We start from the raw sequence: 115343 nt of genomic DNA, 5'->3' as shown, positions 1-115343 counted from the left end.
AGCAGCCAGTTTTCCTGCGTGTTCAGTAGGGCAAACGGTTCCACGACCCGGACGGTATGGTCGTTGTCGAGGGAGTGGTAGGTTAGGTGAACCGGGTTATGATTCGTCAGAGCCTTCTGTACTATCGATACGTAATCGCTCGTTTGTTCACGTTGCGGATTCTGGTAAAATTTAATGCGTTCGGCCAGCAGGTTGGCTTTGTCCCGCGTGTTGTAGCGCAGGACTGCTTTTATTTTGTTCACCGCTTCCGCATAGGCCCCGGCAAAGGAAGCATCTTTGTTGAGCGCGATAAGCTGTCCGGCCGTTACGATGGCATTGGCCTCCTCTTCTGTAAACATGACCGGGGGCAGTCGGTAGCCATCGAGTAAGGTATAACCTTTGCCTTCTTCGGTCACGATGGGCACACCGGCCTGTTCCAGCGCCTTCATGTCGCGGTAGATTGTCCGGACGCTGACGGAAAAACGGTTGGCCAGCTCAGGAGCCGTCAGCCGGTGTTTGGTTTGCAACTGCGTCAGGATGGCAATGAGTCGTGAGAGTCGCTTCGTTTCGGTATCGTTCATGAACGTATCAAGGGTCAGCTAAAGAACGTAGCCGGGCTCTCGAAATACGCAAAATCTGTGTGTTTATAGTTTCCGTTCTGTCAGATTCTCCAATTCGACAGAACCTCAGGGAAGTCTGGAACTCATCAGCCCGGCGGTAATCAATACTTCGGTCAGGATGGCTGCCAGAGTACGTATGCTGTTTAACCGGTTCCAGGGCTGCTCGAATCGTGCGCGCATGGCCGTGATGTCCTCTTGCGTGGCCGAATCGATATTGAATGCATCCAGCGCATCGTTCAAGGGAACATTGCCTGCCACCGTTACGCCGAATACCCCGATGGTATAGGTCAACGTAGCCCCTAGCAAGAACCAGAAACGGACCGGGGGCGGTTGGCTGTACTGAAGCCACGTACTCAACGGTAATAAAAATAGCGTACCCATGAACCCCACAAAAAACACTGGGTTGAGGATAGCGCGGTTGATGGACTGCATCGTGGATAGATAGGATGTATCAGAGACGCGGGCCAGCCCCGGACTGACGGAGCACGAGTAAGCATAAAACAAGCCCGCCATAAGTGCCGTAGTGATGGCCGCACTCATCAGGACTACGTTTGGCAGGACTGGGTTGAACAGGCTTTCTGATTCGCGGAGAGGGATCATGAATGTCAAGGTTGAGATTGGTTCGCCCCCTTCAGGGGCGGTCCGGCGTACCGGTTGGGGGTATAACGCTAAGCCACTACCTGATGCCAGACGCCCGCAGCGGCTGTTTTTTTGACGTAGTCTGAGAAATCGGTTGGGTTGCGGCCCAGCGCTTTTTCGATACCATCGGCTACACTGGCGTTTCGACCGTCCAGCACTACGGTAAACAAGTAAGTCAGCAAATCAACGTACGCCTGCGGAACCCCGTGCTCAATCAGAGCCAATTTGTAAGCGTCAATCGACACTGGTGCGTATTGAATTGTCCGGCCGGTTGCCTGACTAATTTCATTGACGACTTCGGCAAACGTAAGCAGCCGTGGCCCCGTTAGTTCGTACACCTGGCCGTTGTGTCCGTGTTCCGTCAGCGAGGCCACGGCTACGTCTGCAATGTCGTCGGCATCGACAAACGGCTCCGGGATGTTGCCGGCCGGCAGGGCGACGAAACCTTCCAGAATCGGTTCAATCAGATAGCCCTCGCTGAAATTCTGATTGAACCAGCTCGCCCGCAGAATCGTCCAGTCAATGCCGGATTCCATAATGAGCTGCTCACTTTCCTGAGCTTCGGGTTCACCCCGGCCCGATAGCAAGACCAGTTGGGTGACGCCGGCGCCGACCGCCGTTTGGGTGAAGGCTCGGATCGCATCAACGGCGCCGGGAACGGCGAGGTCCGGCTGAAACGTAACGTACACTGCCTTGATACCGTCGAGAGCGGGCTGCCATGTGGTCTGGTCGAGCCAGTCGAACCTGGGCGTGCTGGTGCGGGAGCCAATCCGAATAGGCCATCCTTTTTCCTGAAGGCGTTGCGCCACGCGTTGTCCTGTTTTTCCCGTGCCGCCCAGCACCAATACCGGCTGTTTGTCCTTCGGTTGTCTGTTGTTCATGAGTTCTGTGCCTGACTGGTACGACCAGTCGTTTTTTGGTTGTCTGTGAATTCCCAGACAAACCTACGGTGGTCGCAACGGGCGCAATAGAACAAAACCGACAGCGTCTTAGTCGGGGGTCAGGGTAGGGAAATTTCGGGTCAACGGATTTTGGTGCTGTTGATACTGTTCCGGCCGGATTCCCGTAAACTCTTTGAACGTTCGGGTGAAGTGCGACTGGTCGGCGTATCCGGCGTCGAAGGCAACGTCGGACAGTCTATCGTAGCTCCGGTTCTTCAATTGATGCAGCGACGCCTGAAACCGGCAGATGCGGGCAAACAACTTGGGTGAAATACCCACGCTTTGCTTGAACCGACGTTCCAGACTCCGCTCCGAAAGCCGCAGGTTGTGCTGCAACTGCTTCACGGTTACGTTGCCGCCCGCTCGAACAATATGATCCAGCGCCTGGGCAACCACCGGGTCAGTTGCCGGGTCGTTACGTTGCAGATGGGCCGACAGGTACGTAAACAGGCGGTCGAACGGGTCGGCGGAGGAAGTTTGCCAGACCTGTTCGAGCCGGTGCATATCGCGAGTCTGGGGCAGTTCATCCATATCCATACACCCGTCGGTGAGTTCAAACGCGTTAAGCCCAAACAGGGTGTTCAGGGCGTCGGGGTAGAAGCAGACCCCCACCATCATGAATTGCTCCGACAAGTCAAGCTGCGTTGGTTCGGTCGATTGACCATACAGAAGAACCCTGGGCAGCTTCCTGCCGTATTGATGCACCTCCCCGATTTGGGCGAAAAGGATACCAGGGCAGCCATCGGCTACGATGTGGAGGGTATTCAGCTGCGCAGCGTCCGTTTCGTTCGCCAGCCGCCAGGCGTATCGAACAAAACGGGCGAGCGGCCGGGGTGGTGAAATCAGTTCGTACGGCATACAGTCAAATTTTCTGGCAGTCCAACGATGATGACAAGTGAGCCATTAACCTTGTGCGGGCTGGTAATGCTGCACAACAATGCCGCAGGCGAAGGAATTGGCTTCGACCAGGTTGAGACTCGTTCGGTCAGCGAAAATGGCCAGGCCTTTTCCCAGAGCCACCGGGCTGACGAATAGATACAAGTCGTCGATCAGGTTGTTCTGGATTAACGAGGAGACAAACTGGGCTCCTCCGTACACGATAATGTCCTGACCCGCCTGCTTCTTCAACGTAGTGATCTCATCAACCAGGTCACCTTTGGCCAGCACCGTGTTGGGCCAGGCTGACTCGCCGAGGGTTTTGGTAAACACAACCTTGTGGGTGTCGGTAAACTTTCGGCCGGCTTCATACTCAGGATTGGTCCGATCGGCCGCTACGGAAGCCCAATAAGGTATGAACCCTTCGGCCAGGTTTCGGCCAAGAACGATACAGTCAACCGGTTCGGTCAGGGCGGAAACGAAGCGCTTTAGTTCATCATCCCACTCGAACGCCATCCAATCCATTTCATTAGTTGGCCCGGCGATGAATCCGTCGATGGAAATCTGCACCTGCAATTTGAGCTTTCTCATGGTTCTGTATTCGTTGTTTGCTTGTACCTGATTTGTTCGTGACAAAGGTACTACCCGGCTTCTTGGCTCATGGGTGGTTAATCCGACAAAACGCAGGGGCAACTCCGACAAGGGCATTCAGGCATTCAGGTAAGCCCAAAACTACCGAACGGCAGGGACGCCTGATAGGACAAAACCGACACAAAGGCGAAGGTACGCTACAACTGCAATGAGGGGCTCAACGACTAACAACTGTCCTTGTCTTCGACGTTGCGAAGACAAGGACAATGAACGTAATGACAACCGTTTCTGCTCTACTACCCGCGCTGAGGCCGTCCGGCACTAGGCAATCAACGGCGTATCCAGCTCCGCCAGGGAGGCCAGAATTTCCGCCTGCGTAACTTCGTGTTCGACCAACTGGCCGGATAGATACTGCTCGTAAGCCGCCATGTCGAAGTGCCCGTGGCCGCAGAGGTTGAACAAGATTGTTTTGGCTTTACCTTCCTCTTTCGCCTGCCGGGCTTCACGGATAACGGCCGCGATGGCGTGGTTTGCTTCCGGAGCCGGAATAATGCCCTCCGTCCGGGCGAACTGTACGCCGGCGTCAAAGCACTGAAGCTGATTGTAAGCCTGCGCTTCGATGAGACCGTCGCGCAGCAGCTGGCTCACAATGGCTCCGGCACCGTGGTAGCGCAGCCCACCGGCGTGGATGGGAGCCGGAATGAAGTTATGTCCCAGCGTGTACATTGGCAGCAGGGGCGTCATGCCAACGGTATCGCCCAGGTCGTAGCGAAATACGCCCCGCGTCAGTTTAGGGCAGGATGCTGGTTCGGCCGCGATGCAGCGAATCTGCCGGCCTTCTTCCAGGTTATAGCGCAGAAACGGAAAACCAATACCGGCGAAGTTTGAGCCGCCACCAAACGGGGCTACAACAATGTCGGGGAAGTCGCCCGCCTGTTCCAGTTGCTTCACGCATTCCAGTCCGATGACGGTCTGGTGCATGAGTACGTGATTCAATACGCTGCCCAGGGCATATTTGGTCTGTTCATCGTGCAGGGCCATTTCAACGGCTTCCGAAATGGCAATACCCAGGCTGCCCGGCGAATCCGGGTGATCGGCCAGGATGCTTTTTCCGGCAGCCGTTCGGGTGGAAGGCGACGGATAAACGGACGCTCCCCAGGTGTTCATCATCATTTTGCGGTACGGCTTACCGTCGTAACTGGCCCGCACCATGTACACCTCGCAGTCGATGCCAAAAAGCTGGCAGGCAAAGCTTAACGCACTGCCCCACTGCCCCGCGCCGGTTTCGGTCGTAATTTTGGTAACGCCTTCCTGTTTATTGTAGAACACCTGGGGCACGGCCGTATTCGGTTTGTGCGATCCGGCCGGACTAACGCCTTCGTATTTGTAATAAATACGGGCCGGTGTGTCCAGCCACTTCTCCAGGCCTGTCGCGCGGAACAGGGGAGTAGGCCGCCAGATTTTGTAAATCTCACGGACTTCGTCGGGAATCGGCACCCATTTCTCGGTGGTGACTTCCTGCTTAATCAGTTCGAGGGGGAACAGGGGGGCCAGCATCTCCGGACCGATGGGCTCTCTGGTGGCCGGATGGAGCGGAGGCAGCGGCTTGTTCGGCATATCCGCTACAATGTTGTACCACTGTTCCGGTACGTCGGTTTCGGCAAGGAGGTATTTTTTCTGGGTCATGATGGGTATAAGAATTGATTGTATGCTGACCAAAAGGTATTGAAAAGCGGCCTGTCATCAAAAGAATGGACAGCCTTTCTGAAAAACGCAGATTTGATTGAGCCTCAGAACGGAAGCTTCCCTAAATCGACATTCCCGCCGGTCAGAATAATACCAAGCTTTTGCCCCGCAAACCGTTCGCTGTTCGTCAGGACCACGGCCAATGGCACGGCACAGGAGGGTTCAATGATGATTTTCATGCGTTCCCAGACCAGGCGCATGGCAGCGATAATTTCCTCATCCGAAACGGTCAGAATCTCCGATACGTGTTCGCGGATAATGGCCAGGGTACGGTCGCTGAGGGTCGTCAGCAGGCCATCGGCGATGGTGTTGATGTAGGGCGCTTTTTCGACCTGTCCACTCTGAAACGAACGAATGGCGTCGGCCGCGCCGTCCGGTTCTCCGGCAACAACGGTGGTGCCGGGGGAGAGGTAGTGCGTAGTCAGCGCCGTACCACTCAGCAATCCACCGCCCCCAACCGGAGCCAGGATGACATCGAACGGACGATCCTGCCCGAAATCTTCGATCAGTTCCTTAGCCGCTGTGGCCTGGCCCGCAATAACCCGGTCGTCGTCGAACGGATGGACCATGGCCGCACCGGTGCGGGCCATTACGTCCCGAACGCCTTCCTCGCGGGCGTCGAGTGTGGGTTCGCACTCGATCACTTCGGCACCATACCCCCGAACGGCGTCTTTCTTAACCTGCGGAGCCGTACGCGGCATAACGATGTAAGCCGGGATACTGATTTGCCGGGCTGCATAGGCAATGGCCTGGGCATGGTTGCCCGACGAATGCGTCGTTACGCCAAAGCGACGTTCGTCCGGCGTTAGCTGGAGCACGGCGTTCAGACCACCCCGGGCTTTGAACGCGCCGATTTTCTGGAAGTTTTCGCACTTAAAGAAAAGCTCAGCCCCGGCGCGCTCGTTGATCGTCTGATTCGTCAGTACGGCCGTGCGGTGAACATGCGGACGAATGCGATCGTGGGCGTCGCGGATGGTATCGAGGGTGATGGCCGTAGGAACAGACTGGACGTTGGACATTGGATGTTGGCTGATGATGCAGGACGTGGCCCTGAGCGACCACGACGTAAACGACTGCAAAGAAACAAAAAAGCCGCCAGGTTCGTCACCCTGCGGCTTTATGTCCGGCGTGCAATCGCCAGTATCCGGAAACTAGTTCCGCTTACTCATTTCGTCACGTATTTTGGCTGCCCGCTCGTATTCCTCATTGCCGAGGGCTTCGTCGAGCATGCGTTGCAGTTCTTCGGCCGACGCATTTTTCAGCTGATCGCCAAACGAGCGGTTCGACGACCGGCTCGACGAACGCACCAGTTCTTCCTGTTCTTCCTCTTCGTCGTTGACGCTGGCCGTAATGCCCGCTTCCGAAAGGATGGACTCGTTCGTGTAAATCGGTACGTTGAACCGGATACCGATGGCGATGGCGTCGGAGGGGCGCGCATCGATCACAGTTTCCCGAACGCCGTCCGAGCAAACGATTTTGGCAAAGAAGATGCCTTCCCGCAATTCGGAAATAACAATCTCCCGGACCGTAAACTTGAACTTTTCGGCAAACTGTTTGAAGAGGTCATGCGTCATCGGCCGGTTCGGCACAATCTTTTCGATTTCGATGGCAATAGCCTGCGCTTCAAACATGCCAATGATTATGGGTAACCGACGGTTACCGTATTCCTCTCCCAGCACCAGCGCAAACGAACCTGACTGCGACTGGCTGGGCGAAAGTCCTAATATCTCCAGTTTAATCTTATCCACGGCGCGAATTTAGCAATTTAAGTGATGAGTTATGAGCGATAAAGCATGAGGAATGTGTAAGCTGTCTGTTTTTTCTACGCAACGCTCATAACTCACCTGGTATCGCTTACAACGCCTGAACCGCCTTCGTCAGTCGTGGCAATACGTCAAATACGTCGCCGACGATGCCGTAATCAGCCGACTTGAAGAAAGGGGCTTCAGGGTCTTTGTTGATAACAACAATTACCTTCGAGGAGTTTACGCCGGCCAGATGTTGTATGGCACCGGAGATGCCGCAGGCAATGTACAGGTTCGGGCTGATCTTCAGGCCGGTCTGCCCAACGTGCTCTGAGTGAGGCCGCCAGTCGAGGTCGGATACGGGTTTAGAACAGGCGGTGGCCGCGTGCAGGGCCTTGGCCAGGCCTTCTACAATGCCCCAGTTTTCCGGTCCTTTCAGGCCGCGTCCGGCCGACACTACAAAGTCCGCTTCGGGCAGCAGTACGTCGCCGGTGGCTTTATCCGTGCTTTTTACGGCAATGCCGAAGTCGCTGTCGTTCAGCGCGGGCGAGAACGTGTCGACCGACGCCGTGGCGTCTGACTCCTCAACGGTAATCGTATTTTTCTTAATGGCCAGAATTTTTACGTCGGCCGTCAGGTCGGTAAAGGCAAACGCTTTGCCCGTGTAAATGCTCCGCTTCACCCGGAAACCGTTTGATAAATCGGGCAGTTCAACGACGTTGGCGGCCAGACCTGCCCGCAGTTTGCCGACGAGCCGGGCGGCCATGGCATCAGCCAGCGACGACTTGGCCAGCACAATCACCTTGGTGCCTTCCTGCTGGGCCGCGGCCGCTACGACCGTTGCGTAGGCCATGCCGTTGGGTTCATTCAGTTTGGCATCGGAGGCATGCAGTACGTTAGTGGCACCGAAACGCCCGGCCGTAGCCAGTTCGCTTTCGTCGGCCTGGCCAATCACGATGGCTGTTGCGGACGTACCCAACTGTTCGGCAACTTTAGCGCCGTAGAATATGGCTTCCTGAGATGATTTTCTCAGCTTTCCTTCGTCTAATTCTGCAAAAATGAGGACTGACATGGTTAATTGTAGTTAGTGGTTTGTGGTTTGTGGTTTGTTGTTCGTGGTTTGTCGTTGCTCCGCCTGGTCCAACAACAAACCACGAACAACAAACCACAAACTGATTAAATAACTTTCGCTTCGGTACGGAGCAGTTGGATGAGCGTTTCCACCTGGTCGGCCGGAATCATTTTTACGTTGCCCCGGGGCGCCGGCAGTTCGTAGCCGGATACGTTCGTGAGCGTGTCTTTGCTGGTTGGCTCAACAACTTTGAGGGGCTTGGTCCGGGCGGTCATGATACCACGCATGTTAGGAATCTTCCACTCGGCGATCGGCTCCTGGCAACCCAGCACCAGCGGCAGTTTGGCTTCCAGCGACTCCTTGCCGCCTTCGATTTCGCGGACGATGCGTGCCGTATCGCCGTCAATGTCGAGCTGCATGACGGGAGAGATGGACGGCATGCCCAGCAGTTCACCAACGATGCCGTGTACCTGACCCCCGTTATAGTCGATGGATTCGCGCCCCATCAGAATCAGGTCATACTTATTCTCCTTCGCGATGGCCGCAATCTGCTCCGCTACGAAAAACGCATCGGTAGGATCGGCGTTGACCCGGATCGCATCGTCGGCCCCAATGGCCAGACATTTGCGAATGACCGGCTCCGTATCGGCTTCGCCGACGTTCAGCACCGTTACGGTTCCGCCCAGTTTTTCTTTTAACTCGACGGCCCGCGCCAGGGCGTAGTCATCGTAAGGACCGGTGATAAACTGCACACCGGCTTTATTAAATTTGGTGTTGTTATCGGTGAAGGTAATTTTGGTGGTGGTGTCGGGGACACTCGTTACACACACTAAAATTTTCATGGTATTGACGATTTGTGGTTGTTGTAGTGTTGGCCGTGCGTGGCTGGTGGGAATCGGGCGCTGTGAACCGGGTCAGACGTTCTGTACAGACCCGGTTCACAGCGCCCAATTCCCACCAGCCGTAACATGGCGCGGCTAAATTACAAACAGTCCTAAAAAAAGTATGCACGCATACTAATTTTCTGCTTGAATGAATAACGATCGTATCCAACAATTAATTCGATTCGTACAGGAAGAACCGGGAGAGCCCTTCAATGTTTACGCTCTGGCGATGGAATATGTGAACGGGGACTCCGAACAGGCCCGCGCGTATTTTGATCAGCTCCTCGACCAGCACCCGGATTATCTGCCGACGTACTACCACGCTGCGGCTCTGTATGCCGAGCGGGGAGAGCGCGACAAAGCGGCCCGTTTGTACGAACGGGGACTGGCCCTCGCCCGTTCACAGGGTAATGACAAAACCTACCGTGAGTTGCAGCGGGCCAGGCAGGCGTTCGACGACGATGTGGAGGACTGGTAACTACCGGCGCTTTTTACGCTGCCGCTCCTCCACGGTCTGTTGTTTGAAAAGCAGCGGTACGTCGACGGTTTCCGGAATGGAGTACGTAATGGCCAGGTAGCGGGCATCTTTCTGCTTGGGCAGGTACACAAACCCCCGCACCGATTCGCCCGGCTTCAGGGTGTTGGCCCGCAGGGCCAGTTCGCGCCACCGGTATTCCTCATAATCGTAACGCTGCATCCGGTTGGCAAAGGTGCCGTGGTCGATGGCGCGTTTGGCGGCAATGGCCTGATACGCTACGTCGTGACTGACGCGTTTGCTGATCCACTCGCTCCGGGTGCGGCTCCGGCTGGTTGAGGAGACGTCGCTGGCAATGGCCGCTACGAGCAGGATGGTATTAATGACTTTAGCCTGCTTCAGGCGTTTTTCTTCCTGTTTGCGTTTCAACCCCATGCGGCTGGCTTCGTACGAAGGATCGGCCGCTCCCCGGAACAGCGGCTGGTCGGGCGCTACGGGATCGGCCAGAGTATCCTGCTGCGCACCGAGGGCGTAAAAATGAAAGTCGGCCGGATTGACCTCGATGGGTTGATCCGTGTTGTTTTTGATTTCTACGTCGAGCGCTACGTAATCCAGTTCTTCCCGCTCGAACGACGCCACGACCGTAACGCCGTTGCGGTCGGCCTTCGTCACCGGTCGGCCGTCGAGTTGGACGATATCGCCGGAAGCAGGCTCCAGCTTGTACGTGGTCAGGGTCGTCGGCGCGCAGCCGCTGAACAGGGCGCTCAGCAGCGCCATCGGCAGGAACGGTTTCAGAAAGTAAAGAGGCCGCATACTAGTCAGGAATCAGGTGAATACACGTTGGGTTTTCGCATCAGGGCTGACCACCAGATGGTAAGCAGTACGTTTCAGAGGCTGCTACTGTTTATGCTCCGGATTAACGTCCAACACTGAGAGATTCTGTATACTTGTAAAGATAAACAGGAAGTTTCAGATTCTGTTTGAATCCTACATCGACGTTCGTTCATAAGGATGAATGGCAACCACGTCCTACCCAACTCCTTGCTATGCTGGAACTTATACCCATTGCGCCGACGGCTGCCGAAAACCGCCAGTTTGCCTCGCATCCCGATTGCGAACCCAGCCTGTCTATGACGATTGAGTTTTTCGAGCGGGTAGGGTATGTGCTGCCCTGGATCGGTTATTTTGCCCGGCTGGGCGACGAGCTGGTGGGCAGCGCAGCGTTCAAGGGCAAGCCGAATGAAGGAAGGGTCGAGATTGCCTACGGGGTGTTTCCGCACTTTCAGAACAGGGGCATCGGTGGGGAAATTTGCCGGGCGCTGGTCCGGCTGGCCCAGCATACCGATCCGACGATCATCGTGATGGCCCGCACCCTGCCGGACATGAATTATTCGGCTCGTTTGCTGCAGCGAAACGGCTTTATCTGCCTCGGAACGGTCTGGGACGAAGACGACGGTGGAGTGTGGGAGTGGCAGTACGAAGGCGCCGGAAAATAAGGTCTGCGGTATCAACATAGCCACAACTGAGTTTACAGACTAGTATTAACCGTTTCTCCGATGACCATTGAACTGTATAAAACCGCTGCTCAGGAGGGTGCCGACACCGTCGACTCGCCCGTTTCGAACCTGCCGGGCAAACTGCCCGACGAGGAACCAGCGCTCGATCCGGACGATCTGCTCGGTACGTTCGACTCGCGCGAGGAAGCACTGGTATTTTTAAAAAACCTGCTGGCGGCTGAGCAGCAGGTGATTCTCGACAGTCGGATTGTGCCGTTCAGCCAGTACACGCACATCGAATCGCTGACCGTTACGGTTCGGGATGATGACGCTGCGCCCCAGCGCCGGCAATATTACCTGGTTACCGACGAAGGGTACTAAGCCGATGCTTCATCGCTGAGCTACCTGCGCCCGGATGCGGCTCAGCGACGGCCCTTTGATACCCAGGTAGGACGCAATGTGGCCCAGCGAAACCCGATTCAGCAAATCCGGCTGGCTGGTCAGCAGATCAACGTAGCGTTCCTCCGCCGACTGCATCAGTAAGCTCTCCGAACGAGTCTGGTTGGCCAGAAAATACTGCTCGGCCAGGAGTCGGCCAAAACGCTCCCAGCCGTGCGACTGCGGGTAAAGCTGGCGCAGTACGTCATGATCAATAACCAGCAGTTCAGCATCCTCCAGAGCCTCGATCAGGTACGGGCAGGTGGTTTGGGTCAGCAGACTTTTCAGCGACGTCAGGAACGTATGTTCGGCGATGAAGTACAGGTTGTGTTCCTGCTCGGTGGCCGGATGGACGTAATAAACGCGAAAAATTCCGCTCAGGACAAAACCTACCTGACGACAAACCGAGTTACTAAAGGTAAACAGTTCGTGCCGGGCCATGCGTCTGACCTGCCAGTGATCGCGGGTCAGTTGACAATCGGCCTCCGTAAGTTGGGCAAACTGCTGTAGATGGTGCTGAAGAACAGCGTATTGAGCTGAAGTCATGAAAACAAACGAATCCGGTTTAGAGTACTCATTTCGGTGGGATTGATTCATGAGCAGCACGTACGTTCGATTTTAACATACGTGAAAAATTAAAATCAACCGCCTGGCTACCTTTGTTCGGTCAAAAGTAAATCGCAAACAAATCCCAAGTAAACCTCATGAAAATTACACGTAATGCAACGGCCCACTGGACGGGAACTGGTAAAGAGGGTAAAGGCACCCTGACATCGGCGAGCACCGTACTGAATGAAACGCAGTACTCGTTCAACACACGTTTTGCGGATGGCGTTGGTACGAACCCCGAAGAACTGGTAGCGGCTGCGCATGCCGGTTGTTTTGCCATGAAGCTGGCGTTCAACATCCAGGGAGCTGGTTTCGCGGCCGATTCACTGGACGTTCGTTGCGATATTACCCTGGAAGACAGCGGTATTACCAGTTCAAAACTGACTCTTAAGGCCAGCGTACCGGGCCTGGACCAGGCAAAATTCGACGAGCTGGTGGAGGATGCCGAGAAAAACTGCCCTATTTCCAAACTGCTGAACACCAGCATCAGCGTTGACGCCACACTGGCCTAAAAACTACATGATCTGCGATGCGGACGGATGCCAATCATCCGTCCGCTTTTTGTTTGGGCGGAACCTGACACTACGTTCACCCGCCGATCGCCTGTTACACCGCTTTTTAGGCACCGGTTTGGCTGCCGGCTTACCTGCCCTTACTTTTGTCCGATTCATGTGTAGAGCGTTTGCGGGGTACGTTGCGTTCGGCACGTGGTGAGTTACTCGCCAGTTCACCCCGCCCACTAACGAAGCCAGTGTATTGCTACGACTTTTAGTTTTACTCCTTCTGTTTCCATTTTTCCGAAGCCCGCGACCGGACTTCGGCGACCGTCGGTACGAACCTCTGTTGGGTTCCTGGAAACGAACCGCTTTGCCGGGTTCGATAGCCGACCAACCGAATAAGCGCCAGGTACGCAAACAGCCAAAGCCAAAAAAACGGTCGGGAGTTGCTACGCGCCAGAAAGCAACGGCAAAAAAGACAACGAAAGCTGGTCGCCGACCCCTCAGTGGGGCTGTGTTCTACCTGGCATCGGGCCACGGCGGACCGGATCCCGGGGCGATTGGTCGCTTTGGTCGGTTTCTGCTGCCCGAAGATGAATACGCCTATGACGTCACGATCCGACTGTCTGAGTTGCTGAAACAGCAGGGCGCTACGGTTTACATGATGGTGAAAGACCCCAACGACGGCATCCGGAACGATGCGGTGCTCAAGCTGGACCGCGACGAGCGGGCCTATCCAAATCAGCCGATTCCGCTCAACCAGACGGCCCGGCTCCGGCAGACCACAACGGCCGTGAACCGGTTATACGCCCGGCACAAGGGCGCCTACCAGCGCCTGATCACCATCCACGTCGACAGCCGGAGCAAGGGGCAGAACATCGACGTATTCTTTTACCACCACAGCGGCAGTGCCGTCGGCCGGCGGCTGGCCACGCATATTCACCGACGGTTTCAGACCAACTACCGGCGGTATCAGCCCGGTCGACCGTATTCGGGCACCGTATCGACCCGAAATACGCTCTACGTGGTCAAAAACAGTCACCCGCCCACCGTATTCATTGAATTGGGCAATATTCAGAACCGGCAGGATCAACGGCGCTTCGTCATCGCCAGTAACCGACAGGCGCTCGCTAACTGGATGGCGCAGGGAATCCTGGACGATTACCGGTCACGCTGACAAGGCCAGCCAAACGTTTCGAAGGCCCAGAAATGCCGTAACGCCGACAACCAGCAGCATGGCCACGTTCTGCCAGCGGGAATTACGGTAGCGTTCGTCCAGCAACTGTTTGTTGTTGACGGCCTGGAACAGAAATACCGTTACGATCGGCAGCAGAAGACCGTTGGCCGCCTGAGCCGCAATGATTACCGGAACCGGTCGGACACCCAGCAGCCCGAACGTGAGTCCGAGGCCCATGACCACCAGCCAGACCAGCCGGTATGGGGTCGACGTAGGTGACCAGCCCAGCAGGCTCTGGGCCGTAACGGCAGCCGCCAGCGGAGCCGTAAGCGCCGAAGTGAAACCAGCCGCAAACAAACCAAAGGCAAACAAGGCCCCGGCCCAGGTACCCAGCCGGGCCGAGAGCGTCTGGGCCACCGTCTGGAACGAAAAGTCGCCGGTAATGAGCGTGCCCGCTACGAGGATGGTCATGGAAATCAGCCCGCCGATCAGCACGGCCAGGCCGATACCCCACCGCATTTCGCCCAGCGACTGATCGCGACCGATGCCGGAGCCGAGAAAAAGATTATAGGGAACGATGGTGGTGCCGATCAGCCCGATAACCAGCACCATCGAGTTGGGGGGCAGCGAGGGGGTGATCAGAGCCGCCCCAAAAGCGCCCGCCGATTGTCCGCTGTTGAGGGCTACGTAGGCAAACGCTACCCCCATCACAAACACGACCAGACCGAGAAAATTGGCAATGAGTCGGGTGGAGCCCTGCCACAACAACAGGATGCAAACTGCGCCAACGGCTACAGTCAGGATCGACCCGGGCGCGCCGGTCAGCAGGGTTAACCCCGACACCGCCCCCAGAATATTGCCGGCCTGATAGGCCGCACAACCCAGCGCCACTGCCCCGAACAGCAACCCCGAAATCCAGCGGGCTTTTTCGCCGTACGACCGGGCAATCACTTCGCCCAGACTAAGGCCCGATGCCAGCGTAAGGCGGGCAGCTGCTTCCTGCAACAGGATGGTGCCGAAGGTTGAGAACGTCAGGGCCCAGAGTAACTGGAGATCGAAGGTAGAACCGGCCATGGCGCAGGTCGTAACCGTACCCGGACCGATGAAAGCCGCCGAAATGACGGACCAGAATAAAACGCTGCCGATACCGGAGCGGAGCGAAAGGGTTTTGGGCATAGATGCAGGACGATGGGTAATTCAGCATCGCAAGCTACAGAAAGGGCCGCTATGTTGAAACGGGCATACCAAAGACCGTTGCCCAATTGATTGCGGGCTCTCGGAAAAACGCGTGCTGCCATTTCATCCATCCGATCTGAATTGCCCAGCAACCGTCCGGGTAGTGGCTAATAATCAATCAGCCGAATGACCCGCCGATGACGTATCACCTGGAGTAGCCTGCCCCCGCTGGGCGGGCATTCGTTCCGGGCATCGGTCACGCGGAAAACCTGCTGGAGTTCGATCCACTCACGCGCCAGATTTGCTTCGGCATCTCGGTCGTGCCGCCGAAGCGGATTTCAAGACGTAATGCTTCGTTTATCCGGTTCCGCTGAACTCACTGGCTTCCACTAGTCTGCATCAGCCTTCAGATAGTGCTGCTTCACCCGATCTATGGCCTGGTTCTGCTCCCCCCAGTTGAGCAGTTGCTCCAGGATAGGTATCAGCGATTGAGCCAGCGGAGTTAGCGAATACTCTACCCGGGGTGGTACTTCGGGGTAAACGACCCGCTCTACAAAGCCGTCGCGTTCCAATTCCCGAAGTTGATCAGTCAGCATTTTCTCGGTGATCAGGGGAATGGCCCGGCGTAGTTCACCAAAGCGAATAATCCCACCGTTGATTTGCCAGAGGATAATCATCTTCCAGCGCCCATTGATCAGAATCAGGCTGCTGGTCAGAGGGCAGTTTGTAATCATTTGCAGTTGGTTCTGCGAATTCGACGAATTCAACTTTCTCATAGTCAGCACACTATTATTTTCGTAAGTGGCACACAATTTCGTAACTACTTGATTGACAACAGGTAATGAAGCCAACTTTGTATCGTTGAACGGAACGAAAAAGCAAAACCGGTCAGCGTTACAAAGATGAATCCGGTACAGATTGATATAGTCTCCGATCTGGTTTGCCCCTGGTGCTACATCGGACGAAGACGGCTGGAGGAAGCAATGCGTCAGATTCCCGAGGTCGAAACACAGATTCGCTGGCAACCGTTCGAGTTGTTCCCGCAGATTCCCGTAAGCGGTGTGGAACGCCACGCTCACATGACCCAGGTGTTCGGTTCCGTTCGACGGCGCGATTCGATATTCGCCGAAGTAGCCCGCACCGGCCAGGCCGAAGGAATGGACCTGCGTTTCAATACCATTCGGCACTCACCCAATACGTTCCTCCTGCACCGTTTGCTATGGAAAGCTGGTCAGCAAGGGTACCAGGATACACTCGCGCTGGCTCTGTTCAAGGCGTTTTTCACCGACAACCGGGATTTAACTCAGCTTACTCAACTGGCCACCGTCCTGGCTCCTTTTGGGTGGTCGCCCTCGCAACTTGATCAGTTCCTGACCAGTGATGAAGGAACCGCGACGGTTCGACACCAACAACGGCTCTACCAGTTTATGAACATTACCAGCGTGCCCACCTACATTCTCAACAACCAGATCATGCTGGTTGGCGCCCAGCCACCCGAGCGATTTGTAAAAGCTATCACCCAGGCGGCCCGCATTGCTCCGCTACCAACGGCGGTCTAAGTCAAACGTCATTACACATCCAGTCAAACTACTAAATTTTTATGAATCAGCAACTTCTGTTTGAGCCGTATCGGCTCGGTGACCTGTTATTGCCTAACCGAATGGTGATGGCCCCTTTGACTCGCAACCGCGCTAATGCGCCCGGCGACGTACCGACCGACCTGATGGCTACTTACTACGCCCAGCGGGCCAGTGCCGGTCTGATTATCTCCGAAGCCACGCACGTTTCACCCCAGGCCGTCGGCTACATTCACGCACCGGGCTTGTTTACTCTGCCCCAGGTAGTGGGCTGGAAGCGCGTGAACGAGGCCGTACACCAGGCAGGAGGGCGCATCTTCGCTCAGTTGTTCCACACGGGCCGTATGTCGCTGTCGTATTTTCAACCGAACGGTCAGCCTCACGTAGCGCCATCGGCCATACCGGCTCAGGGGTACAAAGCGACAATCTACGCCTACGATGGCAGCTTGACGCAGGTGCCGTATGGCGAGCCACGCGCGCTGGCTCCGGAAGAAGTGCCCGGTATCATCACAGACTTCGCACAGGCTGCTCGTCACGCCAGGGCCGCCGAATTCGATGGGATTGAAGTCCACAGCGCCAACGGCTATCTTTTAGAACAGTTCCTGAATCCACTGACGAATCAGCGCACCGACCAGTGGGGCGGCTCGATCGAAAACCGCAGCCGATTAACCCTGGAAGTGACTAAAGCAACCGTTGAGGTCTGGGGGGCGGGGCGCGTCGGGGTGCGGTTCTCGCCCTTTGGCAATCTGCACGATCAGCCTTCGTATGCCGAAACCGAAGCCACATACCTCTACCTGGCGGCTGAACTACGTAAGCTGGGCGTGGCCTACATCCATCTGTTCAATCAGGCTACGTTCGGTACGGGTGGTTTCACCGCTGACTTTCTGGCCCGGATGAACGAAACGTTCGGAGGAACGATCATCCTCAACGGCGGACTCACGTTCGAAACTGGTACCGAAGCCATCGCTGCCGGGCAGGCTGATCTGGTCGCCTACGGCCGGGCGTTTCTGGCCAATCCGGATTTAGTCGAGCGGTTCAGGCAGGGGGCTCCCCTCAACGAGGTCAACGGGGCGCGACTCTACGGCGGTGGCGCTGATGGCTACACCGATTACCCTACGCTGGCCACTCAGACGCTGGCATTCACGTACTAAGCAATCAAATTTTCTTCAATACAACCAATCGTTTAAACAAACTAAAATCATGGAAACGCAAACCAGTAAAGGGCTCTACGTAGCCGAAGTAACTACCAATGGCGGCCGCAACGGTCACGCCCAGTCATCCGATAACCTGTTGAGTGTCAATCTGGCCTTTCCCAAAGAGATTGGGGGCAACGGCGGAGCCACCAATCCTGAGCAGTTGTTCGCGGCTGGGTTTTCGGCCTGCTTTGGTCAGAGCCTGTCCTTTGTAGCCTCCCAACGCAAATTGCCCGTAGACGTTAAGAACGTCAGCGTAACGGCCAAGGTACATCTGCTACAGCAGGAAGGTGGTTTTGGCCTGTCGGCCGATCTGTTTATCCAGGTACCCGGTGTGAGCCGGGAAGTAGCCGAAGAACTGGTCGAAGCGACCAGGACGGTATGCGCATACAGCAACGCCACGCGGGGTAACGTTCAGACGACGTACCAAATTATCGAAGGCTAAGTCAATCAGCGCAGCGTGTCCGACGCGCTGCAGCATTTTATCAACAAGCTCATAATCAACACAATCATGCCATCTTTCTCATTCCTGCTACGGACAGCCGTTCTGTCTATTTCCCTACTGGTAGGGGCTACAGCCTGCAACGACGATACGGAAAACGTTAAGCCTAAAGCCGCAGATACTATAGCTGCCAACGCTGCTTTAGGACGCGCTTTTTTTGAAGAAGGCCTCAACGCCGATACGCCGGCGGCACGGGCGGCTGGCTTTACCCGGGCTGTCTCGCCGGATTATCAGCAATACAACGCCATCGCTCCTCCGGGCCGTGATGGGCTGATCGGCTTTGTAGAGGAGTTTTACAAAGCGATCCCCAACCTGAATGCAGTCATCCGCGATGTGTTTGCCACCGAAGACCGGGTTGTGGTGCGCTGGACCATCACAGGTAACGTAACGGGAGCCCCTTTTCTGGGGGTAGCCCCGTCAGGCCAGCGGTTAGAATTTGATGTGATCGACATCTGGACGATTCGGAACGGTCAACTTTATGAACACTGGGATCAGTTCGACTGGCCGCGGTGCCTGATCCAACTCGGTATTCAGGGCTTACCGGCTCCCTTTATCGAAGCAGCCGCCCGCCCGGTAAGACGCTAATCCAGCGACAGGCAGGTCAGCAACCCGGCCTGCCTGTTTACCTCCTTCATCAACAAACACCAACTTATCATGAAAAATCCAGCCGTATTGATTACGGGCGGTGCTACGGGCATTGGACTGGCAACCGCCGAATTGTTTCTTCAACGGGGAGGTCGCGTGGTTATCGCGGGTCGGCGGGTCGAGGTTGGTCAGCAGGCTGTCGATCACCTTAAAGCGTTCGGGGAGGAAATCTTCTTTGTGCAGGCCGACGTAGCCCGGCGGGAACAGGTGCAACGACTCGTACAAACTGCGGTCGAACGGCTCGGACGGCTGGATGTAGTCGTCAATAATGCTGGTCAGGAAGGTACCTTTCAGCCCCTGGTCGACGCGCCCGAAGACGAGCTGGATGCCCTCATTGATACCAACCTGAAGAGCGTATGGCTGACCAGCAAGTATGCCGTACAGCAGATGCTTCGGCAAGGCGACGGTGGCTCGATTATCAACATGTCCTCGTGGCTGGCAGTCGGTGCCTTGGCTGGGTCGAGTATCTATTCGGCTACCAAGGCCGCCCTGGATGGGATGATTCGCCCCATGGCCATCGAAGTGGGTGGACAGCGCATCCGGATCAACAACGTCAACCCCGGTTATATCGTTACGCCCATGTTTCGGCGCAATTTTGACCCCGCCAGCGAGGCCGCCCAATCCCTCATCAACCAAACGCCTGTGGGTCGGTTTGCGGACCCGCACGAAGTAGCCGAACTGGTGTATTGGCTCAGCAGTGACGCAGCCTCGTTCGTAACGGGACAAAGTATTCTGGTGGATGGTGGCCTGACCATTGGCGGGCAGCGCTAAGTCCTTCTGCAGATTGGTCCAATCTGATTACCTATTTAATTGGCTGAGTCGCCTAAACCATTTGTCATTCGCTGGTTGAGGCTCCGATCAGTTGAGGGGCTTTTTAAGGTGGCGCTAACACAACGCCAAACGCTTAAGCAGCACGTTCAAATTACTTTTTGTGCCTGTCAAGAAAAAGTAATGGGTTCAAAAGTATAGTTACCGGAATCTTTACAACCTAACTGGAAAAGCATTTACATGCTTCCGGTTAGGTTGTTTTCCGGCCATATCGGTCAGTCATGCGTTCGGCCCATTGCCGTACGTCCAGATCGCGCAGTAACTGGTGATCGGCCGGGGAGCCGCTGAACGCGTCCAGCCGGGCGAGTACCGCAGCCGACAGCTTTCCGGTCAACCAGTGCCGGAGCAGGGTTAAAACAAGCTGTTCGCCACCCGATACGTTACCGGTGGCATTTAGCTTCCGCTCGACCGAGCGCAGGGCGTAGGTCAGGTAATCTGCGTTGCCGAGCCGGGCGTGGAGCAGGAGGTTCATCAGCCGACTTTGCGCGTACAACGGGCGGGGCAGCGACCGGGCGGGGCGGACCAATACGCGGTTCAGCCGGTGCAATCCCGCCGACAACTGCCCCTGACCAACGTTGAGCCGAACCAGTAGCAACTCAAATTCCGTACGCGCGGGCAGGGCCAGTTGAGCCAGGCCACGCTCAAAGGCCGGGGCATCGGTCAGGAACGTATTGAGTAAGGCGGCCGCATCGGCATAGCAACGCTGGTCGACCAGCGACAGCAGCGAATGGTACAGAACAACGTACGGAATGGTCTGCTTCAGTCCCTGCAGGGGCGTGTCAATGAGCCGCAGTCGGTCGATAAAAAACGGCATCTCCGCGTATTGTTCCAGCAGCCGCAGATCGGTCAGAATACCTTCCAGCAGTTGAACATAATAGAGCGGCTGCTCGGCCCACAGGGTTGGGTTCTGCTGAAATAGAGCGTCTAATTCGCGGTACACCCGCAGGCTGCCCGCCCCATCGCCAATCATGCGAAAGTAGGCCGATTGAAAGTGCAGATGCTGTTGCTGCATGGCGAACGACCGCCCGTGCGGACCCACTCGGCTATGGCGATTTAGCAGTTGATACTCTTCCAGGAGCAGATCGTTGAGCCGGAGTTTGTCGGCGGCACTCGTCATCATACCCTGGGTTCGGTAGCGGAGCAGCAGCGTTTCGTAGAGGGCTGCGTGGTGCAGAGCCGTCTGTGTCCGTTCGAGCTGGGTCCGGATCAACGCGTGCTGACTGGCCAGCGTTGGTTCATCAACCCCGTCGAACTGCCACCGCACCCACTGCTCTACCTGCTGCCGGGCGGCTACGACGACGTACAGCCCTCGTTCGTGTTGTTCGGCCAGCGTGCGGGCTTTTTCCAGCTGGTCCTGGCTGAACTGCACCAGGCCCCGTTCGTAAAGAATCTGACTGTCGTGCAGTAACTGACCGATCCGCACCTCAACGCGTTTGTCCCCTTCAAACTGCCGCAGGCTTTGCATCAGCACCCGGTAGAGGTGTTTGCGGGCAGGTTCGAGTGTAGCGCCGGGAAACGCCCGGTCCAGGTCAGTGGTCAGGGCGTCGCCGGGCGTTTCGTGACGGAGCAGGCAGTCGAACAACCGCAGAAAGCCACGGGTCGCGTCTGGCCGGGCCACGTCTGGCCGGGCTGCGTTCAGCTTATCGCCTGTTTGCCGTCCCGCTACCAGTCGGAAATACCGCTTTTCAGACTTGGTAAGGGAATGGACCATGGGATGTAACACCTCGATAGTCATGTAGAAATAGCTATTTGTGACTAAAGAAAGCCTAATTTTATGAATAATTGCTCAATTTTGTAAAACGAAGCTTAATTTAGGAATAGCTGGTAGCTTAAAAATTGGGCTTATCAGGGTACAATTATTCCCTAGGTTTGTTCAACAACCGCCTACTCCTATGCCTTTTGTTTGTGTCATCGGCAGTTCCAACACCGATATGGTCATTAAGGCCGATAAATTACCTGCCCCCGGCGAGACCGTCATTGGCGGCTCGTTTCTGATGAATCCCGGCGGAAAGGGTGCCAATCAGGCCGTAGCGGCTGCCCGTCTGGGTTTGCCTGGGCCTGGTGCCGACCCGCTGGTCGCCCCAACGTCGGTCCTGTTCGTAGCCAATGTGGGCAACGACGTATTCGGACGGCAGGCGCTCCAGCAGTTTGAGCGCGAAGGCATTCAGGGAGATTTCATTACTACCGATGCCGACGAACCCTCGGGCGTAGCGCTGATTGGCGTGGATAGCCGGGGAGAAAACTGCATCATGGTAGCCTCAGGGGCCAACGCCCGGCTGGGCGAGCAACAGGTTGCCGTGGCGCTGGCATCCCTCACAAATCCAGAGGAAATTGTGGTGCTGCTGCAACTGGAAACGCCCATTCCTACCGTTGCCTACGCCATTCGGCAGAGCCACCAGCGCGGGATGCGCGTGGTCCTCAACCCGGCCCCGGCTCAGCCGCTTGACCCGGCGGTGCTGGCCTGCCTGTATGCCATCACCCCCAACGAAACGGAGGCCGAACTGCTGACAGGCATACGGGTCGTGGATGAGGAATCGGCTCGTCAGGCGGCCCAAACGCTGCATCAGGCGGGTGTGCCCAACGTCGTCATTACGCTGGGGGCGCGGGGAGCCTTTGTGTCCAACGCGTCGGAAGCTGGTACGCTGGTAGCCGCTCCACCCGTCACTGCGGTGGACACAACGGCAGCCGGCGACTGCTTCAACGGGGCCCTGGCGGTCGCGCTGGCCGAGGGGTGCAGCCTGACCGACGCGGTGGCGTTTGCCTGCAAAGCCGCGTCCATCTCCGTCACCCGCATGGGCGCCCAGGCCTCGCTTCCGTACCGCCACGAAGTGGATTCGTTGCCATTGCTGACTGTCTGATTTACGTCTAAACTCGTTCGCTCTACCATGTTACTACGTTCTTTTCTCGTTATTTCTCTCCTGAGCCTGCTGGCGTTAGGTCCTAAGCCCAAACCAAAGGCGCCAGCCACTGGCGCTCCGGCCGCCGGAGTGCCGGCCACCGTCACGATGACCAAAGCAGTGCTGCAGGACAAAATCAAAGGGGGCTGGGCCGGCCAGGTCATTGGCTGTACCTTCGGCGGGCCAACCGAATTCAAATTCAACGGTACCATGATGAACGACTACCAGCCCATTCCCTGGTACGACGGCTACATCAAAAAAACAATGATTGAAAACGTAGGCCTGTACGACGATCTGTACATGGACCTGACGTTTGTGGATGTGTTCGAGAAGAAAGGCATCGATGCGCCCGTCAGCGAACACGCGAACGCTTTTGCCAAAGCGGGGTATATGCTCTGGCACGCGAATCAGGTAGGGCGCAACAATATTCTCAATGGCATGAAAGCCCCCGAATCGGGCCACTGGCTGAATAACCCCCACGCCGACGATATCGACTTCCAGATTGAAGCGGACTTCTCCGGCCTGATGGCGCCCGGTATGCCCAACACGGCCGTGCAGCTTGGTGACTCGATCGGCCACATTATGAACTCCGGTGATGGCTGGTACGGGGGGGTGTATGTAGGAGCTATGTATGCGCTGGCGTTTGTGAGCAACGATGTCAACTACGTGGTGCGCGAGGGGTTAAAAACGATTCCGGCCCAAAGCACCTTCCACCAATGCATTGCCGACGTAATCAAGTGGCACGGGCAGTACCCCAACGACTGGAAACGGACCTGGCTTGAAATCCAGCGTAAGTGGGCCGACGACGTGGGCTGTTCTGACGGTGTATTTGCTCCCTACAACATCGACGCCAAAATTAACTCGGCTTACATCGTGCTGGGGTTGCTCTACGGGCAGGGCGACTACACCAAAACCATGCAGATCAGCACCCGGGCCGGTCAGGATTCGGATTGTAATCCCTCCTCGGCAGGCGGTATCCTGGGCGTGATGCTCGGCTACGACAAAATTCCCGCCGACTGGAAGCTGGGCCTGAAAGAAGCTGAAGACATTGACTTTAAGTACACCACTATGTCGCTCAATGACGTGTACGGCATCGGAATGAAACACGCGCTTCAGGTCATCGGGCGGAATGGCGGGCAGGTGACCGGCGACAAGGTGACGATTGCCGTGCAGACACCTAAACCTGTCCGGCTGGAGCAGAATTTCACCGGCCATTATCCTACCGAAAAGAGCGGTATCAATAAAGACCTGACCGACGAGTACACTACCCGTTTCGACGGCATTGGCTTCGTTCTCAGTGGCGATGCCAAGCCAAACAAACAGACGGGCCAGTACGAATACGAAAGCGATTACACGGCTCAGGTGGAGGTGTATGTCGACGATACCAAACTGGAGACCGCCCGCTTGCCGGCCAGTTTCACCCGCCGTCGCTACGACCTGACGTGGAAGTACCAGCTTGCGCCGGGCCCGCATACGCTGCGGTTGAAGCTGCTCAATCCGAACAAGAACGCGACGGTACGCCTGCGAAACCTGATCGTTTTCGGCAATAAACCCATTCTGGCCCGCTACTAACCCAAACCGAACCATGTTCATCATCGAGTCATACGGCACCGCCGTACTGTTTTGCGTAGTTACTATGCTTTGCTGGGGGTCGTGGGCCAATACCCAGAAACTCTCGGCGGGTAACTGGCGTTTCGAGCTGTTTTATTGGGACTACGTCCTCGGTATCGTCGGCCTGGCCCTGCTACTGGCTCTTACGCTAGGTAGCATCGGCGACAGTGGCCGGTCGTTTTGGGTCGACGTGCAACAGGCCGATACGGCTAACATAGGTTCGGCGATCTGGGGCGGAGTGCTGTTCAACGCGGCCAATATCCTGCTGGTGGCGGCCATTGCCATTGCGGGTATGTCGGTGGCGTTTCCGGTAGGGATTGGGCTCGCACTAGTTATCGGCGTGGTGGTCAACTACCTCAACGCGCCCGTCGGCAGCGCCGGACTACTCTTCGGCGGGATGGCCCTGATTGTAGTAGCTATTTTGCTTAATGCGGTTGCTTACCGGCGCACAGCCACGGCTGACCGCGAAACGACTGGTGCCGGGGTATCAACTAAAGGGCTCCTGTTGTCGGTGGTAGCGGGCTGTTTGATGGGCTTGTTCTACGGCTACGTGGCCCAGGCGATGTTCCCAAACTTCGACCAGCCCGAACCCGGTAAGCTCAGCCCCTACACGGCGGTTGTGTTCTTCGCGCTGGGTATTCTGGCCAGTAATTTTCTGTTCAATACGCTGCTCATGTACCGACCTTTTGTGGGTACGCCGGTAAGCTACGCCGATTACTTCCGGGGCAGCGGGCGCAACCACCTGACGGGCGTGCTCGGGGGAATGATCTGGTGTCTGGGCATGTCATTCAGCATTCTGGCATCCGATAAAGCCGGCCCTGCCATCAGCTACGGACTCGGACAAGGCGCTACGGTGGTGGCGGCTTTATGGGGTATCTACGTCTGGCGCGAGTTTCGCACGGCACCCAAAGGCGTCAATGGGTTGTTGAATGGAATGCTGCTGTGCTACATAGTTGGGTTAGGACTGCTGATTGTGGCACGTTGATGCGGATCCCTGTTGTCCGTAGTACCGCCAGGGGTGAAGAGTGATCGCCTTTAAAAAACTGAACCATCAGTGAAAGGAGGTGCCAGCAGTCCGGCACCTCCTTTCACTGAATGACTCGTACGTTCTTAGCCCCAGTGGTTGGTTTTTTGAGCTCTTGCTGTCAATCAGAATAGCCCGGTGCATATCATGTGCACCGGGCTCTGCTTCGCAACCTGTCAGCCAGGCTTCTACGTAGATTAGTGCGGAGTATGGGATGGTAAGTGCTCAGGCCGTTGCGTAGCGTCAAGCATCGCACCTGACAGCAGCGTGTAACAGGCCTGCCAGGCCGCCTGTACCTCCGGTGTCCAGGCTTTGCCCAGGCCCTGTTCCAATGTCCAGAGCAGGGCTTGTCCGACCGCATCGTAGTGGTGCTCCTGAACGCCGTAACGTACGTGTCGGCGGGCAAGGGCCTCTACGTCGGCCACTACACTATCAAGCTGATCGAGCCGCGTGATAACGTAGGTCAGCGTAGCCAGCAGTTTCCTCGACTGCTCGGGTACTGACGTACGGCTGAACAGGGGACGAACCTCCGGCGCAGTGGTAAATAACCGGTCGTAGAAGAGTTGTCCTACGGCCTCAGCGGGCAGGGCCGCTACCAGCTGGTAGGAGCCTTTGATGAGTTGAATCTGATGAAACGTCATGGTTGCAGATGTTTAGAGTGCTGCTGCCGCAAGCGTATCGGCCAGCTTCAACGTAATCGGAAGCAGTACTTTCGCCTTCATTTCCGCATCACCACCGCTGTACATGACAGCGGTGGTCTGGTGCGATAGTTCGTCGGCGTGTCTGACCTTTCCGGTAGCCACCTCAACGAGCCGGATTTTGAGCGTTGCCGAGCCTTTCGAGTCATATTCGTCAACCGTTCCCGTCAGCACGTAACTGACCCGGAGTTGCTTACCGACCCGCACCGCAGCGGCCGTCGAAGCACCATTCACCGCCGTCAGGTCGGCTTGCGACGCTTCCCGTGTATGCCGGACGTCCACAACGTGAATCCGGTTGGTTTTCATCAGTCTGAACGCAATGCTGGCCTGAAGCTGCCGCCTGGCTTCCGGCGATATCACCGCTACGTTTGGGCTGGGCGAAAATTCGACTACGGCCATCTGCGCCTTACCGGTTCGTTTCGCCAGCTCTTCCGGTGGAGTCTGTGCGAGTGCCCCACCCGACAGGGTAACTCCCAACATAATAACTGCCAATACAGTTTTCATTCGTGTTCTGGTTTATAAATAGTTCGTGTTTACTGTTTCAGTACTTTGGTCGTGAACGTCTGACGCCCGTCGTTTACCCGGATGAGGTATAGTCCGGTAGGAACTGGTTGGCCGTTTTGGTCAGTGCCGTTCCACTGTACGCCGTTCTGGTCTGTAGTGCCATTGTTCGAGTTGAATGTGGCAATGAGCACTCCCGCCGTATTGAAAATGCTCACCGATGCGGGGCCTCCCTCCGTAAACGGATGTCTTATCTCCGTCTGCCCCCGGAAAGGGTTGGGATACGCCCGTACCTTCTCTGTCGTCTCCGGGTTTTCCAGCCGGGAGTGCGTGCTCAGAACTTCGGCCAGCGCCATCTCCTGAGCAATGGTCGGCATGGCCGCTTGTCGTGCGCCCACCGGGCTGGCTCCGATCCTGACGGTGCCAACGGGTGCCCGCAGGGTCAGAGGCCGGTTGAAAGTAACGGCCCCCGAATACGTACCCTTAGCGATGTACAGTGTATAATCATTGGGCGCGTGCTGAGCCGCCTGCTGCACGGTGAGGTAGGGCTTATGAACCTGACCGTTGGGCTGGTCACTTGCTCCGTCCAGGTCAAGGTAAGCCGATCTTTCGGTGTAGAATCGACCTACTTCCTCCCGAAACCCATTGTCTCGGAAGCCCAGGCCGTAGCCTGGCATGTCGACTCCCTCAAGAATGAAACGTTCTTGATGGTGAACACCGATGGCCACGTTCGACCCTCTGAAGGTAATAGGTGCACCCTTGGCGCTGTGCAGAGAAAGTGGGGTACCGTAGAGCACAAATCGGTCACGGTCAGGGGTAACAACGGAAATGAACTCATTCTGTCGCAGCAGCGACGTTTCCATTAACTGTAAGGTCCGGGTGGTGAGATCGTCAGCGCCTTCCAAGCCACCAGAATAAGCACCGTAGTGAAAAATATCTACCGGAATGCCCCCATCCCCTTTTGAGTCGATAGTAAAATTACCGGGGTTGAGAGCAACGCGAAAGTACTCCTGCTGACGTTCGCCGGGCCGCAGGCCGGTGATGCTGTTGGGCAGCGGCTCAATCACCCACCAGCCGTAATCGCCTATATAATAACCATGTGGCCCTTTGGGCTCTTCTTTAAATGTAAATAAACCATCCCGATTCGGCTTCGATATATTTAAGGGGTACTGATCCTGGGGCGATGAATGCACGGGTGTACCGCCAACTGAGGGGGGCACGTTAAACTCGATGATTTTATCCTCATTTGGGTCACTATTAGTGAACACGTTACTTGACGTTACGATTACCCCGTTGGGTGCAATCCAGCCCGCACCGTACCACGTACTGCCGTTGGTAAACCGGCCTACGGCCTTCGCGTGGGGGTGCGTTTCAGTGAGGTTGGCCGAGGTTGAAGCCACCGCGCGAGTTGTGGTGCCGAAATTCCCTGTCGCTTGCCGGGCGTTTCGCGCCTGAACGGCCTGCGGGTTGGTCACTTTGACTCCAGAAACGCACACTGTGTTGCGCTCACCGGCAGCGGCAAACAGCGAGACGTTGACCGACTGGCCGTTGAAATACGCCGAACTGTAGTGCCAGTTGTCGAGGTCCGGCTTCCGGAGTTCCTGCCGGGCACCGTCGGTGCCTTCCAGCACCAGATAGCTGCCGTCGCCCAGTTGCGTACCCGTAAAATACAGCCGAAGGAAGGTCGTGTTCGGCTGCGTCACCTGCGTCAGAAACCGGAGTTGACCGTGGCCCGACGTATCGCCCTGATACCGAAACGAATGTGTTACCATTTTCTGGGCCATCGCTGACCTGCCGAACAGGCAGATTAGCACAACAAGCAAAGGATTGATTGCTTTCATAGTTGTTGATTCAGCGTATCTTATTGAAGACTAACCAGTACCAGCACGAGGCCCGTACCTGTTTCCAGCGTGGTCATGGCTTTGCCAAGGATGGCCCCCTGCGCCTTTTCGGAGTCGGTAGCTTTCATGGCGTGGCCGGTCGTAGGCGAGGTGGTGAGCAGATCGCCCGGCCGGATGGCCCCGTACTGCGCATCGACCCGGCAATACACCCGCCCCGTCAGGGCCACCGGATGCTGGCCGCTGGCGAGCGTTCCGACCTGGCCCATCAGCATCCCCGGCTGCACGTCGCCCGCTCCGCTCACGATACCGGCCACCGTTTTGTCGTAGGCCTGCCGGGCCACCCGAAGCTGTCCGGGTTTGGTGGGGTCGATGCTGACCACCGTTCCCGGCAACAACGTTTCGTTTGTTTCAACGTTGAAGTGTTCAGCCAGGTCGGCCCCTCCGGTGATTTCGAGTACTTTGGTCGAGGTGGTACCGTTCACCTGCAGGGTTTTTGAGGGCGTTGTGAGGCCAATGCCGACGTTCCCGGCGGGGGTTATCACCATGGTCGCATCGTCGGAACTAGCCGTTCTGGAGAATACCAACTTGCCGGCCCCGGCACTCCAGGTGCTGTTGGCCACCCCAATCCGCCAGGCCGCTCCGCCACTGCCCGGATTGATGAGTTTGAGCTGCATATCGCTCTCCGACGCCACGCTGAACCGCGCTTCGTTGTCGGTAGTACCGACTTTTACCTTACCCCCGCCGTTGGCAAGGTGGACATTCTGTTCCAAATCGTTATTGATGTACAGCGGGTCACTGCTTTCAATTTGATTGCCGTCGAGAGCCAGCATGTGGATGTTGTCGCCCACCCTTGAGTGCAAACGCAGGGCCCCGTCTGCCACATAATTACCCGACTTGGTCACGTTCTTGCCGTAGATGGTGAACACAACCGGGTTTTCAGTGTTGATGCCCAGCCGGGCCATGTCGGGAGTCATGGCAAACATAAGGTCGCTGTTGTGCCGGATGCGGAACGTTCCTTCGTTGACGATGGACCAGGTTGCCGCAGACGAACCGTTCGCGACCGTGCGCCGAAGTTCGATACCGGCCGTCAGGCTCGATAGTGAGGCTCCACCCAGTGAGCTAACCCGTAGGTACGTGTCTGATGTACTATGAATATCCAGGTTCCGATTCGGATTGGACAGGCCAATGCCAACTTTGGTCGGCGGGTTGAGGTACACGTTGCCGTTTTGCGTCGACCACTGGGCCAGAACCTGATTAGGAATGAACAGAAAGCCTGCTAGGCAGACCGCTAGCAATAGGTGTGTGAAATACTTAGTCATGATGTTGAACAATTAGTAGTGAAGATCAATCAATAGAAGGTATTGCTTCCCCCACCCGGAGCAGATACCTGCTCCGGCGAAAAAGCACATTACGTTGCGGGGAAAGCGGCTAAGCCGAGTTATTTGTTGGGTACGGCCAGATACACCTCAATGATACGGGGCGTCATGGAGACAATGCGGATAGCGCCGTAGCGGTGCTGGTTCCACAGCTTAAAGAAGAAAAGATCACCTTGCTGGTAGACAGGAAGCTCATCGCTGTCAGACTCCCAGTAACTTTCGAACAAGATGGGTCGCTCGGTGGCTGCCTCCATGAGGAGATTGACTGGATTTTTAAGCTGAACCTGATTGAACCAGACCGCTTCCATCTGATCACCAGATCCAACCGTGTGCGTCAGTTCGGTCCACAGCGTTTTGGACATCTCTATTTTAGCATTGTGATACAGGTTGAAGTTGGTCTTGTAGGTAGTGGAAGCTGGTCGACTATTCAGGAAGTCAAAGCTGGTGAGCGCTCCGTTGGACAGCGTATACACCGTTGGAATCTTGTTCGGGTCGGTGCTAGCCGGGTAAATCGGCCACTCAATCCGCCAGGTGAGCGTTTTGAGAAAGGCATGCTTACTATCTTCAGGAATGAACGTCTGTTTGGTTATCGTCGGGTAGGGTTGCCCACCCGGACCGTTCGTAAGGTCCTTCTCGTCATCCAGCGCGAGGGGCGTGGCTTCTCGAGCGCCTTTGGCCTTTGGCTCCTGGATGGAGATCGGCTGTTCTTCACAGGCGCAAAGGGCAATGAGAAGCAGGGCGAAGACGGGTACTATTTTTACGAGTTGCATGGTAGTATTTGTAAAAAAGAATAAAGAAAATGGCCGACTGCTTACAGGTGATTCGGCAGATACCTTAGATACAGGACGTAGCTTCCCCACCCGGAGCAGACATCTGCTCCGGTATAGATCATCGTGTGTTGCGGGGAAGGCGACTACGCCGAGTTAGTTGTTCGGTACGGCTAAGTAGACCTCGATGATACGGGGCGACATTGAGACGATGCGAATGCCGCCGTAGCGGTTCGGGATTGTCGGGTCGGTCAGATTCATCACCTTAAACAGAAATACATCGCCCTGCTGGTACACCGGAGGCTCCTGGTTGTTATCTACCCAGTTGGTCTCGAATAGACCAGGTCGATTCTTAACCATATTTTCGAGGCCCTTGACCGAAATATTGACCTTGTTAAACCAGGTCGTTTCCATTTGACTGCCAGACTCGAAGGTGTGGATGAGTTCGTCCCACAGCGTACTAGACATTTCTAATTTGTCATTGTGATACAGATTGAAATGGGTTTTGTACGTAGTGGAGGCTGGTTGGCCGTTCAGAAAATCGAAACTGTTGAGCGCTCCGTTGGACAGCGTAAACACCGTTGGAATCTTGTTAGGATCGGTACTGGCCGGGTAGATCGGCCACTCAATCCGCCAGGTGTGGCATTTGGTGTGGGCATACAGACTGTATTCGGGAATGAACGTCTGCCTAGTGATCGTCGGGTAGGGCAGGGGTTGCCCACCGGGGTTAGTAGTAACGCCCCCAGGCCCTTCCGAGGGGCCGTTCGGCATAAACCCATCGGCCTGTGTCGGCGGCTTCTGGCGCTCAACAACGTTGTCCTGGCATCCGCAAAGCGCCAGCAGGAGCAGTGCGAAGACGGGTACTGGTTTTACGTAGTGCATACTTGTGCGTGTTAGAAAAAGAGGAAAAGTTGCCGACTGCTTACAGGTGACTCGGCGATTACCTTATGGCAACAAAGGTATTGTCGGCACGCAGGCGGGGGCTAACACGCATTTCCCAATTAATAGCACGGATGTAACATAGCCTTATATCAGATAATAATTTACTGATTATCAATAGTTTATTGTTTGATATTCTAAGATTTTACGCCTTGTCGTTTCTGAAAATCGGACGGTAGTTCACCAAATTGGTCTTTGAAACACTTCGAGAAGTAAGAGAGGTGCGTAAAGCCCGATCCATAAGCGGCCTCCGCAATCTGAATACCGGGTTGCTGCAGCAGATCGGCGGCCCGCTGCAACCGAATGTAGCGGATAAAGTCGGCGGCTGATTGCTCGGTGAGTGCTTTCAATTTCCGGTGTAGCTGCATTCGGCTCATGCCCATCTCCTGCTGAAGAACCTCCACGCTGAACCGCTCGTCGGCTATGTGTTCGTCAATGATGCGAATGGCTTTCTCCAGAAACTCAGCTTCCCGGTCGCGGATGGGCGCTCCGGTCGGTTGCAGCAGTACTTCCCGACTGTACTTTTTGCGCAGCAGATCGCGTTGGGTCAGCAGGCTGTTGATGCGGGCCACCAGTTCGTCCAGGGCGAACGGCTTGGCTAAATACTGCTCAGCCCCGCCCTCAAACCCTTCTTTCCGGGACTCAACGTCATCTTTGGACGTTAGCAGTATAACGGGAATGTGGCTGGTCAATTCGTTTTCTTTCAGGTGGCGGGTCATCGAAAAGCCATCCATCACCGGCATCATCACATCGGAAATAATCAGGTCAGGGACCACCCGGCGGGCCACTTGTAACCCTTCATCGCCCTGCATGGTCTGCACGACCCGGAAACGGTTTGAAAGTTGCTGGCCGAGGTAATTGTTTAGCTCGGAATGGTCTTCCACCAGCAGGATCGTCGGCTTATCTTCCCCGTCGGCTCCCGCCGGTTCCTCGTTTGCCAGGAGGGCGGATGCAGGCATGACCACGTTGGAGGCCTGGCCAATACCCGTAGCCGATACGACCCCGGCTAAGCCGTGAGTGGCCAGCGATGCATCGGCTTCCAGCGGTAGCCAGACCACAAAGGTGCTCCCGGCTCCGGGCCGACTCTCCACATGGATCGAGCCTTTGTACAGGTCTACCAGCTCTCTGGTCAGGGCCAGTCCCAGACCGCTCCCCTCGAAGGCCCGCGTTTGTGAGGGATCAATCTGATAGAAACGGTCGAATATGCGGTCTTGCAGCGCTTCAGGAATACCAATACCCGTATCGCTGACTACTAGCCGGAGTCCCGTTTCGGGTTTCACCTCAGCCTGTAGCCTAACCTGACCGCCCGCCCGAGTGAACTTGATGGCGTTGGACAAGAGATTGTAAACAATCTTTTCGAGTTTATCGCGGTCGTAGGCCACCAACAATTCGGTCGCTGGCAGGTCAATCTGATACCGGAGTTTCCTAGCCTCGGCCATCGGCTCGAAATGCTGAGCGGTCTGACGAAGGAAGCTAATCAGATTGCCCCATTGGTAGTTTATTGTGAGCATACCCATTTCGGCCTTTGCCAAATCGAGCAGTTGATTGACCAACCTAAGCAGCCGATTAGCGTTCCGTTCCATCATCTTTGTCTCCTCCGGACTAATAACCTCCCGTTTTTGCAGTGGGGCCAGAATGAGCTGAAGCGGAGCGCGGAACTCGTGCGAGATATTAGCAAAAAGCTGTGACTTGACCCGGTCCATTTCCCGGATATAGTCCGCTTCAATTTGCAAAAGCCTGGCTTTTTTAGCCTCTTCTTCGGCCAGCGTTTGAGCAATTTTATTGCTACAGATAGCTGCAATGGTTTGCAGGGCTTCCTGGTGATGCTCTTTGAAGAAGCCTTTTTCGGGGTGCTCGGAGTCAATAACGCCGATCACCTGGTTTTGGAGCAGCAGCGGTACGGCCAGTTCGGCGTACCGTACTTCATCGTCCGTGATGTAACGAGGGTCCTTTGTCGTGTCGGCTATACGTTCTGGCTTACCCGATCGGGCCACGTTTCCGACAATACCTTCGCCAAGCGGAATCTCAATTGGGTTCAGGATGGCGTAGGCCTCTGGATTTTTGTTGCCGTAAGCCGCTTTCTGGATAAGAGCCGTTTGTTCGTCGTTGAACAGGTAAATCACGCAATCAACAAAGCCCAGCCGCGCGATACAGTTTTTTGCTACATCCCACAAAATTTCATCTACCGTGTTTTTGCCGTAAAGCGAGGTGGCAAAGTAGTTGATCGTTTCGTCGATATCCTGCCGGAGTTGCAGGCTTTGCGAAAGCTGGTACTGTTCATTTTCCAGCGACAGCTTCAGGTTGCGCTGCCGGAGGTTGTAGCGGTTAAAAAGCAGATAGCCAATCAGTCCGCTCAGCAGCACAAAGCCGATAAGGGCTGCGATTAACGTACGCTGCTGGCCGAGTGATGCCTGCTGGGCTTCCAGACGGAGCCGCTGTACACTCAACTCACGGTCTTTCTGTTCGCCCTGATAACGGGCTTGCATCTCCGCAATCTGCTTCGACAACTGCGCTGATTGCAGACTGTCGGTGAGGTGTTGATACTGCTTCTGGGCCATCACGGCTTCCGCAGGTTTTCCTAATACGCCGTAAATCAAGGGCAAGTTAGCCAGAACCTGCTGTTGGATACTTTTGGAGCCTATTTTTCGGGCGATGGCCAACGCCCGCTGCGAATAGAGCAACGCCTGCTGAAAATCGCCCCTGTCCCTGAAAAGGATCGCTAAATCCAGGTAGGAGCCGCCAATGTTTAGTTGGTTGTTGTTTTTCAGATCAATAGTCAGCGATTTGTTGTAGAATTCCAGCGCTTTATCAAACTCCCTGCGCATGCGATAAAGCCTGGCCAGGTTATGAAACGTATTGCCCATTCCCTGTTCGTTTCCCAAAGCCCGGTGAATGGGGAGTGATTTCAGGTGGTACTGTAGGGACCGGTCATAGTCGAGTTTGTCGAAATAAACGTTCCCCAGGTTGCCGTATATGGATCCGAGCAGCATCGTGTCCTGCCGGGCTTCCGCGATTTTTTGGGCTTGCCGGTTCGCTTCAATGCTCGCGTCGTACTGTTTCATGTAGCGGTTGATGATGCCCACGCCGATGTACATGCGACAAACATCCCGCTGCTCGCCCAGCTTATAAAAAATCGAAAGTCCGGCTTTGGCCGCATTGAGGGCACTAACGAAATCGTCCCGTTCGGCGTAGATACGAGCCAGTCGCTGATACGCTTTTCCCTCGGATAAAGTCAGCTGATTTTTCCGTGCCAGTAGCAGGGCGGCCTGAGCAGCCGCCAACGCTTGCTGAGGCTGGGAGGAGGTGAGTTGTTCGGCCCGTTCAAGTTGCTGGTCTACCGTTTGCTGGGCACCATTAGCCTGAGCCAGCAACCAGGTAGCTTCCTTACCCGGATACAGCAGAAGGCAAAGGAGTAGCCAGAAGCGTAATTCCATAATTACCAGCGTAGAACAGGATGTTCACCGTCCTCATCGATTAAAAGTACCACAGAGTTTTGCCTTTGTGCGCGATCAATTTAGCGAGAGGAGGGCGGTAGTCCTGTTTATACAGGCAGGAGTCATGTTACGGCTCAACATGACTCCTGTTTTATGAGATAGCACACCCACCATCCGGTAAGTCAGCCTGGCCGATGCGATTCGTCTTACAAGATTCAATGGCTACCTGCACCGGTGCTCTGGTAAGCAGGCTAACCAGAGGTCAGAAAACTTGCCGTTGGTACACTAGCCGGATTTGACAAGTTGCATGAATCAAACCGTATGACAGTACCAGGCTGCTTGATGCTGGGAGCTATTTCTTACGGTTTTCATAAAACCGTGGTTAGCAGGACGCCTGGCTCCAGGGGCCCTGCTAACCACGGTAATCAAGCGCCTAACTGCTTGCAGAAACTGGCGTGGTCCCAGTCGATAGCCAGGTGCGTAATGCGGTCATTGGGGTCGAAGCGGAACACAAAAATGTGGTCGCTGTTGAAGCGCAGGCCTTTGTTGGCAATGCCCATAAAATCCTGCGCCTGTGTACCGTAGATGGCAACCGATGCCGTGATGGTGTCTCCATCCGTAGTCAGACTATCGACGGTATTGTCTACGTCTGGAAAGCAGTCCATAATCAGCTGCCAGACGCCCTTGCCAAATTCCCAGAACGAACCCTTACCATCTTCGCCCATCGGCACAAAATGAACGGTAGCGTCGGGCGTGGCCAATTGAATCATACGGGCCGTATCCATGTCCTGGTAGGCCGAAAAAAAGGCCAGGCAAGCGCCTTTGCGGGTTTGCTCAGCGAGGGAGATTTTGCTTGTAGTTTCCATGGGTTTAAGGGAAGATTATTTTTTTAATGCGGTTTCTTTAGGGTAATTAGGGTGCTGCTTGATCTTGCGAATCTGTCGTAGGTGCCGGTCCACGTGCCCCCACTGGTAAATGTACACCTGATGCATATTGCGGGGCGAGGGGGTAGCCGTTAGCTCAAACTGCGCCCGCATGTCGGCCTGTGTCGTATCCGCAAACGTAATGGCCTGATCCCGTAGCCGCTGGAAAAACGTCAGGTTGTTTTTACCCTGAATAAAGCCGGTTGGTCGCGACAGGTCCGATGATTTGTGCGCCTTATTTTCCATGATAAAATCATGGTAATAACTGTCGGGCCTGCTGGTAGCAATGAGGTCAGGGCGGGCGGTGTTGCGGATACCCATCCCGATTTCGCGGGCCCAGATAATTTCCCACAAAGCCAGATGTTCTACGACCTCGGCGATGCTCCAGCGGTCGGGCGATTCGTGGAAGTGCCACTGCGCGTCGGTCAGGTGTTCGGTTTCCCGCGTCAGCTCGTCGCGGGTACGTTTGAGGTTATCGACCGTATAGCGCCGGTCGGTCTCGGTCCAGAAGTTCTTCTGGGCGTAGCTGGTTGTGATGACCAGCATCAGCAGGCTCAACAGAATTAATCGTTGCTTCATCGTTTTTGATAAAAAAGAGGTGATTCTCGACGACAAAGCTACCGGACCACCGGAGCGTACCATTGTACAAATGCGACATTCGCTCAGGACAGGTACTGAGCCAGTTCACGGTTATCTTTAATATAGAGCGTTGGGCGTTTTCCTAAAAACTGCGTGAATTCACGGATAAAATGCGACTGGTCGTAATAACCACACTGATAAATCAGTTCGTGCCAGTCGGCCACTTGCCAGCGTTGATTGGCCAGTTGCGCGCAGAAATGGCCGACCCGTCGAATGCGCGCAAAATACTTGGGACTTACGCCTACTTTCTGCAAAAACTGCCGTTCAAATTGCCGCCGGCAAACGTACAGTTCGTCCATTAGTTCGCTGATGTTGATAATGCCTTTGCGCTCGATGATTAGGTTGGCTACGTAATCCGTCCGGTCGAACGCGTTCCCCTTCTTCATCAGTTGCTGGTGCAGGAACTGGTCGAGTAGTTGAATCCGCGAAGTAAGGTGCCCCGCCTGTATGATCTGCTCGTGCAAGGATCGTAATCTGTTACCCAACACGTCGATTAAATCCACTCGCTCGTCCGTAAACTCGTACATGGGTAAGCCAAACAGCGAAGCCAGACCCGACGGCTTGAACACGATACCAACCATGCCAATCTTCCCACTTAACTCCAGTGCGTAGCTTTGTGTGGCCTGCCCCGCCAGAAACGCGGGTGGAACCAGTAGCCCGTTATGCTTGCCATTGTTAACGCGGTACGGATCACCGTAGTTGAACACCATCGAGGCATAGCCGCTCGGGGGCGACTCAACGCACAAGGGCTCTGCCAGCACGTCGCTTCTTTCCCATACGAAATAGCATTCCACGTAGGGGGACAGGGAAACAGATGGAGCAATTTTTCGGTAAAACATGAGAAGGGTAAGCCGTTTCGCTACTGATTCGCTCAATGTTAATCAGTTAGTCCATTACCGATCATTTATTTTTTATTCACCGGTTGCTGGTGGAAGAGAAATTGAGCCTGGCACCTTCTAGCTTCTGCTCAATCTTCGTCAAGCCATTCACTGGCCCACTGACTCGAAAAGTTTTGAAGGTATTGCTGAGAACGCCCCGCCTGTTGCCTGATGTCGTCAGTATCCGTTTTTATTGTAAACTGCTTATCAGATTACCACCGCTTCGTGACGCTTTGTTTGAACGTAATGCGAAGCCGTTTACATTGAGGTCAGAAAGCTGCTTTTTTGTGCATAACTTCCAAAAAAGCGATAATAGCCTTTTGGTCTAAAGAGCGGCTGCTGGAAATGTCTGGATCACTCGCCAGGGACCGTAGCAAAGGTAGTCTGTAAACGTTGGAGCGTAAAGCGTACCACTTATAACGGCTTACCCGTCGCTGCGCTTCAATTGGTTTCAATACTGGTGGTACTCGACCCGCTGGTCGGACTACTTGTCAGTCGCTTTTTTTTACGCTTTAACCTGATTAGTCCACCCCTGTTTCGTTGAGTAAGTTTCTATACATTACGCATGAATTGAAAACAATACCCATTCCTAAAGGAACCAGCGATGAGCAGAAAATATAAAGACGTGTGGCCAGTTGCTTCGTTTGTAATTTTATCAGCTTTACTTTCAGGTGGCCTTACCGCTTTTGCCCAGGGCCCGGGGCAAAGAATACCGCTTCCCCCCATACCTATTAAAGGCGATACGACCCATACCCTGTCCAGACACTTCACGATGGCCACGGCCGCTAAAAAAGCACCGGATGCCAAGGGGTTTATTCAACGTTGGCTTGTGCTGGAGCCGGTCAAGAAAGATATTGTTCGCAACAATATATTCACGGACAACTACCTCAAAACAACGTTTTCAACCGATAATTTTTCCCCTGATTACACCACCGTTCCCAAAAATGGCGAAACGGTAAACGTAGGCAATCAGCAACTGAAGTGGTATGCGCTGGACAGCAAGGCATTCAACGTTAATCTGTATCATTTTACCTACGCCATCAACAAACCAAAATACGGCATACTGGTCTGGCTGGTCACGGTCATCGATTCCCCGGAAGAAATCAAAAACGTCAGGCTGGCCGCCGGTTGCAATTCCGGCAGCATGTGGTGGTTGAATGGGCAGGAAGCCTTGCTGCTGTCCGGTGACCGGGATATGATTGCCGATAATGGCACCTCGGCCCGTTTGACGCTTAAGAAGGGGCGAAACATCATCCGGGGGGCCGTCATCAACGGACCGGGTATGGCTAATTTCTGCGTTCGGTTTTTAGATGAAAAAGGAGCGCCCGTAAAAAATCTCAGTATTAGCACTGAATAAAAGAAGGGTAGTCTGGTTAAACTTTCCGTAATCCAGCAATACTAAGTACGTTTTGTCATCCCGAGGAACGACAAAAAAGCCAATGAGATATAGTTTAAACAGGTTCCTGGCCTGTTTAGGTTAGTTAAAACGCCATACTACATGAAACGAATGAAAGTAACTGGCCTGATAACAGTATTCGCTTTACTGATAACACAGACCGTACTAGCCCAGGTCGGCAGACCATTCATCCATGATCCCTCAACCGTCGCTGAGTGCGACGGCAAATACTACACATTCGGCACCGGCGGTGGCGGGTTAATCTCCAACGACGGCTGGACGTGGCATGGGGGCGGGGTAAGACCGGGTGGTGGCGCGGCTCCGGATGTCCTTAAGATTGGGGATCGGTACCTGGTCGTCTATGGCGCAACCGGTGGTTCACCCAACCATAAGGGAGCCATTCTTACCATGTGGAACAAGACCCTGGACCCAAAGTCCCCGGATTTTAAATATTCTGAGCCGATTGTGGTGGCAACGTCAGACGGTTATGAAGAGAACGACGCCATCGATCCCGGTCTTATGTTGGATCCCACTACCGGTCGCCTTTGGTTAACCTACGGCACCTATTTTGGCTACACTCGCCTGATTGAATTAGACCCTAAAACCGGAAAACTCAAGGCCGGCAATAAACCCGTGGATGTGGCTATCGTTTGCGAGGCCAGCACGCTAGTCTATCGCGACGGATGGTATTACCTGCTGGCCACGCATGGTAGTTGTTGCGATGGTGCTAATTCTACCTACAATGTGGTGGTGGGTCGATCCAGAAAAATAACCGGCCCGTACCTCGATAACGTAGGCAGAAGCATGCTGGAAGGGGGCGGTAAACTGGTGGTGGCTACCCGTGGAGGGTTGATAGGCCCCGGGCATTTTGGGCACATCATTCTGGAGAAGGGCGTTGAAAAAATGTCTCTCCATTACGAAGCCGATTTAGAGCAGGGTGGCCGTAGCGTACTGGGCATCCTGCCGGTGGTCTGGAAAGATGGCTGGCCCGTGGCCGGAGAAAAGTTTAAAGAAGGCACCTACGAAATTGAATCCGTCAGAAGAGGATATGGCTTAGAGCTGGCCGTTGATTTTACCAGAATGGCCGTTGCACCACGGCGATTTAACCAGCCCGACAATGAACCCATAAAACCCGTTCCGGCTCAACAACTGGCTGATGTCATAAAAAACTGGCCAACCGGGCCTATTAATGTGAGAATAGGCGACTACATGTCCCGTCCTCATCAGCAATGGACCATTACCGATGCGCCGGATACCACCGGGTATTTAGGTGGTCCCTATTATAAAATTGTCCTGGCCGGAACCGAGCGGGCCTTAGCAGCAACGGCCGATGCCGAAGTCATAACCGTACCGGCATTTACCGGCGCACCCGAACAGCTATGGCGCATCGATCAACTGACGGATGGCACCTACCGGATAATGCCCAGAATCATACCGCGCTCCGGAAAGAAATTAGTCCTGGTATCGTCCGGTGACAGCACACCAACCCTGGCAGAGTTTGATTTTGACAGCGATAATTCCAAGTGGAATTTTAAAACGCACTAAGGCAACATTGAGATTCATTTCAACCCGGACACACGGTGTTCTCGATTGCCTGAGCGGGCTGCTGATTCTTGGTTCGCCCTGGATCTTTGATTTTGACGAGCAGGTCTACCCGCCCCACGTAATTTTCGGTATGCTCGAAATCGGGGCCGGCTTGTTCACTGAACGGGTGCCGTATCGCCATGGTGAACACCACCGGGGCGACATACGCGGTGCTCACTAACTAATCGCTGAAGGGTAATTGTGGCGGGAACGAGAACCTGCGTCGTCGTTCCGGCTTTTTCATGCCACAAACGACCGTAACGTAAGCGCGTTCCGAACGGCATTCCCGCCACCGTCGTTGTTGAAATAAACGTACACTTCTTTGCCAATGGCCTGCCACTCCCGAATGCGGTCGGCCCACCAACGCAGGTCGTTGTCGGAATAGGAGCCGCCGTAGAGATACTGCGTGTCGGGGCCGTGCATCCGGACGTACACAAAGGGAGCCGTAGCCCGCAGCACACAGGGCAGATTGGCTCCGCTCATGACGCAGTAGGCTGCCTGGTGCTGTTCGAGCAGGGAAAAAATGGCGTCGTCGTGCCAGCTTGGATGCCGGAATTCGACCGACGTCCGTATCCAGGGCGGCATCTGTTGCAGAAAATACGCCAGCCGGTCGTAATTGATCGTAAAGCGGGGCGACAACTGCACCAGTAGAATGGCCCGCTTGTCGCTCAGCGCGTGCCAGCCATCCTTGATTCGTTCGATCCACCGCTCCGGCTTGCTCAGATTACCGTAGTGGGTCAGCCACCGGGGTGCTTTGGCGCACATCAGAAAGCCTTCGGGCAAGCGGGCCTGCCAACCGGCAAAGACCGCTGAGTTAGGCCAGCGGTAGTAACTGTAGTTGAGTTCGACCGTCTGGAATTGATGCAGATAATAATCCAGTCGCTTCGAAACGGGCGTTGGCGCGGGGTACAGAACGCTCTGCCAGTGGTCGTAGCTCCAGCCGGAAGTGCCGATATGAACGCTCATCAGAATACGTCGTTAGCTTCGATGAGGGTAACTACAATGGCCTACTTTCGGTTGTAACGGCTTCCGAATGGTTATCCTGCCGCCTGCTGAAGCACGGACGCCAACGTAGCGACCGACGTTTCGAGCTGTTCCTGTGTGAAGGCTGAGTAGCCGAGCAATAGTGCGGGCGGCTGCCGGTGAACAAGCGTATAGGTTGATAGCGGTGGTGCTGTTACGCCCCGGGCTGCCAGCTCGGTGGATACCGTACGGTCGTCGAGGTGGTCGGGAAGCCAGGCAATCAGGTGCATGCCCGCATCGGGTGCCGACGTGTGGCATAAACCCGGTACGGTCCGTAACGCTTCCAGCAGCCAGGTTTGCCGGGTTTTGTACAGTTGCCGCATGCGTCGGATGTGGCGAAGAAAATGGCCTTCCTGAATGAACTTCGCCAGAATCATCTGTTCGACCGCTGGACTCTGCCGATCCAGCAGGGCTTTGGCGCGGGTAAACAGCCGGGCGGTCGACGCATCGGGCAGAATGACGTAGCCAATCCGCAGGGCCGGGAACAGCGTTTTGCTGAACGTACCGACGTATATCACCCGCCCGGCCTGGTCCAGTCCCTGCAACGACGGCAACGGCCGGCCCGAATACCGAAGTTCACTGTCGTAGTCATCCTCGATAATCCACCCCTCGTGCTGGGCCGCCCAGTCGAGCAGCCGTTTGCGGATAGGGTAGGGCATCGTTCCGCCTAGTGGGTACTGATGCGAGGGCGTCAGGTAAACGACCCGGGCATGGGGGTGGTGCTCCCGGGCGTAGTCGAGATCAAAGCCGCCCGGACCCGATGGTACCGGGCAGGGTATGCCACCCACCGCCCGCAGACAGGCCACCGCGCCCTGGTAGCCCGGGTCTTCCATCCAGAACGCATCACCTGGTTGCAGCAGCAGCGATCCGGCCAGGTACAGCGCCTGCTGGGTGCCCTGTACGATTACCACCTGATCTGCCGTACACCGCACTGCCCGGTTAATCTGTACGTGTTCGGCGATGGCTTCGCGCAGGGGACGGTAGCCGGCAGCATCGTCGTAACCCAGATGCTGAATGTGCAGACCCCGGTATACCTGCGTAGCAAGATTGCTCCAGATCGAAAACGGAAAATCCCGGAACGAAGGAACCGATAGCTGAAACGGCCGGATGATCTCCCGGTCTACGCTGCACCCCGAGATGAGGTTGTCCGCGGCTTGCCGGAGCAGGCTATGAGTCGTCAGGGTGGCCTGTTTGGGTTGCGGCCGGCTGGGCTTCGTAGTTGGGCGGACGGGTAACTCGTCGGAACGGCAGGCCGCTACGTGGGTGCCGGCGCCGGTTTTTGAGCAGAGGTAACCCTCCAGGATCAATTGCTCAAACGCCAGCAGGACTACGTTCCGCGAGATGCCCCAGTCGACGGCCAGCACCCGTGTAGCCGGCAGCCGATAGTTGGCTTTAAGCCGTCCGTCGCTGATGGCTTCGCGGATGAACAAATACACCTGCTGGTGCAGAGGGGTAGGGCTGTTGCGGTTCAGCTGCGGGCCGGGAAGGTCAATCTGCGGGGTACTTTTGCTCATTGGTAGCGAGGACTGCTTCGGGTTGTAAGGTAATCAATTTACCGCAGAATGGCCCTGTTAATTTGTCAGATAATGGCTCTTTTGAGGTGGCCAATACAGGGCTACTTTTGTGTGGTGATCGGGAGGGAGCTTGCCCGGTCATAGTGGGTGAAATCCGCAAAAACCGGGTCGGAAACCCAGTTCAGCTCCGTTACTATTGCCTTGATTTTCAACTTCAGTCCAACCAATCAATCTTAACTAACAACACTACGTATGAACCAACTACCTACACGTTTTACCACGAGTCTGCATTATCTGTCGCTTATGCTGGGATGGCTGCTGCTGGCTAAACCGATGGCACCCTTGTATGCCCAGACGGTGGATGCTGAGGGGCTCATGGCGGTGAACGCTGAACTGCCCGCCCGCACCAACCCGGACTACGCGCCCACGGCCGCCATGCCGCTCGTGCTGCTCGACGAAGCTAACCTGCACATCAGCCTGTATCCGGATAAAAATCCGATGCGGTTAAAGCTGCTGATCGGCAACCGGACCGGCCACAAACTGCTGATTAAGCTGGAAACGCACGAACACGAATCGCTTTACCACGAAAAGCTGGGGGCAGACTGGGCCTGGCGACTGTTCAATATGGAAGATATGCCCGAAGGGCGCTATACCCTTAGACTACAGGCCGGGCCGCACCGGCTCGTTCGGGAGTTTGTAATCGGAACACCCCGACCGGTGGGGCCACCGCTGGGACCGAAGATTGTGTTCTAACCGAGGGAAGTCGGCAGGTAAAAGCAAGCGTCCGGTTTATGGAATGACACCATAACCGGACGCTTGCTTTTACCCGGTCACTCAGTAGGTAGGTCAATGCCTGATGCAATCAACTGGGTGATTGGAATTGGGGGGACGGGGGATGATGAATACGGTTGCAGCACTAACTGGAGCCAGGCAACACTGTGCCATTCGCCAAACTTGTAGCCCGTGTTGGCGTACGTACCAATACGCTGAAAGCCCATCGTCTGGTGAAAGGACTCGCTCTTGAGGTTAGGCAAGGTGATGCCGGCAAAGGCAGTGTAGTACCCCTGGCGACGGAGGTACGCAAACAGGGTCGTATAGAGCCTCCGGGCGATACCCTGGCGTTGCCCATCCGGATGCACGTACACCGACGTATTGACCGACCATTGATACGCAATCCGTTCGGCATGCCGCGACCCGTAGGCATAGCCGAGCAGGCGGCCGTCGTGCTCGGCGACCAGAAACGGAAACTGTTGTTGAATAAGCCGTATGCGCTCGGCGAACTCAGCTACGGATGGTACGTCATACTCAAACGAAATGGCGGACTGCGTGATATACGGCGCATAGATGTCCAGAACAGCGGCCGTGTCGGCGGGGGTTGCAAAACGAATCGTCATAACCAGGATGAATTACCGGGGCAGTTGGCTTCTGGCAGAAACTCCGCCCAAAAATACGGTAATATCACACATAGCCGGACCGAATCAGGGCGACTTCCCCCGGCTACGGTTAATATCCCCGTAAAATCCGCGCCGTTACCAGCAGTTGACCGACGTGCCGCTGCGTATGCTCGGCGGCATGGAACAGCAGCCCCAGCACGGTCGAAGGCAACTGCGCCCGGCCGACACCCCGCGGTTCGGTCAGGGTCGATTCGCTGGTGGTGCGTAACTGGTTCAGCGCCGTATCGACCTGCCGGTTAAATCGATTGAGGAGTATGTCAACGGTCAGGGTATCGCCAGTGGGGTGACCTTCTTCCGATAGCCGGGCCAGCTGATCGGTGGTCAGGGACTTGCCACGGGCGTAGGTAAAGAGTCGGTCGAGCACACCCGTAAGGTGCTGGAGGTGAAACCCCACCGAGGCCACACCAGACGGGCGGTTCCAGATCAGTACGTCGGGGAAGTCGTTCATGAGGGCGTTCACTTCCTCGCGGGCCTGTAGCAGGGCATGAGCTACCGGCTGTAACAACGGCGGAATATCGGGAAGCGCACCGCGCAGCCAGACTTCCGGTAAAGTGGTCTGTTCCATACGTATTCAACAACAGCGTCGGGAGTCGAATCGGTTTTGTGAGCCGCTGCCGACAAAGCGTGTTCTCACAAGCGTAACACGTTCGGGGCGGGAATAGTGAAGCCGATGCGGGGATTGGCAAAAATTTAATGGGCGGAGTACCGTAAGCTCATGCTGACTATACGCCCTAAAACACGAATGGCGCCGGCCGGAGGAAACCCCAGACCAACGCCATTCGGATGCGGACGTGAAGGCTACAATTCCTTCAGCATCAGTTTCCGCCAGCGGACCTTGATGCCGCCCCCGTCGTGTATCTGCAGGGCAACCGACCCGTTCGCCTGGCCGATCTTTTCGTCGCGCATATCCACCATCTGCTGCCCGTTCAGGTACGTCTGCACGTGGTCGCCTTCCACCCGGATGCGCAGGGTGTTCCACTCGCTGGGCTTCAGAATGGTTTCTTTTTCATCGGGAATCTGAATAAGCCAGCCGCGGCCGTACGATTCGTAGATGCCCCCGGTGTCGTGGTTAGGCGGGGCTACCTCCACCTGCCAGCCGCTGATTTTAGTCCCTTCGATGCTCGACCGGAAAAACACCCCGCTGTTGCCGTTGGCTTCCTGCTTGAACTGCAGCGACAGGTCGAAGTTTTTGTACGGCTTTTCGGTAGCCAGATAGCCATAGCCCTTGTCGGGGCCGCTTTCGCAGATAAGTTCGCCGTTGTCGACGTACCATTTTTCGGTGCCGTAGATCTTCCAGCCGGTCAGGTCTTTGCCATTGAAGAGTTTGACCGTTTTAGTGGGAGCGGTAAAGGCCAGGGCCGCGACCAGGGAAGCAAGGGCAATAAAGCGTTTCATAAGGTTAGGAAATTAATCAGGAATGAGGGGGCTAAATTGGGGGGAGATTGGCAAAAATCCTAAACCTGGGCAGGCCACAGACTATGTAATTGCCTGATTGGCCAACAAAAAAGCGGCAAATGTGCTTAAACACAGGGGAGAAGCGAAGAAACGCAGAGAACGCACTGACGAAAATGAAGTAGTTCAGCAGTGACTACGTCCTTTCTGCGATCTCTGCGCATCCTCTGTCACCTCCGCGTTTAAAAAACACAACATTCACTCGACAATGGCACAAGAATTAGCCGGCAAAGTAGCGCTGATTACCGGCGCAGGATCAGGTATTGGCCGGGCAACAGCCTTACTATTTGCCCGGGAAGGCGCAAAAATTGCAGCCCTGGGTCGTACCAAAGAAGAACTCGATGAGGTTGTCGCCAAAATTCAGCGATCGGGCGGAGAAGCGATGGTGATGGTTAGCGATATTGCTAAAGTCGATGACATGCAGCAGGCGATGCAGCAGATCGAACAGCAATGGGGGCGCCTGGACATTGTTTTCGCTAATGCTGGTATCAATGGTGTGTGGGCACCTATCGAGGATCTGGAACCCGACGAGTGGGACAGAACCATGAACGTCAACCTGCGCGGAACGTTCCTGACCGTTAAATACGCTATTCCATTGTTAAAAAGACAGGGCGGGTCGGTGATCGTCACGTCGTCGGTAAATGGAACCCGTATCTTCAGCAACACCGGCGCTACAGCCTATTCCTGTACCAAAGCGGCTCAGGTAGCCTTTACTCAGATGGCGGCTCTGGAACTGGCCAGAGACCGTATACGCGTGAACGTAATTTGCCCTGGTGCAATTGATACATCCATCGAGGAAAGTACCGAGAAGCGAGGCATTGAGGAAGCGAAGGTGCCCGTTGAGTTTCCGGAGGGTAAGGTTCCGCTAACAGACGGAAAGCCCGGTAAAAGCGAACAGGTGGCCGATCTGGCCCTGTTCCTGGCATCGGACCGGTCGAGTCACATTACCGGTACGCCCGTCTGGATCGATGGAGCCGAGTCGCTGATTATGGGGTAGGCTATCGCTTCTGAAGTTTAATGACAAACCCGCCACCCGGCGCCAGATGTACCGGCAGCGAATCCGCCCGGGTAACGGGCCGGGTGGTGAACTGATAATCGACCGGATTGCGGTCGGCGTTGGGGCCGTCGGTGCAGAGCGTGGCTTCGTAGGTGCCGTCGCCGAGGAAATCCAGCGCAACCGTCAGGTCGCGGGCCGTCCAGTCGCCCAGACCGCCGATGTGCCACGTATCGCCCGAGCGCCGGGCCGTCACGACGTAATCGCCGAGTTTTGCATCGAGGATGCGGGTGTCGTCGTGCGTACTGGGCAGGCTCCCCAGAAACTCCATGAACCGTGGCTCCAGCAGGGCCGACGACGGATTGCCCGAAAAAATAGGCAGCGGACTGTCGTAGACCAGAAACATGGCCAACTGGTGGCAGCGCGTCCCCTGCGACATCACCTTGCCGGCAATGGGTCGAAACTGTTCGTTGGTCGCGTTGTCGAGCAGGCCGGGTTCGTAGTCCAGCGTACCGCCAACCATCCGGATAAACGGCAGGAGGACGTCGTGTTCGGGTGTTGCTTTGGCACTCCAGATGTTGTATTCCGACCCCAGAACCCCTTCGCGGGTGATGGCGTGCGGGTACGTCCGCTCGAAACCGGCGGGTTTGTAGGCGCCGTGAAACATGATCATGATGCGGGCTTTGGCGCAGGCTTCGGCAATGCGGGTGTAAAAATTGACCATCTTCTGGTCGTCGCGATCCATAAAATCGGTCATGATGAAATCGACGCCCCAGTCGTTGAACTGCTTCAGGGCCGGTTCCAACTGCCGGTCGAGCGTATGCGCCAGCGTCCACATGCTCAGGCGGACGCCCTTCGACTTGGCATACGCCACGAGCTCCGGTATGTTGAGGTCGGGATTGATCTTGAACAGGTCTTTGTAGTCCGACCAGCCTGCATCGAGCAGGATCCGGTCGAAGCCGAACCGCCGGGCAAAATCGACGTAGAACTTATACGTAGCGGTGTTGATACCCGCCCGGAATGGGACATTGAACAGGTTGATGTTGGTGATCCATTCGTCGGTGCATTTGCCGGGCCTGATCCACGATACGTCGCTCAGGCGGTTGGGCGCTCCCAGTCGGTACACCAGATCAGTACTGGGTAAATCACGGTCGGTACCGATGACCAGCACCCGCCACGGAAACGAACGCCGGCCGCGGGTGTGGGCGATGAAGTCGGCCCGCCGGGTAACCATCATCTGCGGAAACTCACCTTCCTGCAAGGTTTCCTGCACGGGATACGGCGCAAATACGCCCGTCAGCGCCGATCCCGCCCTAGCCAGAAACATGCCGGGGTAGTCTTCCAGATCTGATTCCGTAATGACCAGGCGCACTGGCGTGGCATTGGCTATGAGTACAGGTGAGAAGGCCAGTGCCGTGTCGGGCATCTGACTCAGCGGACTTACCTGATACGGCTCCTCGAACGACGTATGGAACCGATCAACATTCGGCCGGGGCTGAACGGCCGGGTAATACACCGTCGGGTCGGCGGGAAACCGGTATTGGGCCGTTTCGTTCCGGATGGTTATCGAATCGGGAAAGGCCGTGCGGAAGCGGTAGGCAACCCCGTCGTCGTACACCCGGAACACGATGGCGTAATTGTTCCGGCACTCAACGGTTAGTTCGTTGTAGTGGTCGCGCACCACCCGGCGCTTGATGGCGACCGGCGCGATGATCGAGTCGCGAACGGTACGCACAGCACTACGCCGTACATCAGGTCTGATGCCCAGCGCCCGCCCATCCGCGAGGGTCATCGCAATGGTTGAAGGGAGCACCAGCGTCTGACCAGCGTGGGTCACCGAAAACCGGACACTATCCGAAGCCGTCACGGTCAGGACGATCTGGCCGTTGGGCGAGTTGATACGACTCTGAAACGGCCTGGGGGCCGCCACCGCAGCAAATGAAAGCAGCAGGAACACGAAAAGGTAAGGCATAGCGATAGGGTTTCCTGAGCAATATCGCCAAAAATCCAGACAGCTTCTAAACTACGGCATGGCCAGGCTTACAACGCAAACAGGCGAGGGAACCTGAATTTCGTACCCCGTTGCCCGAAGATCGCCGGTCTCATCCACGCGCCTGAACACGGTGATGTTGTCGGTTTCCTGATGGGCTACCAGTACGTATTCGCCGTTGGGGTCGACCCAGAAGTTGCGGGGCTGATCGCCACCGGTGTAATGCAGGCCAACCGGCAACAGGCTGCCGTCGTCGATCCGGAAGATGGCCAGGGTGTTGTTGCCCCGGTTGGTCGTGTACAGATAGCGGCCTGTGGCGTCGACGTGGATGTCGCCCCCCGAACGATCGCCCGCGTAGTGCTCCGGTAAGAACGGTACGTCGTCCTGAAGCAGCGAAAACGCGTCGGTGTGCTGGCTGAAAACGGCGACGGTCGAACTCATTTCTTTGATGCCAAAAACATACCGGCCATCCGGATGAACGGCCGTGATGCGGGGCCCCGAGCCGGGTGATACCGCTGCAAACGGCGTTTCGTGGGGCACGAGGATTTGCTGGTCGGTATCAATCCGGTACGTGTGAACCTTGTCCGTGCCGAGGTCCGATGCGTACAGCCACCGGCCGTCGGGCGACAGAACGGCCGAATGCACATGGGGAGCGTCCTGCCGGTCTTCATCTACTCCCCGGCCCGTGTGTTTCAGAAGCTGGGTAGCCTCTCCCAGCGAACCGTCGTCCCGGATGGGCAGGACCGCCAGGCTGCCACCGCCGTAGTTCGACACGAACGCCAGTTTGCCGTTTGGATGAATGCTGATATGGCAGGGCGCCGGGCCCTCCGATACCTGCTGGTTAATGAACGTCAGCCGACCGGTTTGCGGGTCGATTGCGTAAGCGTAGACCGTGCCGACATGCTCCTCGCCCTGGTCGTCACGCTCATTGACGGCGTAGAGGTAGCGGCCGCTGGGATGCAGCGCCAGAAACGACGGACTGTTCGGATTGTCGACGGCCTCCACGAGCTCGGCGGATCCAGCAGACCGGTCGAAGGCATAGACGTAAATACCCCGGCTGCCCCGGACGGTATACGTACCGACGTATAAAAATTCTCTGGAAGCAGTACTCTGATTCATTGAAAGGAGTAAGCTGATGACGTATTTCAATGCCAACTGGTTTTTGGGTCGCGCGGTTTGAGATATGACTAAACAAAGAAGAATTGTAAGCAGGCGGGCCACAGACTAAGATCAGGCCACCTGCAAAAACTTAACGTGGCATTCACCCTTTATCTAAATCGAGAAGTAATGTATCAAATAGATAAATTAAGTATAGTAAAAAGACCAGCAGCCTGTGCCGGTTCGCCTTCACCACCTCGCTGGTAAGCGTACTGATTTGCTCAACAACTATGGAAAAGGAACATATTCATCTGGTCGACTGGCAGCGGATCCTGTTTGGGGAAGCGCCCCCGGCATTTATGATTGAAGTGCTTATCCGGTCAATTGTCATCTATCTGGCGTTCCTGGTGACGGCCCGTTACCTGGGCAAACGGATGAACGGACAGCTAACCATCACGGAACTGGCCGTGATGCTGACACTCGGGGCCATTATTTCGCCGGCCATGCAGATGCCGGAGCGGGGTATTCTGCAAAGTATTCTTGCCTTGTTCTGTACCCTGCTGTTTCAGCGGGGGCTGGGCCTCTGGGGTTTCAAAAACCGGAAGGTAGAGCAGGCAAGCTTTGGCAGCGAATCGGTGCTGGTGAAAGACGGTGTGCTGCAACTGGATCGGATGGCAGCCGCCCGGATCTCGCGCCAGCAGGTCTACGCCGTCTTGCGCAGCAATGGGGTGTATAACATTGGCGAGGTCAAGCGACTGTATCTGGAGGCTTACGGGCTGTTCAGTATTTACCGGAACGAACACGATGAGCCGGGGCTGTCTACGCTGCCTGCCGGTGATCAGGCGGCTTTTGCCATCCTGGACGAAGTAGACGACGAGGTGGTGTGCAGCAACTGCGGCCATACGGTTCCGGTGGAGAAACAGGCTGACGCCTGTGAAGTATGTGAAGAGAAGGTATGGGGAAAGGCAGTCGTTAACCGAAATAGCAGCATACAGGCATGAAATCAGAAGAAATCCATTTGAGCGAATGGCAACGCATCGTGTTCGGGCAGGTAACGGCCGAGTTCTACGTCGAAATCATCATCCGGGTTGCCGTTATTTACCTGATCCTGATGCTGTCCATGCGGCTGATGGGCAAGCGCATGTCGTCGCAGCTCAGCCGAACCGAGATGGTATCGATGGTATCGCTGGCGGCTGCCATCGGTATTCCTATCATCGCACCGGACCGGGGGATTTTACCGGTTATCATTACGGCCGTGGTTATTGTGCTGGGTCAGTGGACGATATCCCGGCTCGCTGCGCGAAACGGTCAGGTCGAAACGTCGATAAATGATGACTTTACTATTTTGATAGAAGACTCGGTGATGCGGATTGACGATATGCAGCAGACGCGGGTTACGTCGGATCGTCTGTTTGCACAGCTCCGGGCGCTGGGGCAATACCATCTCGGTACGGTCAAGCGGCTGTATCTGGAAGCAAACGGAGCATTTACGCTGATTCCGCAGCCGGAGCCGCAGCCGGGCTTATCCGTGCTACCCCCCTGGGATACGGCGTTCTGCAATGAGCAGAAGCGGTCGCCCGATATGTGTGTCTGTACGCGGTGCGGCAACCGGAAAATAAACCCGCCGAACGTAGAGGAGGAATGTCCGAACTGCCTCAACCGGAAATGGACGCACGCAGTCGAATAGCCAAACGAGTTTCAGAATACTATACGCAACAACGATATGAAAATAGGCGAGAAATTATTGAAGCAGCTGAACAGAAAGTATGAGCCCTCAACGATGGTGAACGCTACGTTCGGGCGCTACGATGTGGCTTTCAAAACCGATGGGGAAGGCAACCCGATCCTGCTGTTCATCGGGCAGGCCGGCGACGATGGGCTGATCCGGGGCGATCACTTTTCCCGTCGGCTGGTCAAAGATGCCAACGGAGCGGTCATTAAAGACCACTGGGATTATAAAGGAAAAGTATAAGGCATCCGGTGGGGAGATGGAGTGTCAGGTGCGGCACCTTACGCCCCGTCTCCCCACCGGATGCCCGCTTATCTACGCACGAGCCACGGCCGTTGAATCCAGCACTTTACGCACCTCCTGGGTGGATACTTTAGTACCGGTTTTGGCCGCCCGTTCAATGGCTTCGATAAGCTGCACATCCCGCAGCCCCATTTCGCCCGGCACGCTGGTAGGCTTGTTGTTGAGAATGCAGTCAGCGAAGGCATCCATCTGCCGGGCCTGCTGGTTCACGTTTTCGATATCCATGTCCCCCTGGCTGGTTTTTCCCTTCAGGCCATCGTAGGCATAGGCGGGCTGCAGCTCAAACCAGCCGTTGGCCGCTTCGGCCCGGAGTATGTTGTATTTTTCGTTGAAGCTGGTTCGGCAGTTGGCCACCGAGCCATCGGCAAACTGCATCTGAAAGTCGACGCCCTGCTCCACTTCCGAGAATTTCTCTTTATCCGTTATCGGGTGGTATTTGGCCGTAACCGAAACAGGAACTTCGCCTTTCGTATAAATAGCCCCCTGAATTGCGTACACACCAACGTCGTGCAGCGGTCCGCCCCCGGGCATCGGTTTGCCGTTCAGGGTGCCTTTGCCCAGCCGCCAGGGTGATTCGTTTTCGCTCTGATCCTGGCCGTTCTCGGCGATAATCTGATTCACCCGGCCAAAGACGGTACGTTGCCCGAGCCGCATCATTTCCAGGTTATGGGGTTCAAAATGCAGCCGGTAGCCAATGGATAGTTTCTTGCCCGCCTTGTTGCAGGCATCGATCATCCGCTGGCAGTCGGCAGAATTGAGGGCCATCGGTTTCTCGCAGATAACATGCTTGCCTGCCTGAGCCGCCCGGATCGTATAGTCGGCATGCATCGCATCCGGTAATACAATGTATACGATATCGATGTCGGGGTTGTCGGCCATCTGATCGAACGTCTCGTAGTTGTATACGTTTTTGTCCGGGATATCGTACTCGCGTTTCCATTTGTCAACCTTATCGGGCGTACCCGTCACAATCCCCGCCAGCCGACAGTTCTTCGTTTCTTTCAGAGCCGGCCCAAGCTGCCCTTCGCTGTACTTGCCCAGGCCAACCAGTGCGACGCCCAGTTTTCGGCCGGATTCGGTGCGGCCCGAGCCGGCGGCATCGGTTCCGGCCGTTTCGCCGGTTGACTCAGTTTTACTGCCACAAGCCTGCAGGCTCATCAGGGAGGTCAGGCCCGGAACGGCAATGGCTGCGGCACCCAGGTGACGGATAAAGTCACGACGGATGAGCGGGTGATTGGGTGTCCATAACGAAGGTCGATTCATAACAATACGCCGGTTAGTAGCAGTTTTTTTTGAATAACTATTATGCCAATCAACTTAGTGGGAATTGAATTGTTTGATCGATAGGGGCGTCACAGAGTAATATAGGCTAACCTTATCGAGTAAGATGGGTTTACTGAGGAAAAGCCCCTCCAGACACGGATGAACAGAAACATTATCCTGGTTGGCCTGCTCGCTTTACTTCTGGGCTCAGCCGCTACGTATGTCATCACGAAACCCGCTACGTCGGAAAATAAAATGTCCAGACCGGTTCCAGCCCCAACGGATTTTATTCAGGAACTTTGGTACAAGAACCGCATCATCTACAACCTGGACGTTGAGGTGTTCAAGGATTCCGACGGCGATGGGGTCGGCGATTTCAAAGGGTTAACCCAGCAACTGGATTACCTTAAAAACCTGGGTGTCGACGCCATCTGGCTGGCCCCGTTTCAGCCAACACCCAACCAGGATGATGGATACGATGTGGCCGATTTCTACAGCATCGACAAGCGGTTAGGCACCGAGCAGGACTTTACCCAGTTTATGCAGGAGGCCGGTCGGCGCGATATCCGGATCATCATGGATCTGGTCATTAACCACACCTCCGACCAGCACCCGTGGTTCCGGCAGGCGCGGCAGGATAAAAACTCACCGTATCGGTCGTGGTACGTCTGGTCGCAGGAGCGGCCGAAAGATTGGGATAAAGGCATGGTGTTTCCGGGGGTACAAAAAGAAACCTGGAGCTTTGATTCCGTAGCGGGGGCCTACTTCCACCATCGTTTTTACCGCTTTCAACCCGACCTGAATGCGCAGAATCCGGCGGTGCAGTCCGAGATACGCAACGTATTCCGCTACTGGCTCGACCGGGGCATTTCTGGCTTCCGGCTCGACGCGGTGCCGTTCTATATCGAACTGCCCGAAACGGGCATGACCAGCCCGGAACATCAGTACGAGATGATTCCGCAGCTGCGTCAGTTTACGCAGTGGCACAAGCGGGATGTAGCGCTCCTGGGTGAAATCAACGTTGAACCGGCCGAGAACAAGCGGTATTTTGGCGATCAGGGCGGGGGGCTTCACATGATGTTTAACTTCTTTGCAAATCAGCATCTGTTCTACGCGCTGGCCAGTGGCGAAGTGAAGCCGCTGAAACAAGCGCTGACCGACACCAAAGACATTCCCGCTACCGCGCAGTGGGCGCACTTCCTGCGCAACCACGACGAAATTGACCTGGGCCGGCTCAGCGACAAAGACCGGTCGTTGGTGTACGATAAATTCGGGCCGCAGAAAACCATGCAATTGTACGACCGGGGTATTCGTCGGCGGCTGGCCCCCATGCTCAACAACCCCGCCATGCTGTCGATGGCCTACAGTCTGCTGTACTCACTGCCGGGAGCGCCGGTCATCCGTTACGGAGAAGAAATCGGTATGGGCGACGACCTGCGGCTTAAGGAACGTATGGCGATCCGGACACCCATGCAGTGGACATCCGGGCGAAACGCCGGTTTTTCTACCGCCGACAAGCCGGTGCGGCCGGTAATTGACAACGGCCCCTACGCCTATTCGCGGGTGAATGTGGCCGACCAGCAGCGGGATTCGACCTCCCTGCTCAATCAGATTGCCCGGTTCATCCGCGTTCGAAGAGCGCATCCGGAAATCGGGTGGGGCAACTGGTCGCTGATTGAAACCGACTCTCCGCACATCCTGGCGATCCGCTACGACTGGAAGGGGCGTTCGCTGATGATGGTCCACAATTTCAGCAACGAAGCGCAGGCGATGAAACTCCCGGCTGACCTGGCCCGGAAGCCGGTGGTTAATCTGCTGGAAACGACCGAAAGACCATCGGTCGGTCAAGGGGAAATCCAGCTCGGCGGCTATGGCTACGCCTGGTACGGTCTGGCCGACACGCCCTCTGCCGCAGCCAGGTAAACCCAGTATCACAAGTAAACCTCAACCGCTATGAAAACACTGCATTTTAAAACCAACCTGACCGACAGCGAGGCCATTGCGGCCGTAACGGAAAACCTGAACGCCATCGAGCCCATCGACGGCTGGGTTATTGATACCGAAAGCCCCGATAACCTGCTGTCGGTGCAGACCATCGACAACCGGATCGCCGATCAGGTCAGTCAGGCCGTAGCGCGGGCGGGGTACCGGGCCGAATTCGTTTTCGAGGGGTCGGAGGACTGACTGCTACTTCGTCCGGACGACCGTCAGCCGTTTCATCAACTCTTTGCGGCTCGTGGCCGGAATCGGGATGGGGGTCTTGTGGCCGATGATGTACAGGTAGTTGCGTTCCAGCCGCTCCAGGTAGTTGAGGTTAATGAGCAACGACCGGGACAACCGAAAGAAATTGGCGGGCGGGAAATACTGCGCCAGATGACGCAGGTTCATGCTGATGTGATACGGCTGTTCACGGCTGACCAGGAAAATCTTGACGTAGGCGCCGTCGGCTTTGAGGTATAGTACGTCTTTCAGTGCAATCTTCTCGTAACCTTTATCAATCGGCAAAAACAGATGATCGGCCGAGGGATTATCGGCCGACTGGTTCACTTGAAAAAAATGGTACGCAAGTTCGATCTGGAGCTTCAGTTCGTCGGCCCGGAACGGTTTCAGCAGGTACGCAGCCGGCATGGTTTCCTTGGCGGCCTGAAACGTATCGTGGTCTGAATCGGCAGTCAGGTAAATGATCGGCATTCGGTGCATCAGCAGCATTTCGCGCGCTGTTTCGATGCCGTTCTCCGCTGAGTCTTCCAGCGTTATGTCGACCAGTGCCAGGTCCGGGGGCTGCGTCTTAACGGCTTTCAGGGCTTCGTTGAACGTCCGGGCCACGGCCGTTACCGTATGACCGGCTTCTTCGAGCATTTCCTGCAGATCGAGGGCCGTGATCGTGTTATCCTCAACGACTAAAATTTTCAACCGGTCCATAAGGCCTTTTTAACTTTTGAACTCCATCGTAAATACCGTACCCGTTGGCTGATTCGTGTCGAATCGGTACGTACCACGCAGTTGATTAACCTGGGCTTTGATCAGCGTCATTCCGAACGATTCTCTTTTCAGCACCGTCGGTTCGCTGGTTCGGGCGACCGGTACAGAGGACTGGTCCAGGCCCGGACCGTTGTCGGTCACCCGTATATGTAGTCTATTGGCGCGGAGGTAACAGTCGATCTGAAAAAGGGGGTGTTCGTTTCCGGGAAATGCGTATTTGCAGGCATTGGTTGTCAGCTCGTTCAGAATCAGTCCAACCGGAACGGCCTGATCGGCCGACAAATAGACCGGGTCGATGTTGTAGCTGAGCTGCACGGGCGGATTGCCGTAGGTCCGCAGCACTCCCTCGACCAGTTCGCGGATGAACTCGTCCAGATTCGCTTCGGCCAGCCGTTCACCATCATAGAGCCTTTGGTGCAGAATCGCCATCGACTGTACTCGCAGCTGGCTTTCACCCACCGCTGTCCGGGCGGCCTCGTCAGACAACCGCTTGGCCTGCAGGTTGAGCAGGCTGGAAATAACCTGCAGATTGTTTTTAACGCGGTGGTTCTGTTCTCGCACCAGCTGCTCATTGCGCCGGCTGATGCGCTGGTTCCGGCGGTACAGCCGAAAAAATGTGACACTGGCCCCGGCCGCCAGCACGAGCAGGACCGCGATGACGATGGTCAGCCAGCGCTGGGTTTCGAGGGTTTTGGTACGCAGCGCCAATTCCCGTTTCTGCGCTTCGAGCAGGGTTTCTTTCTTCTGCGTTTCGTACTGTACGTTGAGCTGAGCGATGGTGCCGTTGCGGTCCGAGAGGAGTTGATTCACCGCCAGGGCATTGGCTTTTTGCTGGTGTGCAAAGGCTTCTTTCCACTGGCCGGTCGCCTGATAATATCGAACGAAGGTCTGCTCCAGCCCCATTAAAATGTCGTAGTCGTCCATTTTATTGGCTACGTAGCGTCGCTCGGCTTCGAGTAAGGCCTGATGGGCGAGCTGGAGTCGGCCGAACACCAGGTAGGCCTCCGCCAGGCGCAGCATCACATTGGCCAGCAACCGATCCCGGTGTATGAGGAGCATCAGGTCATAGGCTTCGCGGATGCGTGGAATGGCGCGATCGTCTTTGACCTTCGTATAGAGGGTGCCGAGTTCGAGACTGCATTCGGCAATGCCCAGGGTGTCGTTGAGCGACCGGTAAATGGCCCCTTTTTTTTGTTGATAGTACATAATGCTGTCGTACGCAGCGCGGTTACCGTGCATCCAGCTATCCGACTTATGTTGATGGAGGATGGCCAGTAACCCGTAGCCAAGGCCCAATCCACGCAGCGAACGGGCCCGGTGCGCTACAGAAACGGCCAGGTTGGCATACCGAAAGGCATCAGCCGGTCGACCCGACCGGCTTTCGTTTTCGCCAAGCCGAACGTAGATGCGGCTGAGTTCAAAGGTGTCGCCCCGGGGATCGAGCAACCGCAGCGATTTCAGGAAGTAGCCCTGCGAGGCCAGGTAGTCCCCCACAAATACGTATGTGCGGCCGTATTGGTAATACGCTTCAGCCAGTTGGTTGGTATCTTTCCTGGCCAGGGCCTGCTGCTCCAGCTCCCGGGCTTTCTGCAGGCGTTCGGGCTGCACGTTCAGCGGGGTACGGCCCTGAGCCAGACCCAGGGGTATCGGGCCTAACCAAAAGGTTAGTAACGTGCTAATAATCAGCTTGAAACAAAAGCTAAGCGGTGTTCTCAACGCGCAGGAAAGAAGGTCCTGATCAAATGTAAGGAAAGCAACGCATGTTTACCTGAATTGTTCATATTTCGCAAGTAAAAAATAAGGTTCCGGAAGAAAAACCAGCCGATTGGTAAAGCTATTGTTTGTAGATACAATAGAAATAAGCAGGTTTGAGGAAGGTTTGAACAAAAGCGACTTATGTTAATGTAAGTTATTGTTCAGCTCAGGCGTTTCCGCTTCTATCCACATCATTTTAACGTTTAATCCTGCCTATATGTACGTCCCTTATCGCGCGTATCCCAATATCCCGATCAAATTAATCAGCTTGTTAAAAATCGTAGGTAAATTGTTACCTTATTGCTCTATGCGGCATTAATTGATTGAGATTACCAATCCGAATTTCCGAAAAGACAGTCTTTATGTTTATAAACGATTCTATTCGGGTAAATACATTTATACGCATTGATCTGATTTTTAAAGCTTACCTATATTCCTTGTGCAATATCGCTATGAAGAATAAGAGTTATCTGCTTCTTCATTTTACAAGTAGTCTTTTAATGATGCTTGATTTATAACTCCGCAAACTTTATTACTATCCGTATGAAATACATTTCTATCTACATCAGAAGATTTAATCAATTGACAGGGACCATTATCCATAGCCATGGCAATCTGTTATTATGGATGATTGCATTGGGGAGCTTAGCTATCAGTTGTCAACCAGATAAAACTGAGCCTAAGCAGCCACCGGTTATCAAAGTGGTCAATATTAGTCCAAACAGCAGCGCTGGTAAAATTATTGTCCTCGATGCAACCGGCACCAGCGATCCGCAACAACAGAGTTTGAAGTACAAATGGACAATCAAAACCAAACCTGCCGAAAGCAAAGCAGAAATTAAAAATTCTGATAACATGGTAGCGGAGTTTACACCTGATAAACCCGGGACCTATGTGCTTGTGTTAACAGTAACCAACAGCGATGGACTTAGCGCAACTACGGAAGTGACTATTGCGGTAGCACTTCCTGGAAGTCCGCCAATTGCCAACGCAGGCGTGTCAACCACTGTGTCAACCGGCCGTAAGGTGACACTTGACGGGTCGAAATCAAGTGATCCTGATGGCGACCGACTCACTTACCGTTGGGGTATCAAGACTAAGCCTACTGGCAGTAATCCAGCCTTAGCCAATGCCGACAAAGCTATAGCTGAGCTAACGCCTGATGGTGTCGGTACCTACGTGATGTCCTTAACGGTGTCGGATGGCGTCTGGCAAGATGTGACAGCCGATGTTACCGTAACAGTCACTGTACCAGTAATTCGCGAAATAGCTGGAAGTTGGACAGCTACTGATGGAACGGGTGGAGGTAACGACTACACACCCCGTAATCACTTTTACACGTTCGAAGTGGCTGCCAATAATCAGCCAGTTTCATTGACCCTGACTTCGCCTGATATTAATGTTGGATTCTACGTCTACAATCCAAACGGTGAGGAGATTGGGCGGTCAGGCTTCGGGCGTAATCAGACAGATGATGTGATTGTAAATGCCGGGAAATATAGTGTAATGGTTTGTTCTGGCAGGCGTTACGATATCGGCGCATATAGCTTAAAAGGACGTGGGTTTAGTGTCGATTTTGTGCGTACAGGAGCCTTGCGTACAAAATCGGCAGATGTAACGTTTGGACCAGAAGGTGGGGGTGGAATCGATTATACTCCACGTAATCATTATTATACGTTCGAGGTTGTGTCGGATAACTCTTATACAGATTTGGATATACAGTCAGCTGAAACAACTCTCTGGATGACTTTGTTTGGGCCTTCAGGAACTGAAATACGGTACTCAGGTGTGGGGACACCTAATCATTTGAACGAGAAGCTCAATAAAGGTACGTATGGTTTATGGCTTGGATCTGGCAGACGGGATGCTATCAGCAAGTACACCCTCGACATATTCGGCCAGGTAAAGAACCTAAAACAATATGCATTCGAGTCATCTATCTTGAATGATGAATATAGAGGCAAAAACGCTACCACAACGTACACACTAAATGTGACGGAAAACAATACACTTATTGACGTTTCACTTCGATCGCCGGACGGCAGAGGTTATTTCCACCTGTATGATCCCAACGGAGAAGAGATCGCTTACTCTGGCACTGGAAACTATGTGTCCCGGATCAGGCCTACTACTAAAGGGCAGTATAAAATTGTAGTAACTCCCTTTGACAGTGGCATCGGTAAATATACCTTGTCAGTTTATGGCAAATTCTCTGATTTGAAAAAGCAGTGAGAACAAGCAATTCGAGCGGGTTATGCTGACCAATCCGTTCGAATAATGGTTCCGATCATCATAGCTAACTAGGTTAACTTCCTTTTTTCTTGTCTATCATTTTGAATGGCTTACCATGTAAAGTAATACGATGAAGAAGGCTTCCTTTTCAGTCGTTTTTGCTTCACCTAAGTCTCAGGTTCTCTTTATCAATTCACGCGCATACCCGGCCAACTTGGCCGGGTATGCGTGTTGACAATCCGTTCACTTTCGGCGGTAGTTGAGCTGAGCCATGCCTTTATCCAGCGCCCGGCAGTCGGTCAGGAGCCAATCCTGACGGGTGCTGGATGGTTGGAAGAGGGAAATGCCCCGGCCGATGGTTACCGGAATCAGGAAGAGGAGGATTTCGTCGATCAGGCCCGCTTCCAGCAAGGTGGCGTTGAGGTGGCCACCCCCAACCAGCCAGATGTCAAGGCCATCCTGCTGTTTCAGGCGGCCGACAAATTCCACTGCGGTGTCCGACACGAACTGGACGTAAGGCGCATCGGGGGTGCTGAGCTGCCGGGTGAAGACGTAGTTGGTTCTGTCCTTGTACGGAAAATCGCCCAACGTCAGTACGTGTTGGTACGTCGTATTCCCCATCAGGGTGGTGTCGATGGTAGCGATGAAATCAGCGTAGCCGTAATCAACCCCTTCGAACGGAGTCAGCCAGCTAAGGTCGCCGTCGGGACCGGCAATGTAGCCGTCGAGGCTGGTGGCAATGAGCAGTTTAACGGTTTTCATGTCGCAATAATCAGGAAAAGCCGTCCTGAAAAATTGTACGGATGTTACCCGGTGTGGTGAATGAAGGAGGGCGAGCTGGTCTCCGGCAGGCCGACCGACGCCTGCTGGTGCGCACGGATGAAGGATCGGTAGGCACCCGGCGTCATGCCGGCAAACGCTCTGAACAGATGAATGAAATGCGCCTGATCGAAAAACCCCTGCTGGTAGGTCAGGTCGGTGAGGCTCAGATCGGGCCGGGCTGCCATGGCATCCGTAGCGGCCCGAAAACGCAGGAGCCGTACGTACTGTCCCGGCGACAGGCCAAGGTATTTCCGGAACGCCCCGGTCAGCGATTTGCGGCTGATGCGCAGATGACGGCAAAGCTCGGTAACGATACCGTTGCGGAACGGGTGCCGATGCAGGAAGCTGTGGGCGTAATGCACATACGCGGGAATGTCGGAGTCAACGTAGCGGTCGCTCAGGAACCGTTCCAGGATATCCAGCTTCCCGGTTGCAGACCGGGCCTGCTGCAGGGCATCGGTCAGTGGGGCAATGACGGGACCAAGCACAGCCTCTCCGGAAACGAATAACTGGCCGAACGCGTGAGCCGGTACGTTGGTCAGCGGAAAGAGGCCCCAGGGCTTGAGCAGAACGCCCAGGGTTTCGTGACGGCCCGCCGTCTGTGACTGGCTCGGAGCCGTTTGTAGTCCGCTGAACCAACTGCCGTGACCGGTGTTGGCCGGTTGAGCACCCAGGGGCTGAATTGAGAAAAACTCGGAAAAATTAAACATCAGCTCGCCGTGCAGCATCGGCAGGTTCGTGCCCCGGAGCGACAACCGGTCGGACTGAACAAACCAGAGGGTGTCGACAAACAGGGACAGCGCTCCCGTCGGTCGGCGAATCACCGTCTGGACCGGCTCCTGGGGGTGCGGTGTCATTTTAAGTGAATTCTAAACGGTTTCTAAGGTTTTTCTAAGCAACCAACTGGTTTTAAGGTAATAAAGGCAGCCGATGGTGCGGGTAACTGCTCAGACCGTTCGGGTGCTTTTTGAAAACAAACCAGTTTAAATTAAAACCAACTAACGTTATGAAAAAGTTAATGTGGATTCTGGCTTTGCTGCCGTTGCAGTTTGCGCAGGCACAAAACATCACTGTCAACGCAGATAAAAAGCTGAACACCGACTTTACTAAGTACAAAACGTACGCCTATGCGTCGCAGGTAGACAGTAAACTGGATGAAGGCTTTTATTTTCTGAATGACCTGGTTCTGAAGAAAAAAGTTCGTGACGCCGTTACGTTCGCGTTGGACGGCCGGGGCTATAAATATACCCGAACCAACCCTGACCTGCTGGTTAATTTCCGCGTGTTTGATAAACCAGCAACGATCAAAGGTTTCACGGGATACGGACAGCGGTACTGGTCAAACGAGGAATACCGCGATCCGGAAAGTGCTACTACGTTCGACGTAAAAGCGGGTACGCTGCTGGTTAGCCTGCTGGATATGAAAACCGGTCAGGTTGTTTGGCAGGGTTTTGCATCCGGTCTGATGGACGGGAATGTGTTCAACCGCAAGGACGATAAGATTCGGGAGGCAGTTTCGCTGATTTTCGACAAGTACAACACCCGCGCTGATGGACTCAGCCAGCGGTAACGAACGTAAACCGAGTGAGTGAAACAGGCAGCCGGAGTCCGCTACGTAGCGGCTCCGGTTTTTTTGTTGGCAGGCGCAGCCTGGTATCAAACCACTGCGGCTTTTATACCATTGGCAATTTATTACCGATCCCGAAAGCCATTGTCCGGTTTTATTGGTTACTAGGTGAACTATAATCAGGTTGACCAGGAGAACTTATGAAGAAAAGAGTACGTAACGATGCCGTCAACGATCGGCTACAACGCATACGCCACCGGATCCGGCAGGAGGTACAGGATGAACAGGGGGGAGCCAGCCGGCAGACGAACCGCCTGCAAACGGGCTGGATTACAGTAAAAAGCAAACTGATTGCAGAAATAAGGTACCGGGGGCTGTTTCTCCTGGGAGCCGCAGCCAGGTAAGGTATAGCCTGTACACTCGTGAAAACGGAATTGATTATTACCAACCTGAGCTGGAACAAAGAGGACCTGGATTTTTTCGAAATGTCGCTGACGGACGGCATCCACGAAGTCATGGTCCCGCTGTTTGCCATCGACAGCCTGAAGACATTCGGGCAGCGGCTGATTGACTTCCCCCGGACCTTCAAAGACGTAGTTGTTTTCGAGGAAGGGCAGGACAAAGGCGATTGGGCGAGTTACCTGCATGTCCAGGTGTTCTGCTACGATACGAGCGGGCAGGCAGCCATCCACGTTGCAGCCAGGGTCAGGGACGACGACAGCAGAAGTTATCGCACGACCTTTACCCTGGTATGCGAAGCAGCCGCCGTGAGCCGTCTGGGCGTCAAACTGACCAACTGGCGACCTGAAGTTGACCGGAAATTCGTCTGGCGATCAACTGAGTGAAGTTTAATGATTGTTTTATCAATCAAACGCCCTAGCGCCTGGTCTGCCCGAACCAGACGAAAGCGTCGGCTATTCGTCATTTTCGACTAGCAACTTTAGAAAGTCTTCGGCTTTGATGACAGTTACTTTAGGGAAATCAACATTGTTCAGTATGTTGTAATGGCGGTCGTTTGTTACCAGATAGTCAGCACTGCCTGCAATAGCACAATCAACAAACTTATTGTCATCCTTGTCCGCTTCAATCAGCTGCCAGTTGTAATACACGTCAATCAATAATACGTTTGGAAGATTCAGTATTTCACGCAGTTGAACTTCTGATCGGTGGATGCCTAAGCGGGTACTGATCTGTTCTTCGTACTCGGTCAGGGTTTCGTTCGTTACACAAATGGTAAGGCGCCCATCAACGATGGCCCGGTAAATTGCATGGAAAGGCGAGCGGCTGGGTAATGAGACCAGCAATACGTTGGTGTCCAGTACTACGGTCATGCCAGTCACTGATCTTCTTCATTCAGCCAGTCCTGCATAGTTTGGGCAGACCAACCGTTCTCGTCCCAGGCTTTATCCGCTATTGTTGAAAGCCGATTGGCGAAATACTGGCCAATCAGGATGCGAATATTTTCGAGGTCAGTATCGCTCACTTCCTGAGCATACAATTTAAGTAGCTCCTGTTGCAAATTGGTCAATTTCCCTGTTGCTGTCATAAGGCTATACGGTTTGCTCAAATGTAGCGCTGTTTTATCAATCAAACGCACTAGCGCCTGGTCTGCCCGAACCAGACGGCCATTTCGTTGGGCCCGCGGTGCGCCCAGGCGTAGTAGGGAATGAGCGTCAGGTTGCCGGATTTCAGGGCCGTGATGCCCCCCAGTTTGTCTTTCTCCACAACGGGCGTGAACGTCTGCTCGGCTGCTACGGTCAGGTCGAGGGCTTTACCACCGTTGTCGGCGGCTTCGGCGCAGTACACAATAGGACCGCGCTCAATGGCTACCCGCCCGGCATCGTCTTTTACCTGCTGATTCGCCATAACCTCACGCACCGGCATTTCCATCCGCAGGGCAACGCGGTCGCCGGGTTTCCAGGTGCGGCTGATGCGGGCGTAGCCGTTGTCTATTTTGACCGGAACCGCCTTGCCATTGACCGTCAGCGTGGGCGTAGCACCTATGTTTCGGACGTAGCTGTACAGACTGCCGGGCATGGGTTTGCCGAGGGTCCAGCCCGGAATTCGGACCAGCAGGTCAAACGCCTGGGCGTTGCGGGGCGAAACCGTCATCGTTACGGCACCGTCCCAGGGGTAGTTAGTTTGCTGCTGAATCTGCACGGGCGTTTTACCCACGGTCAGGTTCGACGTATTGCTGAGGAACAGGTTGACGAATACATCGTTGTTTTTAACCGCGTAGACGTAGCCCGGCAGCGACGGCAGGAACCGGACAACGTTGGTCGGGCAGCAGGACGTACCGAACCAGGGTGCCCGCTCAGCCGCGACGCCCACGTTGAACTTGCGCTTGCCGTCTGATGCCAGCGGGTTGACGTAGAAGAACTTGTCGCCTTCCAGTGATACGCCCGCCAGAAAGCCGTTGTAGAGCACCCGTTCAAATACGTCCATGTACTTCGACTGGCCCGTGAGCAGAAACATCCGGTGGTTCCAGAGCAGGTTCGCAACGGCCGCGCAGGTTTCGGCGTAGGCTACGTCGTTGGGCAGTTCGTAGGCATTCCCGAAGGCTTCGCCGTGTTCGCGGGCGCCGAGTCCGCCGGTCAGGTATTGTTTGCGCTCCACGACGTCGTTCCAGATGGCCGTCAGGGCGTCGAGATACGCTTTGTCCTGCTGCATGGCGGCAATGTCGGTCATGGCTGCGTACATATAGCCCGCCCGCACAGCATGGCCCACGGCTTCGCGCTGCTGGGTAACGGGCTGGTGATCCTGTAAATACTGCGAGCCGTTGCCCGTCCGCGAAGGATCGGGAAAGAGTGCCCGTTTGTCGGACCGGCCGCGCATGTCGAGCAGGAAGCGGGCGAAATCCAGGTAGCGTTTGTCGTTCGTGACGCGGTACAGCTTCACCAGACCGATCTCAATTTCCTGGTGGCCCGGCACTACGATAAGCTTATCGGGGCCGATGGTCCGCATAAGGTAGTCCGCGTTTTTCAGCGCTACGTTGAGGAAGGTCCGTTTGCCGGTAGCCTGAAAATGGGCGACGGCCGCTTCGTACATGTGGCCCACGTTGTAGAGCTCGTGGCTGCCGGCCATGAACGAGAAGCGCGTAGCACCGGCGTCGCGGTCTTTTTTGGCCGTGCTGTCCTTCAGAATGGTCCGGATGGTGTACAGATACCCGTCGGCTTCCTGCGCAGCCGCGAAATACGAAATCAGCGTATCCAGGTAGTTGTCGAGCGTAGGGTCGTAGTGCGTCTGCAGGGAATAAGCCGCTCCTTCCACCACTTTGAATACGTCGGAATCATCGTAGCGAATGCCGCGGAAGGTTCCTTTTTTCAACCCACCCGCTACGGCAAAGTTGTCGATCCGGCCGGTTTCCTCGCACTTTTTGAAATCGAACGGAATCGTAACGGTCCGGTTTGTTTCCAGGCGCGGCTGCCAGAAACCACCGTTGATCTTCACGTTGGTAAACGCGACCGGAACAATCGGGTAGTCCTGGGCGGTAACGGGTAAAGCAACCGACAGGCAACTTAGGCTGAAAAGCAGGGTACGTAGCGTCATCGTGAGTTTTCGTCAAGGCGTCGTTGGGCCGCCAGCGGGGGGCTAACCAGTATAAAGCTACGCATCCGGCTTTATACCAGCAACGACCTGTTCCCGTATGAAACGACTTTTTCCGCTTTTTTTACTTGTACACACCCTGTCCGTTTTTGCCCAAACCAAGCCCCTTCCGCAGCTGAAAAACCAGAACGGGCACTTTACCTTCCTCGTGGATGGAAAGCCGTTTCTGATGCTCGGCGGGCAGGTGCATAACTCCAGCGCCTGGCCCGCTGCGATGCCGTCGGTCTGGGCGCAGGCCGAACAACTGGGCGTCAATACGCTCGAAGTGCCCATCTACTGGGAAGCCGTTGAACCCCAGCCCGGCACGTATGACTTCAGCACCGTCAATTACCTCCTGACCGAAGCCCGGAAGCGGAGCCTGCGGCTGGTATTGCTGTGGTTTGCCAGCTGGAAAAACGGCGAAATGAGCTACACGCCGGAATGGGTCAAAACGGCCCCGCAGACGTACCCGCGGGTGATCAACGCCCACGGCGAACGGATGTTCCACCTATCGCCGGTGGCCGCAGCCAACTGGCAGGCCGACGCCCGGGCGTTTGCGGCCCTGATGCGGCACCTGAAGCAGGTCGACGAACGCGACCGGACCGTGATTATGGTGCAGGTCGAGAACGAAGCCGGGCTGCACTCCGCCGACCGCGACTACTCGCCGGAGGCCAACAGGATGTTCAACAGCCCCGTGCCCGATGCGTTGCTGAAACGGCTCAGCAAGCCGGCTGGTACGTGGGTACAGGTGTTTGGGCCGGATGCGCCGGAACTGTTTTCGGCCTGGACCGTAGCGAGTTACCTCAATCGGGTGGCCGAAGCGGGCCGCCGGGAATATGCCCTGCCGCTGACGGCCAACGCCTGGCTGCGGGAGTACGGTTTCCGGCAGCCGGGGAGTTACCCAACGGGTGGACCAACCTCCAACGTACTGGATGTTTGGAAAGTGGCCGCGCCTGTTCTCGATATACTGGCCCCAGACATCTACCAGAGCAGCTACCCCGAAACGCACGAGATCATGCGGGCGTACACCCGGCCCGACAATCCGCTGCTGATTCCGGAGTCGGGGGGCGCGGCCATGCCCCGGACGTTGTTTTACGCTCTGGCCGACTACGGCGCGATTGGTTTCGCTCCCTTCGGCTTCGATAACGCGACCGGTACGCTGGCCAAAGAGTACGCTGCCGTTACGCCGAACTATAAACTGCTCCGGCCGGCCATTCCGGTGCTGACGCAGATGCAGCAGAGCGGTAAACTACAGGCCGCGGTGCAGGAACACGGCATGACCGAGAAACTAATCCGGTTCGACGGCTACGATTTTCTGGCGCAGTTCACGTCACCCCCCGGTGCCGAAGGACCGCAGGGGCGGGTGCTGCTGGGCGAGGTAAACCCCGACGAATTTTACCTGATCGGCTTCAACGCCCGCTTTCAGGTACGTCCGCGATCGTTGCCGCCGTCGGCCCGCCTGAGTAAGTACGAATTTATCCTGACGGTAGAAGAAGGGACGTTCGACGACGCGGGTGCGTTTCGCCGGACGCGGCTCTACAACGGCGACGAAATCTACTTCTTCGAACTTCCTGCCACCGGCTCCGTCCTTCGCGTCCGGTTGCAGCGGAAGTAGCGTCTGGGAATAGGGCGGGCGTTAGAAAAGAGAATTCGGCGACTTTTAGGGAATAGCTATTGCGTCTCCACCCCGACCGCCACAAACCCTGCCTAAACCGCCCTGCTCATGAAACCTATTCTGTTTGTTCTGTCCGTGGTGATTGTCAGCCTCGGCTGGATTTCTCAACGAACCACAGCGCCCAGGCCCGGTCCGAAGCCCGCCCTGCGGCTGGTTCAGGACGAAAAAGCGGGCACCATTTCGGTCTTCCGCACGGGCGGAAAGGAACCGATCGTCACCCAGAACGCCAAAGCTGATTTCCGGCCGTATCTGCACCCCATCGTAGCCCCCGACGGCAAAGGGCTGCTGACCGAATACAGCCCCGGTCACCACAAGCACCAGACCGGTCTGTACTGGGGCTTCACCCGCGTGAACGGCCGTGATTATTTCCACCATCCGCAGGGCGACTACTGGCGACGGGTATCGGCGAAGATCATCAAAGCGAGCGGACCGGAGGTAAAATGGCAGACCGTTTACGACCTGCTCGATTCGACGGGTAAGGCGGTGCTGACCGAAACCCAGACCTGGTCGATGCGTGAGCAGCAGGGAAAATACCTCCTCGATCTGGAATGGAACGGCGAAGCAAAAACCGACGTAACCATCGGCAAGTACGACTACGGCGGCCTGTTTCTGCGGATGCCCTGGCGCGAGGGGATCAAGGGGGAGGTGATCAATGCCGCCCGCCAACGCAATGAACGAGCCGAAGGGCAACGCGCCATGTGGGTTGATGTGGGTATGCAGGTCGAGGGACGTAACGACCTGGCCCATATTGCCATTTTTGACCATCCCCAAAACAAAGGGTACCCCAACTACTGGCGGGTAGACAGCCAGCTTGGTATTGGACCCGCCCGTGCCCGTAAGGAGAACTGGACCATCAAGGCCGGTGATACGGAAGTGATTCGTCACCAGATTGTGGTCTATACGGGCACCCTCAACGACGTAGAGCTGAACAAAACCTGGGGCGAGTTCACCGGCGACAATTCGACGTATTCAACCGCGGCCCTGTGGGGAATCGCGCAGCAGGAAGCATTGCAGGCCAAATTCCTCACGCCCGAAGACGCCGTGGCCAGCATGACCCTGCCGAGTGGCTTCAAGGCGAACGTCTGGGCGTCGGAGCCGATGATGACGCAGCCGATGGCCTTCTGCTGGGACGATCGTGGGCGGCTCTGGGTAGCCGAAAACCGCGACTACGAATCGCGCGGGCATGGGTTCTCCAACGCCGGGAACAGCCGCATCCTCATTCTGGAAGATACGAACCACGATGGCGTGGCCGACAGTAAAAAGGTCTTTCTGGACAGCATTCCGTTTCCGGCGGCTCTGGCCGTGGGCTTCGATGGTCTGTTCCTGGGGGCACCACCCAACCTGCTTTTCGTGCCTGACCGGAACGGCGACGACGTAGCGGATAAAAATGACATAGAGGTGCGGCTAACCGGCTGGGGTATCCGCGACCGCCACGAAACCCTGAACAGCTTCCATTGGGGACCCGACGGCTGGCTCTACGGTCTCCAGGGCTTTGCCACACCGTCGAAAGTCCGGAAGCCCAAGGGCAAGGGCAAGCTCTACAAACACAAGGACCCGTTTCCGGAGGATATTCTGCAGGGCGAAGGCGTCGACATTAACGGGGGCGTCTGGCGGTACCACCCCATCAAGGACCGGTTCGAGGTGGTGGCGCACGGCTTCAGCAATCCCTGGGGCATCGACTATAACGCCAAGGGTCAGCTCGTGATCAGCGCCTGCGTGATTCCGCACCTCTGGCACGTTATTCCGGGCGGCATTTATCACCGGCAGGGCGGTCAGCATTTCAACCCCTACGTCTACAGCGACATCAGGACTATTGCCGACCATAGCCACCGGTCGGCTCACGGGGGGGCACGGGTGTATCAGTCCGACGCGTTTCCGGCCGAACACCAGGGCCGCGTGTTTATGGCCAATATCCACGAACACGCCGTGCTGTCGGACATTCTGGAACCTAAGGGCTCGGGCTACGTCGGGCACCACGGCGACGATTTTCTGCAGGCCAACAATGCGCAGTGGGTCGGTTTCAGCATGGAAGTCGGGCCGGACGGCGGGTTGTACGTACTCGACTGGCACGACGCTGATATTTGCGGCAAGGAGGTGCTGAACGGCGAAACCGGCCGTATTTTCCGGATCATGCCGACGCAGTCGCTGGCGCAGAACTGGGAAGGCCGGTACGCCGATCTGACCAAAATGGCTGACCGCCAACTGGTCGATCTGCAGACGAGCAAAAGTGACTGGCACGCCCGACGCGCCCGCGTGATTCTGCAAGCCCGGGCGGCCAACGGTAAACTGGACAAACAGACGCATGAGCAGCTCCGGACGCTGTTCCAGACGGCCACCAACCCCGACTGGCGGCTCCGGGCGATGTGGGCGCTGCACGTAACGAACGGCTTTACTCCCGCATCGCTGCAGCAGGCACTGACCGACGCCGATCCGTACGTGCGGGCGTGGGCCATTCAGTGCCTGTGCGAAGACCGATCGCCCTCAGCCGAAGCCCTGGCGGCCTTTGGCCGGATGGCCCGGGAGGATACTTCGCCGGTCGTGCGGTTGTACCTGGCGTCGACCCTGCAGCGCATTCAGGGCGAATCGCGGTGGAAAATTGCCGAGGGGCTGCTAACCCACGGTGAAGACACGAACGACCATAACCTGCCTAAAATGATCTGGTTCGGTGTGGAGCCGATGGTTAAGGAGAATCCGGATCGGGCGCTGGCGCTGGCCATGAACAGCAAACTTCCGCTGGTGGCAACATTCATCGCCCGTCGGACGGTGGATGCCGATCAGGTGAAGCTGCTGGTAACGGCCATCGGCAAAGCTGCCAAACCCTCGGTCGCCGTGCTCGAAGGCCTCCGCGACGGACTCGAAGGCCGGTATGACCTGACCGCCCCGGCAAACTGGCCGGCCGTTTACGCGAGACTCAGGCAGAGCGGTCCAAACGTAGCAAAAATCAGCACCGACATTGCGCAGCAGTTCGGCGACACGGAAGTGAGCCAGAAGCTGCTTGCTACGCTGAAAAACCGAAACGCGCCGATTGAGCAGCGCCGTCAGGCCCTCCTGACGATTGCCAACCGGAAGCGGCCCGAGCTGGCCACGGAACTGCCCAATCTGCTCAACGAATCTGCGCTACGTAGCGACGCCATTCGGGCCATTGCGGGCTACGACAGCGACGCGCTGGGAAAGCTGCTCATTACGCGATACCCAACCTTTACCTCCGCGGAAAAGCTACTGGCGGTACAGACGATGGCCTCCCGCCCGAAATACGGCTGGCTGCTGACCCAGGCGCTGAAGGACAGCCGCATTCCGAAGCGGGACGTACCGACCTACGCGGCCCGGCAACTGCTGCGCGTGGTGGGCAGCGGCTTCGTGGAGGTGTGGGGACCCATTGAGCAAAGCGGGATGGACGAGAAGGCGTACAGGAAATACCAGCGCCTGCTGACCGACAAAGCCGTGGCCGAAGCCAGCCCTGGCAAAGGACGTATTGTTTTCCAGCGTACCTGCGGTCCCTGCCACAAGATGTTCGGCGAGGGCGGCATCATCGGCCCGGACCTCACCGGCTCCAACCGCGCGAACCTCGACTACCTCCTGTTCAACGTCCTGAACCCGAGTGGCGAAATCCAGGATGATTACAAGATGGTGGTCGTGACGACCCGCGACGGCCGAACGTACTCCGGCAACGTAACGGGCGAAAACGAGCGGCAGTTGACCCTCCGTGTCGTGGGGCAGGACGCAGTGATGATCAACAAATCGAACATCCAGTCGCGGGAAGTGACGCCGGTATCGATGATGCCGTCCGGCCTGTTCGACGCCCTGACCGACAGCGAAATCACCGACCTGGTGGCGTATCTACGTATCGCCGAGCCGGAGAAGCAGGCAAGGAAAGGGAAGTGAGTTTGGGGGTTTGGCAGGTTGTGGGTTGTCAGTTTGCGAATCCGCCGTTTTTAATAAACGGCGGATTCGTGTTGTTTAGTTGGGGTTATGAATAACTGCTTGTTAGACAAGTACTTGTCGGGGAAGGTGTCAAGCTATTGAGCAAATTTGGTTTGTTAAAAGCGAGAGGCAAAACTTGCGTATATTTGGGAGTTGGCTAAGCTAGTCAAAACGAACTACCTAACTGAAACAAGACTATGCGAACCGTTCAGATAAAAGTAAGCGAAACCGATTTCCAAAAGTATAATTTGGGAAGTGGTGAAATCAAATTCACTGATCTGGTAGAAACAATAAGTCGTGAATATGCACGAAAGGCACTTTTAGAATGCAATGAAATAGCCGAACAAGTCGGTCTATCTAAAATGACCATGGACGAAATAAATGCTGAAATTAAAGCCGTAAGGGATGCAAAAAGTCATTCTTGATACGAACGTTATTGTTTCGGCACTGATTTCAAATTCTATTCCGACCAGGATCTTGTACGAATTAGTCTTAACCAAAAAAGTTGAAACTTGTCTTTCAGACGAAGTTTTTGCCGAGTATATCGAAGTATTGAATAGGGAAAAATTTGCCCGCTTTGCCAACTTCAAAGCGAAAGCAGAAGTGGTACTGAACAAAATGCGCGAAATCTCAACTTTTTACAAAACAGACAGGAAAGTAGACGTTTTGACGGATACAAGTGATAATAAATTTTTAGAGCTGGCAGCGGTAAGTGCAGCAGACTTCTTGACGACAGGGAACATGCTTGACTTCGCGATGACCGAGTTTGAATACACACGTATATTGACCCCGAGAGACTATTGGGATAATTATGCTCCTAAAGAATAATTATTTCGGTTTACATTGTATTTGAAGTAAAATCACCGACCTGGTCGAGTACTTACGTACCGCTGAGCCGGAGAGGCAGGCCCGGAAAGGGAAGTGGGTTTGGTGCCAGGTAGGTTGTGGCGGTGGCTTGACGTAATAGCCAAAAAGTTGAACGACAGTCAACCAGACGAACTGGTTTATACAATTTCGGATTTCGCAAACTGGCTTACTGCTGGAATTTAGAAGCGGTAGCATGCCGGAAATGATGTACAGCACACAACCGCGTTATGCGGCAACGGTGGCAAGCGAACAAGTTTTGAACATCAGCAGGCAATTCTACATTACATTAGTGCAAGCGTGAAGCCGTAGTGCGATGAATGCCACCACCGACAGCGACACGTTCGACCTTAGCGGTAAGTTATTCCCGCACACAGTACGGTTGATGATACGATATGAGTATAAGTTGCACACCTGCGCCAGAGAACAAAAAGGAGTATATAACCGACATTGGAAGGATACTCGTCAAGGAGTATGGTAAGAAGCAGTATTACCAACCTGAAGAAGTAAAGACCGCCCACAATAAAAGTAAGTGGTATGATGGAATGGATTTTTCCTGTTGGGGCATGAGTACCTTTTCCTCACATGCAGATTTTGACCAGTATCATCAACGCACAAGTGAGCTGTGTGATTATGTTGAAATGAAAGCCGAAATGTTGCACGGACTTTCATTATCGACAGGTTCCGACATATTTGATTCCGCCGACTTTGATATTGATGCTTCCTGGTTAGACTTCGGTGATATATTTGAAGGGATAGGCGGATTTATTGGTGGCATATGTGATGTGGATTAATGGACGAAGAATTAAAAAACCATGATTCGAATTACCGCTAACACTGGTTTGCCAAAATAATGGCCAGGTGCTAACTTCAACCACAAACTAGTTAACGACGGAAGGCGTGCCAACCAGCAGGAGCATGGACTTTCGTTACTTCGGCAAGTGCCAAACCATTGTGCGTTACGAAAGCCCTTCCCCCAAACCCCAATGCCAGACTACACCCTTGCCATCAGGATCATTCTCGAAAAGCCAGCCGTTGGTATGCTGTATGGTGTGCAGAAAGGAAGTGGCAACAGCTACGAAACCCTGCATAAACAACTGGCTGATTCGGGTGATCTTGTATTCAACCTGTCGCTTCCGGTAAAAGAGAACAAAGACGGCCGACTGGTGTTGCATGGGCCACTCATTCAGGGACCGTCAACAGAACGGTTTCTTTATCTGGATATGGGCAGCTATGCCGGACAGACCAACGCACCGGCCAGCGGTCGGCTGAAAGTCCCGCTTCCAGAAATTACAGACCAAATCGAGCAGGCCGTTCGCGACGGACGTGTGATGGTGACTACGATCGCCGTTACGAAAGACAAGGATGGAAGTCCCACTACGGGAACCGTAAAACCATTTGGCGGATGGGCACTAATGAAGGCGTAAACGTACCGGCCAGCGCCTGAGATGGATTTTGTATCATGCAGATTAGCGTGCAATCTTCGGCTAGCTGCATCGATTATAGGACATTCTTCAAAACCCCGACTTTGCAAAGTTGATGAACGGCAACGGTCGCAGAAAACAGATGCCCTATATAAATGACAGCCCAATGAAACATGAAATTTTTAAACCAGATAGTGACTTGGCAACTTTCGTCAAATGCTATTGGACATTGGAAAGCCCGAAGGGAAAAACACCCGTGAGGAACACCATTGTGCCAGACGGCTGTATGAAATTGATTTTTCACTATGGCGATCCCTATAACCATCATCCCGAAAATGGAAGTTGTATAACCTTACCAAGGTGTTTTTTAATCGGACAATTGACCCGGCCTTATGAAGTAGAACCGACCGGTGAAACAGGAACATTTTTTGTTTGCTTTCACCCAAACGGGTTTTTGCCTTTTACAACCATTCCCATAAAAGAGATGGAAAATGAAGCCGTTGCATTAGAAAAATTATTCGGGAAAGACGGACTGGAAATTGAACAGAAGATTTTAAACGCCAGCTCTACTTCAGAAAGAATAAATTATATCGAAACCTTTTTAGTTAACCGATTAACTAATGCAGAAGTCGTTGACCGTATTGTTATATCTACCGTTGAAACTATCTTAACCGCTAACGGCCAACTTTCTGTTAATGAGCTTTCCAGACAAACTAATATTAACCGCCGACAATTGGTTCGTAAATTCTCATCAGCCATTGGTTTAAGCCCGAAACAGCTTTCTAAAACTATAAGACTACAAGCCGCACTCAAAAGTTTATTAACTAAAAAAGTTACGAGCCTTACTGATCTGGCTTACGAAAACGATTATTTCGACCAAGCCCATTTTATTAAAGATTTTAAAGAATTAACGGGATTGACGCCTAAAGAATTTTACGGCGACCACTTAAAAATGTCGTTGATTTTTGAGGCCAAGGAGTAGCCGTGTCCCATTTTTACAATTTTAGGCGTATAACCTGTTGCACCTTTGCATTGCGATGTTGCAACAGGTCTCAACATAAGTTACAAATGAAAATTGTAAATCCAGTTAGTTGGTTTGACATCTACGTATCTAACTTAGATCGAGCAAAAAAATTTTATGAAACGGTGTTCAACACACAGCTTGTTGACTTACCAATTGAATGGGGGAAACAAGCACTTTTTCCATTTAACCATGAAAGCGTGAACATTTCAGGTGCATTGGTTGAAAAAGAAGATAGGCTTGAAAATGGCAACAATACAATAGTTTATTTTGCTTCCGATGATTGTATTACCGAAGAAGCCAGAGTTGAAAAAGCAGGTGGAAAAATTATTAAGTCTAAAATGTCAATCGGAGCGTTTGGATTTATTTCAATACTTATTGATACGGAAGGGAATACGATTGGACTTCATTCGCAAAAGTAATTTTACGTATGTCTTACGATAGCAATCTGGCAGACAAAGTTAGAGAGTATCTTGCTGAAATACCTGAGATAGAAATTGAGGAAAAAGAAATGTTTGCCGTGCTGAATTTTATGGTAAACGGTAAAACTTGCATTTGTATACGTGGTGAAAATCTAATGCTACGGTTCGATTCAAAATTGCAGGAAGAACTTGCGGAAAAAGAAGGTTACGAAACAATGCTGATGAAAGGCAAGGAGTATAAAGGATACTGCTACATAAAACCAGAAGGGTTTAGAAAACGAACTGAATTTGAGTACTTTATGGATGTATGTCTTGCCTATAACAAAATATCTAAAGCATCAGCTAAATCGAAAAAGAAAGCAACGAACCGTTGATAGGAGCGTTCTCATCAATGGGACGGCAGGGCTTAATTGAACATTTATGTTTGATTAAGCTTTTTTGTTTAGTTGTTCCGCCATCACAACGCGCACAACCGGTAGCTCCTCAAAAAAAACCATGATTTTACCCAAGGAAAGAGATCCGCGATTCATAACCATACGGCGTGGGGGTACGTTAACCGATGCCCATCATCAGTTGCTGGCTTTGTGGGCGGCTACATGCGCCGAACATGTACTGTACTTGTTTGAACAAGCCAATGCCGACGATAAGCGCCCCCGGAAGGCCATCGAACTGACACGCGCGTGGGTAAACGGCGAGATACCCATGAAACAGGCGCACCAGGCGGCTTTTGCGGCCAATGCTGCGGCCAAAGGAATGCCCGACGCGGCTAAGTTTGCTGCCCTGGCTGCCGGCCAGGCCGTGGCGGTGGCTCACGTAGCGGCCCATGAACTCGGGGCGGCTGCCTACGCCATCCGAGCGGTAATGGCATCGGTGGCCGCCGATGAGACGGAAACCGCGGGGCTAACGGAGTGCCAATGGCAGCGGGACCAGCTTCCGGATGCCATTCGTGACCTGGTTCTGGATGACCAGCGGTTGAGAAATTACCTCTGCTGGTTTGTATTCGACTGCTGACCAAGCACGATTCTTTTCAGTAAATTAACGTAAATTACAGATAAGCATTTGAGTCATAAGAACCCGTCTTTGTCATCCAGATCCTATGGTCAGGATGACAAAAATGTCTGATGGACAAGCGTTGTTAAGCTTCGTTGTATTGAGCAGTTGTAGTAAAATTGGATCGATTGGTAATGCCGCTACTGTACAAAGCCCGCCATAGTCTCCTGTATGGCTTACTCATGGCAATTTTGGTGTTTGCGTTGAAATGGCTGCAATGGAAGTTCTTAATCGTCGATCATTCGCTGGACATTTACGTTGGGCTTATCGCCGTTTTCTTTACCATACTGGGCGTGTGGGTGGCTACGCAACTGGGCAGGCCTGCGATCCGGACGGTGATAGTCGAAAAGGCGGTGTACGTTCAGCCGGTAGAGGAGTTCAGCGTAAACGAGACAGAGCTGAAAAAGCTGAACCTGAGCAACCGCGAATATGAAGTGTTGCAGCTATTGACGAAGGGGCTCAGCAATGCCGAAATAGCCGACAACCTGTGTCTGTCGATAAGCACGGTGAAGACGCACGTTTCCAGTCTTTTCGTGAAAATGGACGTAAAAAGCAGAACGCAGGCCATTGAAAAAGCCAAGCGGTTGAAGCTCACCGCCTAGAAGCGCTCATACTTTAGTATCGGAGTCGGTCCGGCGGACGGATTTCATACTAAAGTATGAGCGCTTCGGCCTTGGTGGATGGTAGGTTTGTCGCAAACAAAACCAGGTACAGATATGAAGCGAACCGTATTGATTTTTGGGTTGGTGCTGGGCACAATCCTGTGCGTAAACATGGTCTACATGGTTAACCTATGTTACACCAACCCCGATTTTCAAAGCAACGATCTGGTCGGCTATGCCGCTATGGTCGTAATTTTTTCGATTATCTTCTTCGGTGTCAGAGACTACCGGAACAAGCAGCTTAATGGAGTCATCACGTTTGGCAAAGCCTTCAGAACGGGGGCCCTGATTGCGCTGATCGGGTCGACGATGTACGTAGTGGTGTGGCTGTTTTACTACTATCTGTTTGTGCCCGACTATCTGGACAAATACATACCGCACGTACTGAGCGAAACGGCCCGGAACGATGCCGCTGAACTGGCGGCCAAAACCCAGGAAATGCAAAATTTTAAAGAAATGTACAGGAGTCCGCTCTTTGTCGTTCTGATCACTTATTCCGAAGTCCTACCCATTGGCCTTGTCGTCGCCCTGGTCAGTGCGCTTATACTGAAAAAGAAAAATCAGCTGGAAATCAGCGCCTGACAATCGCACGCTGGTAGCCTGCGAGGGGAAACTCTGAATGCCGGTTAGTTGAGCTACAATACCAGCTTCGTTTTGGCCTTTGCTGTACTAATAAAACGCGGCCCCGGTGAAACGTACCGGCTGCGTGTTCCAACGGTTGGGCTGCTATCGGGGTCATAGCAGTATCCCGTATGTAGCTGTAACCATGAAACCCATTGTTCTGTTCTTGCTTGCTTGTTGCACGTTTGCTGTCGGCTGTTCGTCACAGACTGAGGTGTTGCCGACGGATACGTGGTCGGATGGTTGCGTTGAGTTGGCGCCCTACCAAAATGGGTACCGGCTGAATGGCATATGCTGTTCGTATATCCTGATGCCTTCCCTGCGCATTGATCGAAACCAGACCTTCGCCGTCAAAGCGAGCTACTATACCTTCAACGGCGCGGGATTTATTGACATGCCCGCGGACGTCCGCGGGGAGTTGTCTCCGGACGGGCGTACCCTGACTCTGCGCTACACGGTAAACGGGTCTACAACAACGCATACGCTCGAACCCGGTTCTGCCCGGATGGCCTGTCTATGCGGATGTGATTGAGGGCAGGTCATTTTGAACCGTCGCAAACTAGCCTGTACTGATTTGAGAATGATTAAAAAGGCGATAGCGTGCCTTTCGCGGACACTACCCCAAACCGGCACGCCGGATCGCCCTGAAGGGTTTAGCGCTGCTGATTTCACGTATTCTGGCCGAGCAGCGCTAAGCCCTTCAGGGCGATCCGGCGTACCGGTTTGGGGTAAAACTGCTATAACAAGGTTATATGATCGAATTTATAGAGAAATCCGGGTAACTATGGCGTGTATTTTGTTACTTCGGAATCATCACTGACTCAACGGTATGTTCAGGCTTCAGCATCAGCCGGGTTTCTTCGGCGTCTTTTTGATCTGTACGGGTCTCGCAGGCTGTACGCTTAATGATGAACTACCCACGTGTACGCCGGTCGAACGGGTTTCGGCGCAGAACAGTTGTTATGACCCCAGTCGCGGGCTGACGCTGATTGCATCCGGCGAAACCGCCCAGCCGGACCCCAGTCAGTTTACCTGGTCGGTGTTTACCCAGCCCGATACGTCGATGAACAGCAACCTGGCGGCTCTCCCGGAGAAAATCCTGGTCGGGACGGAGACTGTTGTTGTACCGGATTCCATTCTGAAGGATTCGCCAAAAATCATCGTCAAAGTCGAGACCAACTGCGGAGGTCGGGCGCTGTCTTCGATGTTCTTTAGCTTTGTTCAACGACAGGGCGCGGACCCGGCCTGTTTTGTCTGGCAGCGGCAAAATGGCGAAAGCCGGTAGCAACTGTTCAGGGCGGGTTACTGTCTTACCAGAGTAACCGGGCTTTCTGTCCTGAACGCTTCATCACAACCCACCGATCAATCATCCCTACCTGTCGAATTGAAACGGATACCGATCTTCCCGCATCGGGCAGTAAACGACGTGATAAACTGGGTCGGCGTGAAACACCTTTGGTATCCAGACGTTATATTTGTAATAGTGTAAGAACAAATAGTCTGTTTCAAAGAAAGCCATGGAGCGTTTGGTTAATTACTTTGAGCACATTCCATCATCGCACCGAAGCCTGATTCTGGTGGGGGGCATCACGCTCTTCTGGCTGGTCGAAAGTGCCGTGCCGCTGTTTCGCTTCAGTTACCAGAAATGGCACCATGCGGGCATCAACCTATTCTTTACGCTGACGACCATCGTAATCAACTTTGTGCTGGCGTTTATGCTGCTCCAGACCAGCGACTGGGCCGTACGGAACGGCGTCGGTCTGCTGCCATGGGCGCAGTTGCCGTTGTGGGCCGAAGCGATTGTGGGGCTGTTGGTGCTGGACCTGATCGGGGCCTGGCTGCCCCACTGGACCGAGCATAGCGTCAAATTTCTGTGGCGCTTTCACCTGATTCACCATACTGATACGTACGTCGACACGACCACCGCCAACCGCCACCATCCCGGCGAGAGCGTGATCCGGTTCGTGTTCACGGTCCTGGCCGTGCTGGTAACGGGTGCGCCGATGTGGCTGGTGTTTCTGTACCAGTCGCTGTCGGTAATTCTGTCGCAGTTTAACCACGCCAATATTGAACTGCCCCGCTGGCTCGACAGGGTGCTGGGGCTGGTGATCGTTACGCCGAACATGCACCATGTGCACCACCACTACGTTCTGCCGGTGACGAACACCAACTACGGCAATATTTTCCCATATTGGGACCGGCTGTTCGGGACGTATCACGAGATGCCCAGCAACGCCATACAATACGGTATTGATACGCACCCCGAGCCGCATGAGCATTCGCACATCGGTGGGTTGCTGAAGATGCCATTCCAGCCATACCGGCCGCCGGTAGGGGAGGTGCCGTTTAAAGAGAACGCTAACGTACCGGCAAACTGAGTTGCCGGGATTAAAACCGGTCGGCTGTTCGGCTGGAAAGGTGTTTGTCGTGAAGCCATACGTCTATCTGCTTTTATGCCTGCTGGCCAGTAACCAACTGGCGGCTCAATTCCTGAAAGGGTATAATCCGAATCGAAAGCTTTCGGTGAAGGACTTGCGGGCCGATTTCAGGCTCATGCGGGCCGCTCTCGAAGAGCTGCACCCGAGTCTGTACTGGTATACACCCCGGGACTCTATGAACGCGGCTTTCAACCAGACCCTGGCGTCGCTCAATCAGCCGCTGACTGAGCAGGAGTTCATCAACCGGCTGTACCCGCTGATCTGCCGCATCCGCTGTGGTCACACCCAACTGGAACACAGCGAGGACTATAAATCGGCCGGCAACCGCCCCCGGCTGGTTCATCTGCCGTTTGATGTGTTCGTTCGCAAAGGCCGGGCCTGGGTCGTGGCCAATACGTCGACCGATTCAACGCTGGCCATCGGCTCCGAACTGCTGTCGATCAATGGCGTTCCCATCGCCGAGATCATCAGAACCGGGCTGAATACGTGGAACGGCGACGGCTATAATCAGACCTGGAAAGAGTTCTTTCTGAACGAATACGACGTTTTTGAGGATGTTTGCTGGTGGGTGTACCGCTGGCCGGGACCGTACACCCTGAGCGTGCTGACTCCCAACGGTACGCGTCGGACCCTGACCGTTGCGGCAAAGCCCAAACCCGAAGAGCCCAAAAAAACCGATGAGCCGGCGCGTAAACTCACCGATGAGGAAGAAAAAGCCCTGGCCCGCGAAAAAGAGGAAGCGCACAAACGGAGTTACCTGAACCTGCGCCTGCTGAACGATTCCCTGACGGCCGTACTGACGGTGAACGCGCTGGAATACAACGACGAAGAATATTACCGCGAAGCGTTCCGGACCCTGACCCGCAAAGGCGTCCGCCACCTGATTCTCGACATCCGGCGGAACCACGGCGGGGATGTGCGCATCATCAACAACCTGCTGTCGTACCTCGCCGATACGTCGTATGTGTTTCTCCAGCGTGTCATCGCGAAAGTACCTAATCCCGGAAAAAACCGCTTTAAAGACCAGTTTGATTCTGACCTGACCCGCAGCTACTTCGCTACGTTCGGTCCCAGTCGCCGGATCGGGCAATGGTATTACTTCGATTTTCGGAAAGAAGTCGGCCGCATCACGGGTTACCAGCGTGTTGCCCGCCACGACCGGTTTCGGGGGAATCTGTACGTCCTGATCGACGGCGGTACGTTCTCGAACGGTGCCAACTTCGCGGCTGCGCTGCGGGTGGCTCGTCCGCGAACGGTGTTCATCGGTCGCGAAACGGGCGGTACCGAACTAGGCTGCGGAGGGGGCACGAATCAGAAACTTACCCTGCCCAACTCCAACATCGTGCTGCAGTTTCCGTGGATGCGGCTGGTCACGCCCTCGCGTAACCCCGTCGACGGCCACGGCGTTATGCCTGATTTTCCCGTTGAATACACCCCGGACGCCATCGCCCACCGGGAGGACCTCGACCTGGAAAAAGCCCTGTCGCTGATCAAACGAGAAACCAGCCTGCGGTGATCTGGCCCCCACGCCGTACTGGGTGGTGGAGCGGTCAGGTTCAGAATCTGATCGCAGGTGTTTGCACAAAAGTCACAAAGTCCCAACCTGAACAATCGCGCGGGTGGGCCGGCTCATCGACACATTCGGGGATTTGGTCGCACTTTTGCTGTGTTAACGGCAGGATTCTGTCCTGGAATCGTTAGGTAAACGTATGACTGTTCTGCACTCATTCCGGTTGCCCCGAACGGGCCGACGTCTGCTGCTCCTGCTGTTCTGGGCGGCCTTCGTGGTGCTGCCTGTTTTCGTGAGCATCCGCCCCCCTGATCCTCCCGCAGACCTGTCGCTCTACTCACCGGCTTATCCCGTTCTGTTTAATCTGCTGACGGTCGGGCTGTTTTACCTCAACGTGTACGTGTTCATTCCGCGCATTCTCGACAAGCGGGGTATGCGGAATTACCTGTTCGTTGTAGTTGGTTGTCTGGTGTTGATAGTCGGCCTTTCGTTCGGGTTTCAGCTGCTCCGGAATGGACTCATGCAGATTCATTACCGGATGATGCTGGCGTCGATCATTCCGGCCGTTTTTGTGCTGTCGATCAGTACTACCTACAAAGTGCTGAACGACTATCACCAACGGCAGCAGGATCAGAAAGAGCAGGAAAACGAGCGGCTGAAATCCGAACTGGCGTTTCTGCGGTCGCAGATCAGCCCGCACTTTTTGTTCAACATCCTGAACAGCATCGTATCGCTGGCGCGGTTGCGGCCCGAATCGGTCGAGCCCGTTACGATCCAACTGGCGGGGCTGATGCGCTACATGCTCTACGACTCCGACGGGGAACGGGTGCCCATCGAGCGCGAAGTCAGCTACCTCGAAGATTTTATCAACCTCGAAAAGCTCCGGCTGGGGCATAAAGTGCAGGTGCAGTACCAGGTCGAAGGCCTGAATCCGGCCATGGGTATCGAGCCGATGCTGCTGATTCCGTTTGTCGAAAACGCGTTTAAACACGGGACGGGGCGGCACATCCACATGGCCGGGTCGCCCGCCGTGGTCGAAATCCGGCTGCGGATGATGGGCGCGATGCTGTGGTTCAACGTCCGGAATAAGGTCGCCGATTCGCCGGTACCCGATACCACCGAACCCGTTTCGGCCGGCAACGCGCGGCAAAGCCCATCGGGCCGGTTGTCGGCGGTGGCTGAAGCGCCCTCGGGTGGAACGCTGGTCGGGTCGGGCATCGGCCTGAAAAACGTGCAGCGACGGCTGAAACTGCTGTATCCTGACCATTACCTCGAAACCAGCCGGGCGGGGGGCTGGTATGAAGTATCCCTGCTGCTCAAACTTCGCTGACTCCTCATGAAATCCATTCGCTGCATTGCCGTTGACGATGAACCCCTGGCCCTGGCCTTGCTGGCCGACAACATCCGGAAAGTGCCCGGGCTGGAACTGGTCCGTACGTGCGACGATGCCTTCGATGCGCTCGAAACGCTCCAGCAGGAAGCCGACAACGGAACGCCGATCGAGCTGATGTTCCTCGACGTACAGATGCCCGGCCTGACGGGCACTCAACTGCTGGAGGGACTAACGCACCGGCCGCTGGTTATTCTGGTCACGGCCTATGAACAGTACGCCCTGGCCGGCTACGACCTCAACGTACTGGATTACCTGCTTAAACCCGTCGCGTTTACCCGGTTCATACAGGCCGTTCAGAAAGCCCGGCAGGCCCTGAATCAGCCCGAAGCCCCGCCCGCGGTCAGTACGTCGGCCGCTTCAGCCGTCGACGATTTTTTCGTGAACGCGGATTATTCGCTGGTGCGCGTACAGGTCGATACGGTTCGCTACGTTGAAGGGCTGAAAGACTACGTCAAGATTTTCACCACCAGCCAGGTCCGCCCGATCCTGACCCGCATGACGCTCAAAGCGATGGAGGAGCGGCTGCCGCCCCCGCGCTTCATGCGCATCCATCGTTCGTTCATTGTCGACTGCAACCGGATTGAGGTCATTCGCAGGCAGCAGATCGTCCTGAGTGGAACGGCCATTCCGGTCAGTGAGCAGTACGCTCCGCAATTGTTCGACGCGCTCCGGCTGTCGGGAAGGCCGCTGTGAAGAAAGGGAGATCCTATCATCACCCCAAACCCCTGAAGGAGCTTGGAGTAGTCTTAACGAATCCTTAACGACCGTCCATTAGGGTATTTTCCGAGTTGTCCGTCAGGCTATATGAAGGCTGGCAGGAGGGGCCTGCCTGACCCGATTCCCAGATGGACAAGGAAACGTTACTGGCGCTGCTGACCAACTACCAGAATGGTCAGGCCACCGACGAAGAACGGGCGCTGGTTGAGGCCTGGTACAACGCCCTCGACCCCCCGGTTGAGCCTACGCACCCGGAGGCCGAGAAGCGGGCGCTGCTGATTAAGAACTGGCACCGGCTGGAACCCCAGACGACGCTCGAAACGACGATTCGGCGCTTACCCATGCGGTTTTACCGGGGATTGGCCACCGTGGCCCTACTGGCCTATGCCATCTGGCTTGGCTGGAACCTGGTCAGCCACGAACTCGAAAAAGCAGATCGACGGGCTACGCATCCTGAAAGGGCTAAGATCCTGGAACGAATGAATCGATCAGGGCAAAAGTTGCGGTTAAGGTCAAGTAAAAAGAGTTTAATCGTTTATTTAAACGCAGAGGTGCAGAGGATACGCTGAGAGCGCAAAGTAAATATACGCTGCGTCCTCTGCGCTTCCTCAGTATCTCTGCGTTTAAACTCTTTACATAATGATTCGACTGATTGCTTTCGTATTGAGTATGTCGGTGAGCGCCTGGGCGCAGCCGATCCGATTTGCGTTCGTGACGGATACGCACGTGGGCGCGCCCGAAACAGCCGCCGAAGACCTCCAACGAACGGTCAACGACATCAACGCCCAATCCGACATTGACTTCGTCGTGTTCACCGGCGACGTTACCGATTTCGGCACGGAACAGGAGTTCGTAACGGCCAGACGCATCATCGACGGGCTGACCAAAAAATGGTACATCTTTCCCGGTAACCACGATACAAAATGGTCGGAGAATGGCTGCAACAGTTTTCGCAAGGTGTTTGGGGCTGAGCGATTTGCGTTCGATTTCGGGAAGTATCGCTTCATCGGCTGCGGCAGCGGGCCGAATATGCGGATGTCGCCGGGACTGGTGGCCCGGGAGGACGTTCTATGGCTGCGGGCAGAAGTCGAAAAGCTGAAAGGCTCCGACCGGCCGGTGATCTTCATGAATCACTACCCCCTCGATCCGGCCCTGGCGAACTGGTACCTGCTGATCGATGAACTGAAAAAGACGAACGTTCAGGCAGCCCTGTGCGGCCACGGGCATGCAAATAAAAAGCTGGATTTTGAAGGGATTCCCGGGACGATGGGCCGCTCCAACCTGCGGGCCAAGGATGCGGTCGGTGCCTACAACATCGTCACTATGCGGAACGACAGCATGTATTTTGCCGTGAGAAGCCCGGCGGTAGGGGAAACCCCCGGCCAGACGGCCGCGCCCTGGCGAACGATCGTGCTGGAAAATCACTCGTTTGGCAAAGACACAAAAACGTATGAGCGACCATCGTACGCGGTAAACCGGCAGTACGCCCAGGTGAGCGCCGTTTGGGAAAAACAGGACAGCAGCGACATCGGGGCGGGTATTGTCGCCGATAAGAACCTGGCCATTTACCCGAATACAAACGGGCAGATCGTGGCCCTGTCGCTGGCCGATGGCAGCGTCCGGTGGCGGTTTGCCACGAACGGAAAGGTATACTCAACCCCTGCCATGCAGACGAATCGCGTCGTGGTGGGGTCAACGGACGGTACCATCTACTGCCTCGATAAACGAAACGGCAACCTGCTCTGGCAAGTCGAAACGGGTAAACCCATCGTGGCCTGGCCGCTCATTGACGGCCAGGTGGTGTACATTGGCAGTTCCGAAGGGAAATTTCGGGCGTTGTCGCTCAGGACCGGGGCCGAACAGTGGTCGTTCAACGACATCAACGGCTTCGTGGAGTCGGTGCCCGTAGCCGATAAGGAGCGGGTGTACGTTGGCTCGTGGGGCTCGTCCCTCTATGCGCTCAACAAGAAAAACGGGCAGCCGGTCTGGACATGGACCAACGGCAAGAGCCGCAACTACTCGCCGGCCGCTACGGTGCCGGTGCTGACCAACGGACGAATTTTCATCCAGACGCCCGACCGGACCGTAACGGCCATCGACGCCCGAACCGGTACGGAAATCTGGAAATCGAACCAGCATAAAGGGTTTGAAGCCAGCGGGGTCTCGGCCGACGAGTCGCTGGTCTACGTCAAGTGCATGAACGATACGCTCTGGGCGTTGTCGACGCGCTCCGATACGGCACAACCGGCATGGTACGTGAACTGCAGCTACGGCTACGAGATCAGCCCGTCGCCCATTACCGAGCGGGACGGCATCATCTACGTACCCACCGACGACGGTATTCTCTACGCCGTGGACCGGCAGAGCAAACAGGTAGCCTGGGCACACAAACTGTCCAACGCCATGCTGAACCGGGTCTGGCCGCTGGGCCGGAACGAGGTGCTGGTCACGACCATGGATGGAAAACTGGCCCGGCTGCGGTATCAGCCAAAGCCGTGAGTTTCTGAAATACCCCAACCCCTGAAGGCGGTCGCCGGTGTCGGCTTAGGTCGGCTAAAGTTAATGTGAATCAGAGATAGGCAGTTGATCCATGTAAGCCGGTTATTTTGCCATCCCGACCAAAGGGATCGGTCCGCCGAAGCGGGGATCTTCGGTAAGCGGAAGGAAACAGAGCCCCACCTAAAGACCGAAGCGGCCGCCTGAAGGCGGAGTTATTAGAAGAGAGGGTGTTTTTGAGCGTAGATGATGCACGAACCGAACTCTTCGACTAGATTGAGACCTACTATGACAGAGTAAGAAAGCATTCGTCGCTGGGCTACAAAAGCCCTGAACAGTTTGAAAACGAGGATCACACAAATCAGACAAAACTTGTACAGTAGTTAATTCAAATTCCTCGCTGAAGTAAAGCAATCAGTCCTAAACTGGCCTAAGGTCTGCTTTACCAAAAGGTACATGCTGATAATAAGTAAGCGTTTCTGTGGACGAAATTAAAGATACACTCCTTTATACTATTAATGGTTTAAGTTAATATCATTTTCAAGAACAACTGGTCTTGAGAAATTGTACATTTCCTCTACTATCAAAAACTACTTCATTGGTATTACTGTCCTGGATAACAGGATGAATAATCATTGAATTGCCCATTTGTTAGCCACATGTGTCCTTCAGCTCGCAACTGGTAGTCGGTCGTCATGGTGTCGCGGTATGGAATTCATTGTCTCACCATCGTCAAAACCTGCCGATGAATGGTTTACCGTTTTTAGTCGGCTTTTAAAACCTTTACCGGTTCTATTTGCCCCGCTCGAATGGTTTGGGATAGGACAGTCAGAAGCCCGACTATAGCAACCAAAGCAAACGCTATGCTTATATTTATAAGACCCAAATCAAGATAACTGCCCATTTCTTTTCTTAGTAAATCACCACAAAACAAGCCAGCTGGAACACCAATAAGTCCGGCAATTAGCATGAGAATGCCAAAATTCTTGGTAATTATCCACACCAATTTTACGTTGCTTGCTCCCATTACTTTTCTTATACCCAGTTCTTTAGTGCGCGTTTCTACGGAGTAACTGGCTATGCCTAAAATGCCCAAGGCAGCGATGATCATGATAATCAGGGCAGAGCCTCCAAAAATTTCCATTTCTCCACTGATTTCTCCTGAATAACGATACTCTTTTAAGTTATAAAGATTTGCTGTTTTCTCAGGAAAATGGTCTTTCCATACCGATTGAATGGCCTTGGTCGCTTCCATTTCTGTATGTGGCTTTATTTTTATGGTCAAGGTGGTTATTTCATTTGGCAAATACCGATAAATTAAAGGGAGTTGTTGGCCAATAATCTCATTGGGTAGGATGCCAATGACTTGTACAGAGGCAGAGTCCAGCAAGAGATTTTGCCCCACTAGGGTCTCCGATTTAGATGCCAATACTTTTGCGGCTGCTTCATTCACCAACACATATTGCTCCGTACTTAAGGGCATAGTTGAAGGAAAATTTTGCCCGGCTAGTAAGCGGATACCCTCCGTTTCAATGGCTCGTGGGTCAATACTTACATAATTTACTTCCAGCGTTTTATCGTTTAGCGTTACAGAATCTTTACCCAGTTTAATGGGTTCATAGTACCAGTTCGTGGCCAACGTCGTTTCTACCTGACTTAACCCACTTATTTCGTTTTGCAGGTTTTGATAGTTTTCACCTTTTAGATCCAGTGTCAGAACATTGGATGGCACGGTTGAGCTGATGATCGCATTGTTTTTCCGATCATAATCGGCTACTATGACAACCAATATCATAAATAGGATGGTCACAGAAAATTGAACGACAATCAACGCTTTGTAAACAGCAACACCCCGGAACAGCTTTATAGTCTTCATTTTACGCAAAACCTGTATCGGCTGAAACGCTGACAATAGCCAGGCCGGAAATGCCCCTGCGACTAAGCCTGTGATAAGGGCGTAGGTTATTAAACCTACTACGAAGGCTATATCCCAGGTGAATGTCACATCATCCATATCGGGTATATAGTGGGCTAAAATAGTAACACATGGCACTGTAAAAAACAAAGCACACAGGGCAACAAGGGTCGATTCCATTAAAAATTGACCGATAACCTGTCCTCTTGTTGCGCCTATGATTTTACGAACACCTACTTCCTGCGCCCGGGAGAAAGCACGCGCCAATGCCAAACTGATATAATTGAAAGCCGCTAAAAGGGTTAACGATAGAATGATGAATAGCTGCGTTTTTACGTCTTCCCAACTAGCGCCCGCATGGGGGTTACTTTTAAGATCGATTTTTCCAGGGGTAATATCTTCGATGGGTTGGGCCAAAAATTGAAGATGGCTCTTATCTAATTTCCGAGTATAGTTCTGGAGCGTCGCATTAAGTTGCTCTAAATTACCGTCTGATTTTAAACGGGCATAAATTGCTGAACTCTTGAAGCCTCCCCAATCCTGTGAAATACTACTGATTGCTCCTTTTTTTTCAAGCAGTTCAGCCGAACGAATTGATAACATTGCCTCAATGGGCAGATGTGTTTCTAAAGGCGGGTCCTGGATTATTCCCCCAACGGTATAATAGCCTAAATTTTCAAATTGAACCGTATGTCCTAAGACATTGGTGCTGCCAAATATTTTCTCGGCTGTTTTTTGGGTTAGCAAAAGGGAAGTGGGATTATTGGCAAGGCTTTGTGCACTACCTGACAACAGGTTAAAGCCAAACACATCAAAAAAAGAAGGCTCTGAAAATTTTATGTCAATCGGTACATCACCCTTATCGGTTTGCAAGTTGTGTTTTCCGGCCAGACGTACCTTAACCGTTTTCTCAACAAAGGAGACGCTGTTTAGTTGAGTCGCCAAGGGCAATGGAGCGGATGCCCATTTGGTTTGTACCCCCTCATTGGTTTCCTGGGTGAGTATGCGTACGAGTTGATTTAATTTTGGATGAAAATGGTCGGTATCAAAAGTGGCTTTCAGGCCGGTAAACAGAATAACCCCAACGGCCATACTGAGTGACAAGCTCAGTATATTGACCACTGAAAACAGTTTATTTTTCCACAGGTTGCGCCAGGCGATTTTGAAATAGTTGCGAATCATAGCCGGATTATGTAGAGAGGGTGAAAGGTGTTCAGGGGTAAAGTAAGGACGGGTGGTAGCAAGTCGCTTTGGAAGGTACTCCTTTTGCCAATTGGCCAGGCTGGCCACACGACGCCGTAGGTAATAGGGCCGAATGACCTTCAGCGCTTCCAGACCATACCACCAACGAGCCCGCCAGGGACCGACCTGGTCAACCTGCTGGGCAAATTGCTCGTGCAGATCACCCTGCAACTCTTCCAGCAGATCAGTGGGTGTCAACCAACAAAGCAGGCGGTCAGCCCAGCGGGGCGGGTGCCGTGGTTGAGGGGTTGGGTCGGAGAAAGACTTGTTCATGGGTTAGGAAAAGAAAGGAGTGGGTAAGGCCTCCCAAAACCCCAGCCGTAGTTGACGCATCTCCCGCAGTACCTGCTGACCAGCCGCCGTCAGGGTGAACAGCCGTTTGCGCCGTCCGCCCCGGGCTAATGTAGCTCCGCCTAATTCCGAGCCAACGAGGCCTTTCTCCTCCAGGCGATATAAGACCACGTGCACGCCCGTCACGGAGGTGCTACGTTGGGTGCGTTGCTTAAGTTCGTCGGCGATGGTGACGCCATAAGCCCCAGTGGGTTGGTCTTGCAGGAGAGCTACGGCGAGTAAGACCAACTCTTCAAACTCCCCGAGGTAGGTTCGACTCATACCAAATAGGCTCAAAAAGGTATATTACTTTAATAGTTGTTGAACAAATAGAATGCCAATTATATAACTGGCTAATTTTCAGACTATACTTCTGAATATTAGTTTAGGTATGTCCGAAACCGTACAAAAGCTGTCCGATAATAGGTGTGCGTGGACGGTTATATGACCTCCGATTGGCGCATGGGAACATCCTCCTAAATGGCTCCCCCTTGAAACGAAGTTCCTTTCTTAGGCGAACACTTAGGGTTTATTATAATGGGCTAACGCTTCGGCTTCCACCTGCTTGATCCACTCACTTTTGCACTGGCTGTAGGCCTGCGAGTCCTGGCTATGAAGCCCCTGCTGGTAGTGTGCGTGGGTGAACTGCAGGACTACTACCACCGAAAAGTATAGGAGGGAAAGAACAAAATGCTGCCGGGACGCCGGACGATGCTCAATAACGTCCGCAGCAAAATTGTCCTGCGCATTTACGCTTGCCTCCGAGAAGATCGAAATTATAACGAAAACGTTTCTTTTCCCTTTGTTTAGATCATAGAGATTGGTCCGATCCTGGCGTTGGGATGACCAAATAATCAGCTTACATCGATCAAAGCCTGACCGTAATTCACGATAACGTTAGCCGCGCAAAGCGCGGTAGGGGTTGGGGGCATGATGGTTTACTTCATCTCCGTCACCTCCAGGACCACGCTCGTCCGGCGGGCGTCTACGTTGGGGTTAAAGCCAATCGTCATCAGGTAGTTGCCGGAGTAGGTGGCTGAGTTGTCGTTGATGCCCGATTTCGTGCCGGGATACAGATTCAGCTCGCGGATGGTGTAGTTCTTAGCCGGATCGAGACCCTTCAGGTGGATCGGGGCCTGGCTGCCCGCCCGGTAGCGGCTGCTCGTCAGGTAGGTGAACCAAACCGCCCGGTCCCGTGCGTCGCTCACGTACATCAGCGACGCTGCATCCCCGGTGTAGGGCGAGGCCAGCCGGTAGAGGTCGCCCTGCCAGATCACCTCTTTAACGCGTTCATACGTCTTGAGGGCCTCCTGACTAAACTGAAGTTCTTTCTCGTCCAGCTTGCTGACCACGATGTCGTACCCGAGTTTACCCATCATCGCTACGTCGGTGCGGAACTTGATAGGCTGCTTACCCCAGTCCGTTACGTGGTTGCAGGTAGCAATGGCGGGGAAGAAATTCGAGTAGTTCCACTGGATGAAGATGCGCTCCAGCCCGTCGGTGTTGTCGCTGGGCCAGAACTCGGTGAAGTACCGCAACGCCCCGTAGTCGACGCGCCCACCCCCCCCGGAACACAGCATCATGGGCAGCGTCGGGTACTTAACCCGCAGCCGATCCAGCACCTTGTACAGCCCCTGCACGTAGTCGACGTAGACGTGGGTTGGGTTGGGATTGGTAGCCGAAAAGGCGTTATAGATGACGGCGTTGCAGTCCCATTTGATGTAGCCCAACGTTGGGTTCTTCGTCATCAGATCGTCCACGATGCCGTATACAAAATCCTGCACCTTCGGATTGCTGAGGTCCAGCACCAGCTGGTTCCGGAAGTAATATTCCTGCCGGTTAGGGAGTTTGAGTACCCAGTCCGGATGCTTTTCGTACAGCTCACTTTTCGGGCTGACCATCTCCGGTTCGAGCCAGATCCCGAATTTGATCCCGGTGCTTTCGGCTTCTTTGACCAGGTAACCAAGGCCGTGCGGCAATTTTTTGACGTTCTCCTGCCAGTCGCCCAGTCCGGCGCGGTCGTCGTTGCGCGGGTACTTGTTACCGAACCAGCCGTCGTCGAGCAGAAACAGATCAACCCCCAGCTTCTTGCCGTCTTTGAACAGTGCCGTCAGTTTTTCCTCGTTGAAGTCGAAATACGTAGCTTCCCAGTTGTTCAGGAGCGTCAGGCGGTTGCCCTGCCCCTGCGGAATCCGAAATTTGCGGGCCCAGCGGTGCAGGCTGCGGCTGGCCGTGCCTTTGCCGGTAGCGGAGTACGTAAACAGGAACGCGGGCGTCGTAAACTCTTTGCCGGGGGCCAGGGTGTAGGCCGACGCGTATGGGTTGATGCCCGCCATCAGGCGGAGGTTGTGCAGCGGGTCGACTTCAAACGCGATCTGGTAATTTCCCGACCAGGCCAGCGTACCGGCCAGCACTTCGCCCTGATCTTCCTGGGCGGGCTGGTTCAGGGCCACCAGAAACGAGGGTGGCTGGAACAGGTCGGCCCGGGTCCCCAGTTTGGTGTCCAGCACCTTGATGCCTTCGGTCAGGGGGATTTCCGATGGGTTCATCTCCCGCGCCCAGTCACCGTGGAAGTGCGTCAGGTAATAGTGCTGAGCGGGAATATACAGGTTGGCCGACGCGTATTTGTGCAGAGTGACGTTCTTTTTCTCCGTATGCCGGATCGTGCTCCACTGTTCAATCACATCGTCGTCCTGGTACGCTTTGTAATACAGGGTCACGTCGAACGGGTACTGCGGGTCCTTCAGATACACCGTCGTCAGCACGATGCCCTGGCCGGCCGGCTTGCTCTCGTGCCGGACGTAGCGGAGGTCCAGCGACGGGTTGCCGTCGGCGTGGGTAACCTGGATGGCAGGCTCCAGCAGGTTGCGGCTGCCGGCCGGCGTATAGACCGAGTTATAAATGCCGGTGTAGTCCTCCCCGCGTTTGCCGGTACCCGGAATGCGGGCGTATTCATCCGGCCGGGCGAGCCGCTGGCCCAGATGAACAATGGTAGCATTCTGGTCTTTGTCGACTCGGATGACCAGCGCGGTTCGGCGGGTTTCGATGGCGATGTGCTGATCGCCGGGGGCGCTCATAGCGGTCAGAACGGAAACGAAGGAAAGGGTCAGAAACAGCGAAAAAAACCGGATCATAAGCTGGTTACGTTACAGGAAAACAGCAGCCGGCGCCGGCTGCTGTTGAATCCATTCGCTCGAATGGCCTGCGAAAATAGTGAATCGACGCATGTTTACCCGCACGACCCGCCTTCTTACCAGACATAGGTTCCCACCGAACCCGCCGGTAACGACGTACTAACTACGTTTCCTTCATATCGGATGTTGAACGGCTGGACCGACTGACTGTTGTTGAATACAATCAGCGCGGTACCTCCATCGGGTGTTTTAAAGGCAACGTTAGGCAGCGTTTCGGACGTATTGGAGGCAATCCGAACGGAACCGGGCCGCACGAACTTGGACGCCACGGCTACGTTGTAATACGCCGGATTGCGGGTTACCTGATTGCCGTCGATGGTTAGGGCTCCCAGGCATTTCGTACAGCCGCCTTCCGTATGCGGGTCCTGGTTGGGATCGGCGGCCAGGTTCCATTCCAGCACGGTACGTGCCCAGTTGCGGGTAGCCCCGATGATCAGCGTTTTCACGTGCCAGGCCAGATCGCCTTTCAGGTTGCCGGGTGCGCCGATCCACTGCTCGGTAAAGTACAGATGCTTATCCGGGTGCGCATCATGAACCTTACTGAGGGCTTCGATGGGCCCCGCGTAGAGGTGAAAAGCCGACCCGTCGACGTATTTCTTTGCCTCAGGATCGTTCAGAATCGTGATGGGGTAGTCGGGGCGGTCGGCGTTGTGGTCGTACAGGATAATCTTCGTGTCTATATTCGCCTGTTGGAACGCCGGTCCCAGGCTCTTTTTGATGAATGTGGCCTGGTCTTCCGGGAGCATGAGCAGGCTGGGATTGTTGCCCGGATGGAGCGGCTCATTCTGGATGGTGATGGCATCGATCGGGATGCCCTCGGCTTTCATGCTTTGGATGTACTTTACAAAGTACTGCGCGTACGTATCGTAATACGCTGGTTTCAGACTGCCGCCCTTCGAGTTGTTATTCGTTTTCATCCAGGTTGGGGGCGACCAGGGTGATCCCAGAATTTTGATGGCTGGATTAATCGCCAGAATCTGCTTCAGAACCGGAATCAGGTACTTACGGTCCGGATCGAGCGAAAACTTCGCCAGCTTCACATCTGTCTCTCCTTCCGGTAGGTCATTGTATGAAAACACCCGGTCGTCGAGGTCCGATGCGCCGATACTGACGCGCAGGTAACTAACCCCAATGCCCGTGCCCTCGGTCGAAAACAGTTCCTTCAGTAACGCAGCTTTGGCCTTCGGTTCCATCTGATCGATGAGCATGGCGCTGCCGCCCGTCAGGGTGTAGCCGAAACCATCGATGGTCTGGTACGTTGTCGACGGGTCGATGTCGATGGTCGGATGCTGGTTCGTCGCCTTGCCGAAGGTGAGCGTACCGGGCTGTTTCTCAAACAACGCTGAGCCGCCGGGGTTTGTCAGCCAGAACTCGACGCCTTTCGTAGATGGGCGCTGGCTGACGGTAGAGCGCTGGCAGCCTGCACCAAAGCCCAATAGGGCAGCCAGTCCCAGCGTAACGGTATGTTTAGTGAAGGAAGTGAGCATAGTTGAAAGAGGGTTGTTCAAAGGGTTCGGGGTTTGTAATTTGTGGTTAGTGGTTTGTAGTGTGTGGTTTGTAGTTAGCCAGTTTCTGCCCTGTCAGCGGCTAACCACAAACCCCGAACTACTAACCACAAACTACAAACCACACACTACAAACGAATCAATACCCCGGATTTTGCTGGATCAGTGGGTTGTTGTTGATCTCACTTTGCGGAATTGGGAACAGCAGATAGTTTACATCCCGCGAACCCCGCACCTGCTGAATAATATCCAGCGCCGTCACCCGGTGGGTGGCGCCCGCATCGGCCTGCGTTTGCCGGGCGTAGCGCAGCAAATCAAACCAGCGTTCGCCTTCAAAGGCCAGTTCCAGCCGCCGTTGGCGATCGACTTCATCGCGGAAAGCCTGCTTCGTGGCCAGGTTGGCCAGGGTCAGGGCCGGTAAGCCCGCCCGGGTCCGTACCGCGTTGAGTCGGGTCAGCGCTTCCTGGTTCGGGCCGTTCTGCTCGTTCGACGCTTCGGCAAACATCAGCAGGACGTCGGCCAGCCGCAGGACGTAGTAGTTGTCGGGGCTGTTGAAGGCGTTCGGATTGCTCCGCCATTTGTACACGAACGGGCCGTTGTCGTTGGCGTTGCCCGACCGGGCCATCACAAAGCTGGCGTGGTTGCGACCGGCCTGCGTGACCTCGCCCGTGAACTTCCAGCGGAGGTCGTTCAGCGTATCGGCATACTGGATCAGTTCCGTCGTGGGGATGTTAAACTTCGGAAACGAATACGTAGCCGGGGGCGAAGGCAGCAACAGATCGGGCAGAATGAACCCGCCATCGGCGTTCCCGGCAAACTGCACTTCAACAATCGACTCGGGGTTATTGTCCGCCGGGAACAGCGCGCTGAAGCTCGGCGACAACTGGTACAGGCCACTAGCGATCACCTTGCCGGCGGCCGTAGCGGCATCGGCCCACTGGCGCTGCGTTAGCAGTACGCGGGCCTGCAGGGCGTTCACGGCGGTTTTGATGATGCGCGTCCGGTTGGCGGTAATGCTGCCAAACGTAGCCGCCGTCAGCTGTTCGGCCTGCTGCAAGTCCGTATTGATCTGTGCATACACCTGCTCGGCAGTCGAGCGGGCCAGCGCCACCGCACCCGGATCGCCCGATTCGGTCGGTTCCAGGCGCAGGGGAACTCCGCCGTACATCCGGACCAGGTTGAAGTAATGCAGTGCCCGCAGGAACCGCGCTTCACCCAGGATCTGGTTCCGGCGGGTTTCGTTCATCGAAATGCCGGGTACGTATTTCAGAACGGCGTTTGCCCGGTTGATGCCGATGTACGACTGCTGGAACGTATTGTTCATCTGGTTGGTCTGGGGTGTCCAGATCAGCCGTTCGAGGGCGTTTACGTCGCCGTTCGTGCTCGTTACGTTATCCGACGGCATTTCGCCCACTACGTTCAGATCCTGGCCGTACAACCCCGTTTGTTGCAGGGCATCGTAAGCCGCCGTCAAACCGGCTTCGGCGTCGTCGGCGTTGGCAAAGAAGTTCTCCGGCGTAATGCTGGGCAAGGGTTGTTTGTCCAAGACTTCACAGCCCGCCAGCAGCAATAGGGATGAGAAAAATATGATAAGACGTTTCATGAAGCTTCAGTTAAAAAGTGACGTTTAGACCAGCCGTGTACGTACGAGCCTGCGGGTAAACCCCGTAGTCCCGACCAAAGCCAACCGATGAGAACGGGTCGGCGCTCACCTCCGGATCGTAGCCGCTGTAGTTGGTAAACGTGAGCAGATTCTGACCGGTCAGGTACACCCGAACGCCACTGATTTTGGCCCGCTGCAGGAACGAGTTGGGCAGGTTGTAGGCGATGGTCAGGTTTTTCAGGCGGGTATACGTACCGTCTTCCACGAACCGGGTCGAGAACCGGTTGTTCTGGTTGGGATCGTAGCGTACCGCCCGCGGCACCGTCGTGTTCGTGTTGGTAGGCGTCCAGCGATTCAGCACGGTCGTGGTCTGGTTGAGCGGGTCCGACATGCCTTCGATTGTTTGCCGGTTCTGGTTGTAGATGTCGTTGCCGTAGCTGCCCTGGAAGAAGATGCTCAGCTCGAACCCTTTGTACGACAGGTTGTTGGTGAAACCCGCGATGAACTTGGGGTTCGGATTGCCGATGATCGTCCGGTCGTTGGCGTCAATCCGGCCGTCGTTGTTCAGGTCGACGAAGCGGATATCACCCGGTTTGGGCTGGCCCGGCTGGGTTGCCGCCTGCGCAATCTCGTCCGTCGACTGGAAGATGCCCTGCACTACGTAGCCGTAGAACGCACCCAGCGGAGCGCCTTTCTGCGTCACGGTATAGCTGCCGATGATGACCCGGTCTACTTCCTGCCCCTGCTCGTTGCGAAGCGTGCCGATGTCGACTACGTTGTTGCGGTTCAGCGTAAAGTTAAAATTGCTCGACCACGTAAACCCACTGTTCTCGTTCTGAATGTTCGTGCTGTTCAGGCCGATCTCAATCCCTTTGTTCTGCACCGTACCGATGTTCTGTACCGTCTGCGGATTCTGCGCTCCGGCGTTGTACGGCAACGGTACGCTGGTCAGCAGGTTTCGGGTCTGCTTGAGGTACGCATCCAAAGTCAGCGTCAGCCGATCTTTGAAGAATCCGGCGTCTACCCCGGCGTTGTACTGGTACGTTGTTTCCCAGCTCAGGTTCGTGTTGCCAATCCGGTCGGGCGCAATCCCGCCCGCAATACCGCTGGTGCCGGCGTAGTTGAAGCCCGAGCCGTAGGTGCTGAACCGGTCGTACGCGCCGATTTCCTGGTTACCGTTCGCTCCAAAGCTGGCCCGGATTTTCAGGTCGTTCAGCGCGATGTCTTTCGGGAAGAAGGCTTCGCGGGAAGCACGCCAGCCCAGCGAGATGGCCGGGAAGTAGCCAAAGCGGTTGCCCGGCGCAAACCGGCTCGATCCGTCGGCCCGTAAGCTCAGGGTCGCCAGGTACCGCTCGTCGTAGTTGTAAATGGCCCGCGCAAACAAACTGAACAGCCCCCACTGATCCTGGTAGCTCGACGGCCGGGTAAACTGCGTCCCCGCCGACAGATACGGTACGGCGTTCGACGGGAAGCCCGTGACCGACGCGCCCGACGTAAACCGATCCGACGACTGCACCGACTGGCCGGCCAGCAGGGTCAGGTTGTGGCGGTCGCCGAGGTTGGCATCGTAGGTCAGCGTGTTTTCCCACAGCCAGATAATCTGCTGGTTAGTACCTGTACGGGCGCTGCCCCGGGTGGCCGGGCTGGCGTTCTGCGTACCGGGGTAGTTGCGGGTAATGAACTCATTCTCAATCTGCGAGCGGAAGTCCAGACCCAGCGAGCTTTTGAACGTCAGGTTTTTCAGGATGTCGAACTCACCGTAGGCATTACCGATCACCTGGTAGATGACGGCGTTGTTGCGGGTTTCGAGCAGGTTACCCACTGGGTTGTCGAACTGCTGAAACGGGTTGATGCTGTAGTTTCCGTCGGCGTTCCGGATCGGGATGGTCGGAATCTGCGCCAGGGCACCCAATACCGTACCGGAGTTACCGGCACCGAGTTCGCTTCGCACGCTGCCGTTCGTATTGGTGCGGCTCAGGTTCAGGCTGGTTCCCATCCGGAAGCGGGTGCTCATCTGCTGATCGAGGTTCAGCTTGAAGCTGTACCGGTCGAATCCCGAGTTGAGGGCGATCCCGTCCTGTTTGAAGTAGCCGCCCGATACGTAGTACTTCGTCTTGTCGGTGCCACCACTCAGGCTGATCTGGTAGTTCCGGATGGCCGCCTGGCGATACACCGCATCCTGCCAGTCGGTGTTGTACGGCAGCGAATCCAGATTGGTAAAGGCCGGTGGGTTGCCGGCGGCTGCCTGGGCGTCGTTGAAATACTCGGCAAACTGGCGTGAGTTCAGCAGCGGAATTTTCCGGCGTAATTGCTGAATGCCGTAGTACGCATTGAAGTTAACCTGGGCTTTGCCGGTTTTGCCGCGTTTGGTCGTAATGACGACTACCCCGTTGGAGGCCCGCAGACCGTAGATGGCGGCTGCGGCCCCATCTTTCAATACGTCGATGGATTCGATGTCGTTGGGATTCAGCGTATTGAGTGGGTTCGGGCGCTGGTTACCCACTCCCAGTTCGCGGTCGTAGGTCGGCAGTACCGGTACCCCGTCGATCACGTACAGGGGCGAGTTGGTCAGGCTAACCGAGTTGTTGCCCCGAATCCGGACGTTGATACCGGCACCCGGCGCGCCGGTGGGTGAGGTGACCTGAATACCGGGGGCCTGGCCCTGCAAGGCCTGGTCGAAACCCGAAACCGGCTGGCGTTCGATGGACTTGCTGTTCACCGACGTAACGGCCGTGGTCAGCTCCTGCCGGCGCTGCGTACCGTAACCAACCACAACTACTTCTGACAGGGCCCGTACGTCGGTGGCCAGCGTTACGTTGAGTGTGGTCTGGTTGTTCACCGGCACTTCCTTACTCTGAAAACCCACGAAGCTGAAAACCAGCACCGCGTTGTTGTCGGGTACGTTCAGCGTGAAGTTCCCGCTGGCGTCGGTCACCGTTCCGGTGGAGGTGCCTTTAATGACCACGCTTACGCCGGGCAGCTCTTCGCCTGCATCACTGGTGACTTTTCCGGTGATGGGAAGAACGGCCCGTTCGGCGTTTGGGCCTACGGCTCCCGAACGGGCTGGCGCTGTGCTCACGGCCCGTTTCAGGATGATCTGCTCGCTCGATACTTCGTAGTTGATCTGGAGCGGTTTCAGCAGGTTGTCGAGTACTGCAGCCAGCGGCTGGTTCTGTAGGGACAGACTGACGCGCCGGTCGGCCCGGATCAGCTCCGAGCTGTAGAGGAAGCGAACCTGCGCCGTTTTCTCGATTTGTTCCAGCACGCTTTCGACGCTCTGGTTCGTGCACGTGAGGTTGATTCGCCGGTTGAGTAATTCCTGTCCTCGTCCGTCGTGGGCCAGCGTAATGCCCGCAAAGGCAACCGCCAGCACGACCTGAATGAGACTAATTTGCATGATTCTGATGATTTGCTCACGCAACTGTCGTGGGTTTTTCATATTTTTTGACGCTAGTTGTTAGTTCTGGAGAATTGGCAAAAAGCTCCGTGTGCCTTTTTTGAGGCCGATGTTTGGCGACATCGTACGGAACGTATGAGGTCGTCGGTGTTGGCGCACCGGCGACTTCTTTGTGTGTGCGAAAGCGGTTTATGTCATAGGCAATGTTGGGTTTTAGGGTTCTGGGTGTGATCTACAGTATTGAGCATCAGGGCTTAGCTGATTCCTGTAGACCGAAAGCTGGTCACGGTGAACCGCACCCCCGGCTCGTGATGATGATCTGCCCATCTACCACCTCGTAGCTGGATTCCGTACCGGCGCAGATCCATTCCAGTTTCTTGTACAGGGATTCGTTGTCGAACCGGGCAGTCAGCGTGCAATGAGCCATCAGGGTCTCGTCGAACACAATATCCACCCCGTAGGCCCGCTCCAAAGCGGCAAAGACCTCGGCAATGGGCGTTTGGCGGAACACGAACGACGTTTTCCGGTCCGATGGAGCATCTACGCGCTGGGGTTCGGCCACCAGCGAACGAACCAGGCGCTGCTCCGACCGCATGAGGGTAGCCTGTTGATTGGGCGTCAGGATGATACCGCCCAGTTCCCGCGTGTTTTTTCGGGCCGTTGCCTGCCTGTTGGCCCGCGCAAAAACAGACACCTTACCCGTCCGGACGGATACCTGAACGTGCTGATCCTGCTCGTAGGCCCTGACGAAAAAGCTGGTGCCCAGTACTTTGGTCACCAGTTCGTTGGCGTATACCAGAAACGGTTGGGCGGGGTTCTTCCTGACCTGAAAAAAAGCCTGACCCGTCAGGTACACTTCGCGGGTCGAATCGGAAAACTGCTTCGGAAAGCTCAGGCGGCTATTGGCATACAGGACCGCAACACTGCCGTCGGCGAGCGTTACTTTTCGGGGAGAGCGGCCGTCGTTAGTCACCTCGACCAGTGGCTCGGAAGCCTCTTCGACCAGATGGGCATACGTAGTGGGCGTGGTGGCCGACGGCTGCGTCTGATGCCGGTACACCCAGAACAGACCCAGGAGCAGCGCTACGGATGCGGCCAGGTAATACCAGGTCGGGGCAAGGGGCCGAACAATCGGACGAGGGTGTTCGGCGGCCGTTTGCGCAACCTGAACCTGCCGGACAAGCTGGGCTACTTTCTGGTCAATGTGTTCGTCAGACAGCTGGGGGAGGTTGCCCTGGATGGCCAGGAGTTGCTGCCGCGCCTGGTTCACAATGGCCGCCCGGTCGGGGTGATCGGCCAGCCACTGCTGCCAGAAGCCGTCGTCCTGCGGCAACGGATGAAACACCCACCGTCGGAAGGCAACGTCTTCCAGAAAATCCTCAAACTCGAAGAATTGATAATCTTTCATCGAAAAAGGCAGTTATGTGCCCCGTTACAATGGATTATCCGGTTTCCTGAGCGGTATACTTAGTTTTTTTGAGAAAAATTTTTGCGCCGGCCGTAACAGTCAGAAAAACAGCGCGTGAACGAAAAGAAGCAGGTAGGTCCAGTGTTCGCGAAGCCGTTTGAGGGAGTTTTGAAGCAGATTGGCCACCGATTGTGCGTTGATCCCCATCGTCTGGGCGATCTGCTCGTAGGTAAGGTTTTCGTAGTAACGGAGGTAAAGTGCTTCCTGCTGCCGCTTCGACAAATCGGCCACTTTCGTTTTCAACTGACTCGTCATCAGGTGCCAGTTTTCTTCCCGGATGATCTGCGTTTCGGCGTTGTTGTCTTCGCTCACGTCGAGCCAGCTGGTCAGGCTTTCGCTGATGGGCTGGGAGCGCTGGTGGAGTTTGATGAGGTGATGACGTAGCGTTTTCAGCAGGTAAAACTTGACGAAGTACGTATCGCTCAGCTGTTCGCGCTGCGTCCACAGCTTCAGAAATACATCCTGGATGGAATCTTCAATCAACGCGCTGTCCTTTGTGAACCTGGTGGCGTAGTTGAACAAAGTACGGTAATATTTCTTGGCTAATTGGCCGAGCGCAGTCGTGTCCCCATCCCGAAATTGCTGCCATAACGCATGGTCGTCATCTGGAAAAGTAGGGGGTACAACAGACATGAAAAACGGGTATTCTTACGTAGTAACGTGAGTTTCTATGTGGGTTGAACAAATTTTCGCCGAAAAAGTGTACGGAAGGGATAAAGATTTGTAAATAGTTGAACGCAATGGGGGAGCCAAACCCGTCGCGCAGTAGAGGACGGAAAGGCTCAGGCTGTATCTTCGAGTTGGCAAGTTTGGTACGATTATTTCTGTACGATCAGGTGAGATTGGCCAGTACCGGAACGTAGGCCAGCTGACAAAACCGATTTAAAACTACCTATCTTCGACACAGATTGACTATGAAAAAACTACTAAGCCTGTTTGTTCTGGGCCTGCTCTGTTCGGGCTTTATCGTATCTACAGCACCTGATGCGGGGCGTCGGCAGACGTATTACTACTTTGGTTGTGCCATGGAGCAGCCGGCTAAAGGCCAACCCTCCAGGCGACTGCAACTATTGTACACGGATCTGTACAGCACCACGGGCGGAGAAGGTGACCTGAAGCGGTTGTCCAGCCTGTTCATCGGCCACGTCAACAAGGTCTGCGCAACCGGCAGCGGCTGCATGAGTGAGTTGAAAACGTACACGGATGCCAAGGAAGCCGAAGAGAAGCAGTCTGAGATCGTCTCCCGATTTGAGCGGACCGGCAAGTACGATGTAAAGCGGATCGAGTACAATTTTAAGTGACTGAGCCGGGCCGATTCGAAAAACTAGGGGAAATCGACGTGTCAAAAAACGAAACCGAACGTTGCAACAGACGTAAAAGTCCGTTTACTTTAAGCATAAACAAGATCATCTGTTTTATAGAATAGATCGGTTGCACTTAACTACATACCGCTGATTATTAGGGAATAGTAGTTCCGCAAGTTGGCGTACATATACTTGTTGGGTGCCAACGTAAAGCCGTGGTGAGTTTTACGTTCCCAGCGACACAATGACCGCCCCGCAGGGACAGGATTTACCTTGCTCTTTACGTTACCTGTGACAGAGGAAGCGCCGAAGTTGAGTAGGTTTTTTACGTTGCTTTTTACGCTTTGGCGACAGAAGGAACATTCTTGCGGAGATGTTTTTCTTTTTGTAATTGTAAATTGTTATTAGTCCAGTAAGTGTTCACTCATCTCAACTGTTTTATGAAAAGCACATTTTTCCTTTGTCTCTTTCTCACGGGGGTGATTTGCAAAGGCCAGAATCTACAAATTATCAGACCGGATGACAGGGTCTTCACAACGGTAGCTCTTAATGATTATGTGGTAATCAATACGTTCTCAAAACGGAACGCAGTTGGCCAACTAATTACTGTGAAAACGGATTCCATCTTGGTCTCAACTCGCAAGGGAATTGAGCGGATTGCACTTGGTGAAATTAAAGGAATGAAAAAAACGTCGAAGTTTGGCCTGTCCATGCGCCGTTTAAGTCCTTACGCTAGCGTAGTACCGATACTGTTTTTGCCAGGTGCTAACAGCAGCAAATATGAAGGTCGAACGTGGGGCGGTAGATTCATCAGCCGAGCCGCCATCATCATACCTGTGGGAGTTGGGTTGGGTTTGTTGATGAATGGGAAGCCTCTAAAAAAAGTTAAACGGGGCTACACATTTCGGGTTGTAGAATGAGTTTTTTTGAGTTAGGATTTTCTTTCGCTTCGCGTGGGCGGCTTGTCGGGCGACAGGAAGCAGGCCGCGAGGTTAGGCGAAACAGCCCAAACTTCCATGTGAGTAAATGTCTCGCTACGCTCGTCATCACCACATGGGGTCGTTGGGTGTACCGTCTAAGCTGTTTCAAATCCGGGTTTCGTGCGACAAAGCGAACGCCCCGGTTAGGTAAGTTTTGGCTTCCATCTTCAGCTTCAGGTTGACAAGACAAACGCTTAAGTTGGGCAGGTTAGGCTTGAAGGGCTGCACTCTGGCGGCAAGGCGACTGCACCCACATTCAAACTTGGACAAAGCTGTTGATGACGAGCCAAATTCATGCCCAAGTTGTTGTAATATTGTACAATACGCTGCAAGACGATGAAAACACTAACTGTCAACGATGAAGATTACGCCAAAGCTGTAAAGCTGTTGAGTGAGAACGGTATTCAAACTGAGCCAGAACTCGAAGTGACAATTCCACTATTACGTAAGAGTAACGCCAAATCTGGCGAAACACCATCCGCTTTCGGTGGGATCTGGGCTAATGATGAACGCACAATGACCTCAATCCGGGCAAAAGCATGGCCAAAAAGAAGATAGTCCTTTGCGATTCTAACGTATTGTTTGACTACTTCCGAGGAGTGCCGGTGATGGTTCAGGAATTAGATGAACTTGGTTTTGACCGACTGTATCTGAGTGTGATTTCGGAAGCGGAGATGTACGTTGGCATGAAACGCAGCGAGAAGCGCAAGACGGTCGAAACCATCAATAAGTTCAACTTAATTGGTTTGGATGCTGAAATTTCGCGCCAACTCCTCACTCTGACATGGGAACACTACGCCAAGCGACCGGGCATAGCTGATATGATCATTGCAGCAACCGCTCTAACGTATCCCGTTGAATTATTCACCTTCAACAAAAAGGATTTTGATTTTGTCGAGGGCATCAGCTTTTACCGACCTAAGTATAAACATCAATACGGCCCTGAATCAGCATAAATTAGCTTTCGGGTGACAGGATGCAGGCCGCGAGGTCAGACTAACAGCCCAACCGGCCATGTGTGTAAATGTGCGCTACACGTTCATCACCACATGGAGTCGTTGGGTGAACCGGCCATTACGTGCTTGCAAAGCAGCGTTCCGGCGACAGGTTGCACGTCCCAGAGGTCGGGCTTTAGCTCTTTCGGAAGGTGGAAGCTGACAGGGCGAACGTCCCGACAAGTCAGGTTTAGGGTTGCTAGTTAGCGTCTTTGCAACAGGGCGAGCGCCCTAACAGGCAGGCTTGAAGACATACAGCAATACAAAATGCGAACCGGGTCGCCGGGCGGTATGTATTTTGTATTAAAAGTGCGGCAATCAGCGAGTTAGTTACAATTTTGATAGAACCTTCATCGCGAAAAAAAATCGACATTGGTGTCCCCATTTCTATTTTTCAATCGTGATGAAGACGTAATCATTATTCGTAACAAGAAAATTAGTTTAACATGAAAGAATTCGTGTTTATTTTCAGAAACAGCACTACTCCAGCTGATGCACCGTCACCAGAACAAATGCAGCAGGTGATAACTGATTGGATGAATTGGTTTGGTAGCCTTGCTGCTCAAGACAAGCTGGCAAACAATGGCAACAGGCTTTCGGTCTCAAGTGCCAAAACCGTTAAGCCTGACAACATTGTATCTGACGGACCGTACACAGAAATTAAAGAGTTCATCCAAGGCTACATCATCGTTAAGACAACCGACATTAATGAAGCTGTTGAATTAGCCAAAGGTTGTCCCATATTAAAAGAAGGCGGTAATGTGGAAGTAAGAGCCGTGACTACCCCGGATGATCAGAGTTGATCTCATTCTGCTTTAAATGAAAAGCATTTCGTTTATTGTCTTGCGATTTGCCTCCTTTTCTCGTGCCATAGGCTTGGTTAGGCAAATAGCAACAATCCAAAAAGAATAAGTAGATCGAGTATGACACCGGCAGGCATTGTAAATAGGACAACTATTTACAAGCGTGTCAATAAACCTGTGTAACAAGTGAAAGAAAATGTGAGCCACGTCCTTTTGCCACATTTGTTTAGATTGGAATATACCAAACTGACGGCTGTTCTATGCCGTCAGTTTGGTTTGAAGCATATTGAAATTGCAGAAGACATTGCAAGTGATACGTTTTTAAAAGCAACCGAAGTATGGAGCTTACACGGACCGCCCGAGAACCCGACGGCATGGTTGTATACTGTTGCAAAAAACAAAACAAAAGACTACCTGAAACGAAATGCAATTTTTGAAAGTAATGTAGTGAAAACAATTATGGAGAAAAGCCATGACCACTGTTTCACGGACATTGATTTTACGGAACAAAACTTCAGGGACAGTCAGTTGGCAATGATGTTTGCAGTTTGCAATCCTGCCATTGCCAAAGAAGCGCAAGTGTGTTTGGCTTTGCAAATTCTCTGCGGCTTTAGTGTTGAAGAAATAGCCAATGCTTTTTTAAGCAATAAAGAAACAATCAAAAAAAGATTATTTAGGGCACGAGAACATTTACGCATTCAGAATTTTAAGATTGAGGAATTGCGAGCAGAAGATATCGGATCGCGGCTTGACACCGTTCTGACCACACTTTATCTTTTATTCAACGAAGGCTATTTTTCTAAATCAAACGACAATTTAGTTCGAAAAGATTTATGCGCTGAGGCAATGCGCTTGACACTAACATTGACGGAGAATGCCCATACTAACAATTCGAAAGTAAATGCCCTTCTTGCCTTGCAATGTTTTCAAAGTTCAAGACTTGAAGCAAGAATAGTTGCTGACGGCGCTGTTCTTTTTGAAGAGCAGGACACCGCGCTTTGGAACAAAGATCTGATTAATAAAGGGAATTATTATTTAGTAAACGCCTATGCTACCAAGGAACTGTCAAAATATCACCTTGAAGCAAGCATTGCTTATTGGCATACAACCAATATTGATAATGGCAAATGGAAGCACATTTTAGAGTTGTATAATGAGCTTCTGTTATGGGAGTATTCGTCCGGTGCTGCATTAAACAGAACATTTGCCTTTGCAAAAATTTACGGAAATGAAAAAGCAATAAACGAAGCAGCAAAATTAGGTTTGCCGACAAACAGTTACTATCATTCATTACTTGGCTATTTATATTCTGCTATCGATACAGACAAAGCCATAGACCATTATAACCAATCTATCCGATTGACAAATTCACCTTTGGAGAAAAAGCAACTTGGTAAAACAATAGCAACTCTTGCAGAAAAGAGAAACAGCAGCTAACAAATGCATTGGCGTATATGTCGGGGCAACGAACAAGCAATCAGCTATGTGCAAGCCTCAGCAACTGTTCCAGCGTTACGAACAACATTTGACTGGAGTGCTTATCATCAACATAATTAACTATATTCAGCAGCGGTCTGGGGCTGGACGTTCAATGAATACCGTCACATCGCCAATGCTTCAACGTTAGTAGTTCGCTCCGCGTGTGTGGCTTGGTTGCCAGTGACAGGAAGCTTGTCCTAAAAGCAAGGTCTGACAGCCTAACATCCCATGTGTGTAAATGCCTCGCTACGGTCGTCATCACCATATATTGGCGTTAGGTGTCCCGTTCAAGTTAGTGGGTAGTTCACGTATCGGGCGACAGGGTAAATAATTGATAGTGAGTGTATTTATGTTGGTGTTTCGCGTTCCGGTCGACAGGCTAGTCACCGCTGGATAGCATGTTTTTGCTGGCGTATCGCGTCTGATTGAAAAGGTCAACTACTAGGCGACAAAACGTCGACAAATACGTTTATTTCGAACGGTATTTATGAAAAACCACTTTATCTGCATCAATCAAACTTAACTACAAACTGAGTTAGAATGAAAAGTCTTTATTTCAGCGCGCTCGTACTCTTGATTGGTGGATGTGCTCGACAACCTTCTTTGCCTGCTAACAGCCCATTTACTGTGACTAGTATACTCAATGATTCTAGCTGGTATGGAACCGGTCAGGTATTACGAATTAAGGAGCCGACCCAAAAATTAGAAGACGTTCGACAGTTTAATCTGCTAGTCTTTACCGACATTGATTATCCCGGTATGGGTGATAAGCCTAACCCGAATACCGATAATGGTTGTGTAGATCCCGAATGTACCCTAACTCAACAATTGACTATCTACAATATTCCATTGAAAAAGGGTCGCACCCTGATTGCTGACCTCGACAAGCGCGGCAGCTTGAAAAAAGAGCGAACTAGCTTTTATTATGTGGGTAATTCTGGTGGAACAATGAAGCGATATGTCGATAATGGATCAAAACATAGTTGGGTTAGGGTAACAAAAGTGAATCATTCGTCAGGCATAGTAGAAGGGCGTTTTACCCTTTCGCTCAATGAAGATATGACCGTCTTTAACCGACTCCAAAACGGCCTGCCGGAAACGGCTCGTTTCACTGAAGGACTGTTCCGAATAAAGATCAAGGACGTACTAATAAAGGATAAATGACATAAAGTCTGTAAGATCACACGTCTCAAGTTGTTACAATGCGCTATTCAGAGGACAAGCTTCTGCCTCTCTCAGCTTATTCGGTGCTGTGCTTGGTTAGTCAGCTCTGCGGGGTCCACTTACCTCGGACAGGAAACTGCCCGGCTAGCCAAACTGGCACCTAACGAAGCAGAGGGTGTAAAGGTTGTAACATACTTGAGTTTTATCTTGTCTTTTGTTCACCATCAGCCCTCCGGGCGTTGAGGGTAAACACAATAAGTATATAGTAACTAGCATTATTGTGATAAGCCGCACTTAACTGATAGAAAATCTTACAAATTCGCATTTCAAGCTCCGGTCGACACCGCGAACACCGGTATTAGTTGGTTTGACAAGTCGGACAAGTTGCGTCGGACACGAGAATAGCCTTTGTTCAGATAGTCATTCTTAAATTTAGCTTTACTATAAACTCATGAGAACGTTGTTCTTTTATTTTGCATTCTTCGTGACCGCTGACGCTTTTGCGAGTAGTACTCTCGATACCGCAGTCGTAAACAAGGTAATTCGAAGCACTTTGAAAGAGTTAAATTCAATACATCATGTTAAGTATGATTACTATATAGAATTGAATTATTTATCTGAAAACTATCATAAAGACGCTAGCAAGAAAGTATACATGGAGTTCGACAATAATGAGCCATTGTTAGGTTTGGTTTTTACTGACAGTGAGAAGACTTATTCTTCTGTTTTTAACGGTGAAGAATATTTCAATATAAACAAAAAAGCAAATACTATTGAGTTAACTAAAAAGCCATCTCACGACACATTTCGCAGTCAAACCTTTTTTGTGAATTCTTACTATTCACTCAAGCGTTTTTTGCCCATTGTACTGTCGTCTGATTCAATTAACAGAGTAGTGGCTGATACTATAATAAACGGTAAGAAATTCAGTGCTTTTCGTTTCACTCTAAATAACTATATGATGGGCAGGTTTGGCAAGTTAGAGAAATTGAGCGTCGAAAAGAAACTAACATATACCGTCATTATAGATGACAAATACTTACCGCTTCAGGTGATCCAAAGAGACAATTTAAATCCTAAAGATTACACACTTGTAAAATTTTCGGCTATTTCTATAAATGGAAAAAAGCCCTCTGCAGAGGAATGGAAATATGAGACTTATGTCAAAATGTATAAGCCTGTTTCAAAATAACCAGCCCGCCCCCGTTAGGCTACCTCGACAAGTGAAGCAGGTCAGTGTTTGTGTACGTGAGCCCAGCTGTGTATTTTAGCCCAGCATTGAACAGATCGCTACATTGCATTTGTCTACCCTCAAAGAAAACAGACTATGGCTTCCCCTATTGACTACTCAAAATTAACTGTAGACGAATTGCTGGTCGCAGAAGCCAAAATCAAGAAGCAGAGAATCATGTGGGCCTTCATTATCGGAGCGTTCATCGGTATCGTTTTTTGGGCTGTTATGAGTCACGCTTCATTGGTTAAAATAGTGCTTTTGGTGATTCTTTTCGGCAGTCTGGGTAGTGGCGGCAAGAGAAACGAAGATAACTTCAAAGCGCTTGAAGCTGAACTTCGTAGCCGAAACATCCGGTAATCGTTGGTGTCCAATGCCGATCGGGGGGACGGTTTTCCTGCCTTGTGTTCCATCTTCCCGGCGACAGGCCGCACGTCCTGTTAAGTCATCCCCTGCTGTTAAAAGATTCCTCTTTTCTCTATCCTAACCACCTACGTGATGGCGACCGACTACAACGCAATTGCAAAAGAGTACCAGGCATCCAAGTTGTTACCCTGGCGAAATTATGTTGAGTCGTACACATTCTTTGAGTTGGCAGGAGATCTGGCCGACCTGGATGTGCTTGATTTAGCGTGTGGAGAAGGGTTCTACACCCGGCAAATTAAGTATAGAGGGGCTGCTCAGGTTACAGGCGTTGACATTTCGGAGGGTATGATCCAGCTCGCGCGGGAGGCCGAAACCGCTTCGCAACTTGGATTAACGTATTATTGCCAGGATGTTCTGTTGCTCAATCTTGACAAAAAATTCGACCTTATCTGTGCCAGTTATCTGCTTAACTACGCCCGCACAGCTGACGAACTCGATCAGATGTGCCGGGTTATTGCCAACCATTTGAAACCCGGCGGTCGTTTCATTACTATCAACAGCAATCCTGATTTCCGGGGTAGTGTTGCGATTATGTTTCCGTATGGGTTCACCCGCGAAAACGATAGCTATGACGAAGGAGCTGCCATCACGTATCGCTTTTATCAATCGGATGCATCTCACATCGCCGTTACCAACTACCACCTCGAAAAAGCTACCCACGAAACGGCATTACAATCCGCGGGTCTTTCCCAGATTCAATGGCACTCGGTGAAGGTTTCCCCTGAAGGCGTTGAGGTGCATGGAAGGGACTATTGGTCAGCTATCTTAAGTTGGCAACCGATTGTTGGGCTTTCGTGTGTTCGGGCGAAGGGTTAAGAAAGGCGATACTCGGCTAATCGCACTGGCTGTGTTCTGCTCATTAGTTTTGGCTCCGAAGGTCCTGAGCAATAGGGTAATTGCTCTGGTAGCCAGTTGTCTACGTCGGGTTGGTAGGTCAGAGATGGCAGCCCAACCGCCACCGAGTTCGTGTGCAAACGACCCCAGAGGATCTGTTAAAATAACTTTTAATGTTGCTAGCTTATGAAGAAGCTGTTTAGGGTTTCATTCCGAGCGTGTTTTTTGTCATTCCGACGCCAGGAGGAATCTTCGCCGACGATCACTCCTCGAGCTACAGACGATTCCTCCTGGTGTCGGAATGACAAAAACGTCCTCTTCTTATTTTCTTTCCTTGAATCCTAAACAACTTCAAAGTAATTTGGTATTGAAACACATCAAACAATTGGTTTAAAAGTGCTGTCAGGATTTGTTCTGAAGTATAGAACTCGCATCCATCACCATTTAGGGCATTGGACGCAGAGACAAAAAGTAAAATGTGAGTGCCGCATTCGGGTGACAAGCCGCACTTGTCAGATAGACACGCTTTAAATTCATATTTCGGAGTTTTGGTCGACACACTAAACGCTGGGGTTAGTCAGACAGATAGATGAAGTACAATGAAGTTGACAGCCAAACACCTCAATATGACATCTATCAGGTTGGATTGACATAAGCCGGGTTTGTTATATTTTGGGCTTTTACGATTAAAAAATTACTAGACAATTTTATGAAATTACTTTTTCTGATCCCCATCTTACTTATCACTTCTATCGGCTATGGCCAAAATAAAATATGGTTAATTGGAACAGCGCACGAGAAAAATAATTACATCAATCCAGATACACTAACCGCTGCTTTAAATAAGATAAAGCCAGATTTAATTCTAATTGAATTGGAAGAGAAACACTTTGACAAAGATTATAATTTTAATACATCTAAATATTCAATAAATGATTATTTAACAACCAATGAGAATATTGCTAGTTATAAATACAAGCAACAGCGAGGAACACAGTTACGGCCGTTTGATATTAACGGAAGGCACGATTTTTATGAAAAAGAAAATTACCAAGTAAAAGAAAATAATATGTTTAAGGAAATGTTAGATTTTTATAAAAGTAATAAATTATCAGAAGATTGTAAAGTTGATTTTGAAATCTTACTCTTAGCTTTGAGTAGCTATTCAAGTTTAAAGTTTAATTCATTGAAGGAATCAAATTCTGACGTGGCAACTAAATTCCTTGCTTTAAAGAATAAAATAAACTTTGAACTGATGATTTCCATAGCAAAAAGAACTAAAGATTTGGAGAAGTGGGTGAGTTTTGCAGAGCTTAGAAAAAACTATTGGAACAAGAGAAATAAGATAATGACAGAAAATATTATTAAATACGCCAAAGAATTCAAAGGAAAGAGAATAGTTGTTTTTGTAGGTAACGACCACAAGTATGCATTAGTTGAAATGCTCAAGGAAAATAATTTTGAAATCAAAAACTCTTACGATTGATAAAATAAGAGATGCGTTTTGTACGCTTCGTATGGAGCCGCTTTCGGTCGATATGAAGCAAGTCACCAAGTCAAACAAAGCAGCCCAACTGTCACCGAGTTCGTGTGCAAACGACCTCAGAGGATCTGTTAAAATAACTTTTTGGATGAATGTTAATAATCAGTTGGCTGTAATTCAAAAGCGCATTCCAGCAGATGTATAAAGGGATTAGGTACATTGCTTTGCTCTAACTTGTTGGATCACCATCACGCGGAGTTGTTGGTTAGATCGCCCAAAATGTGTTTGAAAGAGTATGTGCGACAGTTCATAGTTGGGCCGGTCCGCCGTCAACCTATCCGTTCACTTCGGTTCAGATGGTACACACCGCTATTGCTCAGGAATTAATCGAACGCCGTAAGCACGACCTTGACGTAAGACAGCGGCTTGTCGACGAAGGCACCTTATTCGGTGGCTACAATCCGGAGATGGAACAAGTCCACCTCGAAAACGCCCGCCGACTTCAGGAGATAATCGCTGAGATTGGCTGGCCTACTCAGGAGCAGGTGGGCGAAGAAGCCAGCCAGGCTGCCTGGTTGATTGTTCAGCATGCGATCAGCTGGCCTGCCTTCATGAAAAGCTGTCTGGTTTTGATGAAAGAGCAGGAAACTACCGGTACTATTGATCCGGTCAACGTCGCTTTTCTCTCAGACCGCATTGCTATGTTCGAGAATCGTCCGCAGTCGTACGGGACTCAGTTCGTGGACGATGACCAGGGCCAACTTGTTCCTTACGTGCTTGATGCGTCTGTCGACCAGGTGAACCAACGCCGTCAGCAACTGGGACTGAACACCCTTGAGGAGCGATTAACAGAATTGACAGCCCAGAGGCAAGCTGAGCAGGAAAAACAACGAACGGCCGGCGAGAGGCAGGCCGCGCAGAACGAGTACGATACGTGGCGCCGAAACGTCGGGTGGATTGCTCAATAGCTCCCAACACATTGGATGTGTCTCTTACCCGATAGGTAGTAAACCCCGGCAGGCGTCTTTTCCCGTAAAGCCGTTACGCGTTCAGCGTTTCGGCAATCGTCACGTCCTAAGTCTGCCCAGTATGGTTGCTATTGATAGGAAAACATTTCTCAAGGACCTGGCCCTGCTGACCGGCGCTTCTTTCCTGTCGGGCCCAACGGTTGTTGCTGAACCAACCCTGAAGAAGTCGGCCATCAAACTCGGACTTGTTACGTACCTGTGGGGCAAAGACTGGGACTTGCCCACGCTGCTGAAAAACTGCGCGGATACCGGCATTCAGGGCGTCGAACTCCGCGTGGATCATGCGCATAACGTAACGCCCGAACTTACGGCGGCCCAACGCCGGGAGGTCAAACAGCGATTTACCGACAGCCCGGTCCAACTGGTGGGTTTCGGTACCAATCAGCAGTTCGATTTCATTGAACAGGAGCGGGTTAAGGCGTCTATTGAGCGGGCAAAGGCGTTTATCCGGTTAAGCGCCGATGTGGGTGGGTCGGGCGTGAAGGTGAAGCCTAACGGGCTGCATAAGGAAGTTCCGGTTGAGAAGACGCTGACCCAGATCGGCGAATCGCTGAACGAACTGGCCCGGTACGGCGCCGAATTTGGGCAGCAGATCCGGCTGGAAGTGCACGGGGAAGAAACCCAGGAACTGCCCATAACCAAGCGAATTATGGACATTGCGTCTCATCCGAATGCCACCATCTGCTGGAACTGTAACCCCCAGGACCTGAACGGGAAGGGGTTTGCTTATAATTTCAATCTGGTCAAAGACCGGTTCGGTGCCACCTGCCACGTACGTGAACTTGACCGAACCGACTACCCCTATACCGAGCTGCTGACCAATCTGGTCAACATGAACTATACCGGCTGGGTCCTGCTGGAATGCCATACCAATCCGCCCGATAAGATAGCTTCCCTGAAGGTGCAGCGGGCTGTTTTTGACCGGATGGTCAGTAAGCTATAAACCCTCATGCCCACTGGTAAGTGTTCGGTAGAGTGTTGTATCGGCAAACCAGATTGGTTGTAATTCGGTGATCTACGTTAGATGTTTACTTTACTCTCCATGAAATTCATCCCCCGTTGGCTGGTATCTCTGCCGGTTGCGCTTCTGTTTGTCTCCGGCTGCCTGGCCCAGAACGATCTCAGGCTCATTAAAGAGCGCGTGGTGACTGACCTGATGGCCGGCAAAATTGTCGACAGCCAGGTAGAGGGCATGATGGCCAGGATGAACGACGACGGCAGCTTTCGGGGAATCAACTACGAAGACCTGAGTCGAACGGCCGGCTTTCCGCACGGAGGTCACACGCGTGATCTGGTCTATATGGCCAGAGCGTATAAGAACAAGTCGTCGACGTATTACCGAAACCGGCAGTTGAAAGAGCGTATCATCAACGGGCTGGCATATTGGGTCAGAAACGATTTTGTGGGCGACAACTGGCACGATAACCAGATTACAACCCCCACGAATCTGGTTAACCTGATGCTGGTGATCGGCGACGAACTGCCTAAAGACCTCGTGGCCAAAGCCCAGCCCATGATTGGCCGGGCCAACATGAACGCGTCGGGTGCCCGCCCCAGCGGTGACCGGATTGTGATTGCGGGCATTCTGGCCAAGAATCTGCTGTTTCTTAATGATCATCAGGCGTTCGATACCGTCATCAGGATTATTGAGGGGGAGATGAAATTCGCGACCGGCGAACGGGGCCTGCAGCACGATTACAGTTTCCACCACCGGGTAGACCGGGTCAACAACACCTCTTCCTACGGCTACGGAAAATATGCCAACGCCTACGGCGAGTGGTCGTACTACGTAGCGGGCACCAGATACGCCTTCGCCAAAGAGAAACTGAACCAACTCGTCGACTACTACCTTGACGGGATCTATAAACAGATGGTGTACGGCGTCTACGAAGACATCAGCGTCAAGAACCGTAGTATTTCTGGCAAGGCCACCTTCCAGCCGCAGAGCACGCTTGAAATAGAGCGGGTGTTGATCAGTACGGATTACCGCAAAGCCGAACTGGAAGAAATCATCCGGCTGCGCAAAGGTGACGCCAGGCCTTCGGCGTCGTTCGCCAAGTTCTTCTGGCAAACCGAGCACTTTGTGTTCCAGCGCCCTACGTTCTACACCACGGTGCGGATGTTTTCGACCCGCAACCGCAACATGGAAGAACCCTACAACGGCCCTGGTAAACTGACCCATCACCGCGCCGATGGTACCAATTACCTGATGCTGAAAGGCGATGAATACCACAACATCTGGCCGGTGTACAACTGGCAGAAGATTTCGGGGACAACCACCCTGCAGAAGCCCAGCCTGCCCGGGCCTGATCAGATTCAGAAAGACGGGCTGACCGATTTTGTGGGCGCGGTGACGGACGGCTTATTCGGCGCGGTCGTTTTCGACTTCAAGAGTCCGCACGATGGGGTGGAAGCCAGGAAAGCGTGGTTCTTTTTTGACGAAGAGTATGTGTGTCTGGGTACCGATATTACGGCAAAGCCTGCGATGCCGGTCGTTACCACCATCAATCAGGTGCTGATGCGGAGTGATGTACGCATGATGCAGGACGGTAAGGTCCAGTCTGTTCCGAAAGGGAGCCGAACCCTCGACAAGGTTAAATGGGTTCATCACGACAGGGTAGGCTATATCTTTCCTCAGCCGGTCACCGTGGGCCTGTCCAATCAGACCGAAACGGGCCGCTGGTCGGACATTACCGATCAGAAAAACATCAGTAAGGAACTGGTCAGCGAAGACGTATTTGCGTTGTGGTTCGACCACGGCAGCAAACCGG

At 53.8% G+C, this 115343-nt stretch carries 110 protein-coding genes (2 of these 110 only partly in view); 61 read left to right on the top strand and 49 right to left on the bottom strand.

What is annotated here, in order from left to right; genetic code table 11:
- From DYU11_RS24025 to DYU11_RS23980, 10 genes are all read right to left on the bottom strand, one after another.
- Positions 1-560 carry the 5' portion of a helix-turn-helix transcriptional regulator gene (locus DYU11_RS24025; RefSeq protein ID WP_119670268.1) on the bottom strand. The gene continues 136 nt to the left of window position 1, outside the view, so the window shows 560 of its 696 coding nt (coding positions 1-560); it begins with the start codon at positions 558-560; the stop codon falls past the left edge of the window.
- A 105-nt stretch (positions 561-665) separates the two neighbouring features.
- Positions 666-1199 carry an anthrone oxygenase family protein gene (locus tag DYU11_RS24020; RefSeq protein ID WP_119670267.1) on the bottom strand — a complete coding sequence of 178 codons (534 nt, stop codon included), beginning with the start codon at positions 1197-1199 and terminating at the stop codon, positions 666-668.
- Positions 1200-1267: 68 nt separating this feature from the next.
- Positions 1268-2119: an NmrA family NAD(P)-binding protein gene (locus DYU11_RS24015; protein WP_119670266.1), complete on the bottom strand. Its 852-nt coding sequence runs from the start codon at positions 2117-2119 to the stop codon at positions 1268-1270.
- A gap of 108 nt (positions 2120-2227) precedes the next feature.
- The gene (locus DYU11_RS24010) at positions 2228-3037 is read right to left on the bottom strand and encodes an AraC family transcriptional regulator (RefSeq protein ID WP_119670265.1); all 810 of its coding nucleotides are present in this window, start codon (positions 3035-3037) and stop codon (positions 2228-2230) included.
- 45 nt (positions 3038-3082) lie between these two features.
- Positions 3083-3646, bottom strand: coding sequence for a dihydrofolate reductase family protein (locus DYU11_RS24005; RefSeq protein ID WP_119670264.1), 564 nt, complete (start codon positions 3644-3646; stop codon positions 3083-3085).
- A 321-nt stretch (positions 3647-3967) separates the two neighbouring features.
- Entirely contained in the window at positions 3968-5332 is a 1365-nt protein-coding gene (locus DYU11_RS24000) for a TrpB-like pyridoxal phosphate-dependent enzyme (protein ID WP_119670263.1), read from the bottom strand.
- A gap of 104 nt (positions 5333-5436) precedes the next feature.
- Positions 5437-6411 (bottom strand): threonine ammonia-lyase, encoded by a 975-nt coding sequence (locus DYU11_RS23995; RefSeq protein ID WP_119670262.1) that lies wholly within the window; start codon positions 6409-6411, stop codon positions 5437-5439.
- A gap of 132 nt (positions 6412-6543) precedes the next feature.
- Entirely contained in the window at positions 6544-7140 is a 597-nt protein-coding gene (locus tag DYU11_RS23990) for a bifunctional nuclease family protein (protein ID WP_119670261.1), read from the bottom strand.
- A 106-nt stretch (positions 7141-7246) separates the two neighbouring features.
- On the bottom strand, positions 7247-8209 hold the full coding sequence (locus tag DYU11_RS23985; protein WP_119670260.1) for an electron transfer flavoprotein subunit alpha/FixB family protein: 963 nt from the start codon (positions 8207-8209) through the stop codon (positions 7247-7249).
- Between the two features lie 104 nt (positions 8210-8313).
- The gene (locus DYU11_RS23980; RefSeq protein WP_119670259.1) at positions 8314-9051 is read right to left on the bottom strand and encodes an electron transfer flavoprotein subunit beta/FixA family protein; all 738 of its coding nucleotides are present in this window, start codon (positions 9049-9051) and stop codon (positions 8314-8316) included.
- A gap of 190 nt (positions 9052-9241) precedes the next feature.
- Here DYU11_RS23980 and DYU11_RS23975 point away from each other — a divergent pair, with 190 nt between their 5' ends.
- Entirely contained in the window at positions 9242-9571 is a 330-nt protein-coding gene (locus DYU11_RS23975) for a tetratricopeptide repeat protein (RefSeq protein WP_119670258.1), read from the top strand.
- Here DYU11_RS23975 and DYU11_RS23970 read toward each other — a convergent pair whose 3' ends face one another.
- Positions 9572-10381, bottom strand: coding sequence for a hypothetical protein (locus DYU11_RS23970; RefSeq protein ID WP_119670257.1), 810 nt, complete (start codon positions 10379-10381; stop codon positions 9572-9574).
- Between the two features lie 233 nt (positions 10382-10614).
- Between DYU11_RS23970 and DYU11_RS23965 the strand changes: the two genes are divergently transcribed.
- Together DYU11_RS23965 and DYU11_RS23960 are read left to right on the top strand one after the other, a co-directional pair.
- Positions 10615-11064, top strand: coding sequence for a GNAT family N-acetyltransferase (locus DYU11_RS23965; RefSeq protein WP_119670256.1), 450 nt, complete (start codon positions 10615-10617; stop codon positions 11062-11064).
- Positions 11065-11124: 60 nt separating this feature from the next.
- The gene (locus DYU11_RS23960) at positions 11125-11445 is read left to right on the top strand and encodes a hypothetical protein (RefSeq protein ID WP_119670255.1); all 321 of its coding nucleotides are present in this window, start codon (positions 11125-11127) and stop codon (positions 11443-11445) included.
- A gap of 9 nt (positions 11446-11454) precedes the next feature.
- Here DYU11_RS23960 and DYU11_RS23955 read toward each other — a convergent pair whose 3' ends face one another.
- Complete coding sequence (locus DYU11_RS23955) at positions 11455-12099, bottom strand: Crp/Fnr family transcriptional regulator (protein WP_229366003.1); 645 nt, start codon at positions 12097-12099, stop codon at positions 11455-11457.
- 107 nt (positions 12100-12206) lie between these two features.
- On the opposite strand from DYU11_RS23955, the gene DYU11_RS23950 reads away from it, so the two are divergent.
- Together DYU11_RS23950 and DYU11_RS23945 are read left to right on the top strand one after the other, a co-directional pair.
- Positions 12207-12623, top strand: a complete 417-nt coding sequence (locus DYU11_RS23950) for an OsmC family protein (protein WP_119670253.1) — start codon at positions 12207-12209, stop codon at positions 12621-12623.
- Between the two features lie 244 nt (positions 12624-12867).
- Positions 12868-13785, top strand: coding sequence for an N-acetylmuramoyl-L-alanine amidase family protein (locus tag DYU11_RS23945; RefSeq protein WP_229366002.1), 918 nt, complete (start codon positions 12868-12870; stop codon positions 13783-13785).
- Here the strand turns inward: DYU11_RS23945 and DYU11_RS23940 are convergent.
- Positions 13777-14961: an Nramp family divalent metal transporter gene (locus DYU11_RS23940; RefSeq protein ID WP_119670251.1), complete on the bottom strand. Its 1185-nt coding sequence runs from the start codon at positions 14959-14961 to the stop codon at positions 13777-13779. The genes DYU11_RS23945 and DYU11_RS23940 overlap by 9 nt on opposite strands.
- Before the next feature lie 389 nt (positions 14962-15350).
- Entirely contained in the window at positions 15351-15737 is a 387-nt protein-coding gene (locus DYU11_RS23935) for a winged helix-turn-helix transcriptional regulator (protein ID WP_310589498.1), read from the bottom strand.
- A gap of 126 nt (positions 15738-15863) precedes the next feature.
- On the opposite strand from DYU11_RS23935, the gene DYU11_RS23930 reads away from it, so the two are divergent.
- The 5 genes from DYU11_RS23930 (at position 15864) to DYU11_RS23910 (ending at position 19649) form a co-directional block, all read left to right on the top strand.
- On the top strand, positions 15864-16520 hold the full coding sequence (locus tag DYU11_RS23930; RefSeq protein WP_119670250.1) for a DsbA family oxidoreductase: 657 nt from the start codon (positions 15864-15866) through the stop codon (positions 16518-16520).
- A 41-nt stretch (positions 16521-16561) separates the two neighbouring features.
- Complete coding sequence (locus DYU11_RS23925) at positions 16562-17689, top strand: alkene reductase (protein ID WP_119670249.1); 1128 nt, start codon at positions 16562-16564, stop codon at positions 17687-17689.
- A gap of 49 nt (positions 17690-17738) precedes the next feature.
- Positions 17739-18176, top strand: a complete 438-nt coding sequence (locus DYU11_RS23920; protein WP_119670248.1) for an organic hydroperoxide resistance protein — start codon at positions 17739-17741, stop codon at positions 18174-18176.
- A 66-nt stretch (positions 18177-18242) separates the two neighbouring features.
- A complete protein-coding gene (locus DYU11_RS23915; protein WP_119670353.1) occupies positions 18243-18818 on the top strand; it encodes an ester cyclase in 576 nt (191 codons plus the stop codon).
- A gap of 69 nt (positions 18819-18887) precedes the next feature.
- The gene (locus DYU11_RS23910) at positions 18888-19649 is read left to right on the top strand and encodes an SDR family NAD(P)-dependent oxidoreductase (RefSeq protein WP_119670247.1); all 762 of its coding nucleotides are present in this window, start codon (positions 18888-18890) and stop codon (positions 19647-19649) included.
- 247 nt (positions 19650-19896) lie between these two features.
- Here DYU11_RS23910 and DYU11_RS23905 read toward each other — a convergent pair whose 3' ends face one another.
- Complete coding sequence (locus tag DYU11_RS23905) at positions 19897-21417, bottom strand: hypothetical protein (RefSeq protein ID WP_229366000.1); 1521 nt, start codon at positions 21415-21417, stop codon at positions 19897-19899.
- Positions 21418-21598: 181 nt separating this feature from the next.
- Between DYU11_RS23905 and rbsK the strand changes: the two genes are divergently transcribed.
- The 3 genes from rbsK to DYU11_RS23890 are packed head-to-tail and all read left to right on the top strand — an operon-like array spanning position 21599 to position 25199.
- Complete coding sequence (gene rbsK / locus DYU11_RS23900) at positions 21599-22564, top strand: ribokinase (RefSeq protein WP_119670245.1); 966 nt, start codon at positions 21599-21601, stop codon at positions 22562-22564.
- A gap of 27 nt (positions 22565-22591) precedes the next feature.
- Positions 22592-24175, top strand: a complete 1584-nt coding sequence (locus DYU11_RS23895; protein ID WP_119670244.1) for an ADP-ribosylglycohydrolase family protein — start codon at positions 22592-22594, stop codon at positions 24173-24175.
- A gap of 13 nt (positions 24176-24188) precedes the next feature.
- On the top strand, positions 24189-25199 hold the full coding sequence (locus DYU11_RS23890) for a GRP family sugar transporter (protein ID WP_119670243.1): 1011 nt from the start codon (positions 24189-24191) through the stop codon (positions 25197-25199).
- 236 nt (positions 25200-25435) lie between these two features.
- Here the strand turns inward: DYU11_RS23890 and DYU11_RS23885 are convergent, their stop codons facing one another.
- The 10 genes from DYU11_RS23885 to DYU11_RS23840 form a co-directional block, all read right to left on the bottom strand.
- Positions 25436-25879: a globin family protein gene (locus DYU11_RS23885; RefSeq protein WP_119670242.1), complete on the bottom strand. Its 444-nt coding sequence runs from the start codon at positions 25877-25879 to the stop codon at positions 25436-25438.
- 12 nt (positions 25880-25891) lie between these two features.
- The gene (locus tag DYU11_RS23880; RefSeq protein ID WP_147368024.1) at positions 25892-26440 is read right to left on the bottom strand and encodes a hypothetical protein; all 549 of its coding nucleotides are present in this window, start codon (positions 26438-26440) and stop codon (positions 25892-25894) included.
- A 29-nt stretch (positions 26441-26469) separates the two neighbouring features.
- Positions 26470-28278 carry a T9SS type A sorting domain-containing protein gene (locus DYU11_RS23875; protein WP_119670240.1) on the bottom strand — a complete coding sequence of 603 codons (1809 nt, stop codon included), beginning with the start codon at positions 28276-28278 and terminating at the stop codon, positions 26470-26472.
- Between the two features lie 20 nt (positions 28279-28298).
- On the bottom strand, positions 28299-29597 hold the full coding sequence (locus DYU11_RS23870) for a hypothetical protein (RefSeq protein ID WP_119670239.1): 1299 nt from the start codon (positions 29595-29597) through the stop codon (positions 28299-28301).
- Positions 29598-29716: 119 nt separating this feature from the next.
- A complete protein-coding gene (locus tag DYU11_RS23865; RefSeq protein ID WP_119670238.1) occupies positions 29717-30424 on the bottom strand; it encodes a hypothetical protein in 708 nt (235 codons plus the stop codon).
- A 153-nt stretch (positions 30425-30577) separates the two neighbouring features.
- Complete coding sequence (locus DYU11_RS23860; protein ID WP_119670237.1) at positions 30578-31303, bottom strand: hypothetical protein; 726 nt, start codon at positions 31301-31303, stop codon at positions 30578-30580.
- Positions 31304-31497: 194 nt separating this feature from the next.
- Positions 31498-34794, bottom strand: a complete 3297-nt coding sequence (locus tag DYU11_RS23855) for an ATP-binding protein (RefSeq protein ID WP_119670236.1) — start codon at positions 34792-34794, stop codon at positions 31498-31500.
- Between the two features lie 425 nt (positions 34795-35219).
- Positions 35220-35660, bottom strand: coding sequence for a nuclear transport factor 2 family protein (locus tag DYU11_RS23850; RefSeq protein WP_119670235.1), 441 nt, complete (start codon positions 35658-35660; stop codon positions 35220-35222).
- 15 nt (positions 35661-35675) lie between these two features.
- Positions 35676-36296 (bottom strand): DinB family protein, encoded by a 621-nt coding sequence (locus DYU11_RS23845; RefSeq protein WP_119670234.1) that lies wholly within the window; start codon positions 36294-36296, stop codon positions 35676-35678.
- A gap of 83 nt (positions 36297-36379) precedes the next feature.
- A complete protein-coding gene (locus tag DYU11_RS23840; RefSeq protein WP_119670233.1) occupies positions 36380-37195 on the bottom strand; it encodes a helix-turn-helix domain-containing protein in 816 nt (271 codons plus the stop codon).
- 811 nt (positions 37196-38006) lie between these two features.
- On the opposite strand from DYU11_RS23840, the gene DYU11_RS23835 reads away from it, so the two are divergent.
- The 3 genes from DYU11_RS23835 (at position 38007) to DYU11_RS23825 (ending at position 40395) form a co-directional block, all read left to right on the top strand.
- The gene (locus DYU11_RS23835) at positions 38007-38591 is read left to right on the top strand and encodes an acetylxylan esterase (protein ID WP_229365998.1); all 585 of its coding nucleotides are present in this window, start codon (positions 38007-38009) and stop codon (positions 38589-38591) included.
- 141 nt (positions 38592-38732) lie between these two features.
- Positions 38733-40175, top strand: a complete 1443-nt coding sequence (locus tag DYU11_RS23830) for a family 43 glycosylhydrolase (RefSeq protein WP_119670231.1) — start codon at positions 38733-38735, stop codon at positions 40173-40175.
- 7 nt (positions 40176-40182) lie between these two features.
- Entirely contained in the window at positions 40183-40395 is a 213-nt protein-coding gene (locus DYU11_RS23825; protein WP_119670230.1) for a hypothetical protein, read from the top strand.
- Between the two features lie 59 nt (positions 40396-40454).
- Here the strand turns inward: DYU11_RS23825 and DYU11_RS23820 are convergent, their stop codons facing one another.
- Complete coding sequence (locus tag DYU11_RS23820; RefSeq protein WP_119670229.1) at positions 40455-41180, bottom strand: DUF72 domain-containing protein; 726 nt, start codon at positions 41178-41180, stop codon at positions 40455-40457.
- A 71-nt stretch (positions 41181-41251) separates the two neighbouring features.
- Positions 41252-42751, bottom strand: coding sequence for a MocR-like pyridoxine biosynthesis transcription factor PdxR (gene pdxR, locus DYU11_RS23815; RefSeq protein WP_119670228.1), 1500 nt, complete (start codon positions 42749-42751; stop codon positions 41252-41254).
- Positions 42752-43003: 252 nt separating this feature from the next.
- Here pdxR and DYU11_RS23810 point away from each other — a divergent pair, with 252 nt between their 5' ends.
- Complete coding sequence (locus DYU11_RS23810; protein WP_119670227.1) at positions 43004-43504, top strand: hypothetical protein; 501 nt, start codon at positions 43004-43006, stop codon at positions 43502-43504.
- A gap of 77 nt (positions 43505-43581) precedes the next feature.
- On the opposite strand, the gene DYU11_RS23805 is transcribed toward DYU11_RS23810, so the two are convergent.
- The 3 genes from DYU11_RS23805 to DYU11_RS23795 all read right to left on the bottom strand — a co-directional run bounded on the left by DYU11_RS23805 (position 43582) and on the right by DYU11_RS23795 (position 45600).
- On the bottom strand, positions 43582-44145 hold the full coding sequence (locus DYU11_RS23805; protein WP_119670226.1) for a GNAT family N-acetyltransferase: 564 nt from the start codon (positions 44143-44145) through the stop codon (positions 43582-43584).
- A 109-nt stretch (positions 44146-44254) separates the two neighbouring features.
- Positions 44255-44770 carry a DinB family protein gene (locus tag DYU11_RS23800; RefSeq protein WP_119670225.1) on the bottom strand — a complete coding sequence of 172 codons (516 nt, stop codon included), beginning with the start codon at positions 44768-44770 and terminating at the stop codon, positions 44255-44257.
- A 233-nt stretch (positions 44771-45003) separates the two neighbouring features.
- On the bottom strand, positions 45004-45600 hold the full coding sequence (locus DYU11_RS23795) for a 3-keto-disaccharide hydrolase (protein ID WP_119670224.1): 597 nt from the start codon (positions 45598-45600) through the stop codon (positions 45004-45006).
- Positions 45601-45865: 265 nt separating this feature from the next.
- Here DYU11_RS23795 and DYU11_RS23790 point away from each other — a divergent pair, with 265 nt between their 5' ends.
- Positions 45866-46654, top strand: coding sequence for an SDR family oxidoreductase (locus DYU11_RS23790; protein WP_119670223.1), 789 nt, complete (start codon positions 45866-45868; stop codon positions 46652-46654).
- Between the two features lies 1 nt (position 46655).
- Here DYU11_RS23790 and DYU11_RS23785 read toward each other — a convergent pair whose 3' ends face one another.
- Positions 46656-48623 carry a glycoside hydrolase family 97 protein gene (locus DYU11_RS23785; RefSeq protein ID WP_229365997.1) on the bottom strand — a complete coding sequence of 656 codons (1968 nt, stop codon included), beginning with the start codon at positions 48621-48623 and terminating at the stop codon, positions 46656-46658.
- 51 nt (positions 48624-48674) lie between these two features.
- The gene (locus DYU11_RS23780; protein WP_119670352.1) at positions 48675-49760 is read right to left on the bottom strand and encodes a lactonase family protein; all 1086 of its coding nucleotides are present in this window, start codon (positions 49758-49760) and stop codon (positions 48675-48677) included.
- 269 nt (positions 49761-50029) lie between these two features.
- On the opposite strand from DYU11_RS23780, the gene DYU11_RS23775 reads away from it, so the two are divergent.
- Genes DYU11_RS23775 through DYU11_RS23765 form a run of 3 tightly spaced genes read left to right on the top strand, consistent with a single transcriptional unit; the run spans position 50030 to position 51711 of the window.
- Positions 50030-50740 (top strand): DUF421 domain-containing protein, encoded by a 711-nt coding sequence (locus tag DYU11_RS23775; RefSeq protein WP_119670221.1) that lies wholly within the window; start codon positions 50030-50032, stop codon positions 50738-50740.
- Positions 50737-51426: a DUF421 domain-containing protein gene (locus tag DYU11_RS23770; RefSeq protein WP_119670220.1), complete on the top strand. Its 690-nt coding sequence runs from the start codon at positions 50737-50739 to the stop codon at positions 51424-51426. Before DYU11_RS23775 ends, DYU11_RS23770 begins: the two co-directional genes overlap by 4 nt.
- Positions 51427-51462: 36 nt before the next feature.
- Positions 51463-51711, top strand: a complete 249-nt coding sequence (locus DYU11_RS23765; protein WP_119670219.1) for a hypothetical protein — start codon at positions 51463-51465, stop codon at positions 51709-51711.
- Positions 51712-51783: 72 nt separating this feature from the next.
- On the opposite strand, the gene DYU11_RS23760 is transcribed toward DYU11_RS23765, so the two are convergent.
- Positions 51784-53034 (bottom strand): Gfo/Idh/MocA family protein, encoded by a 1251-nt coding sequence (locus tag DYU11_RS23760; protein WP_119670218.1) that lies wholly within the window; start codon positions 53032-53034, stop codon positions 51784-51786.
- A 159-nt stretch (positions 53035-53193) separates the two neighbouring features.
- Here DYU11_RS23760 and DYU11_RS23755 point away from each other — a divergent pair, with 159 nt between their 5' ends.
- Together DYU11_RS23755 and DYU11_RS23750 are read left to right on the top strand one after the other, a co-directional pair.
- Positions 53194-54957: an alpha-amylase family protein gene (locus DYU11_RS23755; RefSeq protein ID WP_119670217.1), complete on the top strand. Its 1764-nt coding sequence runs from the start codon at positions 53194-53196 to the stop codon at positions 54955-54957.
- Positions 54958-54987: 30 nt separating this feature from the next.
- Complete coding sequence (locus tag DYU11_RS23750) at positions 54988-55218, top strand: copper chaperone (protein ID WP_119670216.1); 231 nt, start codon at positions 54988-54990, stop codon at positions 55216-55218.
- Between the two features lie 3 nt (positions 55219-55221).
- On the opposite strand, the gene DYU11_RS23745 is transcribed toward DYU11_RS23750, so the two are convergent.
- Entirely contained in the window at positions 55222-55956 is a 735-nt protein-coding gene (locus DYU11_RS23745) for a LytR/AlgR family response regulator transcription factor (RefSeq protein WP_119670215.1), read from the bottom strand.
- Positions 55957-55965: 9 nt separating this feature from the next.
- Positions 55966-57732 (bottom strand): sensor histidine kinase, encoded by a 1767-nt coding sequence (locus DYU11_RS23740; RefSeq protein WP_158600352.1) that lies wholly within the window; start codon positions 57730-57732, stop codon positions 55966-55968.
- A gap of 582 nt (positions 57733-58314) precedes the next feature.
- On the opposite strand from DYU11_RS23740, the gene DYU11_RS23735 reads away from it, so the two are divergent.
- Complete coding sequence (locus DYU11_RS23735; RefSeq protein ID WP_119670213.1) at positions 58315-60003, top strand: PKD domain-containing protein; 1689 nt, start codon at positions 58315-58317, stop codon at positions 60001-60003.
- A gap of 243 nt (positions 60004-60246) precedes the next feature.
- Here the strand turns inward: DYU11_RS23735 and DYU11_RS23730 are convergent, their stop codons facing one another.
- A complete protein-coding gene (locus tag DYU11_RS23730; protein WP_119670212.1) occupies positions 60247-60765 on the bottom strand; it encodes a dihydrofolate reductase family protein in 519 nt (172 codons plus the stop codon).
- A 44-nt stretch (positions 60766-60809) separates the two neighbouring features.
- Entirely contained in the window at positions 60810-61682 is an 873-nt protein-coding gene (locus DYU11_RS23725; protein ID WP_119670211.1) for a helix-turn-helix domain-containing protein, read from the bottom strand.
- 149 nt (positions 61683-61831) lie between these two features.
- Here DYU11_RS23725 and DYU11_RS23720 point away from each other — a divergent pair, with 149 nt between their 5' ends.
- From DYU11_RS23720 to DYU11_RS23710, 3 genes are all read left to right on the top strand, one after another.
- Positions 61832-62395, top strand: a complete 564-nt coding sequence (locus tag DYU11_RS23720) for a DUF4136 domain-containing protein (RefSeq protein ID WP_119670210.1) — start codon at positions 61832-61834, stop codon at positions 62393-62395.
- A gap of 197 nt (positions 62396-62592) precedes the next feature.
- Entirely contained in the window at positions 62593-62796 is a 204-nt protein-coding gene (locus tag DYU11_RS23715) for a hypothetical protein (RefSeq protein WP_119670209.1), read from the top strand.
- A gap of 18 nt (positions 62797-62814) precedes the next feature.
- Positions 62815-63237, top strand: coding sequence for a hypothetical protein (locus tag DYU11_RS23710; protein ID WP_119670208.1), 423 nt, complete (start codon positions 62815-62817; stop codon positions 63235-63237).
- Positions 63238-63306: 69 nt separating this feature from the next.
- Here DYU11_RS23710 and DYU11_RS23705 read toward each other — a convergent pair whose 3' ends face one another.
- The 3 genes from DYU11_RS23705 to DYU11_RS23695 are packed head-to-tail and all read right to left on the bottom strand — an operon-like array spanning position 63307 to position 65941.
- A complete protein-coding gene (locus DYU11_RS23705; RefSeq protein ID WP_119670351.1) occupies positions 63307-63723 on the bottom strand; it encodes a putative toxin-antitoxin system toxin component, PIN family in 417 nt (138 codons plus the stop codon).
- A 5-nt stretch (positions 63724-63728) separates the two neighbouring features.
- On the bottom strand, positions 63729-63938 hold the full coding sequence (locus DYU11_RS23700; RefSeq protein ID WP_119670207.1) for a DUF8507 family protein: 210 nt from the start codon (positions 63936-63938) through the stop codon (positions 63729-63731).
- A gap of 50 nt (positions 63939-63988) precedes the next feature.
- Positions 63989-65941: a glycoside hydrolase family 127 protein gene (locus DYU11_RS23695; protein ID WP_119670206.1), complete on the bottom strand. Its 1953-nt coding sequence runs from the start codon at positions 65939-65941 to the stop codon at positions 63989-63991.
- Positions 65942-66038: 97 nt separating this feature from the next.
- On the opposite strand from DYU11_RS23695, the gene DYU11_RS23690 reads away from it, so the two are divergent.
- The 20 genes from DYU11_RS23690 (at position 66039) to DYU11_RS23600 (ending at position 86194) form a co-directional block, all read left to right on the top strand.
- Positions 66039-67592, top strand: a complete 1554-nt coding sequence (locus tag DYU11_RS23690; RefSeq protein WP_119670205.1) for a DUF5597 domain-containing protein — start codon at positions 66039-66041, stop codon at positions 67590-67592.
- Positions 67593-67700: 108 nt separating this feature from the next.
- On the top strand, positions 67701-71534 hold the full coding sequence (locus tag DYU11_RS23685) for a PVC-type heme-binding CxxCH protein (RefSeq protein WP_119670204.1): 3834 nt from the start codon (positions 67701-67703) through the stop codon (positions 71532-71534).
- A 236-nt stretch (positions 71535-71770) separates the two neighbouring features.
- Positions 71771-71998 carry a hypothetical protein gene (locus DYU11_RS23680; protein ID WP_119670203.1) on the top strand — a complete coding sequence of 76 codons (228 nt, stop codon included), beginning with the start codon at positions 71771-71773 and terminating at the stop codon, positions 71996-71998.
- A complete protein-coding gene (locus DYU11_RS23675; RefSeq protein WP_119670202.1) occupies positions 71979-72401 on the top strand; it encodes a putative toxin-antitoxin system toxin component, PIN family in 423 nt (140 codons plus the stop codon). Before DYU11_RS23680 ends, DYU11_RS23675 begins: the two co-directional genes overlap by 20 nt.
- A 431-nt stretch (positions 72402-72832) precedes the next feature.
- Positions 72833-73231, top strand: a complete 399-nt coding sequence (locus tag DYU11_RS23670; RefSeq protein WP_119670201.1) for a DUF6559 family protein — start codon at positions 72833-72835, stop codon at positions 73229-73231.
- Between the two features lie 192 nt (positions 73232-73423).
- Positions 73424-73864, top strand: coding sequence for a DUF5990 family protein (locus tag DYU11_RS23665; protein ID WP_119670200.1), 441 nt, complete (start codon positions 73424-73426; stop codon positions 73862-73864).
- Positions 73865-73976: 112 nt separating this feature from the next.
- Positions 73977-74843 (top strand): helix-turn-helix transcriptional regulator, encoded by an 867-nt coding sequence (locus DYU11_RS23660; RefSeq protein ID WP_229365995.1) that lies wholly within the window; start codon positions 73977-73979, stop codon positions 74841-74843.
- An 86-nt stretch (positions 74844-74929) separates the two neighbouring features.
- Entirely contained in the window at positions 74930-75304 is a 375-nt protein-coding gene (locus DYU11_RS23655; protein ID WP_119670199.1) for a VOC family protein, read from the top strand.
- A gap of 8 nt (positions 75305-75312) precedes the next feature.
- On the top strand, positions 75313-75678 hold the full coding sequence (locus DYU11_RS23650; protein WP_119670198.1) for a TfoX/Sxy family protein: 366 nt from the start codon (positions 75313-75315) through the stop codon (positions 75676-75678).
- Between the two features lie 121 nt (positions 75679-75799).
- Positions 75800-76315 carry a putative immunity protein gene (locus DYU11_RS23645; protein WP_119670197.1) on the top strand — a complete coding sequence of 172 codons (516 nt, stop codon included), beginning with the start codon at positions 75800-75802 and terminating at the stop codon, positions 76313-76315.
- A gap of 173 nt (positions 76316-76488) precedes the next feature.
- Complete coding sequence (locus tag DYU11_RS23640; RefSeq protein ID WP_119670196.1) at positions 76489-76956, top strand: helix-turn-helix transcriptional regulator; 468 nt, start codon at positions 76489-76491, stop codon at positions 76954-76956.
- Between the two features lie 114 nt (positions 76957-77070).
- Positions 77071-77598, top strand: coding sequence for a DUF4199 domain-containing protein (locus tag DYU11_RS23635; RefSeq protein ID WP_119670195.1), 528 nt, complete (start codon positions 77071-77073; stop codon positions 77596-77598).
- A gap of 184 nt (positions 77599-77782) precedes the next feature.
- Complete coding sequence (locus DYU11_RS33070; RefSeq protein ID WP_147368023.1) at positions 77783-78169, top strand: hypothetical protein; 387 nt, start codon at positions 77783-77785, stop codon at positions 78167-78169.
- 297 nt (positions 78170-78466) lie between these two features.
- Positions 78467-78922: a hypothetical protein gene (locus DYU11_RS23630; RefSeq protein ID WP_119670194.1), complete on the top strand. Its 456-nt coding sequence runs from the start codon at positions 78467-78469 to the stop codon at positions 78920-78922.
- A 232-nt stretch (positions 78923-79154) separates the two neighbouring features.
- Positions 79155-80015, top strand: coding sequence for a sterol desaturase family protein (locus DYU11_RS23625; RefSeq protein ID WP_119670193.1), 861 nt, complete (start codon positions 79155-79157; stop codon positions 80013-80015).
- Between the two features lie 49 nt (positions 80016-80064).
- The gene (locus tag DYU11_RS23620) at positions 80065-81591 is read left to right on the top strand and encodes a S41 family peptidase (RefSeq protein ID WP_147368022.1); all 1527 of its coding nucleotides are present in this window, start codon (positions 80065-80067) and stop codon (positions 81589-81591) included.
- Between the two features lie 193 nt (positions 81592-81784).
- Entirely contained in the window at positions 81785-82915 is a 1131-nt protein-coding gene (locus DYU11_RS23615; protein ID WP_119670191.1) for a sensor histidine kinase, read from the top strand.
- A gap of 6 nt (positions 82916-82921) precedes the next feature.
- Entirely contained in the window at positions 82922-83671 is a 750-nt protein-coding gene (locus tag DYU11_RS23610) for a LytR/AlgR family response regulator transcription factor (RefSeq protein ID WP_119670190.1), read from the top strand.
- A 152-nt stretch (positions 83672-83823) separates the two neighbouring features.
- The gene (locus DYU11_RS23605; RefSeq protein WP_119670189.1) at positions 83824-84264 is read left to right on the top strand and encodes a hypothetical protein; all 441 of its coding nucleotides are present in this window, start codon (positions 83824-83826) and stop codon (positions 84262-84264) included.
- Positions 84265-84334: 70 nt separating this feature from the next.
- Positions 84335-86194: an outer membrane protein assembly factor BamB family protein gene (locus DYU11_RS23600; protein ID WP_119670188.1), complete on the top strand. Its 1860-nt coding sequence runs from the start codon at positions 84335-84337 to the stop codon at positions 86192-86194.
- Positions 86195-86954: 760 nt separating this feature from the next.
- Here DYU11_RS23600 and DYU11_RS23595 read toward each other — a convergent pair.
- From DYU11_RS23595 to DYU11_RS23555, 9 genes are all read right to left on the bottom strand, one after another.
- Positions 86955-89621, bottom strand: coding sequence for a permease prefix domain 2-containing transporter (locus tag DYU11_RS23595; RefSeq protein WP_229365994.1), 2667 nt, complete (start codon positions 89619-89621; stop codon positions 86955-86957).
- Between the two features lie 3 nt (positions 89622-89624).
- A complete protein-coding gene (locus tag DYU11_RS23590) occupies positions 89625-89960 on the bottom strand; it encodes a PadR family transcriptional regulator (RefSeq protein WP_119670187.1) in 336 nt (111 codons plus the stop codon).
- 240 nt (positions 89961-90200) lie between these two features.
- Entirely contained in the window at positions 90201-90341 is a 141-nt protein-coding gene (locus DYU11_RS33355) for a hypothetical protein (protein WP_158600351.1), read from the bottom strand.
- A gap of 275 nt (positions 90342-90616) precedes the next feature.
- Entirely contained in the window at positions 90617-92812 is a 2196-nt protein-coding gene (locus DYU11_RS23580; protein ID WP_119670186.1) for an alpha-galactosidase, read from the bottom strand.
- 116 nt (positions 92813-92928) lie between these two features.
- Positions 92929-94359: a glycoside hydrolase family 30 protein gene (locus tag DYU11_RS23575; protein ID WP_119670185.1), complete on the bottom strand. Its 1431-nt coding sequence runs from the start codon at positions 94357-94359 to the stop codon at positions 92929-92931.
- A gap of 157 nt (positions 94360-94516) precedes the next feature.
- A complete protein-coding gene (locus DYU11_RS23570) occupies positions 94517-95980 on the bottom strand; it encodes a RagB/SusD family nutrient uptake outer membrane protein (RefSeq protein WP_119670184.1) in 1464 nt (487 codons plus the stop codon).
- Between the two features lie 10 nt (positions 95981-95990).
- Positions 95991-99419, bottom strand: a complete 3429-nt coding sequence (locus DYU11_RS23565) for a TonB-dependent receptor (protein WP_119670183.1) — start codon at positions 99417-99419, stop codon at positions 95991-95993.
- Positions 99420-99660: 241 nt separating this feature from the next.
- Complete coding sequence (locus tag DYU11_RS23560) at positions 99661-100785, bottom strand: FecR family protein (RefSeq protein WP_119670182.1); 1125 nt, start codon at positions 100783-100785, stop codon at positions 99661-99663.
- A gap of 99 nt (positions 100786-100884) precedes the next feature.
- Complete coding sequence (locus DYU11_RS23555; RefSeq protein ID WP_119670181.1) at positions 100885-101478, bottom strand: RNA polymerase sigma factor; 594 nt, start codon at positions 101476-101478, stop codon at positions 100885-100887.
- A gap of 281 nt (positions 101479-101759) precedes the next feature.
- Between DYU11_RS23555 and DYU11_RS23550 the strand changes: the two genes are divergently transcribed.
- The 14 genes from DYU11_RS23550 to DYU11_RS23485 form a co-directional block, all read left to right on the top strand.
- The gene (locus DYU11_RS23550) at positions 101760-102146 is read left to right on the top strand and encodes a hypothetical protein (protein ID WP_119670180.1); all 387 of its coding nucleotides are present in this window, start codon (positions 101760-101762) and stop codon (positions 102144-102146) included.
- A 443-nt stretch (positions 102147-102589) separates the two neighbouring features.
- Positions 102590-103069, top strand: coding sequence for a hypothetical protein (locus tag DYU11_RS23545; protein WP_119670179.1), 480 nt, complete (start codon positions 102590-102592; stop codon positions 103067-103069).
- Between the two features lie 396 nt (positions 103070-103465).
- Positions 103466-103687, top strand: coding sequence for a hypothetical protein (locus DYU11_RS23540; protein WP_229365992.1), 222 nt, complete (start codon positions 103466-103468; stop codon positions 103685-103687).
- Positions 103669-104085 carry a type II toxin-antitoxin system VapC family toxin gene (locus DYU11_RS23535; RefSeq protein WP_119670177.1) on the top strand — a complete coding sequence of 139 codons (417 nt, stop codon included), beginning with the start codon at positions 103669-103671 and terminating at the stop codon, positions 104083-104085. Before DYU11_RS23540 ends, DYU11_RS23535 begins: the two co-directional genes overlap by 19 nt.
- 485 nt (positions 104086-104570) lie before the next feature.
- Positions 104571-104927, top strand: coding sequence for a YciI family protein (locus tag DYU11_RS23530; protein ID WP_119670176.1), 357 nt, complete (start codon positions 104571-104573; stop codon positions 104925-104927).
- Between the two features lie 186 nt (positions 104928-105113).
- Positions 105114-106364, top strand: a complete 1251-nt coding sequence (locus DYU11_RS23525) for an RNA polymerase sigma factor (protein ID WP_199736772.1) — start codon at positions 105114-105116, stop codon at positions 106362-106364.
- A gap of 582 nt (positions 106365-106946) precedes the next feature.
- Entirely contained in the window at positions 106947-107570 is a 624-nt protein-coding gene (locus DYU11_RS23520; protein WP_119670175.1) for a hypothetical protein, read from the top strand.
- A gap of 451 nt (positions 107571-108021) precedes the next feature.
- Entirely contained in the window at positions 108022-108762 is a 741-nt protein-coding gene (locus tag DYU11_RS23515) for a hypothetical protein (protein WP_119670174.1), read from the top strand.
- Positions 108763-108897: 135 nt separating this feature from the next.
- Complete coding sequence (locus DYU11_RS23510) at positions 108898-109161, top strand: hypothetical protein (protein WP_119670173.1); 264 nt, start codon at positions 108898-108900, stop codon at positions 109159-109161.
- 138 nt (positions 109162-109299) lie between these two features.
- Positions 109300-110043, top strand: coding sequence for a class I SAM-dependent methyltransferase (locus DYU11_RS23505; protein ID WP_119670172.1), 744 nt, complete (start codon positions 109300-109302; stop codon positions 110041-110043).
- Between the two features lie 727 nt (positions 110044-110770).
- Positions 110771-111547 carry a hypothetical protein gene (locus tag DYU11_RS23500; protein WP_119670171.1) on the top strand — a complete coding sequence of 259 codons (777 nt, stop codon included), beginning with the start codon at positions 110771-110773 and terminating at the stop codon, positions 111545-111547.
- Between the two features lie 353 nt (positions 111548-111900).
- A complete protein-coding gene (locus DYU11_RS23495; RefSeq protein ID WP_119670170.1) occupies positions 111901-112512 on the top strand; it encodes a DUF6624 domain-containing protein in 612 nt (203 codons plus the stop codon).
- A 121-nt stretch (positions 112513-112633) separates the two neighbouring features.
- Entirely contained in the window at positions 112634-113515 is an 882-nt protein-coding gene (locus DYU11_RS23490) for a sugar phosphate isomerase/epimerase family protein (RefSeq protein WP_119670169.1), read from the top strand.
- 99 nt (positions 113516-113614) lie between these two features.
- Positions 113615-115343, top strand: partial view of a polysaccharide lyase family 8 super-sandwich domain-containing protein gene (locus DYU11_RS23485; protein ID WP_119670347.1) — the 5' portion only. The gene runs 437 nt beyond the window's last position; 1729 of the gene's 2166 nt are visible here — the first part of the coding sequence; it begins with the start codon at positions 113615-113617; its stop codon lies beyond the right edge, outside the window.

Source organism: Fibrisoma montanum, assembly GCF_003583365.1.
GTDB lineage: Bacteria > Bacteroidota > Bacteroidia > Cytophagales > Spirosomataceae > Fibrisoma > Fibrisoma montanum.
The sequence above is the reverse complement of the archived record's forward strand: the minus strand, read 5'-3'. Positions and strand labels throughout refer to the sequence as shown.

Coding starts and splice junctions, on each gene's coding strand:
- DYU11_RS24020 (WP_119670267.1), bottom strand. CDS start 1,199: ATGATCCCTCTCCGCGAATCAGAAAGCCTGTTCAACCCAGTCCTGCCA.
- DYU11_RS24015 (WP_119670266.1), bottom strand. CDS start 2,119: ATGAACAACAGACAACCGAAGGACAAACAGCCGGTATTGGTGCTGGGC.
- DYU11_RS24010 (WP_119670265.1), bottom strand. CDS start 3,037: ATGCCGTACGAACTGATTTCACCACCCCGGCCGCTCGCCCGTTTTGTT.
- DYU11_RS24005 (WP_119670264.1), bottom strand. CDS start 3,646: ATGAGAAAGCTCAAATTGCAGGTGCAGATTTCCATCGACGGATTCATC.
- DYU11_RS24000 (WP_119670263.1), bottom strand. CDS start 5,332: ATGACCCAGAAAAAATACCTCCTTGCCGAAACCGACGTACCGGAACAG.
- DYU11_RS23995 (WP_119670262.1), bottom strand. CDS start 6,411: ATGTCCAACGTCCAGTCTGTTCCTACGGCCATCACCCTCGATACCATC.
- DYU11_RS23985 (WP_119670260.1), bottom strand. CDS start 8,209: ATGTCAGTCCTCATTTTTGCAGAATTAGACGAAGGAAAGCTGAGAAAA.
- DYU11_RS23980 (WP_119670259.1), bottom strand. CDS start 9,051: ATGAAAATTTTAGTGTGTGTAACGAGTGTCCCCGACACCACCACCAAA.
- DYU11_RS23975 (WP_119670258.1), top strand. CDS start 9,242: ATGAATAACGATCGTATCCAACAATTAATTCGATTCGTACAGGAAGAA.
- DYU11_RS23970 (WP_119670257.1), bottom strand. CDS start 10,381: ATGCGGCCTCTTTACTTTCTGAAACCGTTCCTGCCGATGGCGCTGCTG.
- DYU11_RS23965 (WP_119670256.1), top strand. CDS start 10,615: ATGCTGGAACTTATACCCATTGCGCCGACGGCTGCCGAAAACCGCCAG.
- DYU11_RS23960 (WP_119670255.1), top strand. CDS start 11,125: ATGACCATTGAACTGTATAAAACCGCTGCTCAGGAGGGTGCCGACACC.
- DYU11_RS23955 (WP_229366003.1), bottom strand. CDS start 12,099: ATGAATCAATCCCACCGAAATGAGTACTCTAAACCGGATTCGTTTGTT.
- DYU11_RS23950 (WP_119670253.1), top strand. CDS start 12,207: ATGAAAATTACACGTAATGCAACGGCCCACTGGACGGGAACTGGTAAA.
- DYU11_RS23940 (WP_119670251.1), bottom strand. CDS start 14,961: ATGCCCAAAACCCTTTCGCTCCGCTCCGGTATCGGCAGCGTTTTATTC.
- DYU11_RS23935 (WP_310589498.1), bottom strand. CDS start 15,737: ATGAGAAAGTTGAATTCGTCGAATTCGCAGAACCAACTGCAAATGATT.
- DYU11_RS23930 (WP_119670250.1), top strand. CDS start 15,864: ATGAATCCGGTACAGATTGATATAGTCTCCGATCTGGTTTGCCCCTGG.
- DYU11_RS23925 (WP_119670249.1), top strand. CDS start 16,562: ATGAATCAGCAACTTCTGTTTGAGCCGTATCGGCTCGGTGACCTGTTA.
- DYU11_RS23920 (WP_119670248.1), top strand. CDS start 17,739: ATGGAAACGCAAACCAGTAAAGGGCTCTACGTAGCCGAAGTAACTACC.
- DYU11_RS23915 (WP_119670353.1), top strand. CDS start 18,243: ATGCCATCTTTCTCATTCCTGCTACGGACAGCCGTTCTGTCTATTTCC.
- DYU11_RS23910 (WP_119670247.1), top strand. CDS start 18,888: ATGAAAAATCCAGCCGTATTGATTACGGGCGGTGCTACGGGCATTGGA.
- DYU11_RS23905 (WP_229366000.1), bottom strand. CDS start 21,417: ATGGTCCATTCCCTTACCAAGTCTGAAAAGCGGTATTTCCGACTGGTA.
- rbsK (WP_119670245.1), top strand. CDS start 21,599: ATGCCTTTTGTTTGTGTCATCGGCAGTTCCAACACCGATATGGTCATT.
- DYU11_RS23895 (WP_119670244.1), top strand. CDS start 22,592: ATGTTACTACGTTCTTTTCTCGTTATTTCTCTCCTGAGCCTGCTGGCG.
- DYU11_RS23890 (WP_119670243.1), top strand. CDS start 24,189: ATGTTCATCATCGAGTCATACGGCACCGCCGTACTGTTTTGCGTAGTT.
- DYU11_RS23885 (WP_119670242.1), bottom strand. CDS start 25,879: ATGACGTTTCATCAGATTCAACTCATCAAAGGCTCCTACCAGCTGGTA.
- DYU11_RS23880 (WP_147368024.1), bottom strand. CDS start 26,440: ATGAAAACTGTATTGGCAGTTATTATGTTGGGAGTTACCCTGTCGGGT.
- DYU11_RS23875 (WP_119670240.1), bottom strand. CDS start 28,278: ATGAAAGCAATCAATCCTTTGCTTGTTGTGCTAATCTGCCTGTTCGGC.
- DYU11_RS23870 (WP_119670239.1), bottom strand. CDS start 29,597: ATGACTAAGTATTTCACACACCTATTGCTAGCGGTCTGCCTAGCAGGC.
- DYU11_RS23865 (WP_119670238.1), bottom strand. CDS start 30,424: ATGCAACTCGTAAAAATAGTACCCGTCTTCGCCCTGCTTCTCATTGCC.
- DYU11_RS23860 (WP_119670237.1), bottom strand. CDS start 31,303: ATGCACTACGTAAAACCAGTACCCGTCTTCGCACTGCTCCTGCTGGCG.
- DYU11_RS23855 (WP_119670236.1), bottom strand. CDS start 34,794: ATGGAATTACGCTTCTGGCTACTCCTTTGCCTTCTGCTGTATCCGGGT.
- DYU11_RS23850 (WP_119670235.1), bottom strand. CDS start 35,660: ATGGAAACTACAAGCAAAATCTCCCTCGCTGAGCAAACCCGCAAAGGC.
- DYU11_RS23845 (WP_119670234.1), bottom strand. CDS start 36,296: ATGAAGCAACGATTAATTCTGTTGAGCCTGCTGATGCTGGTCATCACA.
- DYU11_RS23840 (WP_119670233.1), bottom strand. CDS start 37,195: ATGTTTTACCGAAAAATTGCTCCATCTGTTTCCCTGTCCCCCTACGTG.
- DYU11_RS23835 (WP_229365998.1), top strand. CDS start 38,007: ATGGCCACGGCCGCTAAAAAAGCACCGGATGCCAAGGGGTTTATTCAA.
- DYU11_RS23830 (WP_119670231.1), top strand. CDS start 38,733: ATGAAACGAATGAAAGTAACTGGCCTGATAACAGTATTCGCTTTACTG.
- DYU11_RS23820 (WP_119670229.1), bottom strand. CDS start 41,180: ATGAGCGTTCATATCGGCACTTCCGGCTGGAGCTACGACCACTGGCAG.
- pdxR (WP_119670228.1), bottom strand. CDS start 42,751: ATGAGCAAAAGTACCCCGCAGATTGACCTTCCCGGCCCGCAGCTGAAC.
- DYU11_RS23810 (WP_119670227.1), top strand. CDS start 43,004: ATGAACCAACTACCTACACGTTTTACCACGAGTCTGCATTATCTGTCG.
- DYU11_RS23805 (WP_119670226.1), bottom strand. CDS start 44,145: ATGACGATTCGTTTTGCAACCCCCGCCGACACGGCCGCTGTTCTGGAC.
- DYU11_RS23800 (WP_119670225.1), bottom strand. CDS start 44,770: ATGGAACAGACCACTTTACCGGAAGTCTGGCTGCGCGGTGCGCTTCCC.
- DYU11_RS23795 (WP_119670224.1), bottom strand. CDS start 45,600: ATGAAACGCTTTATTGCCCTTGCTTCCCTGGTCGCGGCCCTGGCCTTT.
- DYU11_RS23790 (WP_119670223.1), top strand. CDS start 45,866: ATGGCACAAGAATTAGCCGGCAAAGTAGCGCTGATTACCGGCGCAGGA.
- DYU11_RS23785 (WP_229365997.1), bottom strand. CDS start 48,623: ATGCCTTACCTTTTCGTGTTCCTGCTGCTTTCATTTGCTGCGGTGGCG.
- DYU11_RS23780 (WP_119670352.1), bottom strand. CDS start 49,760: ATGAATCAGAGTACTGCTTCCAGAGAATTTTTATACGTCGGTACGTAT.
- DYU11_RS23775 (WP_119670221.1), top strand. CDS start 50,030: ATGGAAAAGGAACATATTCATCTGGTCGACTGGCAGCGGATCCTGTTT.
- DYU11_RS23770 (WP_119670220.1), top strand. CDS start 50,737: ATGAAATCAGAAGAAATCCATTTGAGCGAATGGCAACGCATCGTGTTC.
- DYU11_RS23765 (WP_119670219.1), top strand. CDS start 51,463: ATGAAAATAGGCGAGAAATTATTGAAGCAGCTGAACAGAAAGTATGAG.
- DYU11_RS23760 (WP_119670218.1), bottom strand. CDS start 53,034: ATGAATCGACCTTCGTTATGGACACCCAATCACCCGCTCATCCGTCGT.
- DYU11_RS23755 (WP_119670217.1), top strand. CDS start 53,194: ATGAACAGAAACATTATCCTGGTTGGCCTGCTCGCTTTACTTCTGGGC.
- DYU11_RS23750 (WP_119670216.1), top strand. CDS start 54,988: ATGAAAACACTGCATTTTAAAACCAACCTGACCGACAGCGAGGCCATT.
- DYU11_RS23745 (WP_119670215.1), bottom strand. CDS start 55,956: ATGGACCGGTTGAAAATTTTAGTCGTTGAGGATAACACGATCACGGCC.
- DYU11_RS23735 (WP_119670213.1), top strand. CDS start 58,315: ATGAAATACATTTCTATCTACATCAGAAGATTTAATCAATTGACAGGG.
- DYU11_RS23730 (WP_119670212.1), bottom strand. CDS start 60,765: ATGAAAACCGTTAAACTGCTCATTGCCACCAGCCTCGACGGCTACATT.
- DYU11_RS23725 (WP_119670211.1), bottom strand. CDS start 61,682: ATGACACCGCACCCCCAGGAGCCGGTCCAGACGGTGATTCGCCGACCG.
- DYU11_RS23720 (WP_119670210.1), top strand. CDS start 61,832: ATGAAAAAGTTAATGTGGATTCTGGCTTTGCTGCCGTTGCAGTTTGCG.
- DYU11_RS23715 (WP_119670209.1), top strand. CDS start 62,593: ATGAAGAAAAGAGTACGTAACGATGCCGTCAACGATCGGCTACAACGC.
- DYU11_RS23705 (WP_119670351.1), bottom strand. CDS start 63,723: ATGACCGTAGTACTGGACACCAACGTATTGCTGGTCTCATTACCCAGC.
- DYU11_RS23700 (WP_119670207.1), bottom strand. CDS start 63,938: ATGACAGCAACAGGGAAATTGACCAATTTGCAACAGGAGCTACTTAAA.
- DYU11_RS23695 (WP_119670206.1), bottom strand. CDS start 65,941: ATGACGCTACGTACCCTGCTTTTCAGCCTAAGTTGCCTGTCGGTTGCT.
- DYU11_RS23690 (WP_119670205.1), top strand. CDS start 66,039: ATGAAACGACTTTTTCCGCTTTTTTTACTTGTACACACCCTGTCCGTT.
- DYU11_RS23685 (WP_119670204.1), top strand. CDS start 67,701: ATGAAACCTATTCTGTTTGTTCTGTCCGTGGTGATTGTCAGCCTCGGC.
- DYU11_RS23680 (WP_119670203.1), top strand. CDS start 71,771: ATGCGAACCGTTCAGATAAAAGTAAGCGAAACCGATTTCCAAAAGTAT.
- DYU11_RS23675 (WP_119670202.1), top strand. CDS start 71,979: ATGCAAAAAGTCATTCTTGATACGAACGTTATTGTTTCGGCACTGATT.
- DYU11_RS23670 (WP_119670201.1), top strand. CDS start 72,833: ATGAGTATAAGTTGCACACCTGCGCCAGAGAACAAAAAGGAGTATATA.
- DYU11_RS23665 (WP_119670200.1), top strand. CDS start 73,424: ATGCCAGACTACACCCTTGCCATCAGGATCATTCTCGAAAAGCCAGCC.
- DYU11_RS23660 (WP_229365995.1), top strand. CDS start 73,977: ATGAACGGCAACGGTCGCAGAAAACAGATGCCCTATATAAATGACAGC.
- DYU11_RS23655 (WP_119670199.1), top strand. CDS start 74,930: ATGAAAATTGTAAATCCAGTTAGTTGGTTTGACATCTACGTATCTAAC.
- DYU11_RS23650 (WP_119670198.1), top strand. CDS start 75,313: ATGTCTTACGATAGCAATCTGGCAGACAAAGTTAGAGAGTATCTTGCT.
- DYU11_RS23645 (WP_119670197.1), top strand. CDS start 75,800: ATGATTTTACCCAAGGAAAGAGATCCGCGATTCATAACCATACGGCGT.
- DYU11_RS23640 (WP_119670196.1), top strand. CDS start 76,489: ATGCCGCTACTGTACAAAGCCCGCCATAGTCTCCTGTATGGCTTACTC.
- DYU11_RS23635 (WP_119670195.1), top strand. CDS start 77,071: ATGAAGCGAACCGTATTGATTTTTGGGTTGGTGCTGGGCACAATCCTG.
- DYU11_RS33070 (WP_147368023.1), top strand. CDS start 77,783: ATGAAACCCATTGTTCTGTTCTTGCTTGCTTGTTGCACGTTTGCTGTC.
- DYU11_RS23630 (WP_119670194.1), top strand. CDS start 78,467: ATGTTCAGGCTTCAGCATCAGCCGGGTTTCTTCGGCGTCTTTTTGATC.
- DYU11_RS23625 (WP_119670193.1), top strand. CDS start 79,155: ATGGAGCGTTTGGTTAATTACTTTGAGCACATTCCATCATCGCACCGA.
- DYU11_RS23615 (WP_119670191.1), top strand. CDS start 81,785: ATGACTGTTCTGCACTCATTCCGGTTGCCCCGAACGGGCCGACGTCTG.
- DYU11_RS23610 (WP_119670190.1), top strand. CDS start 82,922: ATGAAATCCATTCGCTGCATTGCCGTTGACGATGAACCCCTGGCCCTG.
- DYU11_RS23605 (WP_119670189.1), top strand. CDS start 83,824: ATGGACAAGGAAACGTTACTGGCGCTGCTGACCAACTACCAGAATGGT.
- DYU11_RS23600 (WP_119670188.1), top strand. CDS start 84,335: ATGATTCGACTGATTGCTTTCGTATTGAGTATGTCGGTGAGCGCCTGG.
- DYU11_RS23595 (WP_229365994.1), bottom strand. CDS start 89,621: ATGAACAAGTCTTTCTCCGACCCAACCCCTCAACCACGGCACCCGCCC.
- DYU11_RS23590 (WP_119670187.1), bottom strand. CDS start 89,960: ATGAGTCGAACCTACCTCGGGGAGTTTGAAGAGTTGGTCTTACTCGCC.
- DYU11_RS23580 (WP_119670186.1), bottom strand. CDS start 92,812: ATGATCCGGTTTTTTTCGCTGTTTCTGACCCTTTCCTTCGTTTCCGTT.
- DYU11_RS23575 (WP_119670185.1), bottom strand. CDS start 94,359: ATGCTCACTTCCTTCACTAAACATACCGTTACGCTGGGACTGGCTGCC.
- DYU11_RS23570 (WP_119670184.1), bottom strand. CDS start 95,980: ATGAAACGTCTTATCATATTTTTCTCATCCCTATTGCTGCTGGCGGGC.
- DYU11_RS23565 (WP_119670183.1), bottom strand. CDS start 99,419: ATGAAAAACCCACGACAGTTGCGTGAGCAAATCATCAGAATCATGCAA.
- DYU11_RS23560 (WP_119670182.1), bottom strand. CDS start 100,785: ATGAAAGATTATCAATTCTTCGAGTTTGAGGATTTTCTGGAAGACGTT.
- DYU11_RS23555 (WP_119670181.1), bottom strand. CDS start 101,478: ATGTCTGTTGTACCCCCTACTTTTCCAGATGACGACCATGCGTTATGG.
- DYU11_RS23550 (WP_119670180.1), top strand. CDS start 101,760: ATGAAAAAACTACTAAGCCTGTTTGTTCTGGGCCTGCTCTGTTCGGGC.
- DYU11_RS23545 (WP_119670179.1), top strand. CDS start 102,590: ATGAAAAGCACATTTTTCCTTTGTCTCTTTCTCACGGGGGTGATTTGC.
- DYU11_RS23540 (WP_229365992.1), top strand. CDS start 103,466: ATGAAAACACTAACTGTCAACGATGAAGATTACGCCAAAGCTGTAAAG.
- DYU11_RS23535 (WP_119670177.1), top strand. CDS start 103,669: ATGGCCAAAAAGAAGATAGTCCTTTGCGATTCTAACGTATTGTTTGAC.
- DYU11_RS23530 (WP_119670176.1), top strand. CDS start 104,571: ATGAAAGAATTCGTGTTTATTTTCAGAAACAGCACTACTCCAGCTGAT.
- DYU11_RS23520 (WP_119670175.1), top strand. CDS start 106,947: ATGAAAAGTCTTTATTTCAGCGCGCTCGTACTCTTGATTGGTGGATGT.
- DYU11_RS23515 (WP_119670174.1), top strand. CDS start 108,022: ATGAGAACGTTGTTCTTTTATTTTGCATTCTTCGTGACCGCTGACGCT.
- DYU11_RS23510 (WP_119670173.1), top strand. CDS start 108,898: ATGGCTTCCCCTATTGACTACTCAAAATTAACTGTAGACGAATTGCTG.
- DYU11_RS23505 (WP_119670172.1), top strand. CDS start 109,300: ATGGCGACCGACTACAACGCAATTGCAAAAGAGTACCAGGCATCCAAG.
- DYU11_RS23500 (WP_119670171.1), top strand. CDS start 110,771: ATGAAATTACTTTTTCTGATCCCCATCTTACTTATCACTTCTATCGGC.
- DYU11_RS23495 (WP_119670170.1), top strand. CDS start 111,901: ATGGTACACACCGCTATTGCTCAGGAATTAATCGAACGCCGTAAGCAC.
- DYU11_RS23490 (WP_119670169.1), top strand. CDS start 112,634: ATGGTTGCTATTGATAGGAAAACATTTCTCAAGGACCTGGCCCTGCTG.